The organism is Microbacterium lacticum, from assembly GCF_006716815.1.
In the GTDB taxonomy this organism is placed as follows: domain Bacteria; phylum Actinomycetota; class Actinomycetes; order Actinomycetales; family Microbacteriaceae; genus Microbacterium; species Microbacterium lacticum.
Genome location: NZ_VFPS01000002.1, coordinates 57034 through 168653, shown reverse-complemented (window position 1 = coordinate 168653; position 111620 = coordinate 57034). Strand labels below are relative to the sequence as shown.

Genomic DNA, 111620 nt, shown 5'->3' with positions numbered 1-111620 from the left:
GTTGCTGCGGGAGCTGGACCCGGTCACGGGGTCCGTGATCCGCGCGACCCGCCGATCCGCGCAGCGTTACGAGCATGATCATCCCGGGTCCCTGATCCACGTTGATGTGAAGAAACTCGGCCGTATCCCCGACGGCGGCGGATGGCGTCTGCATGGCCGCGGGCAACGTCCTGCGCGCAAGCGGGGCCTGGGTTACGACTACGTGCACACCGTCATCGACGACCATTCCCGAGTTGCTTACGCGGAGATCCACGACGACGAGAAAGGCACCACCGCGGCGGGCGTCCTCGACCGCGCGATCGCGTTCTACGCGCGCCTCGGCGTCACAGTCGAACGCGTCATCAGCGACAACGCGTTCGCTTACCGCCACTCGGCCGCGTTCAAGGCAGTGGTCGACGCGCACGGCATCCGACAGCGGTTCATCAAACCGCACTGCCCCTGGACCAACGGGAAAGTCGAACGCCTCAACCGCACCCTCGCCACCGAGTGGGCCTACGCCCGCCCCTGGAGCTCGAACGACGACCGAAAAGCAGGGTTGACGACCTGGCTCGACTACTACAACCTAGACAGGCACCACCTCGGCATCGGAGGCAAAACCCCCATCGACCGAATCAACAACGGTCGAGGTCAGTACAACTAGCGACGGGCAGATCACGGTGCGGATGCTCAGCGTCTACGAACAGACGCTGGCCGGGTTCCCGGAGTCGACGTGGGCGTGCTATTCGCCGCGCCCCGGTCAGAAGTCCGAGCACCCGCTCGGACGGGCCTGCGATGTGGCGTTCGGGAATGCGATCGGCCAGCACCCCACCTCGGCACAGCTCGAGTACGGGTGGCAGGTCACCGACTGGCTCCAAGAGCACGCCGATTCGCTCGGCGTCGAGTATCTGATCTGGCAGGGCAAGATCTGGTCCCTGGCCCGCGCCGACGAGGGTTGGCGCGACTACTCCGGCGGCGGGATGCACGACCCCGGCGATGTCACCGGCGGCCACTACGATCACCTCCACATCACCGTGAAAGCGGGTGAGGCGTGATGAACGTGTTCCCGGATTTCGACGGTCTCTCCGGCATCAGTGAGCTGCGTGAGGTCGCCGGTGCGCTGCTCATGTTCGTGCTCGTGGTGGCGGTGCTGATGCTGATCGTGTCCGCGATCTGCTGGGCCATCGGGGCGGCGAACGGCAACTACCAGGTCGCGACGAAAGGCCGCATCGGCGTGTTCGTCGCCCTCGGCGGCGCGATCCTCGCCGGCGCCGGGGTCGCCTGGCTGAACTGGCTGATCACCATCGGCGGACAACTCTAACGACCCGCTCCGCTTCGTTCTCTGGGCTCGTCTCCGGGTGCTTCGGCACCCCGGCGCGGGCCTCCTTTTGTGCCCGATGGGGGCGGGGTGCACCTGGCGGTCGGAACTGTCTTCCGTCTTCTGAAAGGGCACTCATCGTGATTGACATCGACCCCAACTCCTCCGGGCTTCCGGGCATCGAGCAGCTGCGCACGATCGTCGGCGCCGTGATGACCGTCGGCCTCATCCTGTCCGTCCTCGCCCTGATCATCTCCGCGATCATCTGGGCCTACGGCTCCAACAGCAGCAACCCGCACCTCGCGGGGAAGGGGAAGACCGGCCTGCTGATCTCCTGCGGCGCGGCGATCATCTGCGGCGGATCGGTCGCGCTCATCAACTTCTTCTGGGGCGTCGGGCAGCAGGTCTGACCCCATCCCTTCTGCGTGTGAAAGGAGGGGTCTGCCGTGAGCGTGTGCGACATCCCCGTCATCTCCAACGTGTGCGATGCGGTCGGCGAGGGCACCGCGTCCCTGATCGCTGCTCCGTTCGACTGGCTCGCCTCCTCGATGGCCGGGGCGGCGGCCTGGCTGATGGAGACCATGTGGACCGTCTTCGACACCACGACGCTGGTCGATCTCACCCAGCCGGGGTTCGTGTCGGTCTACAACTTGCTGTTCGGGATCGCCTTGTTCATCGTGGCGATCTTCTTCTTCCTCCAGCTCATCACCGGGATGATCCACCGCGACCCGACCGCCCTGTCCCGCGCCGCGCTCGGGGCGGGAAAGTCGATCCTTGGATCGTTCGTGGTCATCACGCTGACGACGGTGCTGCTGGAGATCGTCGACCAGCTCTGCATCGGCCTCATCCAAGCCGCCGGCGAGACTACCGAGTCGATGGGCAACCAACTCCTCCTCCTCAGCCAGGCGCTGGCCGGGCTGAACATCGCGGCCCCAGGGGTCGGTGCGATCGTGTCGATCTTCCTCGCCGGTCTCATGATCGCCGCCATCGGGATCGTCTGGTTCAGTCTGCTAATCCGGAAGGCCTTGATCCTCGTCACCGTCGTTCTCGCCCCGCTCGCCCTCTCCGGTGCGTCCTGGGATCTCACGAAGGGATGGATCGGGAAATGGGCGACGTTCCTGATCGCGCTGATCGTCTCCAAGCTCGTCCTGGTCGTCGTGTTTCTGGTGGCGATCACGCAGGTCGCGACACCGATCGACTCGGGCCTGACCGCGGTGACCGAACCCATCGCCGGCATCGTGCTGCTCGGGATTGCGGCGTTTGCGCCGTACATGGTCTACCGGCTGATCAGCTTCATCGGCTTCGACCTCTACAACTCGATGGGGGCCGAGCAGGACGCGAAGAGCGCGATGAACCGGCCCCTCCCGATCCCGTCCAAGCCGAACACCGACGGCACCCAGAAGATCCTCGACGGCGCTGGCGGAGACGGCGACTCCGGCGGCGGTGGCGGTGGCGGTGGTGGTGGGACGCCGCCGCTCACGCCACCGCCCGCGGGGACCGAGGCCGCCGGCGCGGAGGCGGGAACGGAGGCCGCAGCCGGGGCGGGTCCCGCCGCCCCGGTCGTGGCCGGCGCGGTCGTCGTCAAAGAAGCCGCAGAAGCCGGTCCCGCGGCCGGGGACGAGGTCGGGCAGCAGGCCGATGCTGCCGCCAGCGGAGCGCAGAACGCCGGCAACACCACTCCCGGTGACAGCAACCCCAGCGACAGCGCGGGTGGGGCGCCGCCTCCTCCGTCCCCGCCGGTGCCGAACACCCCGCCCGATCCGAACCCGGCCCCGCCGGCCGGAGGGAAGGAGTAGCTCATGTCTCGCGCCGACACCACCACGGGGGCTGAGTTGGTCCCGGTGAAGTTCTCCCGGCTCACCCGCCGCGGCCTCATCCTGGGCCTGTCCCTGTCGCAGGTGATCGCCCTCGGCATCGGCGGCGTCTCTCTGGTCGGGGCGCTTTACGCCGGCGGCGGCATCCTCGTCCTTTACTCTGCACCGATCTGGCTGCTTGCCATCACCCTCGTCTGGGTCCGGGTCGGCGGGCGGGCACTGATCGAATGGCTGCCCGTTTGCACGTGGTGGCTGTGGCGCACCACCGGCGGGCAATTGCTGTACCGGCGACGGATCGTCACTCCCAGGCCGGCGGGCACCCTCGCTCTGCCGGGCGACATGGCCCGGCTCCGCGAGTACGCCGACCCGGAGACCGGGGCGGGGATGATCCACGACCCGACCGGAAACACGCTCACGGTCGCGGTTCGGGTGACGCATCCGGCGTTCGTGCTCCTGGACCCGTCCGAACAGAACCGCCGCGTCACCGCCTGGGGCCGGGTGCTCGCTACGATCTGCCGCTCCGGACGGATCAGCGCGCTCCAGGTGTTGGAGCGTACCCTGCCGGATTCCGGGCAGGGGCTGGCGGAGTGGTGGGCCGAGCACGGCAGCCACGACGGCTCCTGGGCCTCGACCACCTACGCCGAGCTCATCGACCGGGCCGGCCCCGCCGGGGAACGCCACGCCACCACGCTCAGTCTGAGCCTGGATATGCGGGCGGCGGCCCGGCAGATCCGCACCGCCGGCGGCGGCCTGAAAGGCGCAGCGAACGTGCTGCGGCAGGAGATGGCAACCCTCGTCGCGGCGCTGCGGGCCGTGGACCTCACCCCGTCGGGGTGGCTGTCGACGGGTGAGATCGCGGTGATGTTGCGCACGGCCTACGACCCCGCGATCGGCCCCACCCTGGAGCGCCACGGCCAGCTCGGGCAGGATCTCGCGACCGCCGGCCCGGTCGCGGTGACGGAGACGTGGGATCGGCTGCGCACCGACTCCGGCCACCACGCCGTCCTCTGGATCTCGGAGTGGCCGCGGTCCATGGTGTATCCGGGGTTCCTCGCCCCGGTGGCGCTGTCGACGGGGATTCAGCGTTCGATCTCGCTGATCTGCACCCCGCTGCGCACCGATCAGGCCGTGCGCGACATCCGCAAGAAGAAGGTCGAGCACATCTCCGACCAGGCGCAGCGGCGGCGGATCGGGCAGATCCAGGACGCCTCTCAGACCGCCGAGTACGAGGACGTGCTCCGTCAGGAAGCCGACCTCACCGCCGGCCACGGGGTGCTCCGCTACACCGGCCTGATCGCGGTCACCGCGCCGACGGTCGAGGAGCTGGATACGGCGGTCGCCGCGATCGAGCAGGCCGCGATCCAGGCTTCCTGCGAAACCCGGCTGCTGGTCGGTCAGCAGGCCGTCGCGTTCACCGCCGCCGCCCTGCCGCTCGCCCGTCGTATCTGACGGTCAGGCGGCGGGCTTGACGAGGATCGCGGTGGCGGGGTCGACGTCCGCGGCAGAAGCGAGGGTTGGCAGTTCAGCGCCGTCGAGTCCGGCCATCTCCAGTGCGACTTGTCCGGCCAGGTGGGCTGAGCGGACCGATTGTCCGTTCGCGATCGAGGCATAGAACTGGGCTGCGTAGTTGATCGCGTCGCCGTCGGCGATGCTGTCGGCCATGCCGATCGCGAACGGCACCACGTCCTGAACGAGCTTGTCGATCTGACCAGCCGACTTGCAGGCGTTGAGAAGCACCAGCAGCGGAGGCTCGTCGGTCGCCGCGATCGCCCGTGCAAAGGCGCGGGCGGGGACCGCGTGACCGTGGTGGGGGTCGTCGTTCTCATATTCGAAAACGATCAGGTCTTCGTTGCTGTGGCCGGAGAAGTGCACGACGTGCGGGCGGAACTTCGTGATGCCATCCAGCAGATCACTGGCAGTCGCAGCGGGACGCACATCGAGCTCGATCAGATCCCGGTGCAAGGCGGACTCGACTGCAGAGCGGATGCGCTTCTGCTCCCGCCCGACGCGCAGGTCGCCCTCTGATGATGCTCCCAGCAGCAGGACGCGGAGCTTCTCCGGCTTGGGCGCCCGCAGTTCCCGGAGCGCTTCGCCGACACTGTGCTCGGTGCGGCTGAATCGAGCCTCGGTCTCGGCCCGTTCGGCAGCCGCACGCCGCTCAGCGGCGGCCTGCTCTCGTTTGCGCTTCTGCTCGGCCGCGGCGGCTTCCGAGCGTTCGGCCTTCGCCAACTTGACCTGGATGTCAGCTTCCTGCTTCGCGTATCCGGATGCCTTGGTCTGCCATCTGTTCGCCTCACTCCCAGCGGTGGCGGCTTCCTTGTCGCGCTGGCTGGCTCGGCTCAGCTTCGTCTTCGCCGTCGTGGCGCTGCTGGTCTTCGCGGCCTCTTGACGAGCTTTGTCGGCTTCGGCGCGCTTCCTAGACTCCTTGTTCCGATATTCGCCGGCCTTCTTCTCCGCGTCCACGCGCTGCTTCCGCTTGCGTTCCAGCTCGCCCCGGTACTGCTGTGATCCCAACTCGGTTCCTCTCCATCTGCCTGCGACAACGGTAACCGGCACCACCGACATCGAGAGTTCGCGAGCACCTGGTCTTCGCCACGACGATCACGGAGGTCCACCATGCCCACGTTCAACGACCCTGCCGCCGATGCCCGCGAAGCCTCTGAGGCGGTCCGTGGGCTCGCTCACGCCACCCAGAGCATCGAGAATCCCGAGGTGCTGTATCCGGTGATCGGCGAGCTCATGGCGACGACCAGGAACCTGTCGCAGGTGCTCGACCAGCTCGCCCGCGCCCACCAGCAGCACACCGGACGAGCGATGACCGATTCCGGCGACCGGGAGGCGGGCAGCCAGCTCACGTTCGAGGCCGCCGCCGCACTCCACGAGGCGGCGGCGCACATCGGGCAGGCCGACACGGTGCTCGACCGGGCGTCGAGCCGGGCCGGGCAGATCGCCTGGCGTCCTGAGGACCCGCGGTACCGGTGGGTGAGCGTCGTGTTCCTGCAAGGAGGTGAGGCGGAGCCGGTGATGGAGATCATCGGCCGGCAGGGTCCGGATGCCGCGATCGCATACCTCGCCGCCTTCGACTACGGCGAGGAGACGGTGAGCGCTGCGATGGAGAACGGGTACGTCTACGAGACCGCCCCGCAGACCCCGGCGGACCGGCTCGTCAAGGACGGCGATTACGCCCTCACCTACAGCCCCAGTCTGAACTATGTGGGCTTGTCCCGCCGCATCGACGCCCCCGAGCGCGAGACGCCGACCGCCGAATCAGCTCCTGGCAGCCGGGGTGTGGGGCGGCATCGCGAGCCGGAGCGTGCGGATGGGGCGTCGTGGTTTCTGCCGGATGCGATCGCGGAGGTCGCTGAGTCGCGGGGGCTGTCGCTGTGACCCGGCAGCCGGAGGATGGGCGCCTGCATACCGCCGTCCTTGTCGCCCCGTCGGAAGAACGCCGGCGCCTGCGCACGCAGCGCCGCAAAGCTGCCGCCCGGCTCCTCGCCGAACAGCGCCACCGCGAGCAAGCTGAGGCGAAAGCGAAGAAGACGGCGGAGCGGGCGGAGCGGAAGGCGACCCGGTATGTGCCTGCCGCCGGCGAACCCGGGCCCGCCGCGCTCCGGTCGCCGGGCGGGTTCCGGTTGCCGCGGCATCAGGACACCTCCGCCACGTTGGCGGGTGCGTATCCGTTCCTCGCCGAAGGCGGCCTCGGATCCCAGGGTGTGTTCGTCGGCCAGGACCTCTACTCGGGCGGCTCCTTCGTGTACGACCCGTGGGTGCTGTACGCGAACGGGATCATCACGGCACCGAATGTGGTGGTGGCTGGGATCGTTGGCAGCGGGAAGTCGTCGCTTGCGAAATCGCTGTACACCCGCTCGTTGGGGTTCGGGCGACGCGTCTACATCCCTGGCGACCCGAAAGGGGAGCACACGGCCGTGGCGGAGGCGGTCGGGGGTCGGGCGATCAAGCTGGGCCACGGCCTCGCAACTCGGTTGAATCCGCTCGATGAGGGGTATCGGCCGGCCGGGATGAGCGATCAGCAGTGGACCGCGACGGTCACGTCCCGACGCCGAGACCTCATCGGTGCGCTGACGGAGACGGTGCTGGCGCGGCCGATGTCGCCGTTGGAGCACACCTCGATCGACACGGCGCTGGCGGTGACGATGCGGGAGAACTCGGTGCCGATCCTGCCGATGGTCGTCGACCACCTCCTCGACCCCACCGACGACCCCGACGGCCGTCTCCGGGAAGACGGGCGCATGGTCGGGCATGCGCTGCGTCGTCTGGTGCACGGCGATCTCGCCGGGCTCTTCGACGGCCCCTCGACGGAGGTGTTCGATCCGTCGTTGCCGATGATCTCCCTCGACCTGTCCCAGGTCACCGAGAACTCCACCCTGATCTCGGCGCTGATGACGTGCTCGTCGGCGTGGATGGAAGCGGCGCTGCTCGACCCGGCGGGCGGGCAGCGATGGTGCGTGTATGACGAAGCGTGGAGGGTCATGTCCCAGCCCGCGCTGCTGAAACGGATGGATGCGCACTGGCGGCTCGCGCGTGCATACGGGATCGCGAACATGATGATCTTCCACAAGATCAGCGACCTCGACAACGTGGGCGATCAGGGATCGGCCATGCGCGGCCTCGCCAACTCGCTCCTCGCCAATGCGGAGACGCGGGTGATCTACCGGCAGGAATCCGATCAGCTCGGCCCCACCTCCGCCGCCCTCGGGCTCACAGGTACCGAGCAGGGCCTGCTGCCGACGCTCGGGGTCGGGCAGGGGCTGTGGAAGATCAAGGGCTCCTCTTACGTGGTCCAACACCAGCTCCATCCCGCCGAACATCGCCTCTTCGACACCAGCTCACGCGCAGCGGCACGCACATAAGCCGAGGGTGGGTGGGTGCACCTCGCGGGCATGAGACACGCCCCTGCTTCTGCCGTTGTTCCTTCGTCTGTTCCGGTGTCGGTGCCGCATCTCGTGCTCGACGTGCACGACGACGGCACGCTCACCGCCACCCTCGACACCCGCCCCGTCGACCCGCCCGAGGGGGTGGGCGCGTGGCGGCGGGCCATGTTCGCGCAGATCATCGACCACGCCACGAACGACCGGACCATCGCCGTCAGAGTGACCGTGCACGAGTCGGACGGCACGACCTTCACTGACATCGTTCCCGCCGCCAAACGCCCCGCCCCGGACTCCGAGCCCGAGGAGAAACCAGAGCCGCGGCGGGCGGTGAAGCGTCAGCGGGCGGCTGATCCGATCTCCGTGGACGGCGGCGACGGGTTCATCGCCGGCGAGGACGTCGCCGTCGCCCTCATCACCGCCCACACCGACGCGACCCCGGACGGCCGCGCACGCGCCCTGCTCGACCCGGCGATCGTCGCGGCGGCGCAGGCGTACGAGGTGGTGCTGGTCGGGCGGGTCTCCGGCACGATCGCGGTGCGGAGTCTGCAGTGATCGGGCCGCAGGGCCGTACCGGCGGCAGCGGGCAGATGGGTGACGAGCTCACCAACCTGATCCTCATCGCCGTCGGAGGCCTCCTCGGCGTCGCATTCATCCTCCGGCTGGCGGGCAGCGTGGCCGCGTTCCTCACCGGCACCCCGCAACCCACCGCCGGAGCCGCTGGCGGTGTCTCGGTGTTCTTCAACCCGGCCGATCCCGGCGGGCAGCTCGGCGCCAACGGCCTCAACCCGTTCGCCTATTGGATCGTCGCCACCCTCATGCTCGGCGCCCTCGTCACGGCCGGGTTCTGGGCGTGGGCGCAGCTGCGGCGCACGATGCGGCAGGCCGCGCAGGACCCGCACCGACAGGAGGGCACCGCCACCCGCCACGAGATCGCAGGGGCCGCCTCCACCAAAGCGCTGATGCGCCGCGCCAGCACCCTGCGCCCCACGCTCGAAAACCCCGTACCGGGTGATGTCGGTTACCGGCTCGGCAGCGCGCACCGGCACGAGGTCTGGGCATCCGTGGAGGACTCGATCCTCCTCGTCGGCGCCCCGAGAAGCGGCAAGGGCCTGTTCCTCGTGATCCCGGCGATCCTCGACGCCCCCGGCGCGGTGGTCACAACCAGCACGCGTCCCGATAACGTCACCGCCTGCCTGCGCGCGAGGAAGCGCATCGGCCCGGTGGCGGTGTTCGATCCACAGCACCTCGCCGAAGGCCTGCCCGCCGGACTGCGCTGGTCGCCGATCCGGGGGTGTGAATCGCCGCAGACCGCGATGATCCGCGCCGCCGGCCTGGCGTCGGCCACCGGCCTGTCCTCGGGTGGCGTCGAAGGTGGCGACTTCTGGGAAGGGAAAACCCGTGCCGTGCTCCAAGCGCTGCTGCACGCCGCCGCCCTCGACCGGCGTACCCCGACTGAGCTGTTCCGGTGGACGCTCGACCCCACGAGCGCGGCGGATGCGGTCGCGATCCTCACCAACCATCCCGATGCGGCGACCGGGTGGGCGGACTCGCTCGCGTCGATGATCGACGCCGACCCCCGCACCCGCGACTCCATCTGGCAAGGCGTCTCCCTCTCACTCGCAGCCCTCGCAGACCCCCGGGTGCTCGACGCCGTCTCCCCGGGAGAGGGCGAGGAGTTCGATCCGGAAGCGTTCATCCGACAGCGGGGCACCCTGTTCCTCCTCGCCACCGGCGCCGGAGCGGGGAACAGCGCCGCACTCGTTGCGGCGCTGGTGGAGGATCTGGTCGAGACCGCCCGCCGCCTCGCCGCCCGCTCCGCCGGCGCCCGCCTCGACCCACCGATGCTCCTCGCCCTGGACGAGATCGGGAACCTCGCACCCCTGCCGAGCCTGCCGACGTTGATGGCCGAGGGCGGCGGCACCGGGATCACGACGCTCGCCGTGCTGCAGTCGCTCGCGCAGGCGCGGGACAAGTGGAACGAGCACCAGGCCGGGGCGGTCTGGGACGCCTCGATCGTGAAGATCCTCCTCGGCGGCGCCTCCAACAGCCGCGACCTGCAAGACCTCTCCACGCTGATCGGGGAACGCGACGAACTGACCGACTCGACCACGGTCGGCGACTACGGCTCCCGCTCCAACCAGCGCTCCGTCCGCCGGGTCGCGATCCTCCCACCAGACCGGATCAGGACCCTCCCGTTCGGCACCGCCGTCACCCTGCTCCGCTCCGCGCCGCCGATCATCACCGACCTGCGCGCCTGGCCCAACCGCCCCGACGGTGCCCAGCTCAAAGCCGACCGGGCCGAGGTCGAACGCCTCCTCCACGACGCCCACTGGGACTGATCCAGCGGGCGGGAGGGCGAGTGCACCTGCCTGCCGCAGCGGCCCCGACGAGTGGTGGCCGCCTGAGCAGACCGTCAGGAGCACACGATGAACGAGCAGCCACGCGACCCGGACCCGGAACTGGATACAGCCTTCTACGGGTTCGTCGCTTCCGACCCGCAGCCGTCAGGCAGCGAGGGCAAGAAACGTCTGTACTTCAAGGCCGGGCAAGAGCACCACGACTTCGCAGCCGACGGGTCCCGGATCAAGCTCCCCACGACCTTCCACGATGTGGTGGCGTTCCGAGGCGCTGCCGAGAGCGGCGAAGTGAAGCTCGCCAAGGGCGACTGGTTCCTCGCGATCGGCCGCACCCAGACAAGCACGAACCCCAACACCGGCGTCGAATCGACGGAGTTCATCGCAAGCCGGTTCGGACACGACCTCGCCCGCATGAACACCGAGGTCGGCACCCCGCGTCGCCGCTCCCAGATGGAGTCCCCGGACCGTCAACGACCGGCGCGTGAGGTCGCGTTCGAGCCGCCCGTGCAGGACCAGCCCGAGCACGAGCAGCCCGCACGGGCCATGTGAGAGGGGCGAAGCATGATGAACGACGACGCCACGCTCCCGCCCGACGACATGGGTTCCGAACCCGAGGAATGGGAGGAGGAGGACTTCGGTCGGCTCGACCCTGACGATGACATTCCGGGGCCGCCGCGGCCGGTGAACTGGAACCTGCTGCTCTCCCACGACCTGGAACAGGAATGGCTCGCCCTCAACCGCTGGGTCGAATGGCTCCGCCACACCTACGCGCTGCCCGCGTCGGTGATCCCGCCGTACTGGCACCGGCATTCCGAACTGCAATGGGAGCTCAGCGCGCTGCACCTGCACTGGCTCGGTGCCTACGACCCGGAACAGAACGCGTCCGCCGCGATCGGCTGGCACCGCGACTTCGCCGCCGCCCGCCAGCGCCTCCGCGACTGGGTGGCCGCCTCCGGGACCCGCCTGGACCGCGACCGGCCCTCCCGGCAGACCGCGTGGCCCGGCGAACCACCCGCCCCGCCGGTCGAGGACACCCCGATCACCGACCGACGCGCGGACTTCGTGGCGTTCGTGATCGAGCAGGTCGCCCGCCGCAAGGCCGCCGAAGACGCCGTCTTCGCCCGCCTCGATGACGCCACCCGCTCCGATGCCGGCGACGACGGCAGGTGAAGAGCGGTGGTGCGGAATTATCAACGCAAGACCCAGCGGCCCTCCGCAGACCGGAACCTGCGCGTCACCTTCACCCGGCGCGAGCAGATCGACGTGGAGAAGGTCGCCGAAGTCCTCATCCGCGTCGCCCTGCGAGAAGCCGGCACGGGAACGAAGGCCGGGCAGGCCGGCAACCGACTCCGGGCGCTGCTGAGCAGCGAGCGGTAGAATCCCTGGTACGTAGTACGTCCATCAGGGCGCTACCGGCTTACCCCTTTGTTGCCCGAACCCGTCGCGGTTCGGCAGGCCTCCCCATCTGTGTCGTGACAGCCCAACGGCGCCCGCACCCATCCCTACTGGGGAATGGGTGAGCGCCCGAAAGGCAGTCACGACCATGACGCTCCTCGACCTTCCTGCCGGCCTCGACCTCAGCGCCCTGCGTTCCCTCGCCGGCCCCGCGACCCAGGCCCTCGATGTCACCCTTCCCGATGGGAAGGTGCCGGCGATCTCCTACCTGCGGGTCTCCACCAAGGACCAGGCCACCCGCAACGGCCTCGAAGAGGGTCTGTCCATCCCTGCGCAGCGCGAGGCCGCGCAGCGCAAGGCCGAGCAGCTCGGTGCGGTCATCGTCAAAGAGTTCATCGAGCCCGGCGAGTCCGGCAAGACCGCTCGCCGCAAAGCCCTCCAGGAGATGCTGGACTACCTCGCTGAGCATCCCGTCAGGTACTGCATCATCAACAAGGTCGACCGGATCGCCCGGAACCGGCTCGATGACGCGATCATCCACGCCACGCTGCGCCAGGCCGGGGTCACCCTGGTCTCGGTGATGGAGAACATTGATGAGACGCCCTCCGGGATGCTCATGCACGGCATCATGGCCTCGATCGCGGAGTTCTACTCCCTGAACCTCGCCCAAGAGGTCACCAAGGGGCTCGTGCAGAAAGCGTCCATCGGCGGCACCCCGCACAAGGCACCCATCGGCTACCTCAACGTCCGCCTCACCGATGCGAACGGGCACGAAGTGCGCGACGTGCAACTCGATCCCGACCGGGCCGACCTGATCCGGTTCGCGTTCACCGCCTACGCCACCGGCGACTGGTCCGTCTCCAAGCTCGCCCGCGAGCTAGAGACCCGCGGCCTTGTCACCCGGCCCACACCGACGTTCCCCGCGAAGCCGGTCACGACCACGGGGCTGCACAAGATCCTCACGAACCCCTACTACCAGGGCATCGTCACGTTCCGCGAGGTCACCTACCCCGGCACCCATCAGCCACTCGTGACCCCGGAGACGTTCGAGCAGGTGCAGACGATCCTCCAGCAGAACCACGTCACCGGCGACAAGCCGCAGAAGTACGACCACTACCTCAAAGGCTCGATCTACTGCGGCTGCGGAAAGAAGCTCATGTTCGAACGGCCCCGCAACCACCAGGGCGTCGCCTACGACTACTTCACCTGCACCGGCCGCCGGTTCAAGCGCAACGACTGCCAGCGCACCGCCGCCCTCGTCCACCGCGTCGAGCAGAGCATCGAGACCCGCTACCAGCACGTCTCCGTCACCGAGGACGAGGCCGGACAGATCCAGGCCGTCCTCGGGCAGGTGTTCGACGCCCTCGCCGAGTCAACCAGCGATGAACGGACCCTCCTCGAAGGACAGAAGATCAAGCTCGAAGCCGAACAGGTCAAGGTCCTCCAAGCCCACTACGCCGACGCGATCCCCATCGACCTCCTCAAAACCGAACAGGACCGCATCCGCGCGAGCCTCCACGCCATCACCGGCCGGCTCGACACCCTCACATCGACCTACGACAACGCGAAGGTCGGGCTCGACGCGATCCTCGGTCTCCTCACCGACATCGGCGACGTGTACGCGAAGGCCGAACCCGCCGAACGGCGGATGCTCAACCGGGCACTGTTCGACCGCATCACCATCGATGACGACGACCAAGCCGCCCTCGAACCAGCCCAGACGATCGCGACGATCCTCGCCGCCATCCCCAGGCCACACAACGAAAGAACCTTGCCCCGCGATCAAGCGGGGCAAGGTTCGAACGTTCAACTTTACGTGGGCCCCGTGGGGCTCGAACCCACGACCCGCGGATTAAAAGTCCGATGCTCTACCGACTGAGCTAGAGGCCCTGATGCCTCCAGCGTACCGGGCCGCGACGGGGCGGACGGACGAGCACGGCCGCCGGCGCTCCCCGCGCCGGCGGCCGCTCGCTCGAAGCCGGATCGACCGCGATCAGTCGGTCGGCATGAGCGCCGTGTCGATCAGGTACACGGTCGCATTGGCGGTCTGCACGCCGCCGCAGATCACCTTGGCGTTGTTGACCATCCAGTCATCGCCCGAGCCGGTCACGTCGACCTCGCCGCCCTCGACGGTCTTGTGCATGCCGGCGATGTCCGACGGCTCGATCTGGCCCGGCACCACGTGGTAGGTGAGCACCTTCGTCAACAGCGCGCTGTCGGTCTTCAGAGTGTCGATCGTCGCCGAGTCGACCTTCGCGAACGCGTCGTCCACCGGCGCGAACACCGTGAACTCCCCGCCGTTGAGGGTGTCGACCAGGTTCACATCGGGGTTCAGCTGCCCGCTGACGGCGGCGGTCAGCGTGGTGAGCATGGGGTTGTTGGATGCTGCGACAGCCACCGGGTCCTGCGACATGCCCTGGATCGACCCGGCGCCCGAGGGCACCGCGTCGGCATAGGCGGCGCAGCCCGGACCGACGGGGTTCGACGCGGCGTCGTTCGTCATCGCGTCGGGCGTGGCCGACGGGGTCTGCTCCTCCATCGCCGCCGGCGACGACTCGGCCGGGGTCGACGAGCCCATCGAACACGCCGACAGGGCGAAGGCTCCGGCGATGGTCAGAGTCAGAGCTGCGGTGATCTTCTTCTTGGTGCTGAGCATGATGCCCTCCGTTGATCGAGGTTCATCGCGGTCGATCGGAGTGATCGGAGACCGCGGGAGCGCGGGCTCGAGGGTGGTTCGGAGTGATGCACGCATCGGATTGGATGCCGCGACGGATCGGATGCCGGCCAATCCGAAACCCGCCCGGCGTCGAACCATCCCCGACAGAGACGGGGAGTCCATGGACCTCATCATCATCGGCCTGCTGGGCGGGCTGATCACCGGCATCTCGCCGTGCATCCTGCCGGTGCTGCCGGTGCTGCCGGTCATCTTCCTCACCGGCGGCGCCCAGTCGGCGCGGTACGAAGCCGAGCCCGGGGCATCCCGCACCATTCCGGCGCGCCGCAGCCGGCCGTACCTCAGGATCGCCGGTCTCATCACGAGCTTCACGGTCGTCACCCTCGCCGGATCCCTCCTGCTCGGGCTGCTCCACCTGCCCCAGGACGTCATCCGCTGGGTGGGGATCGCCGTGCTCGTGCTCATCGGCAGCGGACTGATGGTGCCGCGGTTCGAGCAGCTGCTCGAGAAGCCGTTCCAGTGGATCCCGCGCCGCGAGGTCGCCAACGGGGGGAGCGGCTTCGGCGTCGGGCTCGCGCTCGGCGCGGTGTTCGTGCCGTGCGCGGGCCCGGTCCTCGCCGCGATCATCGTCGCCGGTGCGACGGGGCGGATCGGCCTCGACACCGTGCTGCTGACGGCATCGTTCGCGGTCGGCGTCGCCGTGCCGCTCCTCGCCTTCGCCCTCGCCGGGCGCGGCGTGGTCGAGCGCATCCGCGCGTTCCGCACCCGCGAGCGGGGCCTGCGCATCGCGGCCGGCGTCGCGATGCTCGCCCTCGCCGTCGGACTCGTGTTCAACGTGCCGCAGCAGCTGCAGCGGCTCGTGCCCGACTACACCGCCGCCCTGCAGCGCGACCTCACCGACAACGATCAGGCGGCGCAGGCGCTCGGGCTCGGCGGCCTCGTCACCGACGAGAACCGCGACCTCGACAACTGCACGAACGGCGCCGACGAGCTGCAGTCGTGCGGCACGGCGCCCGCGATCCGCGGCATCTCCTCCTGGCTCAACACGCCGGACGGTGCCGGCATCGACCTCGCGCAGCTGCGCGGCAAGGTCGTGCTGATCGACTTCTGGGCCTACTCGTGCATCAACTGCCAGCGCTCGATCCCGCATGTCGTCGCGTGGGACAAGGCCTACCGCGACGCCGGGCTGCAGGTCATCGGCATCCATTCCCCGGAGTACGCGTTCGAGAAGGATGCCTCGAACGTCGCCGCCGGCGCGCGGGACTTCGGCATCGAGGACCCCGACCCCGGTGTCGCACTCCCGGCCCCGACCGAGGTCGCCGACGACACCCCCGACGCCGGGTCGACGACCCGCGAGACGTTCCTCGGTTCGTCGAAGGACGTCAACTTCGCCGGCCCCGATCCCTACCGCGCGGGGCCCGGCACCTTCGCCTACCCCACGGATCAGGCCGCCGACACGTTCGCGCTGGACGGCGCGTGGACCGTCGAGACCCAGTTCGCGACCCCGACGGGGCCTGAACCCGCGGGCATCCGCCTCGACTATCACGCGGCCGAGGTGCGCATGGTGCTCGCCGGGGAAGGGAGCGTGCGCGTGCGCGCCGCCGACGGCACCGAGACGACCCTCGACGTGACGGGAACGCCCCGCTCGTACGAGATCGCGCGCACGGACTCCCTGCAGACCGGGGTCGTCACCGTCGACGTCGACCCGGGCGTCGAGGTCTACTCGTTCACCTTCGGGTGAGCAAGGGGGTCGGCGCCGATACGGCGAGAACGGGCGGGATGAGGCATGCTGTGGGAGATGGTGATCGACGGCGTGGACGTGCCGGAGGATTCGCCGGCGCGTGATCACGTCGCCGAGCTCCTCGGCCGTATCGCCGTGCGCGACGAGGGCTCGTTCGCGCAGCTCTACGATCTGCTCTCCGCGCCCGTGTTCGGCCTGATCCTGCGCGTGCTCGTCAATCGCGCGCAGTGCGAAGAAGTGCTGCAAGAGGTGTTTCTGGAGATCTGGCAATCCGCTGCGTCCTTCGCTCCGAATAAGGTGCAGGGGAGGACGTGGGTGATGACGATCGCGCATCGACGGGCCGTCGACCGCGTGAGATGGGCGCAGTCCAGCGCCGATCGCGACGAGCGGGCGGGGCTGCGTGAACTGCACAGCCCGCCGGCGGCGGTCGACGAGCAGGTCGAGCTGCGCATCGAGAGCAGGCGCGTGGCGCGGGCGCTCGATGCGCTGCCCGATGCGCAGCGCGAAGCGCTGACCCTCGCCTCTTTCGGCGGTTACAGTCAGAGCGAGATCGCGGTGCTCACCGGAGCCACGCTGGGGACGATCAAGACGAGGATGCGCGACGGGCTGTCGCGCCTGCGCAACGAGATGGGGTGACGAGATGAACGTGCACGAGTTCGCCGAGCTGTCGGCCGGTCACGCCGTCGCTGCGCTCTCGCCGGAGGACGAGCAGGCCTACCAGGATGCCTTGGCCGCGCACCCCGAGTGGCGCGGCATCGTCGAGGCCGATGCGGAGACGGCCGCGGCGCTCGCCGAAGGGGCCGCGCCTGTGTCGCCGCCGCTTGGCGCCCGCTCCGCGCTGCTGCGCGCGATCGCGGTCGAGCCGGCGGGCGCTGCGCCCGGCGTGGAGCCGCTGGGCGCCGTGGATGCCACATCGCGCCAGCCTGCCGATGCCGAAGCGACGGTGGCGATGGACGCCGTGGCATCCGTCCCGGCGGAGGTTTCGGAGGTCGATGAGCCGGGTGAGGACGCTGAGGCGGCCGAGCCCGCCGGGCCCGCCGAACCCGCCGAACCCGCCCCGCGGACGGAGCCCGTCTCGCCGCCGACGGAGGTCGTGCAGGCCGTGCAGCGCCGCAACTGGAGTCGCGGGGTATTCGCGCTCGTCGCCTCGATCGCGCTGCTTGTCGGCATCGGGTGGGGGACCGGGGCGATCGCCGACCTGTGGCGCACGCCGACGGCCGTGACCGCGCTCGAGCAGATCGAGGCCGCGCCCGACGCCGCCGCCGCGCAGACCGACTTCGGGGGCGGCACCGCGACGGTGCACTGGTCGCCGAGCGTCGGCAAGGTCGTGCTCGTCGCCGAGGGGCTGCCGACGCTCCCCTCCGACCGGACGTTCGAGCTCTGGTACGTGCGCGGCGATGCGCCGATCTCTGCCGGCACGTTCGCCGCCGACGGCACCGCCGCGACCGCGGAGCTCGCCGGCACGATGGAGCCGGGCGACACCATCGCCGTGACCGTCGAACCCGCCGGCGGCGCGCCCGGCGGCGCCCCCACGACCGACCCGCTGTTCGCGATACCGACCGCCTGAGGCCCGGGTAGCCTGGTCGGGTGAGCGATGACCGGAGCGAGACCCCCCGCGAATACCACCGCCCGGTGCAGCGCCCGGCGTCGACCTTCGACCGTCGATACGGTTCCACCGATCCGGCCGAGGTCTCGCGTGCGGCGCACGCCACGGCATTCGCTCTGCTGACGCGGGTGCGCGACGAGCCCTCCGACGAGGTCGTGGATCGCCTCGTGACGCTCACCGACACGCACGGCATCGACACCCTCGCCGAGCTGTGGTCGCACTCACCGGCATCCTCGCTGCCCGGCGCGCTGTGGCGGCTGTACCTGCTGCAGCTGATGGTGCGCGACGACGCGCGCACGGCGGCGCTCCTCTACGAACGCGGCCGCACCGTGCGCCACGGCGTCGACATCGTCGTCGCGGGAGCCCCGACGCCGGCCGGCCCGGAAGAGCTGATGGCGCTCGTCGACGAGATCCTCCGCGGCGTGTTCACCGGCGACTTCGCCGTCGCCCTCGAGCGGGCCGCCTCGTTCTGCCGCGTCGAGGCCGCCGGCGCCGCCGACCTCGCCGACGACTACGACGCCGCCGAGCCCGACCGCGCCGCGGCCCTCACCACGCGCGCGCTGCGACTCGACACCTACGCCGGCGAACTCACGACGTGTGCGGGGCTGTGGCGCCGCCATTCGCTGACCTGAATCGCGGCGGACGCGATGGCGGGTGTGCCGAACGGATTCGAGTACGAGGTGCGCGGCGGCGCGGTGGTCATCCGGCACCACGGGCGCCTCGCGACGACGCTCCGCGCCGCGGCCGCCGACCGGTTTCTCACCGAAGTCGAGCGCGGCGATCCGCAGCTGGTGATGGCGCGGGCGACCGGGAACGACAAGCGGGGCAACGAGCGTTCGGCGCGGCGGCGGCCCTGATCGGCGGGTCCGCGGCGGCGCTGATTCGGCGCTGGCCCGGCGCCCGGGCAGAGAAGTGCCGGGCCGCAGAACGCCTCTCGGCGCGAGGCCGCTCATAGCGGCGAAAGATGGAGCCCGGGGTTACTGCGGCCCGGCTGATCCAGTGTAACCGAGGGGCGCGGCCCGGCATTCCCGCGCGTTCCCGCCGATGCTCATCGCTGCCCGTCGCGCGGCGTAGGCTCGGCGCATGGCTTGGCGCTTCGCACTGATGATCGACCCCGTGGCATCCGGCGACGACCGCGCCGACTATCTCGACACCTTCACCGAGCTCGACCCGGCCGCCCCCGCCCTCACGGTGGGGGAGCTCAGCACCCAGCGCGGCGACGGCATCTTCGAGTCGATCGGCGTCGTCGACGGGCATCCGCAGGAGGTGAGCGCGCACCTCGAGCGCCTCGCACATTCCGCGCAGCTGTGCGACCTGCCGGAACCCAATATCGCCCAGTGGCGCGCGGCCGTCGCTCTCGCCGCGGAGCGGTGCGGCGCCGGTGAGGCGGTCATCAAGCTGATCCTCAGCCGCGGCGTCGAGCATGGGCCGGCGCCGACGGCGTGGGTGACGGCGGCTGAGGCATCCGATTTCTCACGGGCGCGCACCGAGGGCATCCGTGCCGTCACGCTCGACCGCGGGTACTCTCTCGCGACGCCCGCGCACGCGCCGTGGCTGCTCCTCGGCGCGAAGACCCTGTCGTACGCCGTCAACATGGCCGCGCTGCGCGAGGCGAAACGGCGCGGCGCCGACGACGCGATCTTCACGACGAGCGACGGATTCGTGCTCGAGGCGCCGACCGCGTCGCTGATCCTCCGCCGCGGCAGCACGTTCATCACGCCCGCCCCGAACGCCGGCATCCTGCACGGAACGACCCAGCTGAGCCTGTTCGAGCACCTCGTCTCGCGGGGGTTCACGGTCGGCTACGAGACCATCCCCGCCGAGACGCTGCCCGCCGCCGACGCGGCCTGGCTCGTCTCGAGCGTGCGCCTCGCCGCGCCGCTCGTCGCGATCGACGATGCGCCGCTCGCGGTGGATGCCTCGTTCACGGCATCCCTCAACGACTACCTCCTCAGCCCCCGCGACTGACCCCCTCCTCGGCGCTGCCCGCACGCCGCCCGAACTGCAAGGGATCGCGCGCGACACGCCGCCGCCGCGGCCCCGCGCCCGGCGTGTCGTCGCCGCGGCCTTGCAGTTCGGGCGCGTGCCTGGGCGGGCGAGGGCGGCGGCGCGAGGGCGGGCGAGGGGGCGGCGCGAGCTCATGGCGCGAGGGTGGCGAGTGAGCCCAGGATGGCCGCCTCGACGAGGTCCCAGTCGTGCACGATCAGCGCGTAGTCGAACCGCAGCGTGACGTAGCCCCACGCCGCCGCGTTCGCATCGCGCACGAGGTCTTTGTGCCGCAGCGCGACGCCGTCGTGGTTGAGCGCGCCGTCCGCCTCGACGATCAGCCGGTCGCCGATCAGGGCGTCGACGCGGCCGACGCTCGCGACCCGGCGCTGCGTGCGCACCCGAAGGCCGAGCCGCCGCAGCCGCCAGCGCAACAGCGACTCGAGTCCGCTGTCGGCGTCGTCACGGGCGAGGGCGAGCGCTTCGCGCATCGCGCGGTTCGCACGGGCTCGCAGCCAGCGGAGTCCGCGCGCGTCGATGAGCCCCTGTCGCCGTGCCGATTCGAGCACGACGAAGAACTCCTCCACGCCGTGACAGCGGAAGACCTGGTGCAGGATGCGGGGCACCGACGGCGCCTCGTCGGGTGGCCCGAGCGGACCCGCCTCCCAGTGCTCCACGCACGCGCACCCGGGCGGGTGGTACGAACGCTGCCCGTCGCAGAGCCAGACGTGCGCACGCACGTCGTCCGTGAGGACCCACAGGCCCAGGTGCCGCGCCGCCGTGATGCACGCGACGCGACCGCCGTGCGCGGCGGCGAGACGGACGGGGGAGCAGACATCGGATGCCGTGTAGACGCCCCGTCGCGCACGCGCGAGCGCCCCGGCATCCACCTGTCGTCGCATCTCGGCACGGCCGATTCCGCACCGACGCAGCGACGCCGGGGTGAAGATGCCGGGAGCGGACGAACACATGCCGACCACGGTGCCGTGTGCGCGCCCGCCGCGGGCGTCGAGAACCCGCGAATGTGGATGGATCCACGATTTTCTGCTCCTGTGGACAAACCCGGACTGCAAGGCCGCGGGAGCGACACGCCGGGGCGGCGGCCGCGGTCACGGCGTGTCGCGCACGATCCCTTGCAGTTGCGACGGCGGCGCCGCCAGCAGCAGCGCCCCGCGGGGCGTCACCCGAAGCGGCCGGAGACGTAGTCCTCGGTCGCCTGCACCGACGGGGTCGTGAAGATCGCGTCGGTGGTGTTGTACTCGATGAGCTTGCCGGGCTTGCCGGTGCCGGCGATGTTGAAGAACGCCGTCTTGTCGCTGACGCGCGAGGCCTGCTGCATGTTGTGGGTCACGATCACGATCGTGTACTCCTGCTTGAGCTCCTGGATGAGCTCCTCGATCGCGAACGTCGAGATCGGGTCGAGCGCCGAGCACGGCTCGTCCATCAGCAGCACGTCGGGCGAGACCGCGATGGCGCGGGCGATGCACAGACGCTGCTGCTGGCCGCCGGAGAGGCCCGACCCCGGCTTGTCGAGGCGGTCCTTGACCTCGTTCCAGAGGTTCGCGCCCTTCAGCGATCGCTCGACCAGCGCATCAGCGTCGGACTTCGAGATGCGCTTGTTGTTGAGCTTCACGCCCGCCAGCACATTCTCCTTGATCGACATCGTGGGGAACGGGTTCGGGCGCTGGAAGACCATGCCCACCTGGCGGCGCACGAGCACGGGGTCAACACCCTGCGCGTACAGGTCGTCGCCGTCGAGCAGCACCTCGCCCTCGACGCGCGCGCCGGGGATGACCTCGTGCATGCGGTTGAGGGTGCGCAGGAACGTCGACTTGCCGCAGCCCGACGGGCCGATGAACGCGGTGACGCTGCGCGGCTGGATCTCGAGGGACACGCCCTCGACGGCGAGGAAGTCGCCGTAGTAGACGTTGAGGTCGTTGACTTCGATGCTCTTGGACACGAGGTTCCTAACGGTGTTTCGGGGAGGCCGAGGGGTCGGGGCTCAGCGGCCGGTCTTCGGGGCGAACAGCTTCGCCACCAGGCGCGCGACGAGGTTCAGCGCCATGACGATGAGGATGAGGGTGAGCGCGGCGGCCCAGGCGCGATCGACGTAGGCCTCGGGCGGGATGCCCTTGTACGCGTATTGCGAGTAGATGTACACCGGCAGGGTCTGCATGCGCCCGTCGAACAGGTTCATGTTCAGGGCATCCGTGAAGCCGGCCGTGATCAGCAGCGGCGCCGTCTCGCCGATCACACGGGCGATGGCGAGCATGACACCGGTCATGATGCCGGCGATCGAGGTGGGCAGCACGACCTTCACGATCGTCAGCCACTTGGGGACGCCGAGCGCATAGGATGCCTCGCGCAGCTCGTTCGGCACGAGCCGCAGCATCTCTTCGCTCGATCGCACGACGACCGGGATCATGAGCACCGACAGCGCGATCGCTCCGGCGAAGCCCATGCGCACGCCCGGACCGAAGATGAGCGCGAACAGGGCGTAGGCGAACAGACCGGCGACGATCGACGGGATGCCCGTCATCACGTCGACGAGGAAGGTGATCGCCTTGCCGAGGCGCGAGGTCTGCCCGTACTCGATGAGGTAGATCGCCGTCATGAGGCCGATCGGGATCGAGATGATCGCGGCGGCGCCCGTGATGAGCACGGTGCCCCAGATGGCGTGCGCGGCGCCGCCGCCCTCGCCGAGGATGCCGCGCATCGAGCTGGAGAAGAAGGTGCCGTCGAAGCGGGCGATGCCGTACGAGATCACCGTCCAGGCGACCGAGACGAGCGGCACCATCGCCACCGCGAAGGCGCTGGAGACGATGCCGGTGATGAACCGGTCGAACGCGCGGCGACTGCCCTCGACGATGCGCGAGATCGCGTAGATCAGCACGAGGTAGGCGACGACGGAGAGGATGATCCAGCCGGTGACGGAGAACTCGCCCCCGGAGGCGGCGGCGATCACCGCGAAGATCGCGCCGAAGACGACGAGCGAGGCGGCGAGCAGGCCCCACGGGGCCCAGCGCGGCAGGTGGCCCGAGGTGAGGGTCTGGTGGGTTCTGGCGGCGGGACGGACCGGTGCGGGCGCGGGCGCGGTGGTCATGTCAGTTCGCTCCCGAGAATTCCTTGCGGCGGCTGACGATCCAGCGGGCCACCGCGTTGACGGCGAAGGTGACGACGAACAGGATCAGACCCGTCGCGATCAGCACGTTGATGTTGAGGGCGTAGGCCTCGGGGAAGGTGAGCGCGATGTTCGCGGCGATCGTCGACGGGTTCTGCGAGGTCAGCAGCTGAAGGGTCACGACGTTCGTGGCCGAGAGCACCATGGCGACGGCCATGGTCTCGCCGAGCGCGCGGCCGAGGCCGAGCATCGAGGCCGAGACGATGCCCGAGCGGCCGAAGGGGAGCACCGCCATGCGGATCATCTCCCAGCGGGTGGCGCCGAGGGCGAGGGCGGCCTCCTCGTGCAGCGTCGGGGTCTGCAGGAAGATCTCGCGGCAGATCGCGGTGATGATCGGCACGACCATGACGGCGAGCACCAGCGCCGCCGTGAGGATCGTGCGGCCCGAGTTGAGCACCTGGCCCGAGAACAGCGGGATCCAGCCGAGGTTCTCGTTGAGCCACTTGTAGGTGGGGACGACCGACGGTGCGAAGACGAGGATGCCCCAGAGGCCGTAGACGACCGAGGGGACGGCGGCCAGCAGGTCGACGAGGTAGCCGAGGGTCTGCGCGAGCCGGCGCGGGGCGTAGTGGGTGATGAACAGGGCGATGCCGAGGGAGAGCGGCACGGCGACCAGGAGCGCGAGGAACGCGGCCCAGATCGTGCCGAACAGGAGCGGCAGCACGTAGTCCCAGAAGTTCGTCGTGAGCAGCGACGCGGTGTCGGCGTTCGCGCTGAACGCCGGGAGGGACTGGACGATCAGGAAGATCGCGACCGCCGCGAGGGTGACGACGATCATCGACCCCGCGAAGACCGCGGTGCCGGAGAACCACAGATCGCCGGGGCGCTGCTTCGCCGTGATCCGCGCGGGAGGCGTTCCCGTGGCGGTGGGTTCTGCAGTCATCACGCTCTCTCTTGTCGGGTGTCGGATCGAGGGGTGTCGATCGGTCGGTGTCGGATCGACGGGGTGGCGGCCGAAGGGCTCCCCGGCGCCGCGGCGCCGGGAAGCCCTCCGGACGGGATCACTTGATCAGGTCGATCGCGGCGAGCGACTGCGTGCGCAGGTCGTCGGAGATCGGCGCGCTGCCGGCGTTCTTCGCGGCCGAGCTCTGGCCCTCCTCGCTGACGGCGGTCTGGAAGAACGCCTTCGTCAGCGCGGCGACGTTCTCGTCCTTGTACTGCTCGCAGCCGATGAGGTAGCTCACCAGGAAGACCGGGTAGGCGCCCGAGGCGGTCGTGGTGCGGTCGATCGCGAAGGCGAGGTCGCCGTCGGTGCGGCCGTCCTCGATCTTCGAGGCATCCAGGGCGATCGCGGCACCCTCGGGGGAGTGCTCGACGAACTCGCTGCCGACCTTGACCTTGACCGACGCGATGCCCGCGGCCTGCGACGAGTCGGCGTACCCGATCGAGCCCTCGCCGGCCTTGACGGCCTCGACGACGCCCGAGGTCTTCTCCGCGGCCTCACCGACGACGCCCGCCGGCCACTCCTCGACCGAGCCCCAGGTCCAGACGTCTTTCGCGTTGGCCGACAGGTAGTCGGTGAAGTTCGCCGTGGTGCCCGACTTGTCGGAGCGGTGCACGGGGTTGATCGCGAGGTCGGGGAGGGTCGCGTCCTTGTTGTCGGCCGCGATCGCCGGGTCGTTCCACTTCGTGATCGTGCCGGCGAAGATGCCCGACACGGTCGCCGCGTCGAGGTTCAGCGACTTCACGCCGGGGACGTTGAAGATGATCGCGATCGGCGAGACGTAGGCCGGGATCTCGACGATGCCCGAGTCGGCGGCGCACGCGCCGAAGCCGCCCTTGGCGATCTCGTCGACCTTGAACGCGCGGTCGGAGCCGGCGAAGTTCACCGCACCGGCGAGGAACGACTCGCGCCCCGTGCCCGAGCCGGCCGGGTCGTACTCGACGACCGCGTCGGGGTTGGTCTGGTTGAACGCCGCGGTCCACGCCTGGATCGCGACCTGCTGCGACGACGCGCCCTGGCCGACCAGGTTGCCGCTCAGGGCGGCGGCCTGAGACTCGGACGAAGTGGGGGCGGTGGAGCCGCCCTCGTTCGCCGCGCAGGCGGTGAGGGTGAGGGCCGCGACGGCGGCGACAGCGCCCAGCTGGGCGATGCGGGTGAGCTTCACTGTGAGATCCTTCGGGTTGTCAGGGATAGTCGGCCCGGTGCGGGGCACGTCCGTGACGGTAGACACCGACTCTTAAGAGCGTGCGCTGTGCCGGTGAACGGCAGGTGAACGACCGAAGGGGTGGCGGGGATCGGGCCCCGCGCCTCAGAGCTTGGGCTCGTGCGTCTCGATCGCGACGATCCCCGACCCGGGGTTCGTGGCCGACAGGTGCACGACCGAGAAGGCGCCCGGCTGGAGCGTCGACGCGCTGCCGAGGTAGGAGCCGCGCATGGTGCCGGTGGCGAGGGCGAGTTCGCTGAGGATGCTGGGCAGCACCGGTCCGTGACTGCAGAGCACGGCGGGCTTGCGCGCGCGCACGCGCTGCCCGATGACCGTGCGGGGGTCTGAGGTGCCCTCCTCCCAGGCATCCTGGCTGAGCAGCGGCGTGCGGTGAACCTTGCGGCCGAGGGCCGCGGCGAGCGGGGTGACGGTCGTCACGCAGCGCACGGCGTCGCTCGAGACGATGCGGCGGATGCCGAACGCGCGCAGCGGCCCGACGGCGGCGGCGGCCTGCCGGGTGCCGCGGGCGGTCAGCGGCCGGGCGGCGTCCGCGTCCTTCCAGTCGTCGCGCGGCAGCGCCTTGGCGTGGCGCATCACGACGATCGGGAACGTCTCGAGCACGCCGTCGTCGACGTACCGCAGGAACTGCTCGACGATCTCGACGTCGACCGGGTAGGAGAGGTAGCCGAGCGCCTTGCGCGGCGTGACCCACTCGATCGCGGCGATCTCCTTGTTCGGCACGAACGCCGAGGCGCGGATCGCGTCGTCGGTCGCCTCGGCGGCCCAGTAGTGCACGATCTTCTGCCGGCCGCGCGGCATGCGGTAGCGGGAGACGCCCACCGGGATGCCGAGGGCGACGCGGATGCCGGTCTCCTCGAAGATCTCGCGCACGGCGGTCTCGGCGAGCGCCTCACCCGGATCGACCTTGCCCTTGGGCAGCGTGACGTCGGCGTACGCGGTGCGGTGGATGACGAGGATGTGGAGCTTTCCCGCGACGACGCGCCACACCACCCCGCCGGCGGCGTAGACGGCGGTCTCGGTCATCGCACCGCTCGTCCGCGGCGGCGGCGCTGCACCTGCAGCATGGTGCGGTCCTGCAGGTCGATGAGCGGCTTGCCGTCGGCGCCGACCGAGTGCCGCTCCCAGTCGCCGGAGGGCTGCAGCCGCCACGAGCTCGTGCCGTCGCTCAAGGCGAGGTCGAAGAAGTCGATGAGCTCCTTGACCTGCGCGGGCGCGACGACCCGCACGAGGGCCTCGACGCGACGGTCGAGGTTCCGGTGCATCATGTCGGCGCTGCCGATGTACACCTGCGGGTCGCCGTCGTTCGCGAACGCGAAGATGCGCGAGTGCTCGAGATAGCGCCCGAGGATCGAGCGCACCGTGATGTTCTCGCTCACCCCCTCGAGCCCGAGGCGCAGCGAGCAGATGCCGCGCACCCAGACATCCACCCGCACGCCGGCCTGGCTGGCGCGGTAGAGGGCGTCGATGATCTGCTCGTCGACCATCGAGTTGACCTTGATGCGGATGTGCGCGGGCTTGCCCTCGAGGGCGTTGCGGCGCTCCTTCTCGATGAGGCGGAGGAGGCCCTTGCGCAGGTGCAGCGGCGCGACGAGCAGCCGCTTGAACTTCTTCTCGATCGCGTAGCCGGACAGCTCGTTGAACAGGCGGGTGAGGTCGCGGCCGACCTGCTCGTCGGCGGTGAAGAGGCCGAAGTCCTCATAGAGGCGGCTGGTCTTCGGGTTGTAGTTGCCCGTGCCGATGTGGCTGTAGCTGCGGAGCATCCCGTCTTCCTCGCGGATGACGTGCAACAGCTTGCAGTGGGTCTTCAGGCCCACGAGACCGTAGACGACGTGGACGCCGGCCTTCTCGAGCTTGCGGGCCCAGACGATGTTCGCGGCCTCGTCGAAGCGCGCCTTCACCTCGACGAGGGCGAGCACCTGCTTGCCGCGCTCGGCGGCGTCGATGAGGGCCTGCACGATCGGGCTGTCGCCGGAGGTGCGGTACAGGGTCTGCTTGATGGCGAGCACGTGCGGGTCGCGCGCCGCCTGCTCGAGGAAGGCGACGACGCTCGTCGTGAACGACTCGTAGGGGTGGTGCACGAGCACGTCGCCCTTGCGGATCGCGGCGAACAGGTCGGCGCGGCCGTTCTGCTCGGCGGGCTGGAAGGCCGTCGCGGTCACGGGCACGTGCGCGGGGTAGTGCAGTTCGGGGCGATCGATCTTGGCGAGGTCGAACAGACCCCGCAGGTCGAGCGGCCCGGGGAGGCGGTAGACCTCCTGCGCGGTGACCTCGAGCTCGTCGATCAGCAGATCGAGGGTGACGTCGTCCATCTCCTCGGTCACCTCGAGGCGGATCGGCGGGCCGAACCGGCGGCGCAGCAGCTCGGCCTCGAGGGCCTGGATGAGGTTCTCGGTCTCGTCCTCCTCGATCACGACGTCCTCGTTGCGCGTGAGGCGGAAGGTGTGGTGTTCGAGGATCTCCATGCCGGGGAACAGGTCGCCGAGGTGGTGGGCGATGAGCTGCTCGAGCGGCAGGTAGCGGGCGCGGCCAGAGGCCGACGAGCCCGGCACCTCGACGAAGCGGGGGAGCATCGGCGGCACCTTGAGGCGGGCGAACTCCTGCCGCCCCGTCTTGGCGTTGCGGATGCGGATCGCGAGGTTCAGCGACAGCCCCGAGATGTACGGGAACGGGTGCGCCGGGTCGACCGCGAGCGGCATGAGCACGGGGAACACCTGCGCCTGGAAGTACTCGTACAGCGACGCGCGCTCGTCGTCGGAGAGCTCGGCCCAGGTGACCACCTCGATGCCGGCGTCGGTGAGGGCCGGCTGCACGAGGTCGAGCCACACGCGGGCATGCCGCAGCTGCAGCGCGTGCGCGCTCTCGGAGATGTCGGCGAGCACGTCCGCCGGAGCGCGGCCGACGTTCGTGGGCACGGCGAGGCCGGTCATGATGCGGCGCTTGAGCCCGGCGACCCGCACCATGAAGAACTCGTCGAGGTTCGAGGCGAAGATCGCGAGGAAGTTCGCGCGTTCGAGCACCGGGAGCGCCGGGTCTTCGGCCAGCTCCAGCACCCGCTGGTTGAAGGCGAGCCAGCTGAGCTCGCGGTCCATGTAGCGGTGGGCGGGCAGCTGTGAATCGTCGACCTCGACGGTCTCGTCGAAGTCGTCGTCATCCGCGTCGCCCAAACCGGTGTCCAGAACGTCGGTGTCGATCATCCCCTCATCATTGCAGGGTGACGTGACCGACGCGTTAACCGGGTGGATGCCGGTGCGGGCGGCCTCAGGTGCCGGAGCGCTCCTTGGGCGCGGGCACCTGGTCGTCCTCGTACACGTTGAAGCGGTAGCCGACGTTGCGCACGGTGCCGATCAGCTGCTCGAGATCGCCGAGCTTGGCGCGCAGACGCCGCACGTGCACGTCGACGGTGCGGGTGCCGCCGAAGTAGTCGTAGCCCCACACCTCGCTCAGCAGCTGCTCGCGCGTGAACACCCGGGACGGGTGCGTGGCGAAGAAGTGCAGCAGCTGGAACTCCTTGTACGTGAGATCGAGCGGCTTGCCGTGCACCTTCGCCGAGTACGACGACTCGTCGATCGTGATGCCCGAGGTCTGGATGCGGCTGGAGACCTGCTCGGCACTCTGGCGACCCATCGCGAGCCGGATGCGAGCGTCGACCTCGGCGGGGCCGGCGTTCAGCAGGATGACGTCGTCGATGCCCCAGTCGGTCGAGACGGCCGTGAGGCCGCCCTCGGTGACGACGAGCACCAGCGGGGCATCCAGCCCGGTCGTGTTGAGGATCTTGCACAGCGACTTCGCCCCCACGAGGTCGCTGCGCGCGTCGACGAAGATCACGTCGCAGCTCGGGGCGCCGACCAGCTGCGCCGGCTCGGCGGGGATCTGCCGCACGCGGTGGCTGAGCAGTTCGAGCGCGGGCAGGACGGGCCCTCCGCCGAGGGCGGAACTCAAGACGAGAAGCTGAGCCATGCGGTCCCTTCCGGCCGGGCGAGCGGGCCGTGGCTTCATCTTAGGACCTCGTCGCGCCGCCCCCGGACGGCGCCGCGATCGGCCATGATGGGGGGATGAGCATCCCCGGACTGGCGCCGCGCGGCGGCTTCGGCGGCATCGTGGCGGTGTGGGTGGCGGCCGCGGTGATCGCGGTCGTGATCGGCTTCGTCGCCCCGCCCGACTGGCGCGCGGCATGGATGCCGGTGGGTCTGGCCGGCTGCATCGTGCTGGCCTTCGTGGTGCAGTTCGCCTACGGCCACGCCGAAGGGTTCCTGCGCCGCGTCGCGGCGAGCGCCCTCGGCGCGATGGCGGTGATGGGGCTCATCGGGCTCGGTCTCGGCCTTGCCAGCATGTTCTCCGCGTAGCCGCGCGCTCCGCCGGGCACGGACGGGTAGAGTGAGGGCATGGACCTCGTCGCACTCGAACTCTTCTTCGTGGGGCTCCTCGCGCTCGCCTCGCTCGCGATCGTCTTCGTCTCGGGCGTCGTGATCAAGAACCTCTACCGCGGCCAGCGGTGAGCGCCGTGTTCGATCTTCCGACCGATCTGCCGGCGGACATCGTTCCGCTGTCGTGGCTGCTGGGCGTCTGGGAAGGCACCGGCGTCATCGACTACGAGGCGGACGGCACCCGGTTCGAGGGCGAGTTCGCCCACCGGGTGAGCTTCAGCCACGACGGCGGCGACTACGTCAACTACACCGCGAGCGCCTGGCTGATCGGCGAGGACGACACGCGCACCCCGCTCGTCGCCGAGACCGGGTACTGGCGCCTCGCCCGTCCCGCCGGCACAGATGACCCCGGCCCGGCGCTCCTGCCCGCCGTGACCGCGCGCGAGAGCGCGCGCACCGTCGACGACGTCGAGGCGCTGCGCACCGAAGAGGGCGGGTTCGACCTCGAGGTCGCGATCGTGCACTCCGACGGCATCTGCGAGCTGTACCTCGGCCAGGCGCGCGGGCCCCGCATCGACCTCGCGACCGACGCGATCGTCCGCCCCGCGGGCGCGAAGCCCTACGCCTCCGCCTCGCGGATGTACGGCTACGTCGACGGGCATCTGCTGTGGGCGTGGGACATCGCCGCCCTCGGCAGCCCGCTCTCCGCGCACGCCTCGGCGCGCCTCGCCCGAGCCGAGTGAGCGTGACCGCCCCCGAGACGCCGGCGGCCGCCGCCGCGGCGCCGTATGCCGGCGTGCCGGGCGCCGTCGTCGACGCGGAGGGCCTCGCCCACGTCGGATCGCCGCTGCGCGAGCAGCGAGAGCTCGCCGACGGCCGGGCGCTCGCCCCGCTGTCCGGGCGCACCGTGCTGACCATCGCCGGGCCCGACCGGCTCACCTGGCTCGACTCGATCACCTCGCAGTCGCTCGCCGCCCTCGCGCCCGGCGAGAGCACCGAGCTGCTGGTGCTCGACCCGCAGGGGCACATCGAGCACGCGGCATCCGTCGTCGACGACGGCGAACGCGCCTGGCTGATCGTGGAGCGCTCCCGCGCCGCGGCGCTCGCCGCATGGCTCACGCGCATGCGGTTCCGGCTGCGCGTAGAGGTGCAGGATGCCTCGGACACCCACCGCGTCGTCGGGGGGACGGCCGCCGCGGTCGGGGCGCTCCGCTCCGCCGCCGTGTGGCACGACCCGTGGCCCGGCGTCGGGATCGGCGGGTGGGGCTATGCCCTGACCGACCCGCACCCGGGCGACGAGCGCGACTGGGCCGAGGCGATCGTCGAGACCGCCGACGACGAGGCGCTCGCCGCCGCCGCCGTCGCCGGCACGCAGCCGGTCGCCGGCCACCTCGCTGTCGACGCCCTGCGGGTCGCGGCGTGGCGCCCCCGCGCCGACCGCGAGGGCGCGTTCGACACCGACGCGCGCACCCTGCCGCACGAGGTCGACTGGCTCCGCACCGCCGTGCACCTCCACAAGGGGTGCTATCGCGGGCAGGAGACGGTCGCGAAGGTGCACAACCTCGGGCATCCGCCCCGCCGCCTCGTGCTGCTGCAGCTCGACGGCAGCGAAGCGGTGCTGCCCGAGGTGGGCGCCGCGGTGTCGGCCCGTACGGGTGACGGCGCCGCGGACGCCGAGACCGTGGGCGTCGTGACCTCGGTCGCGCGCCACCACGAGGAAGGACCGATCGCGCTCGCGCTCGTCCGCCGGGCGACGCCCGTCGACGCGACGCTGACGGTCGGGACGAGCGACGGCGCCGTCGCCGCCGCTCAAGAGGTCATCGTGCCGCCCGAGGCCGGGCGCACCGCCGCCGTGCCGCGCCTGCCGCGCCTCTCGCGCCGCCGCTGACGGGGCGACGATGAGCGCGCCCGACCCGCAGACCAGCTCGGTGGCCGTCCGCACGGGGTGGCGGGCGCGGCTGTCGCCGCGGCGCCGCATCGAGCGGGTGCGCGAGTCGGCCGGCGCGGTCGCGCAGATCGTCATCGCCGCGACGGCGGCGTTCGCGTTCGCGCACTACGTGCTCGGTCACGCGGCGCCGCTCCTCGCGGCGACCGTGACGGTGTCGAGCCTCGGACTCGTGCGCGACGCGCGGCCGCGGCGGGTGCTCGAGACCGTGATCGGCATGATCGTCGGCATCCTGGTCGCCGAGCTCATCGTGCTCATCGCCGGCATCGGTTGGTGGCAGCTGGCGATCACGCTCGCCGTCAGCCTCGTCGTCGCGCGGTTCCTGAACGACCAGCCGGGGTTCGCGATCGCGGCGGCCATCCAGGCCGCGATCGTGATGGTGATCCCGGAGAGCGTGCCGTTCCTGCGGCTCGTCGACGGCATCGTCGGGGGCGTGGCGGCTCTGCTGGTCACCGCCCTCGTGCCGCGGAGCCCCCTGCGTCAGGTGGCGCAGGAGGGCGCGGTCGTGCTCGCCGCGTTCGACGACGCGGTGCTGACCCTCGTGCAGGCGCTGCGCGCCGGCGACCGGCGGCGCGCCGAGCGCGGGCTCGAGAAGGCACGCGCCCTGCAGGGACCGTTGGATGCCTGGCGCGAGAGCATCGAGTCGGGGGCCGCGATCGCCCGCATCTCGCCGTTCCTGCACCGTCAGCGCAGCGAGTTCGACCGGCAGGAGCGGGTGCGCACGCACCTCGATCTCGCGACCCGCAACCTCCGCGTGATCGCCCGGCGTGTGGTGTACCTCTGCGACGACGGCGCCCCGCGCCCGGTCGCCGCCGACCTGCTCGACGAGCTGGCCGCCGCCGCGCGGTTGCTGCCCGACGTGCTCGTCGACATCTCCTACGAGCCGGTCGCGCGGGAGGCGGTGCGCTCCGTCGCGACGCGTCTCGACCCGGCCGCGCTGGCGGCGGGCCGGTCGAGCGTCGACCAGAACCTCATCGGCGCGTTCCGCCCCCTCGCGGTCGACCTCATGACCGCCGCGGGGATGACCGCCGCCGACGCCCGCGCCGCGCTTCCGCGGGTCTGAGCCCCGGAGCGTGAGGCGCGGAGCGCGGGGGGCGAGGCGCCGACCGCGTCGGGGTCACGCCGGCGCGACGACCTCCCACGGCACGGTGACCTCGCCGAGGCGCCAGCGCGAGCGGCCCTGCACGGGCCAGCCCGCCGCGGCGAGCGCCTCGAGCGCGGTGCGCCACCGCTGCTCGGCGCCGAACGGGGCCGCCGCCACCGCGCGCACCCATTCCGTCTCGAGCGCCGCGAGGAACGCGTGCACGCGCTCGCCGGGCACGTTCCGGTGGATGAGCGCCTTCGGTAGCCGCTCGGCGGCGATCGCGGGGGAGGCGAGCCCCGCGAGGCGGAGCGACAGCGTGAGCGAGCGGGGCGTGGCATCCGCCCCCACCTCGATCCACGTGCACACGCGGCCGAGCTCGTCGCAGGTGCCCTCGACGAGCATTCCGCCCGGCTGCAGCCGCGCGCTCATCCGCTGCCACGCGGCCGCGACCTCGCCCTCGTCGTACTGCCGCAGCACGTTGAAGGCGCGGATCACCGCGGGCCGGCGCTCGGTGCCCGGCAGGGGCACTTCGAACCCGCCTCGGCCGAACGAGACGTGCGCGTCGGGGGAGAACGGGGTGCGCCCGGCGCGCACGTCGGCGAGCTGAGCCTCGGCGCGGGCGACGCGGGCGGGGTCGATCTCGAGGCCGACGACCTCGACATCCGGCCGCGCGCGGTGCAGCCGCGCCTCGAGCTCGAACGCCGTCACCCCGCTCGCGCCGTAGCCCAGGTCGACGACCAGCGGATCGTCGGTGCGGCGCAGCACCGGGTGCCGCGCGATCCACCGATCGACGCGGCGCAGGCGGTTCGTGTTCGTCGTGCCGCGGGTGACCTGGCCGACGACGCCCGCCGCGGGACCGCTCCGGGATCGGGGCGGTTTTTCCGGCGACATATCCCCAGTGTGCCAGCGCCCTCCTCGGTAGGATGACGAGCATGACCGCTCCCTACACGCTGATCCTCCTCCGCCACGGGCAGAGCGAGTGGAACAAGACGAACCAGTTCACGGGCTGGGTCGATGTGCGCCTCACCGAGCAGGGGCGCGGCGAGGCCGCCCGCGCCGGCGAGCTGCTGAGAGAGTCGGGCATCCTGCCCGACGTGCTGCACACGTCGGTGCTCAGCCGTGCGATCCAGACGGCGAACATCGCCCTCGACACCGCCGACCGGCTGTGGATCCCGGTGAAGCGCTCGTGGCGCCTCAACGAGCGCCACTACGGCGCCCTGCAGGGCAAGGACAAGGCCGAGATCCTCGAGAAGTTCGGCAACGAGCAGTTCATGCTGTGGCGCCGCTCGTTCGATGTGCCGCCGCCGCCGCTGGACGACGACTCCCCGTACAGCCAGATCCACGACCCGCGCTATGCCGACATCGACGGCGAGGTGCCCCGCACCGAGTCGCTGAAGATGGTCATCGACCGCCTGCTGCCGTACTGGGAGGCGGAGATCAAGCCCGACCTCGCGAGCGGCAAGACCGTGCTCGTCGCGGCGCACGGCAACTCGCTGCGCGGCCTCGTGAAGCACCTCGACAAGATCAGCGACGCCGACATCGCCGAGCTGAACATCCCCACGGGCATCCCGCTCGTCTACACGCTCGACGAGAACTTCGAGCCCATCGAGCCCGCCCGCTACCTCGACCCCGAGGCCGCGGCCGCGGGAGCCGCCGCCGTGGCGAACCAGGGCAAGCACTGACCCGAGCGGTCGCAGCCGAGAAGAGGGGATGCCACGTGGCATCCCCTCTTCTGCGTTCGCGTCGCGCTCCGGGCGCGTCGTGATCAGTCGAGCAGCTCGCCGCTCGCGGCGATGACGGCGATGGTGTTGGTGTCGGGCGTCCAGTCGCCGGTGGCGAGGTAGGCGACCTTCTTGGCGACCGAGACGGCGTGGTCGGCGAAGCGCTCCAGGTAGCGGCTCGCGAGCGTCGCGTCGACGGTCGCCGCCGCCTCGCCTTGCCAGTTGTCGCTGAGCACCTTCTCGAAGACGGCCAGGTGGCGGTCGTCGAGCTGGTCGTCGAGGTTGCGGAGCGTCTCGACGAGCGCGAGGTCTTCGGTGCGCAGCAGCTCGGTGAGGGTGCGCGCCACCTCGACGTCGAGCTCGCCCATCTGCGTGAAGGTGTTCTTCAGGCCCTTCGGGATCGCCCGCTCGGGGAAGCGCATGCGGGTCAGCTGCGCGATGTGCTCCGCGATGTCGCCCATGCGCTCGAGCGACGCGCTCACGCGCAGCGCCGCGACGACGATGCGGAGGTCGCGCGCGACGGGCTGCTGGCGCGCCAGGATCTGGATCGCCAGCTCGTCGAGGGCGATCGCCTTGTCGTCGATCACCTGGTCGGCTTCGATGACCTCTTCGGCCAGCGCCACGTCGCTCGTACTGAACGCGCGGGTCGCCTTGTCGATGGCGACCGTCACGAGTTCGCCGATCTCGACCAGGCGGGCCCGCACGTCCTCCAGCGACTGGTGGAAAACTTCGCGCATCTTCGGTCTCTCCTCGAGGGGTTGGGGCGGCACGGATGCCGGGGTGCGTGACCTCTGGTCACGGCCCGCGCCGATCCTCCCGCCGAAGTTAACCAGCGAAGGTTAACGAACGGTGCCGGTGCGGTGAACAGTGCTGCGACGCGCCGTCGGCGGGGCGGTCCGCGTCGGATGCCGCCTTCCGCCCACCCTACGCTGGGGGCATGGACTCGACGCAGCTGGCGATCGTCGCCCTGGCCGTCGGTGCGGTCATCGGCGGCGGGCTCGCCGCCCTGGTGCTGTTGGCGCTGCGCACCCGCGACCGGGCGCGCGTCGAAGCGTCGCTCGAACTGCCCGACGGCACGCGGGCCGTGCTCCAGGGGATGGACGAGGCGGCCGTGGTGGTCGACGCGTCGCTGCAGGTCCTCGCCGCCTCGGCGCCCGCGGAGCTGTTCGACATGCACGAGGGCTCCTCGTTGCCGGGCGAAGAGCTGCGCGCCGTCGTGCGCGCCGCGCGCCGCGCCGCACGCCCCGAGAGCGCGACCCTGCGGCTGCGCCGCGGCGTCGAGCAGCGCCTCGTCACCGCGCGGGCGAGCGTCATCACGCCGCGCCTCACCCTCATCGTCATCCGCGACATCACCGAGCACGAGCGGGTCGAGCAGATGCGGCGCGACTTCGTCTCCAACACGAGCCACGAGCTGAAGACCCCGGTGGGCGCCATCACCCTCCTCGCCGAGGCCATCGACTCGGCCGCCGACGACCCCGACCAGGTGCGGCGATTCGCGGCGCGGCTGAGCGCGGAGGCATCCCGGCTCGGCCAGCTCACCTCGCGCATCATGAACCTGTCGCGCCTGCAGTCGGCCGACGACCTGACGGAGCTGCGCGACGTGTCGGTCGACGAGGTCGTCGCGGCGGCCATCGAGTCGCAGTCGATAGCCGCCGACGCCGCCGGCATCGCGATCGTGCGGGGCGGGGCGCGGGGCGCGTACGTGCGCGGCGACGTGCAGGTGCTCACCGAGGCGATCGGCAACCTCGTGGCCAACGCGGTCGCGTACTCCCCGCCGGGCGCGCAGGTGGGCGTCGGCGTGAAGGCCGACGACCGCGTCGTCGAGATCGCCGTCACCGACCGCGGCATCGGCATCCCCGAGGGCGACCAGGAGCGGGTGTTCGAGCGGTTCTACCGCGCCGATCAGGCGCGCTCGCGCCGCACCGGGGGCACCGGGCTCGGCCTGTCGATCGTGAAGCACGCGGTGCAGCGGCACGGCGGCGAAGTCGAGCTGTGGTCGCGGCCCGGGCGCGGCTCGACGTTCACGGTGCGGCTGAGCGTCGTCGAGCCGCCCGAGAACACGCTCGTCAAGGGCAGTCGGCGCACCAAGCCGAAGAAGCAGAAGAACAAGAGCAAGCCCAAGGCGGCCCGCGATGTCGCGCCGACGAAAGGAGACCCGTCATGACCCGCGTCCTGATCGTCGAGGATGAGCCGGATCTCGCCGACCCGCTCGCCTACCTGCTGCAGCGGGAGGGCTTCGAGGTCGAGATCGCGGAGGACGGACCCGCCGCCCTCGACGCCTTCGCCGCGCGCGGCGCCGACATCGTGCTGCTCGACCTGATGCTCCCCGGCATGCCGGGCACCGAGGTGTGCCGCGTCATTCGCACGACCGCGAAGACGCCGATCATCATGCTGACGGCGAAGGACTCGGAGGTCGACATCGTCGTCGGGCTCGAGCTCGGCGCCGACGACTACGTCACGAAGCCCTACTCGTCGCGCGAGCTGCTCGCCCGCATGCGCGCGGTGCTGCGCCGTGCGGCGGTGCAGGAGGTCGACGTCGACGACCGCATCGTCGACGGCGGCCGCGTGGTGATCGACATCGACCGGCACACCGTCTCGGTCGACGGGGCGGTCATCGCCATGCCGCTGAAGGAATTCGAGCTGCTCGAGGTGCTGATGCGCAACGCGGGCCGGGTGCTCACGCGCGGCCAGCTGATCGATCGGGTGTGGGGCAACGACTACTTCGGCGACACGAAGACGCTCGACGTGCACATCAAGCGCATCCGCTCGCGCATCGAGCAGAACCCGTCGGAGCCCGTGATGCTCCTCACCGTGCGAGGCCTCGGGTACCGCTTCGAGGCCTGAGCCGGCGGCGGGTCAGCTCTTCGGAACGAAGTCGGCAAGGTACTCCAGCGTGCCGTCGAGCACGGGCACGGCCTGTTGCACGCCTTCGCCGTCGCCCGACTGGAACGTCACGTCGACGTCGGCGCCCGCGGGGGTGTCGAGACCCTCGAACAGCAGCGGCTCGGCGTCGTCGAACCCGAGGCTCACGCTCGAGTGCGCGGGCACCCGCACGCTCTTGTTGGCGCCGTCGACGCCGACGAGCAGCGTCTCCGCCGAGTCGGTGTCGTTGACGATCGCGGCGAGGAAGTTGGCGTTCTCGCCCGACTCGTCGGCGACGAAGAGGGCGTTGCGCACCTTCAGGGGGCCCGACGCGGGCACGTTCACGCCGTCGGCGGGGGAGTAGGGGATGGTCGTCGCCTGGGGCGAGATCATGGCGCAGCCGGTCACGCCCAGCAGGACGGCGGCGGCGAGGGCGACGGGCGCGAGGCGGCGCGTGTTCACGGGTCCTCCAGGTGACGATGCGGGGCACCCGCCGCGAGCGGCGGTGCGTCACCATTCTAGGGTGCGCCCGCGCCGCCCGTCGGCCCGCGGCCGGGGCCGCAGGCGGGTCGCGCGAGGCGCCAGCTGGCGAACCTTAGCGTATGTCGGCTGTGGTATCCTTGAGGTTGCCGAAAGGACATAACTGCATGCTTTTTGAGGTTGGCGAGACGGTCGTCTATCCGCACCACGGCGCCGCGACGATCATCGAGGTCAAAGACCGGATCATCAAGGGCGAGACCAAGAAGTACCTGAAGCTGAATGTCACGCAGGGAGACCTCATCATCGAGGTCCCGGCGGACAACGTCGATCTGGTCGGCGTTCGCGACGTGATCGGCAAGGACGGGCTCGAGCGCGTCTTCGACGTGCTGCGCGCCGCCTTCACCGAGGAGCCCACGAACTGGTCGCGCCGGTACAAGGCGAACCTCGAGAAGCTCGCGTCGGGCGATGTCATCAAGGTCTCCGAAGTCGTGCGCGACCTGTGGCGCCGTGACCAGGACCGCGGCCTGTCGGCCGGAGAGAAGCGGATGCTCGCCAAGGCGCGTCAGATCCTCATCTCCGAGATCGCGCTGGCGCTGAAGGCCGACGAGGAGCACGCCGGCGGCGTGCTCGACGAGGTTCTCGCGAGCTGACCTCCTCCCGCGCCTCGCTCGTCCCGCGCCCTCGCTAGGGTCGAGGGCATGAGCAGCAGCGATATCGTCCCCGTTCCGCGCGTCGCCGTCATCGTGGTGGCCGCCGGGTCGGGGGAGCGCCTGGGCTCGGGTGTGCCGAAGGCGTTCGTCGGTCTCGACGAGCATACGGTGCTCCATCACGCGCTCGTCGCGGTGTTCGCCGCGCCGCTCGCGCAGGTGATCGTCGTCGCCCCGCCGAGCCGCGTCGGCGACGCGCTGACCGAGGCGCGCGAGGTCGCGGGTGACCGTCACGACCTCGTGAGCGTGGTGCCCGGCGGTCCGACCCGTCAGCAGTCGGTCGCGGCGGGCCTGCACGCCGTCTGGGCCGACGTCGATGTCGTGCTCGTGCACGACGCCGCACGCGCCCTGACGCCGCCTGCCGTGTTCGAGCGGGTGATCGACGCCGTCCGCGACGGCCACGACGCGGTGCTGCCGGTGCTCCCCGTCGTCGACACGATCAAGCGCGTCGACGAGGGCGCCGTGGTCGAGGCGGTCGACCGGTCGGCGCTCGCCGCCGCGCAGACGCCGCAGGGGTTCCGCAGGCCGGTGCTCGACGAGGCGTACGCCGAGGCATCCGCCGACCACACCGACGACGCCGCGCTGGTGCAGGCGGCGGGCGGAGCGGTCTGGACGGTCGCCGGCGACGAGCGTGGCTTCAAGGTCACGACCCCCGGCGATCTCGACCGTGCGCGGGCGCTGCTGCGGTCCGAGGCAGACGCCGAACCGGGTGCGGGTGCCGCTCCGGGCGGAGCCGCGATGACTGTTCCGCGGGTCGGCATCGGCACCGACGTGCACGCGTTCGGCGGTGACGACGCGCTCTGGCTGGCCGGGCTGGAGTGGCCGGGGGAGCAGGGGCTCCGGGGGCACTCCGACGGAGACGCCGTCGCGCACGCGATCGTGGACGCGGTGCTCGCCGCCGCCGGGCTCGGCGACATCGGCACGCACTTCGGCACCGACCGGCCCGAATACGCCGGCGCGCACGCCGAGGCGTTCCTCGCCCGCGTGCGCCGCCTCGTCGAGGAGGCGGGATTCTCGATCAGCAACGTCTCGGTGCAGGTGCAAGCGCGCCGCCCGCGGCTGTCCGCCCGGCGGACGGAGGCGCAGGCGGTGCTCTCCGCGGCCCTCGGAGCGCCGGTGTCGCTGTCGGCGACGACGACCGACGGGCTCGGTTTCACGGGCACGGGGGAGGGCATCGCGGCGTACGCCGCCGCGCTCGTCGTGCCGCGCTGACGGCTCAGAGCTCCCGTGTCATGAAGGTGGAGAGCGGATCGGGCGCGTAGCCCTCGAACGGCCGGCACGGGGCGAACCCCTCGCTCGCGTAAAGCGCACGGGCCGAGATGAAGGCATCCTCCGATCCCGTCTCGAGCCAGAGGCTCCGGATGCCGCGCTCCCGGGCCTGCGCGACGATGTGCCGCAGCAGCGCGCGCCCGGCACCGGTGCCGCGAAAGCGGTCGTCGACGCGCATCGACGTGAGCTCGCCGAGCTCGCTGTCGAGCTGGGCGAGGGCACCGATGCCGACGAGGTCGTCATCGCGCCACGCCGACCACACCGTGACGCCGGGCGCGGCGAGTGCGCCGAAATCGAGCGCGTGGACGCTCTCCGGAGGTGAGTTCTCGTGCATCCCGGCGAGGTGCGCGGCGATGAGCGCGCGCGTCGGGGCGGCGGTCAGGTCGTCGACGATGATGCGCAGGCTCACCCGTCCAGCATGACCGGTGCTCGTTTCGCCGGTGTTTCGGGGCGGGTGCGTGGCATCCACCCCTCGCCGTCGTGCGCAACTGCAAGAGATTGAGGTCGACACGCCGCGTGCGCAGGGTGCTGCTCGGCGTGTCGCACACGATCCCTTGCAGTTGGGGTGGGGCAGGCGGGATGGATGCGGGGAGAGCTCAGCCCTCCACGGCGTACGGGGCCGGGTCGTCCGCCGCGCCGGACGGGCGTGACGCGCTCCGCCCGCGCGAGCCGCGGGCGGAGCGGGCGAGGAGCGCGAGGCCCGCCGCGAGCACGACGAGCCCGGCGACGGCGGTCGGGGAGAGGCGCTCACCGAGCACCGTCAAGCCCAGCAGCGCGGCCGTCAGCGGCTCGGCGAGGGTGAGGGTCGCGGCGGTCGCCGCCGACACGCCCTGCAGCCCCCAGGTGAACAGCACGTAGGCGACGGCGATCGTCGCAAGGCCGAGCCACAGCACGAGAGCGAGGCCGCGCGGCTGCCCCGCCCACGACACGTCGACGAACGGCAGTGCGAGCGCACTGACGGCGGCGGCCGCCGCGCCCATGGCGCCGACGATGGTGAAGGCGTCCCATCCGGCATCCAGCAGGCGGCGCTGCACGTTCACGATGATCGCGAACGACGCTCCGGCTCCGACCGCGCCGGCGACCCCGATCGGGTCGGTGCCGCCCGATCCGGGCGACCCGCCGAAGCCGAGCAGCACGACGCCGACGGTCGCGAGCGCGGTGGCGCCCATCCACCGGGCCGAGGGGAGCCGTCGGGTGAGCGCCCACTCGATCAGCCCCGCCAGCACCGGCGCCGATCCGAGCGCGATCACGGTGCTCACGGCGACGCCGTTGCGTGCGGTGCCGAGGAAGAATAGCGGCTGGTAGACGGCGAGGCACACACCCGACAGCAGCATCAGCAGCGCCGAACGGATGCCGAGGCGAGGGCGGATGGCGTCCGGTGCCCGGCGGCGGCTGAGGGCCGCGAGCGAGAACGCGATCACGGCGAGGGCGGTGCCCCCGATCACCATGCGCATCACCCCGACCGCCAGCGGTGTCGTGCCCTCCGGCCCGAGCGCCTGCGCGGTGCCGGTCGTGCCGAACAGCACGGCGGCGGCGAGGATGGCGATCACGTGCAGCACAGCACTGTTCTACCGCAGGCGGCGAGGCCCGCCGGTAGGCTGGTCGGGTGACGGTCAGGTTCTACGACACCCAGGCGCAGGCGCTGCGCGACTTCGCGCCGCTCGACCCGGCGAACGTCACGATGTACGTCTGCGGGCCGACGGTGCAGTCGGGCCCCGGCATCCATCACCTGCGCGCCGCGCTCGCCTTCGACCTGCTGCGGCGGTGGCTCGTGCGACGGTACGGACGGGTCACGTTCGTGCGCAACGTGACCGACATCGACGACAAGGTGCTTGCGAACGGGTCGGCGACCGAGCCGTGGTGGGCGCTCGCCTACCGCATGGAGCGGGAGTTCACGGCGGCGTATTCCGCGATCGGCATCCTTCCGCCGACGTACGAGCCGCGGGCGACCGCGTCGATCCCGCAGATGCAGGAGCTCATCCAGACCCTCATCGACCGCGGTCACGCCTACGCCGCGGGCGGCGACGTCTACTTCGACGTGCGTTCGTGGCCCGCCTACGGCGCGCTCACTCACCAGAGCATCGACGCGATGGAGCCCGCCGCCGATGCGCCGGAGAGCGCCAAGCGCGACCCGCACGACTTCGCGCTGTGGAAGGCCGCGAAGCCCGACGAGCCGGTGGATGCCACGTGGAACTCGCCCTGGGGTCCGGGACGGCCCGGCTGGCACATCGAGTGCTCGGCGATGAGCCGGCGCTACCTGGGGCCGCAGTTCGACATCCACGGCGGCGGGATCGACCTGCGCTTTCCGCACCACGAGAACGAGCTGGCGCAGTCGACGGCGGCGGGCGACCCGTTCGCACGGTACTGGCTGCACAACGGGCTCGTGACGGTCGGCGACCAGAAGATGTCGAAGTCGCTCGGCAACTTCCTGCTCGCCCACGACGTGCTCGCCGAGAACGATCCGCTCGTCGTGCGCTACGCGCTCGCCGCGGCGCACTATCGGTCATCGCTCGAGGTCACCCCGTCGACCTTCACCGAGGCCGAGGCGGCGCTCGGGCGCATCCGCTCGTTCCAGCAGCGCGCGACGCGCGTGCTCGGCACGGCGCTGCCGCTCGTCGCCGCCGACCTGCCGCAGACGTTCGCCGACGCCCTCGACGACGATCTCGGGGTGCCGCAGGCGCTCGCCGTGGTGCACGAGACGGTGCGTGCGGGCAACGCCGCCCTCGACGCGGGCGACCGCGACGCGGCGGCGCGCGCGCTCGTCGAGGTGGGCCGGATGACGGGCATCCTCGGCCTCAACCCCGCCGACCCGCAGTGGCAGGGGAGCGCCGACGACGCCGAGGCGCGGGCGCTCGACGTGCTCGTGCAAGAACTGATCTCCCAGCGCGCCGAGGCGCGCGCGGGCAAGGACTGGGCGGCTGCCGACCGCATCCGCGACGCGATCGCGGATGCCGGCATCGTCCTCGAAGACGGTCCCGACGGGACCCATTGGAGTGTGAACCGTGGCTAAGCCGGGCAACCCCTCAGCGGGCAAGGGCAAGAAGAAGGGCCCCACGAAGGGCACCGGCGGCAACGGCCGTCGCGCCCTCGAGGGTCGGGGGCCGACGCCGAAGGCCGAAGACCGGGCGTGGCACCCGGCCGGCAAGCGCAAGGCGGCCGCCGAGCGCTACGCCGCCGCCGGCGGCAAGGGAAAGCCCGGGCAGCGCCCGGCGGGCTCGCGCGCGCCGAAGGCGAAGTCGGGCGACGACACCGAGAACGTGACGGGGCGCAACTCCGTGCTCGAAGCGCTCCGCGCGAAGATCCCCGCGACGGCGTTCTACATCGCCCAGCGCGTCGAGATGGACGACCGCGTGAAGGAGATGCTGTCGATCGCGACGCAGCGCGGCATCCCGGTGATGGAGGTCACCCGCCCCGAGCTCGACCGCATGGCGGGCTTCGACGGCGTGCACCAGGGCGTCGCCCTCAAGGTGCCCCCGTACGAGTACGCGCACCCGCAGGACCTCCTCGAGGAGATCGTCGACCGCGGCCAGACGCCGCTACTGGTGGCCCTCGACGGGGTCACCGATCCGCGGAACCTCGGGGCCATCATCCGGTCGACGGCCGCCTTCGGCGGTCAGGGGCTCATCATCCCGCAGCGCCGCTCCGCCGGGGTGAACTCCGCCGCCTGGAAGACGAGCGCGGGCGCCGCCGCCCGCATCCCCGTCGCGATGGCGCCGAACCTCACGACGACGCTGAAGGAGCTCAAGAAGCAGGGCGTGTTCGTCCTCGGGCTCGACGGCGGCGGCGAGGTCTCGCTCCCGGCGCTCGAGCTTGCCGACCGTCCCGTCGTGATCGTCGTCGGCTCGGAGGGCAAGGGTCTGTCGCGCCTCGTCACCGAGACGTGCGACCAGATCGTCTCGATCCCGATCTCGTCGGCGACCGAGTCGCTCAACGTGGGCATCGCGGCCTCGGTCGCGCTCTACCAGGTCGCCTCCATCCGCGCCGCGAGTGAGTGATCCGCGCCGCGGGCGGATGATCCCTGCGCGGGAATAGCCCCGCGCGCACCAGACTTGTCACCGGAGAACCCACGAAAGGATGTCCATGTCGAACATCGCTGTCATCGGTGGCACCGGCTACGCCGGCCGCCACATCGTCGCCGAGGCCGCTGGCCGCGGCCACACCGTGCTCTCCGTCGCGCGCAAGGTCGCGGGCGAGCGCGTGCCCGGCGTGACCTACGTCGAGGGAACGCTGCTCGACGTGCCGAGCCTGCTCGCCGAACTGCAGGGCGTGGATGCCGTGGTGGTCGCCGTCGCCCCGCGCGGCGACATGGAGGGCCTCGTGCGCCCGAACATCGAGGCGCTCGCCTCGACGCTGCCGGAGAGCGTGCGCCTCGGCGTCGTCGGCGGCGCCGGCGGCAGCCTCGTCGCCCCGGGGGGTCCGCGCCTGGTCGACAGCGGCTTCCCCGAGGAGTTCAAGGCCGAGGCCCTCGAGATGATCGGCGTGCTCGACGACCTCCAGGCGGAGCAGTCCGACCGCGACTGGTTCTTCATCCACCCGGCCGGCGGTTTCGGCGGCTTCAACCCCGGTGAGCGTCACGGCACCTACCGCGACGGCGGCGACGTGCTCGTCGTCGACGAGAACGGGGACTCGTTCATCTCGGGTGAGGACTTCGCGATCGCCGTCGTCGACGAGATCGAGAACCCGAAGCACTCCCGCGGCCGCTTCACGGTCGGATACTGAGCGTCCGCGAGGGGCTTCGGCCCCTCGCGCCTCAGACGAGGTCGCGCCAGTCGACGTCTTCGGCGTCGTCGTCGAGCGTGCCGATCGGTGCGGTGACGACCGGGATCGACATGGTCTCGGTGGGCGGGCCCATCACGGTCGCCTCGTCGCGGCGGTGGCGCAGCACCGTGTCGATGTACGACGAGAGCACCTCGGCGATGGGCACCGACTGACCGCGCGCCTGCGACATGTACCAGCGGTGCTCGAGCACCTGGTGGAACACCTCGGCGGGCTCGAGCTTGCTGCGCAGATCCCACGGGATCGCCTTGATCACGGGCTCGAACACGCGGGTGAGCCACTCGTGGGCGACCATCTCCTCGTCGGAGCCGAGACGTGAGACGCGGGCGCGGAACTCGTCCATGTCGTTGAGCAGGCGCCGGGCCTGGTTCTCCTCGACATCGAGTCCCGTCAGGCGCAGCAGACGCCGCTGATGGTGCCCGGCATCCACCACCTTCGGCTGGATGGAGACCCGGGTGCCGTCGGCGGTCTGCTCGATCGACATCTCGTCGATGTCGAAGCCGAGGTCGTTGAGGCGCTGCACGCGTTCGGTGATGTGCCAGGCCTCGCCGGCGGGGAACGTCTCCTGGTCGGTGAGCGCGGCCCAGAGCGAGTGGTACGACGACACGATGCCGTCGGCGATGGCCACGGCATCCACACCGCCCTCGAGCCGGCCACCGGCTTCGAGGTCCATGATCTCGCCGGCGATGTTGGTGCGCGCGATGTCGAGGTCGTGCTCGCGCTGACCGCGCGTGAGGCCCGCCTCGTGCAGCTCGCCGGTCTCGGCGTCGACGAGGTACGCGGCGAAGGCGCCCGCGTCGCGGCGGAAGAGCGTGTTCGACAGCGACACGTCGCCCCAGAAGAAGCCGACCGTGTGCAGGCGCACGAGGAGCGCCGCGAGCGCGTCGACGAGACGGCCCGCGGTGTGCGGGCGGAGGGTCTGCGTGAACAGTGCGCGGTAGGGGAGCGAGAACTTCAGGTGCGCGGTCACGAGCGCCGCGGGCAGCGGTTCGCCCTTGGGGGTGCGGCGCCCGTCGATGACGGCGACCCGGCTGACGCACGGCACGTCGAGGCGGGCGAGCATGCCCAGCATCTCGTATTCGCGGCGCGCCATCTCGCCGGTGGTCTCCTTGACCGCGACGACCCGGCCCGAGAGGTTGGCGAAGCGCACGAGGTGGCGGGAGAGGCCCTTGGGCAGCGAGACGATGTGGTCGCTGCGCCACTCGTCGAGCGGGGTCGACCAGGGGAGGGCCAGGAGCCCCGCGTCGATGCTGCTGGCGGTGATGCTGAGGGAGTCGACCACGGGTGCTCGGCTTTCGTCAGGATGCGGCGCGGCGCGGGTGCCCTTGCGAGTCACCCGCGCCGCGTCAGGGTTCGATCAGTCCGTCGATCAGGCGGAGGCGATCGCCTTCTTGGTGAGGCGCTCGCCCGACTCGATGTCGAACGCGTGCACGTGGTGCGGCACCGGGGCCAGCACGACGGTCTCACCCGCGTTGGGGTGGCTGCGGCCGTCGACGCGCGCGACGATGTCGGTGCGCTTGCCGTTGATCTCGGTGTGGCCGTACAGGTAGCCGTCGGCGCCGAGCTCCTCGACGAGGTCGACCGTCACCGAGAGGCCCTGGCCGTCGGCCGGGTTCACGACGATGTCCTCCGGACGCACACCGGCGATGACCTGCGTGGCGTTGGTGGGCTTGTCGATGTCGGCGTCGACGACGGCGCTGCCGAACTGGATGCCGCCGGCCGAGGCCAGGTCGACCGGGAACAGGTTCATCGCGGGCGAGCCGATGAAGCCGGCGACGAACACGTTGTTCGGCTTCTCGTAAAGGTCGCGCGGGGTGCCGACCTGCTGCAGGATGCCGTCCTTGAGCACCGCGATGCGGTCACCCATCGTGAGGGCCTCGGTCTGGTCGTGCGTGACGTAGACCGTGGTGACGCCGAGGCGGCGCTGCAGCGAGGCGATCTGGGTGCGGGTCTGCACGCGCAGCTTCGCGTCGAGGTTCGACAGCGGCTCGTCCATGAGGAACACCTGCGGCTGGCGGACGATGGCGCGACCCATCGCGACGCGCTGACGCTGACCACCCGAGAGGGCCTTGGGCTTGCGCGTCAGGTACTCCTCGAGGTCGAGGAGCTTGGCCGCCTCGAGCACGCGCTGCGCGCGCTCTTCCTTGCCGACGCCGGCGATCTTCAGGGCGAAGCCCATGTTCTCGGCGACCGTCATGTGCGGGTAGAGCGCGTAGTTCTGGAAGACCATCGCGATGTCGCGGTCTTTCGGGGGGATGTCGGTGACGTCGCGGTCGCCGATGAGGATGCGGCCCGAGTTGACCTCTTCGAGGCCGGCGAGCATGCGCAGTGACGTGGACTTTCCGCAGCCGGACGGGCCGACGAGGACCAGGAACTCGCCGTCGGCGACCTCGAGGTTCAGCTTGTCGACCGCGGGGCGCGTGCCGCCCGGGTAGAGACGGGTGGCGTTGTCGAACGTGACGGATGCCATGGTTTTCTTCTCCTTCACCGGCAGGTACGTGCCGGACGATCCGTAGTGATGGAATGAGCGGGGGCTGGCCCGCACACCCGACATTGGGTGCACCTCCCAGTATCGCACGCGGCGGCTCACGGGCGTGCATCTGGGCATTTCCCAGGGTGGGGTTCTAGCATCGGGAGGGTCGCCGTCCCCGGGGCGATGCGCGCTCCGACCAGAGGCCGCCGCGCACCCGCACAGTCTTTCCGAGAGGTTCCATGTCCAGCGACGACTCCACGAATGCGCCGTCCACGGGCGACTCCGCGTCGAGCGAGGTCACGTCGACGGGCTCGACGCCCGCCCCTGTGGGTCGCCGTGAGGCGGTGCGCGAGAAGGCGCAGCAGGTGCACGTGCGTCAGTCGCGGGCTCGGCTCGTGCGCCGGGCCGCCTGGATATCCGCCGCGGTCGTCGTCGTCGCCGCCGTCGCCGTGGTCGTCGGCGTGACCGTGGGCGGGGCGGCGAGCAAGCCGCAGCTCTCACCTGACCGTGCCGATCAGGACGGCTTCGTCGTCACGTCCATCTCGAGTACCGGCAGCGTCGGATCACCGGGCGCCGCCGCGACGCCGACCCCGACGGAGGGGGAGCCGACGCCGTCGCCGACCGTCACGGCATCCACGGCCGCACCGGTGCAGATCCACGTCTACGTCGACTACCTGTCGCCGTCGGCGCGCGAGTGGCAGCTGGCCAACGAGCCGCAGCTGTCGTCGTGGGTCGCCGAGGGCGCCGCGACGCTCACCTACCACCCGGTGACGATGCTCACCGCGAAGTCGAACGGCACGAAGTACTCGCTGCGCGCGGCGAGCGCGGCGGCGTGCGTCGCGACGTATGCCCCGGCATCGTTCTTCCAGTTCAACAGCGACCTGCTCAAGCGTCAGCCGGCGGTCGACTCCGACGGGTTCTCCGACAAGGACCTCGCCGACATCGCCTCCGCCAACGGCACCGGCGACGAGCCGAAGAAGCTGCGGGAGTGCATCGAGACCGAGATGTATGCCTCGTGGGCGAAGGCCGCCACCGAGCGCGCCGTCGCCGGCATCGACGGCACCGACGGCCTGTCGCTGACCGGCAACGCCATGGTCATCGTCAACGGCGAGGCCTACCAGGGCGAGATGACCGACCCCGCGGAGTTCTCGCAGTTCGTGCTCACGAGCGCCAGCGGCAAGAGCGCGAAGAACGCGACGCCTACCCCGACCCCGACTCCTTCGGCCACGCCGTAACTCGGCGCGGCGGCGCACCATGCGCCGCACCGTAGACTGAGGGGGCCTCGCCGGCTTGGCGCAATTGGTAGCGCACCTGTCTTGTAAACAGGGGGTTGCAGGTTCAAGTCCTGTAGCCGGCACCGACTCCCTGTTATCTCCGGCGATGCGCGCGGCGAGGGCGCCGGTCGCCGCGTAGCCTCGGTGTCGTGGACGAGCCGCACCCTTCGACCGAACCCGAGACCATCACCGAAGCGATCTGCATCCTCGGGTACGACTGATCGCGGCCGCACGGAGCGCTGAGCCGCCGCGGGGTTAGGGTGGGTCTTCGTGACCTCTCCCGCCCCTGCACGCCTCCCGGCCGGGGTGGCGCTGACCGGTGCGGTCATCGTCGGCGTCCTGACGGCCCTCCAAGCGCGCATCAACGGCCAGCTCGGGCTGCGGCTGGGTGACGGTTTCGTCGCCGCCGCGATCTCGTTCGGCTCGGGGCTCGTCCTCCTCATCGTCCTGTCCGCGATCCTCCCCGCGGGCCGCCGCGGGTTCGGCCGCCTCCGCGCCGGCATACGAGACCGCACGATCCCGTGGTGGATGCTCGCCGGCGGCGTCGCCGGGGCGTTCACCGTGGCCACGCAGGGTCTCGCCGTCGCGGTCATCGGGGTGTCGCTGTTCACCGTCGGCGTCGTCGCCGGACAGACGATCTCGGGGCTCGTCCTCGACCGCGCCGGCTACGGACCCGCCGGCGTCGTGGCGATCACGGTGCCGCGCCTGATCGGCGGGTTGCTCGCCCTCATCGCCGTCGGCGTCTCCCTGCAGGGCGGCGTGCTCGAACAGGTGCCGTGGTGGATGCTGGTCATGCCGGTCATCGCCGGCGTCGGCATCGCGTGGCAGCAGGCCACCAACGGACGGCTGCGCCAGCGCGTCGGCACGCCCCTCACGGCGACCCTCGTCAACTTCATCGGCGGCACGACGATGCTCGTCATCGCCGCCGCCGTGCACGTGGCCCTCGTCGGCGCGCCGGCCGCGTTCCCCGTCGAGCCGTGGCTGTATCTCGGCGGTGTCATCGGGGTGACCTACATCTTCATGTCGGCGGCCCTCGTCGTGCACACCGGCGTGCTGCTGCTCGGCCTCGGAACCGTCGCCGGGCAGCTCGTGACTGCCTTTGCGCTCGACGCGGTCTGGCCCGCCGCCGCCGCACCCGGGTGGACGACGGAACTGCTCATGGTCGTCATCGCCGGCGCAGGCGTCGTCATCGCCGCGGCGCCGGGCGCCCGCCGCGGGCGCCCGGCGCGCTGAGCCCGCTGCGCGCTGAACCTCAGCCGTCGACCGCGTCGGGCTCCGCCGCCGCGGCCCGCACCCGTGCGCGCTCCGCCTTCACGGCGCGCTTCTCGGCGTGACGGGCGGCCTTCCGCGCCTTGGCGTCGGCGTGACGTGCCTTCTTCTCGGCCTTCGCCGCCTTCTGTGCCCAGTCGACCGGCTGCTGCGCCTTCGCGGCCTTCTTCGCCTGCTTCTTGTCCGCGCGGCGCTGCGCGTCGGCCGCCTTCTGCGCCGCCGCGTGCGCCTGATCGGCCGCGCGCGAGGCGACGAGCTCGTCGGGCAGCGTCGTGACGCCGGGCATCCGTGTCAGATGCGCGCGCGCATCGACGGCCTTCCGGTGGCCCGGCTTCGCGCCGTCGGGCTTGCCGCCGACGTACAGCCACCCGAGCAGATCCTCGTCAGGTCCGAGTCCGTGCGCGGCCGCCACCGCCGCTGTGCGGGTGTATCCGCCGGTGCGCCAGATGACCCCCCACCCGGCCTCGTCGAGCAGCAGGCTCAGCGCGTGCGCGACCCCTGAGGCGACCGCCTCCTGCTCCCAGCGCGGCACCTTGTCGCTCTTCTTGTAACTCGCCACGATCGCGAGGAGGAGCGGCGCGCGCAGCGGTTTCGTCGAGGGCTTGCGGTCACCGGATGCCTCGCCGATCGCCGCGCCCAGCACGAGCCGGTCGTCGCCGCGCAGCTCGATCACCCGCCACGGCCGGAGCGACGAGTGGTCGGCGACGCGACCCGCGGCGGAGAGCAGGGTGACCAGCTCGGCGCGCGTGGGGGAGGCATCCGTCACCTTCGACCACGACCGTCGGGCCCGCACCGCCTCGAGCGCGGGCCGCGGGGACTGGTCGCTCATCCTTCGGGGGTGAACGAGAGCGACAGCGAGTTCATGCAATAGCGGTCGCCGGTGGGTGTGCCGAACCCGTCGGGGAAGACGTGGCCCAGGTGCGAACCGCAGTTCGCGCAGCGCACCTCGGTGCGCACCATGCCGTGACTGCGGTCTTCGATCAGCTCGACCGCCTCGGGCCGCACCGACTCGTAGAAGCTCGGCCAGCCGCAGTGCGAGTCGAACTTGGTGCCCGACTTGAACAGCTCCGCCCCGCACGCCGCGCACGTGTAGAGCCCGGCGCGGCTCTCGTCGAGCAGTTCGCCCGTCCAGGCGCGCTCGGTGCCGGCCTGCCGCAGCACCGCGTACTGCTCCGGGCTGAGCTCTGCCCTCCACTGCTCGTCGGTCTTGTCCACCTCGTATGCCATGACACGTCCCTTCGTCTGCTCTATTCAACCGGAAGGCACGGTGTTGTGTTCCGTTCGATGCGGTGAACGGATGCCTCGGCGATGCGGATCCGTACGAGTGGCGATCCCGGCATCCGGCGCACACGCGCGTAGCCTCGAATCGTGCCCCTCTCCGACCGCGATCGCAGCCTGCTCGACTTCGAGGCGCGCTGGAACGGGCACGGCGCGGCGAAGGAGGAGGCGATCCGCCGCGAGCTCGCGTTGTCGCCGGCGCGCTACTACCAGCTGCTCGAGCGGGTCATCGACGAACAGGATGCCGCGGCGCACGACGCCCTGCTCGTCCACCGCCTGCGGCGCCTGCGCGACGAGCGCGCCCGCGAGCGCGCGCGCCGGTCGGCCGTGCCGCACGCGGCGACGGCGCCGGGCCTCGGCAGCGCGGGCGGAGCCGTTCGCACAGGCACGGCCCGGTAGCATTCTCTGGTGCCCAAGACCTCGCCGACGAAGGACCGCTTCGACGACCTTCCCGCCGACCGTGGCCGCGTCGGAGCCCACCGCGCCGAGAACCCCCGCATCCGTGGCGGTCTCGTGCTGCTCTGGTCGGTGATCGCGACCGTCGTGCTCGTGGCGCTCGGCGTGTTCGGCACGATGCTCGCGACCGGCCGCATCTCGCTCGCGCCTTCGCCCGAGCCGACGGTGAGCGTCGTCCCGACCGCCGAACCGGTGATCGACACCTCCTTCTCGGTGCTCGTGCTCAACGCGACGCCGCAGAGCGGCCTCGCCGCCGCGACGCGCGACACGGTGATCGCGGCGGGGTGGCCGGCCGACTCCGTCATCGACAGCGACGCCACCACCGACGACTTCCCCGAGACGACGATCTACTACGCCTTCCCTCAGGACGAGGGCGCCGCGCGCGGTCTCGCGCAGGCGATCGGCGGCGCCGTCGTGCAGCTCAGCGACGCCTATCAGCCGGCCGACGACCCCGACACCGCCGACGTCGACGAGAGCGCCGCGAAGCAGCTCGTCATCGTCCTGGGCCTCGACCGCACCGACGCAGGCCAGCCCGCCGCAACCCCCTGAACGCCGGGCGGCGAGCTGGCCGGGAACCCGCGACGGGCGGGTCCGCCCGAGGATGTGTTTCGCGCGTGTGAACTCTTCGGTGCGCGTGTGTCAACAGTTGCCGGGGCGGCGCTTCAGAGGCATCCGCGCTGGTTAGTCTGGCGAAGTCCCACCGCAACATCAGGAGTTCGACATGGCACACGGCACCGTCAAGTGGTTCAACGCCGAAAAGGGGTTCGGCTTCATCACCGTCGACGACGGTCAGGATGTCTTCGTGCACTACTCCAACATCGACATGTCCGGTTTCCGGGTGCTCGAAGAGGGTCAGGCCGTCGAGTTCACCGTCGGCGCCGGGCAGAAGGGCCCCCAGGCCGAATCGGTGCGCGTCGTCGCCTGAACCCGCCGCTTCGGTCGCTCCGCGGCGGCCCGGTCATCCCTCCGACCGGCTTGCACTGGTCATGCCCGAGTGCCAGAATGAGTTAGCACTCCATCATTGTGAGTGCTAAAGACTCATCCTCACGTCCGGGAGGGACGACACACTTATGGCAAAGATCATCGCTTTCGACGAGGAGGCCCGCCGCGGCCTCGAGCGCGGCCTGAACATCCTGGCCGACGCCGTCAAGGTGACCCTCGGCCCCCGTGGCCGCAACGTCGTGCTCGAGAAGAAGTGGGGCGCCCCCACGATCACGAACGACGGCGTCTCGATCGCCAAGGAGATCGAGCTCGACGAGCCGTTCGAGAAGATCGGCGCCGAGCTCGTCAAGGAGGTCGCCAAGAAGACCGACGACGTCGCCGGTGACGGCACCACCACCGCGACGGTGCTGGCTCAGGCGCTCGTGCGCGAGGGCCTGCGCAACGTCGCCGCCGGCTCCGACCCCATCTCGCTGAAGAAGGGCATCGAGAAGGCCGTCAAGGCCATCTCCGACGAGCTGCTCGCCTCGGCCAAGGAGGTCGAGACGAAGGAGGAGATCGCCGCCACGGCATCCATCTCCGCCGCAGACCCCGAGATCGGCGAGCTGATCGCCGAGGCGATCGACAAGGTCGGCAAGGAGGGCGTGGTCACCGTCGAGGAGTCCAACACCTTCGGCACCGAGCTCGAGCTCACCGAGGGCATGCGCTTCGACAAGGGCTACATCAACCCTTACTTCGTCACCGACCCGGAGCGTCAGGAAGCGGTCTTCGAAGACCCGTACATCCTCATCGCGAACCAGAAGATCTCGAACATCAAGGACCTTCTGCCGATCGTCGACAAGGTGATCCAGGAGGGCAAGGAGCTCGTCATCATCGCCGAGGACGTCGAAGGCGAAGCCCTCGCGACCCTGGTGCTGAACAAGATCCGCGGCATCTTCAAGTCGGTCGCCGTCAAGGCCCCCGGCTTCGGCGACCGTCGCAAGGCGCAGCTGCAGGACATCGCGATCCTCACCGGCGGCCAGGTCATCACCGATGAGGTCGGCCTCAAGCTCGAGAACGCCACGACCGACCTGCTCGGCAAGGCGCGCAAGGTCATCGTCACCAAGGACGAGACCACGATCGTCGAGGGTGCCGGCGACCCCGCGCAGATCGCGGGTCGCGTGGCCCAGATCAAGCGCGAGATCGAGAACACCGACAGCGACTACGACCGTGAGAAGCTGCAGGAGCGCCTCGCCAAGCTCGCCGGCGGCGTCGCCGTCATCAAGGCGGGCGCGGCCACCGAGGTCGAGCTGAAGGAGCGCAAGCACCGCATCGAGGACGCCGTCCGCAACGCGAAGGCGGCCGTCGAGGAGGGCATCGTCCCCGGTGGTGGCGTCGCGCTCATCCAGTCGGGCCAGAAGGTCTTCGGCACGCTCGAGCTCTCGGGCGACGAGGCGACCGGCGCGAACATCGTCAAGGTCGCCATCGAGGCGCCGCTCAAGCAGATCGCCCTCAACGCCGGTCTCGAGCCGGGCGTCGTCGCGAACAAGGTGGCCGACCTCCCCGCCGGCCACGGCCTGAACGCCGCGACCGGTGAGTACGTCGACATGTTCGCCGCGGGCATCATCGACCCGGCGAAGGTCACCCGTTCGGCGCTGCAGAACGCCGCGTCGATCGCGGGCCTGTTCCTCACGACCGAGGCGGTCGTCGCGGACAAGCCCGAGAAGGCTCCGCTGCCGGCCGGTGACCCCACCGGCGGCATGGACTTCTGAGTCTGACGCGGCATCTCTGACGGAAGGGCCCCTCTTCGGAGGGGCCCTTTCGCGTGCCCGGTGGGGTGCGGGCGGGCCGGGATGCGGGGCGGTTCGGCGGCTTGGGGACGGGAGCGGGGCCGGCGTCAGCGGAACAGGCCCGCCGCGGCGACCTCCGTCTGGGCGTATTGGTTGCCGGCGTGGGCGAGGGCGACGCCGATGTCGCCGAGCGACGCCTCGAGCTCCCGCTGCGTGACCCGCCAGCGGTCGATGACCGACTGGAATGCGGCGGCGGCGGAGCCCGTCCACGCGCCCTGCAGCTGGGTCAGCTGCCCGAGCATCGCCGCCGTCTCGCCCTGCAGGCGGTCGGCGGTGGCGCGGATGGCGCTCGTGGCGGAGAGGACGGCGTCGGAATCGACGGAGAAGGCGGTCATGAGCGGGTTCCCTTCGGATCGGATGCCCGCAACGCTAGGCGCCGCACCGTGCGCGCAAGAGCGGAAACCGCGGATCGGTGGACAGAGCGCCCGATCGGCCGTCTGGGGAGGAGGCGGCGTCAGCCCCGGTCGGGGTCGGTCGCGTCGGCGCCCGCGTCGGCGCCCGTCGCGGTGTCGGGGGCGATGTCGCCCGCGGCGTCGGTGTCTGCGGCGGGGAGGCGCCGCAGCGGCTGCGTCTGGATGAGCAGGTGCTCGACCGCGGCCCGGCCCTGCACCAGCGGGAAGGCGACGCGGAAGGTGGCGCCGCCGCCGGGGGTGTCGGTCACCTCGATCGATCCGTGCAGCGCTTCGACCACGGATGCCACGATCGACAGTCCGAGGCCCGAGCCCCCGGTCTCGCGCGTGCGCGACGTGTCGGCGCGCCAGAACCGCTGGAAGATCTTCTCGCGTAGCTGCTCGGGCACTCCCTCGCCGTGGTCGACGACGGCGATCCAGCCCATCCCGGCCTCGTCGTCGACGCCGGTGGCGAGCTCGATCGGGGTGCCGGCGGGCGTGTAGCGGCGGGCGTTGCCGAGCAGGTTGGCGACGACCTGGCGGATGCGGTTCTCATCGCCGAGCACGATCGGGTCGCGCGGGGGCGCCGTGCGCACGGACTGCTCGGGCACCTCGCGCATGTCGTCGACGGAGGGCTTCGGCCGCCGACGCAGCAGCGACCGGGTGGCGTCTGCGATACTGCCGCGGCGCACGGCCCCGGTGGTCGCCGTCGTGGTCGGTGCCGGCTCGGTCGGCGCGGCGGCGGGGGCCGGCGGCGTGGCATCCACGACCGTCACCGCGCGCTCGGGGGAGGTGGCCCGCGCGTCGAGCGCGGCGTCGCGCGCGATCGGGCGCAGGTCGACGGCCGTCACGACGATGTCGCGCCGCTCGTCGAGGCGGGCGAGGGCGAGGAGGTCTTCGACGAGGCCGCCCATCCGGATCGCCTCCTTCTCGATCCGCTCCATCGACTGCGCCGTCTGCTCGTCGCCCGAGATGGCGCCCATGCGGTAGAGCTCCGCATAGCCGCGGACGGTGACGAGCGGGGTGCGCAGCTCGTGGCTCGCGTCGCCGATGAACCGGCGCATTTGCTGCACGGTGGCGTCGCGCTGGCCGAGGGCCTGGTCGATGCGGTCGAGCATCGCGTTGATCGCGGTCTTCAGGCGCCCCACCTCGGTGCCGGGGGAGATGTCGCCCATGCGCTGGCTGAGGTCGCCGGCGGCGATCGACATGGCGGTGTCCTCGACCTGGCCGAGGCTGCGGAACGCCAGCGTGACGAGCCAGCGCGTCGCGAGGGCGCCGGCGAGGATCGTCAGGAGCGCGAGGATCGTGTAGATGCCGATGTAGTTGGCGACGGTCTGGTTGACGCCCGAGAGGGGGAGCGCGACCATCTGCGTGTAGTTGTCCATCACCCCGTCGATCGGCGGCAGGAAGTCGGCGCTCGCATGGAAGCGGCCCGACCCGTCGTCGGCCTCGAGCTCGAGGATCTGGCTGAGGTTCGACAGCGTCTGCTCGAGCGTGAACGTCTCGGGGAAGGCGGGGGCGGGGCCCGAACCGCCCGCGCTCGCGATGAACTTGCCGTCGGGGCCGTAGACCGCGACGAAGTACTGCGTGGCCGTCGTTCCCGCCTCCGCGAAATGCGGCACCCCGTCGATGACTTCGACGCTCATCAGGGTCGAGGCGACGTCGGTGGGGGCGAGCTGCAGCAGGTACTGGTCGAGCGCGGCGATCTGCGCGTTCCGCAGGAACACCCCGGTGCCGAGCCCCGCCGCGAGCAGCCCCACCGCGAGCACCGCGACGGTGACGCCGGTGACCTTCGCGCGCAGGCTGGTGCCCCGCCACCACGAGGTGACGCGGTCACCACGGCGGGCGTGGGCGGCGTGGACGGATGCCATGAGGCCGTTCAGGCCGTCTTGCCGGCCTTCAGCATGTAGCCGAAGCCGCGCTTGGTCTGGATGAGGGGCTCGGACGAATACGGGTCGATCTTGCGGCGGAGGTAGGAGATGTAGCTCTCGACGATGCCGGCGTCGCCGTTGAAGTCGTACTCCCAGACGTGGTCGAGGATCTGCGCCTTGCTGAGCACGCGGTTGGGGTTGAGCATGAGGTAGCGCAGCAGCTTGAACTCGGTGGGGGAGAGATCGATCGACACGTCGCCGACCATCACGTCGTGCGTGTCCTGATCCATCGTCAGCTCACCCGCCTTGATGGTCGACTCCTCGTCGGCCTGCATCGTGCGGCGCAGGATCGCCTGCAGGCGCGCGACGATCTCGTCGAGCGAGAACGGCTTCGTCACGTAGTCGTCGCCGCCGGCGTTGAGGCCCTCGATCTTGTCCTCGGTCTCGTCCTTGGCGGTCAGGAAGAGGATCGGGGCGGTGTAGCCGGCCCCGCGGAGGCGCTTGGTGACGCTGAACCCGTTCATGTCCGGGAGCATCACATCGAGGATGATGAGGTCGGGCTCTTCTTCGAGCACGGCGGAGATCGTCTGCGCGCCGTTGCTGACGGCGCGCACCTGGTAGCCGGCGAAGCGCAGGCTCGTCACCAGCAGGTCACGGATGTTCGGCTCGTCGTCGACAACGAGGATGCGTGGTGCAGTCATAGCCCCATCCTGGCACCGGATGCCATGGGGATGCTGGATATCCGCTCCGGTGGCCCATCATGAGAGGGTGAAGATTCCCCCCGCCGCCGCGCCGACGCCCGTCCCGTACCCCGCGCCCGCCGCGCCGCCGGCGCCGCCGGCGCCGCCGAAGCTGCCGCGCGATGCCATCGAGGGCGGGCTCGCGTTCCACCGGCTCATCTTCGCGCGGCGCCGCAATGGGTGGTGGACGCCGCTCGCGGTCGGCGCGCTCGGCATCGTCTTCTACCTCGTGATGCTCGTCGTCGTGCTCGTCTTCATGATCATCGCGGCGATGGGTGACCCGACCTTCCTCGACCGCATGCTGGTGCTGACCGAGAACCCCTCCTTCGACCTCGGTGACCCGGTCATGCTGGTGTTCCTGCTCGCCACGATCGTGCTGATGCTGCCGGCGTACTGGCTCGCCTCGCTCATCGTGAACGGCAAGCGCGTCGGGCTCATCTCCTCGGCGGCCGGCCGCTTGCGGTGGCGCTGGATGCTGCTGTGCACCGGTATCGCGATCGTGGTGTCGGCGGTGCTGACCGGAGTCTCGTTCCTCGTGCCGGGGGCGTCAGGTGACGCGGGCGACGGTGGTGCGAACCCGCTCTGGTGGGTGTCGCTGATCATCATCCTGCTGCTCGTGCCGCTGCAGTCGGCGGCGGAGGAGTACGTCTTCCGCGGGTACCTCATGCAGGCGATCGGGCGGTGGCTGCGCCACCCCGCGTTCGCGATCCTGCTGCCCGTGCCGCTGTTCGTGATGGGGCATCTCTACGACCTGCTCGGTCAGCTCAGCGTGGGATTGTTCGCCGTGGCCGCGGGGTGGCTCACGTGGCGCACCGGCGGGCTGGAGTCGGCGATCGCCCTGCACGTCGTCAACAACCTGACCGGCTTCCTGCTCTCGCTCGGCGCGGGGTCGGACCCGACCGAGTCGTCGACCGGGTGGGTGAGCTTCCTCTGGTCATTCCTGCTCATCGGCGGGTACGTCGCCCTCGTCGAGTGGGTGCTGCACCGGCGCGCCGCGCGCGGCCGCGCGCTCCCGCGCACCCTCGTGCTCACGCCGCCCGTCGCCGCCCCTCTGGTGTAGCTCACCAGCCGTCGGAGACGTGGTGCGGGTGTGGCCTGGGGCGCACCACGAGGTGACACCAGCACCACCGGTCCGACGGGTGGTGACGGAGGTTCCGGGCTGCCGCTGGTCGCCGTGGCCTGAGGTCCGCCGCCGGGCCGCAGGGACGCCGGTCGCCGCCCGGCCGGCGCCGCGCCACCGCTCGGCCATCGCCGCGGCGGGTGGGGCGCCAGGAGTCGGAGACGTGGTGCGGGTGTGCACTGGGGTGCACCACGAGGTGACACCAGCACCACCGGTCCGACGGATGGTGACAGAGACCCCGGCGGGGCAGCTAGGTGTACTGACCTCGACCGTTGTTGATTCGGTCGATGGGGGTGCGGCCTCCGATGCCGAGGTGGTGCCTGTCTAGGTTGTAGTAGTCGAGCCAGGTCGTCAACCCTGCTTTTCGGTCGTCGTTCGAGCTCCAGGGGCGGGCGTAGGCCCACTCGGTGGCGAGGGTGCGGTTGAGGCGTTCGACTTTCCCGTTGGTCCAGGGGCAGTGCGGTTTGATGAACCGCTGTCGGATGCCGTGCGCGTCGACCACGGCCTTGAACGCGGCCGAGTGGCGGTAAGCGAACGCGTTGTCGCTGATGACGCGTTCGACTGTGACGCCGAGGCGCGCGTAGAACGCGATCGCGCGGTCGAGGACGCCCGCCGCGGTGGTGCCTTTCTCGTCGTCGTGGATCTCCGCGTAAGCAACTCGGGAATGGTCGTCGATGACGGTGTGCACGTAGTCGTAACCCAGGCCCCGCTTGCGCGCAGGACGTTGCCCGCGGCCATGCAGACGCCATCCGCCGCCGTCGGGGATACGGCCGAGTTTCTTCACATCAACGTGGATCAGGGACCCGGGATGATCATGCTCGTAACGCTGCGCGGATCGGCGGGTCGCGCGGATCACGGACCCCGTGACCGGGTCCAGCTCCCGCAGCAACGGCACGTGGTGGCGGCGCAACACCCTACCGACCGTTGAGGCCTGCAAGCCGAGCTTGTCAGCGATGAACACCGGCCCACGCCGAGTGAGGTGCCGCATGATCCGCACCCTCGCCTCCACGCACGCTTTGGTCTGGCGAGGGTGGGAGCGGGCGACGCTGGAACGATCGATCAGGCCCGCCGGGCCGCACTCCCGGAACCTGCGCCACCACCGCCACGCGGTCGTGCGGGAGATCCCCATTTCCGCGGCAACATGCGCGACCGCACGCCCCGACTGGATGCGCTGAACCATGATCAACCGGCCGGCCGGAGTCAGCCGGGCATTAGCGTGAGACAAGAGAGACCTCCGTGCGTTTGAGCTGAAGAACTTAGACAGCTCCAACTCGACCCCGGAGGTCTCTCCTACGTCAACAACGATCTGGGTCAGTACAGCTAGGCGGCGGCGAGGCCGTCGGCGTCGAGGATGGTGTAGCTGTAGCCCTGCTCGGCGAGGAAGCGCTGGCGGTTCTGGGCGAAGTCCTGGTCGACCGTGTCGCGGGCGATGAGGGTGTAGAAGCTCGCCGTGTGGCCGCTCTGCTTGGGGCGGAGCAGCCGACCGAGTCGCTGCGCCTCCTCCTGCCGCGATCCGAACGATCCCGACACCTGGATGGCGACGGATGCCTCGGGGAGGTCGATCGAGAAGTTCGCGACCTTCGAGACGACGAGCACCGGGATGCGTCCCTCGCGGAACGCGCCGTACAGCTCCTCGCGCTCGTCGACCGGCGTCGCGCCGGTGATCTGCGGCGCGCCGAGCGCGTCGGACAGGATGTCGATCTGATCGAGGTACTGCCCGATCACGAGGATCTGCTCGCCCGCGTGCCGAGCCACGAGATCCTTCACGACGCCGATCTTCGCGTGCGCCGTGGCGGCGAGCCGGTAGCGCTCGTCGTCCGCGGCGGCGGCGTACTCCATGCGGTCGCCCGCCGGCAGGTCGACCCGCACCTCGTAGCAGACGGCCGGGGAGATGAAGCCCTGCGCCTCGATCTCCTTCCACGGCGCGTCGAAGCGCTTCGGCCCGATCAGGCTGAACACGTCGCCTTCGCGGCCGTCTTCGCGCACGAGCGTCGCGGTGAGCCCGAGGCGCCGCCGCGCCTGCAGGTCGGCGGTCAGCTTGAACACCGGCGCGGGCAGCAGATGCACCTCGTCGTAGACGATGAGGCCCCAGTCGAGGGCATCGAGCAGCGCCAGGTGCGCGTACTCGCCCTTCCGCTTCGCGGTGAGGATCTGGTACGTCGCGATCGTGACCGGCTTGACCTCCTTGACCTGCCCGGAGTATTCGCCGATCTCCTCGGGCGTGAGCGAGGTGCGCTTGAGCAGCTCGTCGCGCCACTGCCGCGCGCTCACGGTGTTGGTCACGAGGATCAGCGTCGTCGTCTTCGTGTCGGCCATCGCCGCCGCGCCGACGAGCGTCTTGCCCGCGCCGCAGGGGAGCACCACGACGCCCGACCCACCCTCGCTGAAAATGTCGACGGCCTTCCGCTGATAGGGCCGCAGCGTCCAGCCGTCCTCGGCGAGCTCGATCTCGTGCGGCGTGCCGGGGGTGTAGCCGGCGTGGTCTTCGGCGGGCCAGCCGACCTTGAGCAGCTCCTGCTTGATGTGGCCGCGCGCCCAGGCATCCACCGTGAAGACGCCGGGGGAGGGATGCCCCGTGAGAAGCGGCTGGATGCGCTTGTTCTTCGCGACCTCGGCGAGCACCGCGGTGTCGGTCGCGCGGAGGATGAGCGTGCCCTCCTCGTCGCGCTCGATGACGAGGCGGCCGTAGCGGTTCACCGTCTCGCGGATGTCGATCGAGACGGATGCCGGCACGGGGAAGCGCGACCAGCGATCGAGCGTCGTGAGCATGTCGTCGGCGGAATGTCCCGCCGCGCGGGCGTTCCAGAGGCCCAGCCGGGTGATCCGGTAGGTGTGGATGTGCTCAGGGGCGCGCTCGAGTTCGGCGAAGATCGCGAGTTCGTGACGCGCGCTCTCGGCGTCGGGGTGAGCCACTTCGAGCAGCACCGTGCGGTCGCTCTGCACGATCAGGGGTCCGTCAGCCATAGCGGACCAGTCTACCGGCGCCCGGTCAGGCCGGACTCACGCGGGTGATGCTCGAGACGGGGAGCGTGCGCTCGACGTCGACGTTGCGGTCGAGGCCGCGCAGGCGTCCGCCGCCGAGCCCGGTCGCCTCGATCGTGAACTCGCGTTCGGTGCCGTCGGGCAGGCGCACCGCGACGACGATCGTCTCGCGGGCGCGGACGGCCTGTTCGAGCTCCCGGCCGAGCCAAGCCGCATCGGCGTCGCCGCTCTCGGCGGAACGCAGCCGCGCGAGCAGGCCGGCGTACACGGCCACCGGCTCGGGGGCGGGCTGCGCGGCACCGGCGAGCCGGTGCCGGTCGAGCGCGCGGCGGTCCCCGTTCTCGTCGACGGCGACGACGGGGTAGCGGGCGTCGGCGATCATCCAGAACGCGGTGTCGGGGCTCGACCGGGTGAGGAGGGCGTCGCCGCCGGATGCCTCGCCGCTCGGCACCAGGCCGAGCGGGCGCAGCGCCTGGTCGACGGCGACGGTGCGCAGCAGCGCCTCGTCGTCGCTCGTGACCCGGGTGTGGCCGAGGCCGTCGGGGCCGACGCGGAGCGCGCCGTGGCGGCTCGCCGAGCGCTCGATCTCGTAGGCGAGCGGTTGGGGCAGGCCCGTCAGCGAGAGCTCCTCGAGGAACGCGCGCAGCGTCTGCGCGGTCTCGCCCGCCGTCAGCGCGTCGGCGAGCGATTCGGCGGTGAACCGATACGAGGATGCCTGGGCGCGCGACTCGCGGCGCGCCATCGACCGCAGCCGCATGTCGAGGTGCGGAGCGAGGGAGCCAGGGGCGATCGCGGTGAGGTCGTTCTGCAGGTAGACCCGATCGACCTCGGGCGGAAGGAGCGCGGCGAGGGCGTCGGCGTCGATGTCGCCGCCCGCGGCGGCGGGCCGCGTCCACGCGGGCGCGGCGCCGGTGTCATCGAGCACGGCCCAGCGCCGGAGCGCCGTCAGCATCGCGTCGGCGCGCGCGCGCCATGCCGGGTCGTACGGGTAGGCGCCCGGCCAGGCATCCACGTCGATCCAGCCGCGGTCGGCACGGTCGCCGGCTTCGCCATCTTCGCCGGAGCGCAGGGCGCGGGGGAGCGCGTCGATCAGGGCGGCCGCGACGGTGCGCCAGCGCTCGATCGTGCTCGAGTGCAGCCACGTGAGACCCGGCGCGGTGACGAGCAGGGTGCGGCCGTCGGCGGCGAGGAGCCCCGCCTGCTCGGCGATCGCGACGAGCTCGTCGGCGGCGTCGGCATCGGCGACGGCGCCCGACTCGATGAGGCGGCGACGGTCGGCGGCGCCGAGGGTGCCCGCGCCGATCCGTGCGAGCGGGCTGGTGAGCGCGGCCTGCAGCACGTCGGCGAGCGAGGCGACGGCGGTGAACGCCCGCTCCGCGGCGGCGGCATCGGTCTCCGGCGCCCCGGGCGTGGCCGGTGCGGCGCCAGCCGAGGCCGCGTCAGCCGAGCCCGGCTCGGCCGAGCCCGCGTCGGCGGGCGCCGCGTCGTCCGGGGCCGGGTCGTCCCGTGCCGCCCCGGCCGACCCCGCGGCCGGAGCAGAGACGACCGTCGCGGCGAGGAGGGCGGCGGCCGTGGCATCCCACGCTGTGCCGTCGTCCGAGATCAGGGCGCGGGCCACCAGCGCGTCGCGGTCGGGGCCGGCCGGGACCGCGTCGTCGAGGGCGGCGCGGAGCGCGTGCGCCTCACGGGCGGAGAGGTCGGTGATCGCTCGCGCCAGGGACGCGGGGTCGAGCAGCTGCTCCGCGGCGTCGAACGCGTCGCTCCAGGGGGAGGTGGGGGAAACGCGCCGCGCATCGAACAGCGCCGCGAGCGACTCGTCGCTGCGGGCGGAGAGCTGACGAGCGAGCGTGCGGGCGTCGGAGGCGGCCACGGTCAGCGGCGCTTGCCGGCCCGCGCCTTTCGCACGAAGGTCATGATCAGCACGGTCAGCAGCAGCACGAACGCGACGATCGGTGCGATGTACACGGTCGTGCCGACCGCCGGCCACAGCCCCGACCCGAAGTCGTCGTGGTCCATGCCCGAGGCCGATCCGATCATGATCGCGACGAAGCAGACAACCGACAGCAGCAGCAGGCCGAGAGACATGAATGCCAGCACACGGTCGATCCGACGGACGGGAAGGTCATCGGAGGCAGCCGGGCTGCGGGGCGTGGAAGGCGACATCGGCACCAGCCTAGTGGTTCACGCCCGGCCGCCGTACGGTCGTGAACTAGGCTGGAGGGCGGGGCGACCGCCCCCTCATCACCCGCGCGCGCACGTCGTCGACGACACGTGGCGCGCACGATCAGCGAGGTTCAGATGCCCACCGGCAAGGTCAGGTTCTACGACGACGAGAAAGGCTTCGGCTTCATCACCACCGATGACGGCCAGGATGTCTTCCTGCACGCCTCGGTCCTTCCTGCGGGAACGGTCGTGAAGACCGGCACGCGGCTCGAATTCGGTGTCGCCGACGGCAAGCGGGGGCTGCAGGCGCTCGCGGTGCGGGTGCTGGATGCCCCGGTGAGCCTCGCCAAGCGCAACCGCCCGAAGCCCGATGACATGGCGATCATCGTCGAAGACGTCGTCAAGCTGCTCGACAAGGTCGGCGGGGACCTGCGCCGCGGCCACTACCCGAACGCGGGTCAGGGCGCGAAGGTCGCCGCGATCCTGCGCAAGGTAGCCGATGACCTCGACGCCTGAGAACGACGAGCAGGCCGCTGACGACGCCGTCGAGACGGTCGACGCGGTCGCCGACGCGCGACTCATCGACGCGCACGACCTCGCGCTCGCCGCGCTCTACGAGATCACCCCGGCAGCGACGGTCGGGGCACCCGCGGGTTACACCCTCGAAGAGGGCGGCGTCGTGTCGCTCCGCTTCGCGAACACCATGCCGGGCTACCCGAACTGGTTCTGGACGGTGAGCGTCGCCGTGGTCGACGGCGCCGAGCCGAGCGTGCTCGAGGCCGAACTGCTGCCCGGCGAAGGGGCCCTTCTCGCTCCCGAGTGGGTGCCGTGGGCCGAGCGGCTCGCCGAGTATCAGGCGGCGCAGGCCGCCCTCGCCGCCGAGCAGGGGGACGCCGAGGCGTCGGACGAGGGCGACGAGGATGCCGACGAGGACGATCTCGACGACGACGATCTCGACGACGACATCGACGACCTCGACGCCGCCGACTTCGATGAGGACGGCTCGCCGATCCTGCACGCGGGCGACGTCGACGGCGTCGACATCGACGAGCTCGACGAAGACGCGGAAGACGACGAAGACGACGAAAACGCGGACGAGGACGACGAAGCAGACGCGGGCGACGCGGCTGCAGAAGAAGACGACGACGAGATCGACGACGCCGACGAAAGTGATCCGACCGAGCGCTGAACGGCACCCACCGCGCCGGCGCCCGGCCGGATCGGCCTGTCCGGGTCAGGCAGCCGCGACCGTGAAACTCACGGACCGCAGGTCCTCGTCACGCGACGACGAGCCGATCAACAGCTCGAAGGCGCCCGGTTCGACGATGCGCGCGCCCGTGGCATCCACGATCGTGCAGTCGGCGACCGGCACCTCGAGCTCCACGGTCTCCTCCGCGCCGGGCGCGAGGTCGACGTGGCGGTACGCCTTGAGCTCCTTGTCGGCCCAGCTGGCCGAGGTCACCGCGTCGCGGACGTAGGCCTGTACGACCTCGTGCGCGGGACGCTCGCCGGTGTTGCGCAGCGTGACGCGCGCCCGCACGGTGTCGGCGGGGGAGAGCGAGGATGCCTCGAGCGCGGGCGCAGCGACATCGTCTGCGCGCGCAGCACGCGCGCGCCCCACGCCCAGCCGGTGAGCCCCAGCACCGCGGCGATGAGCACGAGCGGCGGGTCCTGGAACTGCGACGCGATGATGATCATGAGCGGCAGCGCCGGCAGCACGAGGAAGACGTTCGACAGTGCCGAGAGCGATTCGCTCTTCCATCCGCGCAGGTAGCCGGCGGTCACGCCGACGAGGATCGCCATGACGGTGGCCATCATCGTGGCGAGGAAACCCACGACGAGCACGCCCCGCGTCCCGTAGATGATCTGACTGAAGACGTCTTCGCCGATGTGCGTCGCGCCGAGCGGGAACTGCCACGAGGGCGGCTCCAGCGTGTGGTCGAGGTGCTGCGCCGTCGGGTCGTAAGGGGCGATCAGCGGGGCGAAGATGGCCACGAGCACGAAGATCCCGAGGATGATCAGTCCGGCCGCCGATTTGGGGTTTGCGAACATCGCCAGTGAGGCGCGCAGCTGGCTGAAGAAGGTGCGCTTCTTCGGGGCTTGCGGCTCGGCGGTGACCATGGTCGCCGTCTCCGGGGTGCCGATCCCGGCGGCGTCCACCGTCGCGGGTGTCTGTGCGGGAATGGTCATGTCAGGCCTCCGTCTCGCGCACGCGCGGGTCGAGGATGACCCGCAGCAGGTCGCCGAGGCATCCGCCGCGATCCTCGCGGTCATGGACGGCCTGCAGGTGCAGTGGCTGCTCGACCCCACGCAGGTCGATCTCGGCCGCACGTCGCAGTTCGCGATCGAGGCGATCGCCGCCGCCGTGCTGCGCCCGCAGACTTCGGTGCTGCAGGACTGACCCCGACGGTCACCGGTCGGCGGCGGCCGTCAGCAGGCGTCAGCGCGGATCAGCCGCGCTGACCGTCGATCGTGTACTCGATGCACTTGACGAGCTGGCGCACGTCGTCGGGCTCGATCGAGACGAAGGTCGCGATCCGCAGCTGGTTGCGACCGAGCTTGCGGTACGGCTCGGTGTCGACGATGTCGTTGGCGCGGAGGCTGGATGCCACGGCCGCGGCATCCACCGTCTCGTCGAAGTCGATCGTGACGACGACGGGCGAGCGGTCGGCGGGGTCGGCCACGAACGGCGTCGCGTACGGCACGCTCTCGGCCCAGTCGTAGAGCACCGACGACGACTCGGCGGTGCGGGCGGAGGCCCAGCCGAGGCCGCCGTTGCCGTTGATCCACTCGAGCTGCTTGTCGAGGAGGAACAGGGTCGCCACCGCGGGGGTGTTGAGGGTCTGGTTGAGCCGCGAGTTGTCGAGCGCGTTCTTGAGGCTCAGGAACTCGGGGATGTAGCGGCCCGATGCGGCGATCCGCTCGATCCGCTCGATCGCGGCGGGGGAGACCGCCGCGAACCACAGGCCGCCGTCGGAGCCGAGGTTCTTCTGCGGGGCGAAGTAGTAGACGTCGGACTCGGAGATGCGCAGGTTGATGCCGCCGGCGGCACTCGTCGCGTCGATCACGGTGAGCGCGCCCTCGTCGCCGCGCACCCGCTCGACGGGCGCCGAGACGCCGGTCGAGGTCTCGTTGTGCGGCCAGGCGTACACGTCGACGCCCTCGACGGGGCTCGGGGTCGTGCGCGAGCCCGGGTCGGCCTTGCGCACGTCGGGCGCCTGCAGCCACGGCGCGGCGGCGGCGGCGGCGAACTTGCCGCCGAACTCGCCGAAGACGAGGTTCTGCGCGCGGTTCTCGATGAGGCCGAACGATGCGGCATCCCAGAACGCGGTCGACCCGCCGTTGCCGACGATGATCTCGTAGCCGGAGGGCAGGCGCAGCAGGTCGGACAGACCCATGCGCACCTGGCCGACGAGGCTCTTCACCGGGGCCTGGCGGTGCGAGGTGCCGAGCAGCGCCGCGCCGGGACCGGCGAGGGCGATCATCTGCTCGGTGCGGATCTTGGACGGGCCGCAGCCGAAGCGTCCATCGGTGGGCAGGATCTCGCGCGGGAGAGTCACGTGGGCCATGCACAGAGTCTAGGGCGACGTCTCGGGCGATGGTGGCCGTGGCATCCTGCCCGGGGCGCCGCGCCCGCGTCTGTTGTCTGACCGAACGGATAGGCTGGATGCACCGACACATCTGTATCCCCTTCGCGCACCGAGGCAGCCATGACCGACCTGATCGACACCACCGAGATGTATCTGCGCACCGTCCTCGAGCTCGAGGAAGAGGGCATCGTGCCCCTGCGCGCCCGCATCTCGGAGCGCCTCGGCCACTCCGGCCCCACCGTCTCGCAGACCGTCGGCCGGATGGAGCGCGACGGGCTGATCGTCGTCACCGACGACCGGTCGCTGGCCCTCACCGAGGCCGGCCGGCAGAAGGCCGTCGACGTGATGCGCAAGCACCGTCTCGCCGAGCGGCTGCTCTCCGACGTGATCGGGCTCGACTGGGCGTATGTGCACGAAGAGGCCTGCCGCTGGGAGCACGTGATGAGCGAGCTCGTCGAGCGGCGTCTGCTCGAACTGCTCGGGCACCCCACCGAATCGCCCTACGGCAACCCGATCCCGGGTCTCGACCAGCTCGGAGACGTGCCCGCGCGCACGTTCGACGACGGCGTCGTCGGACTCGTCCGGCTCATGAACGAGACCGGCGGGCCGGTCACCGGCACCGTGCGCCGGCTCGCCGAACCGGCCCAGGTCGACCCCGAGCTGCTGACCCAGCTGCGCGATGCGGGTGTCATGCCCGGCGCCGTGGGCGATTTCCGCTTCAGCGAGGGCTACGTGCTGGTGCAGATGGAGGGCTCGGACGAGGGGCTGGAGCTCCCCGTCGAGGTCGCCTCGCACATCTTCCTGACGGGCGCCGCACCGCAGGCCTGACCCTGGCCATCCGGTGGGAGAGAGCTGGGTCCGACAGGTGCTACGTGACTTATTCGTTACCTTCGGGTAGCCTCGAAAAGTCCAACTGGCGAGAAGCCCGCCACGGATCGCCGCACGAATTGCCTCATGGGTTCGTCGTTCGCGCGGTGACACCCGTACATCTGTGCCCTGACACCGAGTGCCGACGAACCAGCGATCCCCGCCAGCGGGGGCATGCGGAGGCGCCGGAGGACCCTTGGCTGAAAAGTACGACCCGTCGCAAGAGACACCCGAGTCCGAGCCGACGAAGACCGTTCTGCGGAGCCGTGCGCGCCGCCTGGTAGTGCCGACCACCGCCGCGCAGGCGCCCGCGCCGCGCCCCACCCGCGCCCAGCGCCGTGCCGCCGGCAAGCCGCATCCGGCGCGCAGCTTCTTCACCGTCGCCGCCGTCGCCGCCCTCGTGGCCACCGTCGCGGTGCCCGCCGCGTTCAGCGCCGCCGGCAGCACGCCCGCCGAGGCGGCCGTGACGACCGTGCAGCAGCTGGCCGCCGACAACGCGCAGTCGCTCGTCGTGGCATCCGAGGCGACGCCCGCCGCCCTCGCGCGCGGCGGCTACGCTGCCACCACGCCCGAGGAGATCCAAGCGAAGAAGGACGAAGAGGCCGCCAAGGCCGCCGCCGCCGCCGCCAAGGCCGCCGCCGCCGCGCGCGTCGCTGCCGCCGCAGCGGCGTCGGCCGACTCGTCGAGCTACACCGGAGCGATCGCCGAGACGATCGCTCCCGCCGGTTCGGTCGTCCGCCCGCTGACGTCGTTCAACAACTTCGGCACCCCCTACGCCGGCCACAAGGGCACCGACTACATGGCCGACCGCGGCACGCCGCTCTACTCGATCGCCGACGGCGTGGTCGTCGCCTCCGACGAGGACGGCCCGGGATGGGGTGTCTACGTCAAGATCGCCCACAACATCGGCGGCCAGAGCGTCACCTCGCTCTACGCGCACATGCTCTACGGCTCGCGGCGGGTCACGGTCGGCCAGACCGTCAGCGCCGGGCAGCTGATCGGGCAGGTCAGTGACACCGGGCGCGCCTACGGCACGCACCTGCACCTGGAGATCTACGTCAACGGCTCGTGGGTCGACGCGGAGAGCTGGCTCGTCGCCAACGTCGGCTGACGCCCGACGCGCTCCGGTCGAGGTCGGGCGACACGCGGCATCCGTTCGCCCGGTTTTCGCCGACCCCTTCCCCGACTGGGTTACCCTGATCCCGACGCTCGCAGAAGCCGAGGGGGAACAGGTGGACACAGCAGGAGCCCGCATCCGCACCATGGATGCCCTCTGCCGGAACGCATCCGGCCGCTACGTGCTCCGCCATCGCGTGTACGACTGCCGCAGCGAGAGCTGTGAGAGAAGGGCGCTGTCTTCATGACAGCGCCTTTTTTCGTGCCCGCGGCCCGCCCGGTCGCTGCGATCTCACACCGAGAGGCCGCTGAAGCCGTCACGGCCGTTCGAGAGGACACCGCATGCGCACCCTGGTACTGAACGCCGGATACGAACCCCTGGCCGTCGTCTCGTTCAAACGAGCCCTCGTGCTCGTGATGAACGAGAAGGCGACCGTGATCGAGCGGATCGACGAGGATCCCGTCTGGGGGATCGGAGGTCAGGTCGATCGCCCCGCCGTCATCGTGCTCACCCGCTATGTGCGGGTTCCCGGCGCCCGCCGGGTGCCCGTCACCCGCCGCGGCGTGCTGCGCCGTGACGCGCACCGCTGTGCGTACTGCGGCGGGCCGGCCAGCACGATCGATCACGTGCTGCCGCGCTCGCGCGGGGGAGCGGACTCGTGGGAGAACCTCGTCGCGTGTTGCCTGCGCTGCAACAATGTGAAGGGCGATCGCACGCCGCAGGAGATGAGCTGGACCCTCCGCTGGGTGCCGCAGCCGCCCCGCGGGGCGCAGTGGACGGTGCGGGGCACGGAGCGCTCCGACCCGGTCTGGGAACCGTACCTCTCGCTCGCCGCCTGAGGCTTTTCCCGCGCGACCACGCCTTCCTCCGGCTGGCTCGAGGCCGGCGGCGGCGATGTCCGACCCCGTGGTTATCTTCGATCTCACTGGATTGAGAGATTAGAACGAAAGTTCTACTCTGGTGAGATGAGGTCGATCGTGGGGAACGTCGCCGTCCGTGACGTCGCGAGCACCGTCGACGGGCTGCGTGCGCAGCTCGAGCGCATGCAGGGCCGGCGGCTCGAGACGCCCGTGCTGCCGGTGCCGCAGGCCCTCGCCACGCTGCTTCCCGGCGGTGGCCTGCGCCCCGGGGCCTCGTATTCGCTCGGGCGATCGATGTCGCTGCTGTTCGCCCTGTTCGCCCGCCCCTCGCAAGACGGGGCCTGGTGCGCGGCGGTGGGCATGCCGCACCTGGGGGCCGAGGCGGCCCGCGCGGCGGGGGTCGATCTGTCGCGACTCGTGCTGATCCCCGAGCCGGGGGAGCGCTGGCTCGCGGTGACGGCGGCGATCGCCGACGTGCTGCCGGTGGTGGCGGTGCGCCCGCCCGCGCGTGCGAAAGACGGCGACATCGCGCGCCTGGCGGGGCGCATGCGCGAGCGTGAGGCGGTGCTGCTCGTGCAGGGGCCGTGGCCGCAGACCGAGGCGATGATCGACGTCGGCGACCCGTCGTGGTCGGGCATCGGCGAGGGGTACGGCCTGCTCGAGGGCAGAGAGCTGACCGTCACGGTGACCAGCCGCCGCTTTCCCCGCCCGCGCACGGGCCGCGTGCTGCTGCCGGATGCCGCGGGTGCGGTCTCCCGTGCCGTCACGCCCGACCATGGCATGCCGCTCCGGGCGGTGAGCTGATGACGGGCGAGCGGATGCCGGGTGAGCGGATGCCGGGTGAGCGGATGACCGGCGAGCGGATGCCGGATGCCGCCGAGCTCGCGCCGCGGACGCTCGTCGTGTGGGTGCCCGACTGGCCGATCGTGGCGCTCGCCCGTGACGGCGACGAGCCGTGGGATGTCTCCCTGCCGATCGCGATCTTCGCGAAGGGCGCGGTGGTGGCCTGTTCGCCCGCGGCGCGGGCTGAGGGGGTGCGACGCGGCCAGCGGCGTCGCGACGCGCAGGCGCGCTGCCCGCACCTCGAGGTCGTCCTCGACGACCCGGTGCGCGACCACCGCGCGTTCGCTCCCGTGGTCGCCGCGGTCGAAGAGGCCGCGCCGAGCGTGCAGGTGATCCAGCCGGGGCTCCTGGCCCTGCGGGCGAAGGGGCCGGCGCGGTTCTACGGCGGGGAGGCGTCGGCGGCGACCGTGCTGTCGGGAGCGGTGGCCGCGCAGGGGATCGACGATGTGCGTGTCGCGGTCGCCGACGGCGCGTTCACCGCCGAGCAGGCCGCCCGCCGCGGCACCCGCGCGACCGACCCGGTGCGGATCGTGCCGCGCGGGGCGGCCGGCCCCTTCCTCGCCCCGCTGCCGGTCGCGGTGCTCGACGACGACACGGTGAGCCTGTTCGCCCGGCTCGGCGTGCAGACGCTCGGAGCGGTCGCCGCCCTCGGCCCCGACCGGCTGAGCGAGCGGTTCGGCGCCCGCGGCGCGCGGCTCTTCGCCCTGGCATCCGGACACGACCCCCGTCCGGTGCAGGCGCGCACGCCCCCGCCCGAACTGCACCGCGAGGTCGCCTTCGAGCCGCCGGTGAGCCTCGCCGAGCAGATCGCGTTCGGGGTGCGCGTGCCGGCCGAGGAGTTCACCGGACGGCTGGGCGATCGGGGCCTCGTCTGCACCGAGGTGCGCGTCGTGCTGACCGGCGAGCACGGGGAACGGAGCGAACGGGTGTGGCGGCATCCCGACGCGTTCGACGCCGCGGCGATCGTCGACCGGGTGCGGTGGCAGCTCGCCGAGCAGGGCGCGGCGGGGGTCGGGCGCCGCGCGGGCGGGGCCGGCGCGAGCGCGGGGCTCCGCAGCGCCGTCACGAGCGTGCGGATCGAACCCGAGGGGGTGGATGCCGCGGCGCACCACACGGCGCGGCTGTTCGGCTCGGGGCCCGAGGAGCGCGTGCACCATGCACTGTCGCGGGTGCAGGCGATGCTCGGGCATCAGGGGGTACTCACCCCCGAGATCGGCGGCGGGCGATGGCTCGCCGAGCGGCAGCAGCTCGTGCCGTGGGGAGACCGCCTGGAGTCGGCGGCGCGGGTCGCCGACCGGCCGTGGCCGGGCAGCCTGCCCGGGCCGCTCCCCACGACGGTGTTCGCCGACGCGCCGCCGGTGGCGGTGCTCGACGCCGACGGCGACATGGTGGCCGTCGACGGGCGGGGCGAGCCGACCGCCGAGCCGGTGTGGGTCACGGTCGGCGCCGCGCCGGGGCGGCCGGGGCAGCCCGCGCGCCCCGCGCAGCGCCGCGGCGTCGACCGGTGGGCGGGGCCGTGGCCGGTGATCGAACGGGGGTGGGATGCCGCGCGCGCCCGCCGCGCGCACCGGTTCCAGATCGTCGACACCGAGCAGGTGGCGTGGCTGCTCGTCTGCGAGGAGGGCGGCTGGACGGTGGAGGGGAGGTACGACTGATGGGCTTCAACAACCCTTCCGTGACGTGGTCGGAGATGGAGCGCGTGCTGAGCGGGCGCGCCAAGGAGCCCGACGGCGGCGACGGCCCGGCGTTCTCACGCAAGCGCGGAAAGTACGAGCCCCCGCCCATCGAACGCCCGGACGACGCCGTGCCCTACGCCGAGCTGCACGCGCACTCGTCGTACTCGTTCCTCGACGGGGCCTCGTCGCCGGCGGAGCTCGCCGAGGAGGCCGAGCGGCTGGGGCTGCACGCCCTCGCCGTCACCGATCACGACGGGTTCTACGGGATCGTCCGCTTCGCCGAAGCCGCCGAACAGCTGCACGTGAAGACGGTGTTCGGCGCCGAGCTGTCGCTGAGCGATGATCCGTGGTCGCCGAGCGCGGCGCGCAGCGGCCCGGCCGACCCCGAGGGCACCCACCTGCTCGTGCTCGCCCGCGGCGAGGAGGGCTATCACCGCCTGGCCGCCGCGATCACGCACGCGCAGCTCGCCGGCGGCGAGAAGGGCCGCCCCCGCTACGACCTCGACGACCTCGCCGCGCGCGCCGAGGGGCACTGGGCCGTGCTCACCGGGTGCCGCAAGGGCGCGGTGCGTCAGGCACTGGCATCCGGTGGCGCCGCGGCGGCCGCCGACGCTCTCGACCGGCTCGTCGCCCGCTTCGGCGCGGGCGCGGTCGACGTCGAGCTCATCGACCACGGAAACCCCGCCGACACCCGCGACAACGACCTGCTCGCCGCCCTCGCCGCCGAGCGCGGGCTGCCTGTCCTCGCGACCAACAACGTGCACTACGCCGCGCCCGAGCGCATGCAGCTCGCCGCGGCCGTCGCCGCCGTGCGGGCGGGCCGCGGCCTCGACGAGCTCGACGGGTGGCTGCCCTCGCACGGCGCGGCGCATCTGCGTTCCGGCGCCGAGATGGCTCGCCGCTTCCGCCGCTACCCGGGGGCGATCGCGCGCACCGTGACCCTCGCCGACGAGCTCGCGTTCCCCCTGCGCCGCGCGAAGCCCGCCCTGCCGAAGACGGCGGTGCCCGAGGGTCATACGCCGATGTCGTGGCTGCGGAAGCTCGTGTGGGATGCCGTGCCGCGCAAGTATCCCGACGCGTCCGACGCCGACCGCGCGCGCATCGACAAAGAGCTCGGCGTCATCGAGCAGAAGGACTTCCCGGGCTACTTCCTCATCGTGCACGGGATCGTCGCCGAGGCGCGGCGCCGAGGCATCCTCTGTCAGGGGCGCGGATCCGCGGCCAACAGCGCCGTCTGCTATCTGCTCGACATCACGGCGGTCGACTCGATCTTCTACAACCTGCCGTTCGAGCGGTTCCTCTCCGCGATGCGCGAGGAGGAGCCCGACATCGACGTCGACTTCGACTCCGACCGGCGCGAGGAGATCATCCAGTGGGTGTTCGACACCTACGGCCGCGAGCGGACCGCGCAGGTTGCGAACGTCATCCAGTACCGGCCGAAGAACGCGGTGCGCGACATGGCGCGGGCCCTCGGTCATTCGCCGGGGCAGCAGGATGCCTGGTCGAAGCAGGTCGAGCGGTGGGACGGCCCCGTGCCGGGTGCCCACGACATCCCCGATCGGGTGCTCGAATACGCGAGCGCTCTGATGAAGGCGCCCCGCCACCTCGGCATCCACTCCGGTGGCATGGTGCTCACCGAGCGTCCCGTCGGCGAGGTCGTGCCGATCGAGCATGCCCGCATGGAGAAGCGCACCGTCATCCAGTGGGACAAGGATGACGCGGCGTGGATGGGGCTCGTCAAGTTCGACCTGCTCGGTCTCGGCATGCTCGCCGCCTTGCAGTACTGCTTCGATCTCATCCGGGCGGCGACGGGGGAGGAATGGTCGCTCGACACGATCCCGAAAGAGGAGCAGGCGGTCTACGACATGCTCTGCCGGGCAGATTCGATCGGGGTGTTCCAGGTCGAGTCGCGCGCGCAGATGGGGCTGCTTCCGCGACTGCAGCCGCGGCGTTTCTACGACCTCGTGATCGAGATCGCCCTGATCCGACCCGGGCCGATCCAGGGCGGTGCGGTGCACCCGTACGTGCGGCGCAAGGTGCAGGGCGAGAAGGTCACCTACGCGCATCTGAAGCTCGAGCCGGTGCTCGAGCGCACTCTCGGCATCCCGATCTTCCAGGAGCAGCTCATGCAGATGGGCATGGCCGTGGGGGATCTCACGGGCGAGGATGCCGATGTGCTGCGCCGCGCGATGGGGTCGAAGCGCGGCATCGAGCGGATCGAGTCGGTGAAGGCGAAGCTCTACGCCGGCATGGAGCGCAACGGGCTCGTGGGCGAGGTCGCCGACGACATCTACGCGAAGATCCAGGCGTTCGCGAACTTCGGCTTCGCAGAGAGCCACTCGCTGTCGTTCGCGCTGCTCGTGTACGCGTCGTCGTGGCTCAAGCTGCACTACCCGGCGGCGTTCCTCGCGGCGCTGCTGCGGGCGCAGCCGATGGGGTTCTACTCACCGGCATCCCTCACCGCCGACGCCCGTCGGCACGGCGTGACGGTGCGCCGCCCCGACATCCACGCCTCCGGCGCCGACGCCGGGCTCGAAGCGGTCGACGCCGACGCATCGTCGCCCACGGGCGGGCGTGGGGGGCCGATCGCCGCGCCGACGGGACGGGACGCGTGCACCGATCCCCACCAGCCGCCCGTGCCGGTCTTCGACGCCGCGGCGCCCGACGAGTCGGCCCGGCATCGCCGCGACGGCGTCTTCGCGGTGCGGCTCGGGCTCGCCGCCGTCAGCGGTGTCGGGCAGCCGCTCGCGAAGCGGATCGTCGCGGCGCGTGCGGCCGAGGGTCCGTTCCGCGACCTCCGCGACCTCGTGCGGCGCACGAACGCGACCGAGGCGCAGGTCGAGGCGCTCGCCACCGCGGGGGCGTTCGAGAGCATGGGCATCTCGCGGCGCGAGGGGCTGTGGCTGGCGGGGGATGCCGCGCAGGATCGCACCGAGTTCCTCGCGGGCACGCTCATGTCGGTGCAGCCGCCGCTGTTCCCCGACCAGTCGAGCTACGACGTCCTCGCCGCCGACCTCTGGGCGACCGGCATCTCGACCGACGATCATCCGCTCACGCACTACCGATCGCAGCTGGATGCGCGGGGCGTGCTCACTTCGCGTGGTCTGCGTGAGCATGAAGAGGGCCGCCGGGTCGAGGTTGCGGGCCTGGTGACCCACCGGCAGCGGCCCGCGACGGCGTCGGGCATCACGTTCCTGAACCTGGAGGACGAGCACGGCCTCATGAACGTGATCTGCTCGAAGGGGGTGTGGGACCGGTATCGACGGGTGCTGCGCGACTCGCCGGCGCTCATCGCGCGCGGCATGCTGGAGCGCTCGCCGGAAGGGGTGACGAACCTCGTCGCCGACGCGTTCGAAGACCTGCGGGTGGGGGTGCAGCACCGGTCCCGGGACTTCCGCTGACCCGCGCCCGAGCGCTACGGCTGTAGACCACAGATGGCGCCCCGGCATCGTGTGCCGGGGCGCCATCCGTGGTTCCGAAGGCGGAATCAGCGGCGCTGCGCGAGCGCGAAACCGACGCCGCCGTTCTCGTCGATCTGCGCGTCGAGTACGCGGTCGTCGAGCTGCACGGTCGAGACCGCGTCGACGAAGACCCGCGCCCCGGCATCCTCGACGACCGTGTCGCCCTCCTCGGGCGCGTCGGCGAGAGTGACGGCGTAGCCCTCGTTCGGTGCCGTGGCCTGTGCGATGCGCAGGCCCGCCGAGTCGGCGGGAATCCGCTCGGTGAGGTGCTTGACGGCGGTGCGGGCGTTCTCGGTGAGTGTGAGCATGGTGCTCTCCTTCCGTGGAGTGCTTTGCGTGGATGAGTCGGCCACGATTCCGAGAATGTGCGCCGATCGCAACCCTCTGACACACCTTGGGCTCGCACTCACACGGGATATGGAGGTTTGCGGCTGTCAACCCTAGGCGCAGAGAGCCCAGGGGGCGTAGCGTCGAAGCATGGCGAACGTTGCAGACTTCTTCATCGACACTCTCAAGCGGGCCGGCGTCACCCGGGTGTGGGGCCTTCCCGGTGACTCGCTCAACGCCTTCACCGACGCGCTGCGCCGCGACAGCGGCAAGGACGCGCTCCAGTGGATGCACATGCGCCATGAGGAGGCCGCGGCGTTCGCGGCGGGGGCGGATGCCGAGCTGAACGGCGAGCTCGCGGTCGTCGCCGGCTCGTGCGGCCCGGGCAACCTGCACTTCATCAACGGCCTGTTCGACGCGAACCGCAACCGGGTGCCGGTGCTCGCGATCGCCTCGCACATCCCGTCGGCCGAGATCGGCAGCACGTACTTCCAGGAGACCCACCCGCAGGAGCTGTTCCGCGAGTGCAGCGTCTACTCCGAGCTGGTCGGCGACCCGGCACAGCTGCCGTGGGTGCTCGAGATCGCGATGCGCACGGCCGTCGAGAAGCGCGGTGTCGCCGTCGTCGTCGTGCCGGGCGACGTGTTCTTCGCCGACGCTCCCGATCGCCGCGCGACGGCGCCGATCCTGCCGACTCGGTCGACGGTGGTGCCGGATGCCTCGGGGCTGGAGGCCGCGGCATCCATTCTGAACGGCGCGAAGAAGGTGACGATCCTCGCCGGTGCGGGCGTCGCGGGGGCGCACGACGAGGTGATCGCGCTCGCCGCGAAGCTGCAGGCGCCGATCGTGCATGCGCTGCGCGGCAAGGAGCACATCGAGTGGCAGAACCCGTACGATGTCGGGATGACGGGGCTGCTCGGCTTCGCGTCGGGGTATCGGGCGATGGAGAAGTGCGATGCGCTGCTGATGCTCGGCACCGACTTTCCGTACCGGCAGTTCTTCCCCGAGAAGGCGAAGATCGTGCAGGTCGACCTGCGCGGCGAGCAGCTCGGGCGGCGGACGCCCATCGACGTGGGTCTCGTCGGCGGGGTGCGCGAGAGCGCGGCGGCGCTGCTGCCGCTGATCGACGAAGGGCGCAGCGACGCGTTCGCGAAGGAGTCTGTCGAGCACTACCGCAAGACGCGGAAGGGGCTCGACGAGCTGGCCGTCGACGACGGCAAGGCGCCGATCCACCCGCAGTACGTCGCGCGGCTGCTCGATGAGCTGGCGAGCGAGGATGCCGTGTTCACGGCCGACGTGGGAAGCCCGGTCATCTGGGCGGCGCGCTACCTGACCATGAACGGCAAGCGCCGGCTGCTCGGGTCGTTCCTGCACGGGTCGATGGCGAACGCGATGCCGCAGGCGCTCGGCGCCCAGGCATCCGACCGGTCGCGGCAGGTCGTGGCGCTCTCCGGCGACGGCGGCCTCGCGATGCTGATGGGGGACCTGCTGTCGATCCGGCAGAACGATCTGCCGGTGAAGATCGTCGTGTTCAACAACTCGTCGCTGAACTTCGTCGAGCTCGAGATGAAGGCGGCGGGCATCGTCAACTTCGGCACGGAGCTCGAGAACCCGTCGTTCGCCGCCGTCGCGGAGTCTGTGGGGATCACGGGCATCCGGGTCGAGAAGGCGTCGGAGCTGCGCGGCGCGCTGACCCGGGCGCTCGAGACCGAGGGGCCCGTGCTCGTCGACGTGGTGACCGCGCGCGAGGAGCTGTCGATGCCGCCGACGATCACGGCCGCGCAGATCAAGGGCTTCACGGTGTGGGCGCTGAAGACGGTGCTCTCGGGGCGCGGCGACGAGCTGCTCGACCTGGCCGACACGAACGTGTGGCGGCGCCTCTTCCACTGATCGCACCTTCTGGGCGCGTTCTGCGCTGACGCTCAAGTGCGCGTGCGAGCATCGGAGCATGAGAGCAGCACCCCGCGCCTGGCACTTCGTGGCAACCGCCGCGGTGCTCGCCGTGCTACTCGCTGCCTCGTACCTGTTCTTCGTGCAGGGCTACATGGGGCAGCTGATCGACGAGCAGGCGCGCACCGGGGCGCAGTTCGCCGTCGTTGCGGAGGCCTCGACCCTGTTGGATGCCGTGCCGTTGCTGAGCGCCGGGGTCGTTCTGATTGCGGTCGTGATCGGCGCGATCCGGCGGCAGCGAGTGGCCACGGGGCTCGCGCTCATCGTGGTGGCCGCGGCGAACCTGACGAGCCAGCTGCTGAAGCATGAGGTCCTGACGCGTCCCGACAACGGGGCGACGGGCGCATGGCACAACTCATTCCCATCGGGGCATACGACGGTGTTCGTGTCGGCGGTGTTCGCGCTGTTCCTCGTGTGCGCGCCGCGGCTGCGGCCCGTGATCGCGGCGGTGGGCTCCCTTGCGATCGTCGCCGTGGGATCCCTTCTCGTGGGGAGCCAGTGGCACCGCCCGAGCGATGTCGTCGCCGGGGTGCTCGTCGTCGCGATCTACGTCTTTCTCGGCGGTGCGGTGCTCGCGCGGGTGCGCCCCGTGGCGCCGTCCGACAGGCGCGCTGGCGTCGCCGGCACGGTCGCTCTACTCGTTCTCGCCGCGGTCGCCGCGACGGCGGCGCTCACGCTGGCGTATCTGACGGCGGATGCCTCCACCGAAGGCACCGCGGCAGCGACGGCTGCCGGGTTCGTGGCGATCGCCTCCACGACCGGCGGAACTGCCGTGTTGGCATCCCGCCTCTTCCGTCGCGTCGGCTGAACGGCGATCGGCGTGCACCGGCCCGGCCGGTAGACTCGACGGGCCCGCCTCTGTAGCTCAGTGGAAGAGCAGGCGCGTCCTAAGCGAATGGTCGGGGGTTCGAATCCCTCCAGGGGCACACCCATTTTTTAACTCTGATCAGGTATTTCTTCTGTGGTCAGACCTCCCAGAATGCGTTTTTGCCCGCTTTTTGCCCGCATTTGTAAAAGCTATGAGCCGAAGCCAAGGCCCTCCGGAGGGCTTCAATCGGCGTCTCAGAACGCCGAAATCCGAGCCGATTTCCCGATTCCATCCCATGCGGGAAACTGAGCAAACTGCTCTCAGCGGTCACTTCGGGCGGCGGTAGCGTGTCTGCGGACCCGTCGGCAACGCGGTCAGAGGCATGGTGACTCGCCCCGGCGTGTCTGGAGAGTGTTTTGCTGGTGTCAGCCGGCTTGTTCGACCGGTTCGTTGCGAGCGTAGTCGAGTTGTTCGACCTCGACGGGCGTGAGGTCGTCGATGGAGCCGTGGGTGCGTTCGGTGTTGAACCACAGCACCCAGGAGGCAGTGGCGGCCTCGACTTGGTCGACGTCGCGCCGGGGCCCTTCATGGTGGATCAGCTCGGACTTGTACAGGCCGATCTGCGACTCCGCGAGGGAGTTGTCGTACGCGTCGCCGACGGACCCGACGGACGGGTCGATGCCTTCGTCGATGAGCCGGTCGGTGAACGCGATCGACGTGTAGACACTGGGCTCAACCGGTCGTTGCAACACCGTGTTGTTGAAGCGAGCGTAACTGCTCCCCGAAGACTTCCGCGGGAGTGCGCCAGTTCAGGCTTTTCCGTGGCCGGTTGTTGAGCGCGAGAGCGACGGCTTCGAGGTCCTCGGCCGACCACCGCGAGAGGTCCGTGCCCTTCGGGAAGTACTGACGCAGCAACCCGTTTGTGTTCTCGTTCGTCGGCCGCTGCCAGGGCGAGTGGGGGTCGGCGAAGAACACCTTGGGAATGCTGAAGCTTTGGTTGACTCTGGGACTGCTTTGATTTGAAGGATCGGGGCGGGAAGGATGAAGTCATGCCGGTGAAGTTTTCGGAGGAGTTCAAGCGCGACGCGGTCGCTCTGGTGCTCACGCAGGGAATGTCGCAGAAGCAGGTCTGCGCGGATATGGGGATCTCGAAGTCGGCGTTGCAGGCGTGGGTGCGTAACGTCGAGCTGGCCGGCCGCGGGATCGCGCCGGCGGCGTCGAGCGATCGGGACGGGCAGCGTGAGCAGGCGAAGATGCTCAAGCGGATCCGCGAGTTGGAGATGGAGAACGAGATCCTCCGGAAGGCCGCGGCGTATCTTTCGCAAGCGAACCTTCGGATCGGTGCTGCGTCCCCAAAATAGTGTTCCCGCTCGTCCGTGAACTGGCTGCGGCCGGCGCCCCCGTGAGGGTGTCGGTCGCGGTGGCGTGCAGGGTCCTCGGCTTCTCCAAGCAGGCGTACTACCAGTGGCTGGCCAATCCGGTCAGCGATCGCGACTGGGACGAGGCGCATCTGATCAACGCTGCCCGGGACGTGTGGGATGAGGACCGTTGTCAGGGGTACCGGCTCATCTCCGACGAACTCGTCGACGACGGCTGGCAGGTGTCTGAGCGTCGCGTGTGGCGGGTGTGCTCGCAGGAGGGCATGTTCTCGGCCGCGCACCGCCGCAAGGGCTCTCGGAAGCATCGCCGGCCGGGTCCTGCCGTGCACGACGACCATGTCAGACGTGACTTCACCGCCGACCGGCCCAACGAGTTGTGGCTCACCGACATCACCGAACACCGAACCGGTGAGGGCAAGGTGTACTTGTGCGCGGTCAAGGACGTGTTCAGCAACCGGATCGTGGGCTACTCGATCAGCGACCGGATGAAGGCCCGACTGGCCGTTGACGCGCTCACCGACGCATTCCACCGGCGCGGTAAGCCAGCCGGGGTGACGGTGCATTCCGATAGAGGCAGTCAATTTCGAAGCCGTAGATTCCGGCGTGCCCTTCGACACTTCGGGCTGCGCGGATCGATGGGCAGAGTCGGCGCGTGCGCGGACAACGCGGCCATGGAGAACTGGTTCAGTCTGCTGCAGAAGAACGTCCTCAACCAGCAGCAGTGGACCACCCGTGACGAGCTTCGCCTCGCGATCGTGTACTGGATCGAGGCACGCTACCACCGATGCCGCCGTCAACGAAGACTCGGGAAGTTGACGCCCATCGAGTTCGAGACCATCATGAAACACCCCGCCTGCCTGGCGGGATAAGGAAACGAGTCAACCAAAGGCTCAGCATTCCCCAACTCCGACAACTCGGCCGCGGCTGAGCCTTATCCGGCCAAACGCAAACCCGAGGCCAATTAGCCGGATAATCGGCCGACAACGCCCTCGCCGAGAGCTTCAACGCGGCCCTCAAGCGCGAACTGCTCGAAGGCCGACCCGCGTTCCCGAACGCGCCCACGGCCTACCGGGCCGTGTTCCGGTGGGCGAACCGCTACAACACCCGCAGGCGCCACTCCGCGATCGGCAACATCACCCCGAACGCCTACGAGACCGCCACCTTCGCTATCCTCACGGAAGCGGCATAACCGAAATGACACCGTGTCCACGATCCGGGGTCAAGGCCCACGACCTCACGCCCCTCGAGGTCGAACAACTCGACTACGCTCGCAACGAACCGGTCGAACAAGCCGGCTGACACCAGCAAAACACTCTCCAGACACGCCGGGGCGAGTCAACGCTCGCAGGGTTGGACGTTTGAATCAGGACAGGGGTAACAATGGAGTTCCAGGATCGACTCGCTGCACTGGCCGCGAAGGTGAAGAATCAGGCCACAGCTATCGGCACTGAGGAAGCGACCAAGAACGCGTTCGTCATGCCGTTCATCTCGACCATTCTCGGCTATGACGTGTTCGATCCTCTTGAGGTGATCCCCGAGTTCACCGCGGATGTGGGAACGAAAAAGGGAGAGAAGGTCGACTACGCCATCGTTCGCGATGGTGAAGTGCAGATCCTGATTGAATGCAAGGCTTCGCTCGGACAGCTGAAAATTGAGCACGCTTCACAACTGTTCCGGTACTTCTCAGTCACGAACGCGCGCCTCGCTGCCCTGACTAACGGCGTTGTGTGGGAGTTCTACACGGATCTGGACGCGCCCAACCGGATGGACTCAAAGCCTTTCCTTGTGCTGGATTTGCTCGACATTGACGAGACGCTCATTCCTGAGATCCAAAAGCTCACGAAGGACAGCTTTGACCTCGATTCGATCATCAGTGCTGCGGGCGAACTCAAATACGTGGGTGCTCTCAAGAGGGAGATAGCGAAGCAGTTCCGCGAGCCCTCCGACGAGTGGATCAAGTTCTTCACCTCGCGCGTGTACGAGGGAGCATTCACGCAGAAGGTCCGTGACCAGTTCACGGCGCTCGTCGGGAAGGCGACCCGGCAGTTCCTGACCGAAAGCGTCAACGACCGCCTAAAGAGCGCTCTTGGCGTCACCTCCGCACCCCTCAACAATGCGAGCGTGTCCAGTGAACCTGTGGTCGCGGAAGACCTGGACAGGGATACCGAGATCGAGACCACGCTCGAGGAGCTCGAGGGGTATCAGATCGTGAAAGCTATTGCGTGCGGTGAGGTCAAACCGCAGAGGATCACCCAGCGTGACGCGAAGAGCTACTTCGCCGTGCTACTTGACGACAACAACCGGAAGCCGATCGCACGTCTCCACTTCAACGGCAAGCAGAAATTTCTCGGCCTCCTCGACCCGGAAAAGAACGAGACGCGCCACGCGCTCGAGTCGCTCGAACAGATTTACCAGCACGCCGAAGCTATCCGGGAAGCCGTTCGCCGCTACGCCTAACGAAGTAAGAGCCGGTGCGCGGAGAGGGATCCGCTACGACCGACGATGCCCCGCCAACGGGCACCGACCGTATATGGATCCTGACCGGACTGATAAAGGCAAGCGGGCCGGGCCGGTGGCAGTGTTGCGCGATGTCCACTCGATCGTCCGAGATATGAAATCGCATCCCGCAACTCGCAGTTCTGTGCTCTCCGCGCCTAGTACATCGCGAAACGGCTGCCCGAGCTCGCCCGCCAGCAAAGCGGCTCTTCGGACTTTAGGTGGGGGTGGGTGATGTGCGGGGCCGCGTGGTGACGGGGTGGGGCGGGTCGAGGCCCCGAGGATCGGTAGCGATCAAGCTTCCTTTCCGTTCGGAGACCTCGACCCGTGCCCGATGCTACGGGGTGCGCCGCTGCGTGCCCGTCTTCTGCTGTCTACTGTGATCGCTGCGATGTGCTCGTCGGCCTCGGCGGGCTGCACGTGGTGGCTGTCGAGCGCTGCCGCGACGGCGTGCTCCTGATCGACGTCGAGTCCCCGCCGGGGCCGGTCGGGTGCCCGGGGTGCGGGCAGGTCGCCGAGTCGCGGGGCCGGAAGGCGCTCGTGCTGGTCGATGCGCCGATGAGCGCCGCTGCGGTGCGGGTCCGGTGGCGCAAGCGCAGGTTCCGGTGCGCTGATGAGGCGTGCCCGAGGGAGTCGTTCACCGAGCAGAACGCTCTGGTCGCCGCGCCTCGCGCCAAGCTCACGGCCCGAGCGGTGATCTGGGCGGTGGGGCAGATGCGGAGGGAGAACGCGTCGGTGCAGGGCGTCGCCCGCCAGCTCGGGGTGTCGTGGCGCACGGTCTGGCGACACGTCAGGCCGGTGCTCGAGACGCGCGCCGCGGACGGGTCCCGCTTCGACGGGGTCACCACGCTCGGCGTCGACGAGCACCTCTGGCACCACGTGTCCACCAGACCCGTCGCCGATGGCGGGCGGGGTCCGAAGGAACTGACCGGGATGGTCGACCTGTCGCGCGATGCGTCCGGGCGGGTGAGGGCCCGCCTGCTGGACCTCGTGCCCGGGCGCAGCGCGAAGGCCTACGCCGACTGGCTGCAAGAGCGCGGGCAGGAGTTCCGCGACGGGGTGCAGGTCGCGACGCTGGACCCGTTCGCCGGCTACAAGAAGGCCCTCGACGACGAGCTCGACGATACCGTCGCGGTGCTCGACGCGTTCCACGTCGTCAAGCTCGGCACCACCGCGGTCGATGAGGTCCGCCGCCGCGTCCAGCAAGACACCCTCGGGCACCGCGGACGCAGAGGTGATGCGCTCTACGGGATCCGCAACATCCTCCGCGCCGGGCAGGAACGACTCACCGACCGGCAGAAGGCCCGGCTCGATGCCGCGTTCACGCAGCGCGAGGAGCACGTCGAGGTCGACGTCGCCTGGCAGGCCGCGCAGCAACTCCGCGACGCCTACCGGCATGCCGACCTCGCCACCGGGCGCAAGATCGCCGAGCACGTGCTCGAATCGCTCCCGACCTGCCCGATCCCCGAGATCGCCCGACTCGGCCGCACCCTGCGTCAGTGGCGGGCCGCGTTCCTGTCCTACTGGGATACCGACCGGTCATCCAACGGCGGCACCGAGGCCGTGAACGGCCTCATCGAACTCGCCCGCCGCGTCGCCCGCGGCTTCCGCAACTACGACAACTACCGACTCCGCATGCTCCTCATCGCCGGCGGCCTCGACCCCACCACCCCCACCTAAAGTCCGAAGAGCCCGCAAAGCCCTGCTGGCGACTGATTCCGGCAAATCGCCATATCCGTAGGCATGCAACAAGATGCTGACAACCTCCGCAATCTCCCAGCCGGTCGCCGCAGGTGGGGCAGCCGGAGACTGCGAGCGAAACGGGTCCGGCACGGTGAGTGCGCGGAGTGCGAGCAGCGTGCGGGTTACGGCGGCGTCCGTATTGTCGGCGTCCGTCATCAGTTCGTAGGCCCCTGCCAAGCCATCGAGCAGCCGTGCTCGTTGAGACCGGAGGTTGTGTAGCGCCCGCGCGTGCCACGCGAGGAGGGCCGCGATGAAGGCGAACCCGATCGTGACCGTCACTTCCACGACCCAGCTATCCTGCCCGCGATACAGAGCGAGCGACATCGCGCTGAGCGTCGCTGCGAGTAGTGACGCGGTCCAGGTCAGCTGGCTCCAGTGCGCTTGATACTGTCGCGGCTTGGGAGAGGCAGACAGCAAGGGTGGCACGGATGCCGAACTCGCGGCGCTGAGCAACATACCAACGAACCCGAGCATGAAGGCCGCCAGTTTGGTCGACACGAGGGATTCAACCGAGGTAAACGACCCCTCAGATGTCACCGTGATGATCGCGGCGACGCCCGCTGAGAGCACCGCAGCCCACGCAAGCGAAGTGAACACCCACCACGCGGGGGTGGCTCCTCGCCTCATCCGGGACGTCAACCGCCTGTAAGTTCCCGCGCGCAACTGCACAGTCCCGGCAGCGGCGGCAAGCGCGACCCCGAGTGCGGCTAGAACGGTGAGGGCTGAACTCGCAACGGGGTGCTGAAGAAGTACTGCGAGGACGCCCGCCGCGAAGGCTACAACCGTCGCGCCTCCGAACCACCACCAGTTTCGCCGCCGGCGACGGCGAACGAGTCGCCGCGCAGCGCGCGACCCGAGGTCATCCCCGGTCGGGGTGATCGTGAGCTCAGAAGCCACTCGCCAAAGGTCGGGCCTCGGTGCAGTCGTGACATTACGCATCAATCGCGAGCGTAAGCCATAAGGGCGACATGCTCGCCTGCGCCCGGCATCCCAGTGCTGAGGAGATGAGCGCGTTTTGCGCTCCCTGAACCGGCAGACCGGCGCCGCACGTAGGCCGGCGTCACGCAGGCGGTCCCGATTAAGGACCGTTTGCGCGCGGCGCGCGGCGCGCCAACTCTGTGTCACAATAGTTCCAAGTTTGGAGGTGTTCTGCAATGGTTCACCTGACGGCGACCGAACTCGCCAGCCGCCTCGGAGTCTCGCGGCGCCACGCCATCGACCTCCTCGCCGAAGGCTCCATCGCCGGGCGCAAACTCTCCTCCGGCGCGTGGCTGGCCGACGCTGACTCCGTGCTCCGCTACGAAACGTCTTTTCGCCGCGGAGGTGGTCGAAAGCTCGACGCCAACACCGCGTGGGGACTGCTGTGGGAGCTCAGCGGCCTCGAGGCGACCTGGCTAACCCCCAGCACCCTTTCGCGCACACGCCGGCGACTGCGCACATGGGGTGCAGACGAGCTCGCGCGCGCCGTCTCAGGGCGCACCCGAGCGCACCGCTACCGTGCCGCCAATGCCACCAAGGCCGGGGAAGAGCTCATCGCTACCGGCCGCTCCGCCGCCGGCCAGCTGCGCGTCGGACTCATGGACGACACCCGCCAAGTTTCCGGCTACGTCCGCCGCGGCGAAATCGACGAGTACGCCCGCACGCACTTCATGGCGGCCTCGACCAGCGGCCAAGACGTCCTCTACGACAACACGCTGCCGATCACGTACGACGGTGACACGATGCCGGCCGCGGTCATCGCCGCGGACCTCGCTGTCAGCACCGACACCAGGGAACGCAGCGGTGGCCTGCGAGCTCTCACTGAGCTGAGGAACGCATGGCTGGCCTTGAACTGACCGTTGATATGGGGGCTGACGACCTTCTCCCCGCATGGCGGACGGTCATCGACGTAGCCGGCACCGGGATCTCGGAGAACCTCACACTTGTGGGTGGCCTCATGGTCGCAATCCACGGCAGTAGGGCCGGGGTGGCGATGCGCCGGTCCACCGACGACATGGACGCGCTCGTGGACTACTGGGCCGACCGCAGCTCTCTGGCCGGGACCCGGGCCGCCCTGGCCCAGATCGGGTTCGAGCTCGTCGAAAGCGAAGAGCATGCCTATCGATTTGTGCACGCGGACGGCCGCAAGGTAGACGTCATGGTCGCCGACCATCTGCCCTCTCGGATGCGGCCGAGGCTCGCGCAACGACCCGCGTTCGCTGCGCCAGCCGGAGAGCAGGCTATCCGCCGCCGCGACACGTACACGCTGATCTTCAATGGCGGTGCCCGCGTCGTCCTCGGTGTGCCCGATGAGCTCGGCGCGCTGGTCGCCAAAGGAGCGGCCTATCTCGTGGACAACCGCGATCGGGCCCGCCACCTCGACGATGCAGCCGTCATCCGTGCCAGCGTCAGCGACGCGTCCGAGCTCGCCTACGACACGATGAGCGCGAACGACCGGCGCAGGCTCCGCGCCATCCTCGAGAACCTAGGTGACGAGGGGCACTCGAGCTGGGTGAATCTCGATCCGGCCGACCGAGAACGGGGGCTCATGAACGCCGCACTCATCGCAGGCGCGGTCGGGTGACTGGCTTCGGCGTGTCAGGTGTTGATCCCGAATGCGCGCAGCAGCGGGACGCGGGGGATCATCCGGCGCGGGTCGAGCTGGATCGTGGGGATGGTTCCGCTTCGGTCGGCGCGGGATGAAGGGCGACCCGCTCTACCAGGCACGCCGCACCCTGCACACCGGCGACAAGCTGCTCACCGACCGGCAACGCTCCCGGCTGGAGGCGTTGTTCGCGGCCGAGGAGCACGTCGAGGTCGAAGCGACCTGGGGCATCTACCAGCGCATGATCGCGGCGTATCGTGAACCCGACAAGAAGCTCGGCAAGCAGATGATGCAAGCCGTGATCGACGCGGTCAGCACCGGGGTTCCTGCCGCGCTCGTCGAGATCCGCAAGCTCGGCCGCACCCTCAAGCAGCGCGCCGCCGACGTGCTCGCGTTCTTCGACCGTCCCGGCACGTCCAACGGGCCCACGGAAGCGATCAACGGCAGGCTCGAACACCTCCGCGGCTCCGCGCTCGGCTTCCGCAACCTCACGAACTACATCGCCAGGAGCCTGCTCGAAGCCGGAGGATTCAGACCCCAACTACACCCCTAATTCCGAAGAGCCGGTTTCGCCGACCCAGAACGTTTGCCGAACTCGCTGTGTGGGCTTGTCGTTACCGTGTCAGCCCACCCGGACACTCCCGACTGTGAGATTGTTGCCGAGTGCAGTCGTTGCGTAGCGTCCTCCGACTCACCCCCGGTCGGGCCATCTCCGGAGCCTTCGGTCTGGTCCTCGCTGTCGGGACCTTCCTGCTCAGTCTTCCGATCGCCGTCCAGGGCCGCTCCGCGACGTTTATGGAAGCGCTGTTCACCGCGACGAGCGCGCTATGCGTGACGGGACACATCGTTGTCGATACCCCCGTGTTCTGGTCGCCGTTCGGGCAGGGCGTGATCCTCGTGCTCATACAGATCGGCGGATTCGGGGTGATGTCCATCGCAACCCTCCTCGGATTGCTCGTCGCCCGGCGGCTGGGACTGCGCACGAGACTCACTGCGGTGAGCGAGACCCACACGGTCGCCGTCGGCGACGTCCGCCGCGTCCTTCTGGGCGTCGCGGTCATCACGATGACGACGCAAGCCGTTGTCGCCCTGGTCCTGTTCCTGAGGTTCTGGCTCGGATACGCCGAGGAACCGGGCCGCGCCGTGTGGCTCGGCGTCTTCCACGCCGTATCCGCCTTCAACAACGCGGGATTCGCGCTATTCAGCGACAACCTGATGTCGTTCGTTGCAGACCCCTGGATCTGCCTCCCGATCTGCGCGGCGATCATCCTGGGCGGTCTCGGGTTCCCCGTGATCATGGAACTCCGCCGCCGGCTCCTGCTCCCGCGTCGATGGACGCTCAACACCATGACCGTCGTGATCGGCTCGCTCGTTCTCCTCGTCTTCGGTGCGATCGCCCTCACCGCACTGGAGTGGTCGAACCCTGGCACGCTGGGTCCTCTCGAGCCGGCCGGCCGGCTCCTCGCCGGGTTCGCGATGTCGGTCATGCCGAGGACCGCGGGCTTCAACACGATCGACGTGTCACAGATGCATGCGGAGAGCTGGTTCGTCACAGACATCCTCATGTTCATCGGCGGCGGGCCTGCCGGGACGGCCGGCGGACTGAAGATCACGACGTTCGCGGTGCTCTTCTTCATCATCGTGGCGGAATTGCGCGGTGACACCGCCGTCAACATGTTCGGGAAGCGGCTGCCTCGATCGACGCACCGTGAGGCGCTCACCGTCGCCCTGCTCGCGGTTGCGCTCGTGGTCGGATCGACACTGGCGATTATGCTGATGAGCCCATTCGGCTTAGATCGCGTCCTTTTCGAAGTGATCTCGGCGTTCGCCACCGTCGGACTCTCGACGGGGATCACTGCCGACCTCCCCGAGGTGGCGCAACTTGTGTTGATAGCCCTCATGTTCATCGGGAGGCTGGGTCCCGTTCTCCTCGGATCGGCTCTCGCGCTGACCACCCAGAAGCGAATGTACGAACTCCCGAAGGAGCGTCCGATCATTGGATAACCCGACTCTTTTCTTCCGCCGCCGGCGCGCAAAGGACTCATCCGCCACCAGCGTCGCCGTCATCGGCCTGGGACGATTCGGTGGCGCCCTCGCGACCGAGTTGGTCCGCTCCGGGACTGAGGTGCTCGGCATCGACACCGACGAGGACGTCGTGCAGTCCCTCAACGGCGTGCTGACGCATGTCGTTCGCGCGGACTCGACGAAAGAGGTCGCGTTGGAACAGCTCGGCGTCACACAGTTCGACCGGGTCGTCGTCGGCATCGGATCGGATATCCAAGCGAGCATCCTGACCACGTCGCTCCTGAAGCGAATGGGAGTCCGCTCGATCTGGGCGAAGGCGATCAGCGAGCAGCACGGGCTGATCCTCGAACAGCTCGGCATCGAGCATGTGATCTTCCCCGAAGCCGATATGGGTCGACGGGTGGCACACCTCGTGCGCGGCGCCATGCTGGACTACGTCGAGTTCGATCGCGACCTCGTGGTCGCCAAGACGGTGGCTCCGGGGGCGATCGTGGGCAAGACGCTCGAGCAGGCCGCCGTGCGGCGCCGGTACGGAGTCACCATCGTCAAGGTCAGAAGCGCTGACGGAGAGTGGCGCGCTGCCGGCGCGTCATCGGTCATCTCGGCCGGGGACCTTCTCATCGTCATCGGGCCTGTGGAAGCGACGGAGCGGTTCGCGGCACTTCTCTGAGGGGCCACGCCCGCCGTGCCGCCCGGCTTTGGCGCCCATGGGCCCTGCCTGCGCCGCGGCAGGCGATGATGGAATCGTGCGCGCGCAGCGGAAGTCCTCAGGTCTTCGTGCGCGTCTTCTCTTGCCGCTTTCGGGCGACCCTGACGGTGCGCCTCCGTGGGTACTGCGCCTCGAGCGAGGCGAAGACCGCGGTCTCCTGGATCGTGTCAGATTAGTGCCCCACGCCCGGCCGGAGTGCGGCGATGATGTCGGCGGCTTCCCCCGTTGGCGGGGTGGTCGCGGTGAGTTCGTGTCCGTCGATGGTGATCGTGACGTCACGCAGCGGGCGCAGCGCGCGGACGATACGGCGGACCGTCACGCCGGTGGTCTTGTAGAGGTGCCGGCTGATCGCGAGAGCGCAGAACACGACGGTGAGGTGCGCGTGGATCGAGTCCGCGGTCGACGCGAACATCGGCCTCGCCCGCAGGTCGGTCTTCGCCATCCGGAACGTCGCCTCGACCTGGAACAGGTCATGGTAGGCCGCCACGATCTCTGCAGCGGAAGCCGTCGCGGTGCTGAGGTTGGTGACGTACCCCTTGAGGCCGATGTATTCGCGGGCCTTCTCGACTCTTGCCCAGTTCACGCCGGGCCCCGTGCCGAGGGTGACGAACCGGTCCTTCTTCGCCGGGCGGGTGCCGGCAGCGATCTGCTCGGCGCGTTCGATCTGCTTGTTCAACGTGATGTTGTCGCGGATCTTCCGCTTGTGGGAGTACTGCCACACCACTCGCCGCTCCCGCGCGTTCACACCCGCACCCATGGTTCGGGTGGTCTCGACCGTCTCCCCATCGGTGACGATGTTCCCGACGGTCGCGTAGTGCTCGGCGAGATCGTATGGCGCGGAGGAGGTGCGGGAGCCGACGATGAAACCGAACCCGGCGTCCTCCAGCCGGTTCAGGTTCGCTGCGGACAGCATGCCGGCGTCCGCGACGACCACGACCTCGGTCGCGGAGTGACGTTCGCGGAACTGGTCGAGGACGGGCAGCAGGGTGAGGGTCTCGCCCCTGTTGCCCGCGAACTCGTGGACTTCGAGGGGGAACCCGCCCTGGTCCACGAGGAGGCCGACGAGGATCTGCGGGTCGACGCGGCGCTCTTTGCTCATCCCGACCTTGCGGAGCTTGTCTTCACGCTCCGCCTCGAAGTAGAGGGTGGTGACGTCGTAGAGCACGACGGTGAGCGGGCCAGATCGGGTCGCATGCGCGTAGGCTGCGGCGGCGATCTTCGACCGCCAGTCCTGCTCAACGCTGCGGGCGAGGGTCCGCCACACGGTCGACAGCGACGGCGCACCCGGGACACCAAGCTCGTCCCACACCCGCAGCGTGTCCGCCTTGCTGGTCGGCTCGACGACGCGGGCCAGGACCAGCTTCTTGAATGTGTCGTTGCCGACCGCGTCGAACCCGAGACGGGCGTAGGCGTCCTCGAGGACATCCCACAACAACCTGGACCTCGACCCGGTCACCGTCGGCGCGGTCGTGGCCGGCGGCGTCGCGCCCAGCCCGTCCAGATCGAACGGGACATGCCCGGCCAGCTCCGCGATCCGCTCCCGCGCGATCGCGACCAGCACCGCGAGCTGCTCATCGTCGTGCGCGGAGCCGAGGTGCTCCACGATCGTCCGCACACCACGGGTCTTCGACGCGATCTGCACCGCCGTCGCACCCGACGCGGTGCGCACCTTCCGCACGAACCACCCCACCGAGCGAGTCTAGATCGACGCCGTTAGTGCCCCGCACGAGGCACCAACACCCCCGGAAAATCAAGCCTCAACGATCCTCAACCCGCGAAATCACCCGACGGTGACACGATCCAGGCCTGACGGTGCGCCTCCGTGGGTACTGCGCCTCGAGCGAGGCGAAGACCGCGGTCTCTTCGCCGAGGACGGCGCGGCGTGGACGGTACACGCCGGCATCCCGACCCTCGTTGCCGGTATCCGGGCGTTGCTGTTGCAGGCGCTCCACCCCGGGGCGATGGCCGGCGTGCACGATTGGTCGCGCTACAGCGAAGATCCGCTCGGGCGCCTGTCCGGGACGGTCAGGTGGGTTCTCTCGCTGACGTTTGGGGCTCGCGAGCAGGTGGCGGCCGAGCTCGGGCGTGTGGGGCGCTTCCATGCGACGGTGCGCGGCGAGTACGACGCTGCCGACGGCTCGCGGCGCAGCTACAGCGCTGAGGACGCCGACCTCGTCGAGTGGGTGCACCTCGCGTTCACGGATGCCTTCTTGGTCGCCCACACGACATGGGGAGGCCCGATTCCGGGTGGACCCGACGCGTACGTCTCCGAGTGGGAGACGGCGGGGCGACTCATGGGCGTCACGCGTCCGCCGGTGAGCGTGAGCGATCTGCACGCGCGAATGGATGGCTTGCTCGCCGCGGGCACGCTGTGCGGCGGCGAGCGGGTCGACGATGTCGTGCGGTTCTTGCGCACCGTGCCGCTCGAGGGTTCCCTGCGATTCGGCTACCGGATCCTGTTCGAAGGAGCCGTCGCGACGATCCCGCGCGAGTATCGCCGCCTGCTGGGCCTCCGCCGCTCGTGGCTTCCGGCCGTCACCGCGACCCGCCTCGTATTGTTCGTCGCGCAACGAGCTCTGGGTACCGGTCCGCGCGCGCACGACATGGCGCGGCGGCGGTTGCGACGGTTGGAAGCCGCTGAGTGTCAGCGCCCCGCTTCGTAGATGTCGCGTGCCTTGACGATGCGTCGAGAGTTCACCAGGTGGGTGCCCAGCAGCACTTTTCCTCGGGAGTGGAGCTTCTCGAGATCGTGATACGCCGAGGCGACGTCGTCGAGCGCGTACAGCCCCGAGATCAGGAGCGTGAATGCCCGCTTCTCGGCCAGGTGCGTCACGCGGGCGAGCAGCTCGGTGCCGTAGGCGACGGATGCCGGATCGTTCTGCAGGAGCCGGACTTCGGTGTCGCGCCGGTCAGCGCTCGACCTGTAGCGGCCGGCGGGCACGCCCAGCTCCTCCGCGAGGTCGCTGCCATCCTGTCCGAAGTTGTCGATCAAGGCGGTCACCGGGCCACCGGCAGCACGCCGGATGCGATCGGCGATGCCCTCGCCGTAGCGCACCGGCTTGATGCCGAGCTGTCGCAGGTAGTCGAAATTGCGCTCGCCGCACGTGCCGAGGACGGTTGCGCCACGATGCTTGGCCAGTTGCGCCTCGATGCTGCCGACGCCCCCGGCTGCTGCGGAGATCACAATGGTGTCGTCTGCGCCGATTTTGAGGGTATCCAGAGTGTCCAGCGCCGTCGCGCCGGCGAGGAAGAGGCCACCCGCGGCCTCCCAGGTGAGCGTCTTCGGCTTGTGCACGATCGCTGCGACCGGCACGGTGATAAATGTCGCGTGCGCGCCAGATCGCAGATGGCCGACGACCTCCGTGCCCGGAGGGAAATCCCGTGCGTTCTCGCCTGAGGCGACCACGATCCCCTCGACCTTGGTCCGATCAGGCTTCTTCGCCATGGTTCACCTCGCGGAGTGGGTGTTGCTTAGCCTATCTAGCAAAATTGCTGTGGGGCGGGTTCCGTCTTCGTCAAAATCCGGATGACCGCCGCGCTCACGGATGCCGCACGCCACCGCCCGCGAGCACCGCACGGTATCCCTCGCGGAAGCTCGGATACGTGAACGTGAACCCCGTCGAGCGCAGGAGGGCGTTGGAGATCCGCTTGTCGCCAGCGGCCTGCCACCCGGTCGCCTCACCCTGAGTCGGCAGTGCAACGCCCATCTCCGCGGCGAGAAAGCGCAGCACCTCATCCAACCTCGCCGGTTCGTCGTCGCTGCCCAGCACGACGGGTGGGGGATTCTCGAGACCGGCGAGGTGCACGATGGCGGCAGCGGCGTCATCGCGATGGATGCGGTTCGTGTGCGGTGATGTCGCGGGAGCCGCGAGCCGGGCGGTGCCTGAGCGCACCTGCTCGATGAGCCGCTCGCGGCCTGGACCGTAAATGCCCGACAGCCTCACCAGTGTCGCCTCCGGCGCCCGCGAGCGCAGGAGCTTCTCTGCCTCGAGCAGCACGTCGGCGGTGGCCGAGCCTCCTACGGCGGGAGTGCTCTCCGTGACCGTCTCCCCGCCGTCGACGTCATACACCGCCGTCGACGACACCACGAGCACGCGAGGATCGGCCGGGGACGCCTCGAGCCCGTCGAGAACATTCCGGAGCCCGGTGACATACGTCTCGCGGTAGGCCGCGGCGGTGCGGCTTCCGGCGGTAAGGGCGACCACGACCGTGGTGGTGTCGTCATCGATCGTGGGGACCTGGTGGCGGAGGTCCACCGAGCGCCCCTCGATCGGTGCTCGCAGCAGCTCCGCTTCGCGTCGCATGCCGACCACGCGATGGCCCTGCGCGGCGAACCGCAGGCCGACCTCCGTGCCGAGGTCGCCGCATCCCGCAATGATCACTGTCATGTGATCAACCCTGTCACCGTGGCGGGATGCCGGGTGACGTCGGCGGGCAAGGCGTCCGACGTTGGCAGCGGGATCTACGGCGCCGAATACGGCTCCGGGGTCATCGGCGAGAGCGGCGCCGGCAAATCGACGCTCCTGCGGATGATCAACGGACTCACGTCGCCGGACTCCGGCTTGCTGACGGTGCTGGGCCAGCCGATGGCGACCCTCGCCCGCGGGCCGCTGCGCGACCTGCGCCGTGACATCGGTGTCGTGTTCCAGGGCATCGACCTGCTTACCAGCCGCACGGTGCGACGCAACGTCGCGGTGCCCCTCCGGTTGCGGCGCGGCACGGGCGCGGCGATGTCGCGCGCCGAGGAGCGTCGCGCGGTCGACGAGATCCTCGAGTTCGTCGGGCTGAGTCACCGCGCCGACCATTACCCGGCGCAGTTGAGTGGGGGAGAGAAGCAGCGCGTCGGTCTTGCTCGCGCGCTCATCACCCGCCCGGCCCTGCTGCTCTGCGACGAGCCGACCTCGTCTCTCGACACCTCGACCACGGGCGACGTTCTCCGCGTGGTCGAAGGCGCCCGCCAGCGCTTCGGCACGACCGTCGTCGTCATCACCCATGATCTCGATGTCGTCAAGGCGATCTGCGATCGGGTGGCGCTGCTCGAGCACGGCCGGCTCCGCGAGGAGTTCCACATCCAGAAGACCGACTATCGGACCCTCCCGAACTACTACGAGCAGGTCACGCGGGAGCTGCGGCCATGACCTGGCTCACCGACCTGCTCGCCGAGTACGGCGACGACATGCTCGAGGCGCTCGCCGAGACCGGCTACATGCTGGTCGTCTCGCTGGCGGCGGCCGTGATCATCGGCCTGCCCCTCGGCGTGACCGTGTTCCTCACCCGCGCCGGCGGCTTCGCCGAGAACCGTGCGCTGTGGCGCGTGGGAAACCTGTACATCAACATCGTCCGCTCGTTCCCGTTCCTGCTGCTTGTGGTCTTCCTGATCCCGTTCACCCGGCTCGTGATGGGAACCACGTTCGGCACGCAGGCCGCGACGCTGCCGCTGTGCGTCGTGGCGGTCGCGATCTATGCGCGCCTCGTCGAGCAGATCCTGCTCGAAGTGCCGCCGGGAATCTCGCGTGTTGCCACCTCCATGGGCGCCACGGTGCCGCAAGCGGTGGGCCAGTTCTTTCTCCCCGAGGCGCGCTCCGGCCTCGTCTACGCGCTGACCTCGGCCGCGATCAGCCTGCTCTCGTACTCGACCGTCCTCGGGGTGGTCGGCGGCGGCGGCATCGGCGACTTCGCCATGCGCTACGGCTACCAGGAGTACAACGACGCGCTGATGTACCTGACCATCCTCATCATCATCGTCTGCGTGCTGCTGATCCAACTGATCGGCCATCGCATCTCCGTCCGTCTCGACCACCGCTGACCTGCACACCCCTTACGAAGGAACCCCATGCGAAAGATCCACATCTCCGCCCTCGGCATCGCCCTGGCATCCGCCGTCCTGCTGTCCGGCTGCGCCGCCCCGAGCGGGGGAGCGGATGCCGCCTCCACCGAACCGGTGACGCTCAAGGTCGCGGCGGTCACGTCGCCCATGACCGACGTCGTCGAGGCCGCGGCCGACGCCATCGAAGACGGGTACACGATCGAGCTGGTCGAAGTGTCGGACTACGTCCTCTCGAACACGATCCTGCAGGCCGGCGACGTGGACGCGAACTTCTCGCAGCACGTGCCCTACATGGAGTCGTTCAACGCCGGCAACGACGGCACCCTCGTGGGCGTGCAGCCCGTCTACGACTTCATCATCGCGTTCTACTCCAAGACGCTCGACGACATCGCCGACCTGCCGAACGGAGCGACCGTCGCGATCCCCGACGACCCCTCCAACACCGGCCGGGCGCTGAAGCTCCTCGCCGACGAGGGCATCGTCACCCTCGACCCCGCGATCGACCCGTACACCGCGACCCCCGACGACATCACCGGAAACCCGAAGAGCCTCGAGTTCTTGCAGGTCGCGATTCCGCAGCTGAACGCGGCCTACGACGAAGCCGATCTCGTGTTCCAATGGCCCTCGCACATCGCGGCGCTCGGCCTCAACCCGCAGGACGACGGACTCATCACCGAGCTCGACGACAGGTTCGCGCTCAACCTCGTGGTGCGGTCGGAGGATGCCGACTCGGCAGCGACCGCCGCGCTGAAGAAGGCGTTCACGAGTGACGAGGTGCGCGAGGTCATCGAGGGGAACGGCACGATCACCGTCGCCTTCTGACACTGTCGGGGGTGCGCCCTGCGCTTCTGGGCATGCCCACGCTCGACGACGTCCGTGCGATCGCCGGGGCGCTCCCCGGGAGCGAGGAGCGGGCGACGACGGGCGGTGCCGCCAGGTTCGTGCGCGTGAACCCAAGGTCGCGTTCCGCATGGCCGCCATCGACGCCGACCACCTCGTCGAGCTCGTCACCGAGGCGTGGATGGTGCAGGCGCCGAAGTATCTTCGGCGCAAGTTCGACGGTGCCGGCGGACGTGAGCTCTGAGCCCATGCGCGCGCATCGAATCCGCGTTGCCGCGCTCGCCGTCGCGCTGGCCGTCGCGGCATCCCTCGCCGCGTGCGCCCCGGCGAGGGTGCCGGATGCCGCGTCCATCGCAAGCCCGACGGTGGACGTGGTGGCGACTCTCGAGGAGATCGTCGACGGCGATACCGTCGACACGAGCGCAGGCACGGTGCGCATCATCGGGATCGACGCACCCGAGCGCGGTGAGTGCGGCTACGACGTAGCGACGGCGCTCGTCGCGACGCTGGTGGGCCCCGGAGATCCGATCACCCTGGTGCTCCCGGAGGGGCAGAACCCGGAGGATCGCTACGGGCGGCTCCTGCGCTACGTCGACACGACGGGCGGCGTCGACGTGGGGTCGGCGGTGCTCGGTGCCGGCCTGGCTGTCGCCCGCTACGACTCGACCGACGGGTATCCCGCCCATCCCCGCGAATCCGACTACCGTGCCGCGCAGACGGCAACGCTCTCGGCCGACGGCTCCGTCGTCACGGCCGACTGCCGAGCCGCTGCCGGGTGACCGCGGTGTGGATCACGGGCCGCCCAGCCAGTGATCGATGCGGTGCGTGTCGGGGGTGAACCCGTGGCGCACGCCGTAGAGCACCGCCTGGGTGCGGCTCGTCGCGCCGATCTTGCGATAGACCGACCGGATGTAGGACTTCACCGTGTTCGGGCTCAGGTAGGTGAGCCGCGCGATCTCGGCGTTGCTCTTGCCCTGCGTGATGAGCGCGAGGATCTCCGATTCGCGGTCGGTGATGCCCTCGCGCTTGCCCGGCCAGTCGAGGCCCGGCTGGCTGGGTGCGCGCCGGCTCTGATCGTTGAAGATGCGTGCGCCGGCGTGCACGGCCTCGATCGCCGTGACCAGCTCTGCGGCACTGAGGGTCTTCGACAGGTAGCCGTGCACGCCCTGGTTGCGGGCGATCTCGATGAGATCGGGATGGAAGTTCCAGGTGTAGACGACCACCCGGCGCGCGCGGGGATTGCGCAGCAGCTCGACGATCTCGACGTGGTCGGCTTCGGGCTGGGCGAACGAGTCGTACAGCACCACGTCGACACTGTCGCTGACCGGGGCGTTCGCGTCGATCTCAGCGACGATCACCCGATCGCGGTAGTCGTCGAAGAGATGGGCGAGGCCCTTCAGTACGACGTCGTAGTCGTCGACGAGAGCGACCGTGATGGGCCGGGCGGGAGAGGGCATGCGTCAGCTTTTCACCCTCAGGGGTGTTATGCCACACCCTGAGGGGTGGTTGACTTAGATTGTTGCCGCCACCCAACGGCGGCCGGCGCATCGCCCGATGCCCGACCCCGCGCCCACCCGGCGCACAGCAGAGGAGCATCACATGTTCGGACTCATCATCAGCATCATCGTCATCGGCTTGATCGCGGGCTTCATCGCCCGCGCCGTCATCCCCGGCAAGCAGGACATGAGCATTCTCATGACGATCGTCCTCGGAATCGTCGGATCGTTCGTCGGCGGCTTCCTCGGATATCTCATCTTCGGCACCGACAACGCCGACGGCTTCTTCCAGCCGTCCGGCATCATCGGCTCGATCATCGGGGCGATCATCGTCCTCCTGGTCTACGGCGCCGTCCGCGGACGCGGCACCACCACGCGTCGCCGCTCCTGACCTGCCGGGGCGCGACGAGCGCGCGGCAGTGACCGCTCCCCGGCTCCACGTGGGGTCGGGAATCGGTCGCTGCCGGGTGCGAGTGGCCCCGCGAGCCGGCGGCATCCGTCGGAATGGTTTTTCGTGACGGGGGAGAAGGAAGAGCACTCGGCATACTGGTATGCCGACACCGACGACGCGAGCAACGCCGCCGTCCTGCAGGCGCTGCGCAGCTATCGCGCGGCGGAGACGGCGATGCGTCGCCGCACGCAGCAGTCGATGGAGATGGGCGAGAACGAGCTGCTCGTGCTCCGCTTCCTCGCTCGCGCGAATGCCCGGGGCGAAGACGTCACCCCCGCGCACCTGGCGCGGTACCTCGGCATCACCTCGGCCTCGACGACGGCGCTGTTCGATCGGCTGGCGAAGAGCGGCCACATCACGCGCACACCGAATCCCGGCGATCGCCGCAGCGTGCTCATCGCCGCGAGCCCCAAGGCCGAGGACGAGATACGCGACACCCTGGCAGCCATGCACGGGCGCATGATCGACGTCGTCCGCCCGATGACCTCCGCCGATCGCGCGAGTGTCATCGGCTTCCTCCGCGCGATGCAGGAAGCCGTCGACGAAATCGACCGGTGAGGGTCAGCGCGCCGGACTGAGCTCGGCAGTGCCGTCGGCCGCGTCGGCGAGCGACGAGAAGAACGAGATCACATCGCGACGCTCATCGGGGCTGAGATCCTCCATGAGGCCGGCCAGGCGCGCTTCGAAGACCTCATAGGTCGACGCGATGGCATGCTCGGCATCGTCGGTGACCGTGACGAGGATGCTGCGTCGATCTTCGGGATTGCTGCCGCGCACCACCATGCCGGCCTTCTCGAGCCGGTCAAGGAGGGCCGTGGTGGATGCCGAACTGATGCCCAAGTGCCGGGCGATCTCACTCGGCTTCACGTGGTGGGCGTCTTCGCGCTCGCGGAGGAGGAAGCGGAGGATGGCGAGCTGGTTCTCGCTCAGCCCGGTGCGGCTGCGTACACGCGCCAGCATGGCAGTGTCGGCGGCCCGGAAACGCTCGTATGCGCGCAGAACAGCATCGACGGTCTGCACGTCGTCGAGGTCGGTCATGGACACCTCCGGCCGATGTCGGCACGTTGATTGGCTACTTGCTGCAATTACTATACACCCGATGTGTATCTCGCTTGACTAACTACTTTTTCTTGTGAGTAACCTTTCGGCAGAGCAATAACGACCAGAAGGAGCGCAGCAGACATGGGACGTCTCTACTACGGCAACACCACCGACGGGATCGAGATCCCCGACCGTGAGCTCGCCCGAGGCATCCGTCGTGCTCTGGGGTGCGCAGGACACCGAGCACGCCCGCATCCACGCGTCCGACGAGTCGGTCGACCCGGCCGAGCTCGAGCGGATGATCGCCTCGCAGGTGCTGCTGCTGCACCGCCTCGCCGAAGCGGGCTGAGCCGCCGGGTCACGGCGTCCGGGTCAGCGCGTCGACCCCGCCGGCGTCAGTTCTGCGCGGCGTCGATCGCCGCCTGCAGGCGGCCGGTGAGGCCGTCGGTGGACAGGTCGATGACCGTGCCGTTCACGACGAGGATCGGCACCCCCGAGACGACCTGCGAGGTGCCGTCGATCGTCGCGCCGAGCCAGTGCTGGTTCGATGCCGAGACCCACGGGCCGAAGCGGCGCGAGGCGACGGCGTCGGAGATGTCCGAGGTGACCCCCGCCTGCTGCGCGAGCGCGACGATGTCGTCATCGGTCGGGTGCGAGGTGCCGTCCGCGAGGGTCTGGTGCTCCTGCAGCAGCGCGTAGAACGCGGGCAGACGGTCGTTCTCGCCCGCGTCGCTCACCGCGGCGAGGGCGCTCGCCGCGCGCGTCGACCAGTCGGTGTCGTCGCCGTGCTTGGTGCTGACGAAGTTCAGGGGATGGATGACGAGGGTCGCCGTGCCCGCCGCGACGGCGTCGGCGATGAGGTCGCCGGTGGCCAGCTCGAGCTGCCGGCAGTAGGGGCAGGACAGGTCGGTCCACAGCTCGATGCGTGCCGAGCCGTCGCCCGCGGGGAGGCCGTACCCGTCGGCGTGCGCGGGTGCGACGACCGCCGCGTCGCTCGTCGACGCGGTCGGCGACGTCGTCGGAGCGTCGCCCGACGCCGCGGAGCATCCGGCCAGCGAGCCGCCGGCCGCGAGCACGACCGCGAGCGTCGCGGCGGAGAGGAAGGTGCGGGCGGGGGAGCGGTGGCGGAGCATGCGAGTCCTCACTGTGGTCAGACCACGACGATAGCAGAGGAGCCCGTGCGTCGTCTGAGAGCGATGCCCGGCCGCGAAAGCTCAGTGCGCGGCGTCGTACGCCTCGAGCACGGGCGCCGGAATCCGGCCGCGCTCCGAGACGGTGTAGCCGTTCTGCGCCGCCCACTCGCGCACCGGCGCATAGTCGCGCTGCCCGGAGCGCTTCTGCCGCCGCGCGCCGCCCGAGCTGCCCGAGCTGCCCGACCCGCTCCGGCCGCCGGCGCGGGCCGACACCGAACGGGCGGCCGCGATGAACGGGGCGAGGGCGTCGCGCAGGGCCGCGGCGTTCTCGTCGGTGAGGTCGATCTCGTAGGCGGTGCCGTCGAGAGAGAAGAGGATCGTCTCGCCCGAGCCGACCTCGAGGACGGTGCCGTCGAGATCGTCGACGAGCTGATGCACGATTTTGTGAGCCATGGGCAGAGCCTAGCGAGCAGCGCGCGTCGCGTCAGGGCAGGAGGCCCGCCCGGCGCGCCTTCGCGACCGCCGCGTGGCGGGTCGAGGCATCCAGCTTGGCCATCGCCGACTGCAGGTACGACTTCACCGTGCCCTCGCGGAGGGTGAGCGTCGCCGCGATCTCGGCGTTGGTCTGCCCGAGCGCGGCGCACGCGAGCACGTCGGTCTCGCGGGGCGACAGGCGCACGTCGAGCTTCTCGATCTCGGCCGCGCCGCCCTGCGAGAGCGTCGCGAGGCGCGACTCGATGTCGGCGAGCCGTCGGCGGATGCCCGGGTCGCCGACCTCGGCGCCGATGCGGCGGAGCTCGGCGTACGCCTCGCGCAGCTCTTCGCGCGCGGCGACGTCGAGGGCGGGGGCCTCGGCGGGAGCGGGCAGGAGGCGGAGCCGACGACCGACCTCGTCGCGCACGCGCAGCTCGGTCGCGAGGTCGGACGCGACCTGCAGAGCGGTGCGCGCCGTCGTCTCGCCGAAGGGGGAGCGTGCCCACGATCCGCAGTAGAGGACGCCCCGGGGCCGGCCCGAGACGAGCACCGGCACGGCGAAGAGCGTCGAGATGCCCTCGCCGAGCACCGCGCGGTCGTAGTCGTGGGTGATGTTGCGGGAGGAGCGGTAGTCGAGAGCGAGCCGGGGGCGGCGTTCGACGAAGGCGCGCCCGCCGAGGCCGCGGGTGGGCTGCACGGCGAGACCGGCGAGGGAGGAGGTGCGGTTGCCGACGACGGAGGTGACATCGATCGCGCCGTCGCGCTCGAACCCGCCGAAGGCGACGGGGAGACCGGTGCGGGTAGCGAGACCGCCGACCGCGCGAGCCAGGAGATCGTCCTCGGAGGCGAGGCCGACTTCTGACATGCTGCGTTACCCACTTCCGGGGGTGACGGCGGCGTCACCCGGTTTCGTAGCGTCGACGATATCACGCGGCCGGTCGACGAAGTCCGGGCGCGGGGGCGCACGCCCCGTCCCATGAGGCAAGGAGGCCACATGTCCGGACCGTCCAACGATGCCACCCCGCCGGGTGGCGTCGACTACATCGCGGTGGAGAAATCGCCGCCGTTCGTCGAGCTGAAGCGGCGCCATCGCAGGTTCGTCTGGCCACTCACCATCGCCTTCCTGGTGTGGTACTTCGCCTACGTGCTGCTCTCGTCGTTCGCGACCGAGTTCATGTCCACGCGCGTCTGGGGTCACATCACCGTGGGGCTGCTGCTCGGCCTCGGGCAATTCGTCACGACCTTCGCGATCACGATGGCGTACGTCTCCTACGCGAACCGCCGCCTCGACCCGCTGTCGGCCGAGATCCGCGGCGAGCTCGAGAAGCAGGAGGCGGGCGCATGATCCCCGTCGCCGCCTCGGCCCCCCTCGCGGTGCACGCCGCCGCCACGACGGCCGCCGACAACAACCCCGTGCTCAACATCTCGATCTTCGGCGCGTTCGTCGCGGTGACGCTGTTCATCGTCATCCGCGCGAGCCGCAACAACAAGACCGCGGCCGACTACTACGCCGCCGGACGCTCGTTCACCGGCCCGCAGAACGGGTTCGCCATCGCCGGCGACTACCTGTCGGCGGCGTCGTTCCTCGGCATCGTCGGCGCGATCGCGCTGAACGGCTACGACGGATTCCTCTATTCGATCGGCTTCCTGGTGGCGTGGCTGGTCGCGCTGCTGCTCGTCGCCGAGCTCATGCGCAACACCGGCAAGTTCACCATGGCCGACGTGCTGTCGTTCCGCCTGAAGGAGCGGCCCGTGCGCATGGCCGCGGCCATCACGACCCTCGCGGTGTGCTTCTTCTACCTGCTCGCGCAGATGGCCGGCGCCGGCGGCCTCGTCTCGCTGCTCCTCGGCATCCACGAGCAGATCGGCCAGTCGATCGTCGTCGTGGTCGTCGGGGTGCTGATGATCGTCTACGTGCTCATCGGCGGCATGAAGGGCACCACGTGGGTGCAGATCGTCAAGGCGTTCCTCCTCATCGGCGGCGCGATCGTCATGACGATCTGGGTGCTCGCGATCAACGGGTTCAGCCTGAACACGCTGCTCGAGTCGGCGGTCGCGGCCTCGACGACCGATCCGAAGGACGCGATCCTCGGCCCGGGTCTGCAGTACGGCAAGAACCCGTGGGACTTCATCTCCCTCGCCATCGCGCTCGTGCTCGGCACGGCCGGGCTCCCGCACGTGCTGATGCGCTTCTACACCGTGCCGACCGCCAAGGAGGCGCGTCGCTCGGTGGTCTGGGCGATCTGGCTGATCGGCCTGTTCTACCTGCTCACCCTCGTGCTCGGCTACGGCGCCGGGGCGCTCGTCACCCCCGATGTGATCCGTGCGGCTCCCGGCGGGGTCAACTCCGCCGCGCCGCTGCTCGCGCAGGCGCTCGGCGGTCCGCTGCTGCTCGGCTTCATCTCGGCGGTCGCGTTCGCGACGATCCTCGCCGTGGTCGCCGGGCTCACGATCACCGCGGCGGCCTCGTTCGCCCACGACATCTACGCCAACGTCGTGAAGAAGGGCAAGGTCGAACCGGATGCCGAGGTGAAGGTCGCCCGTCGCACGGTGATCGTCATCGGCGTGCTCGCGATCCTCGGCGGCATCGGCGTGCAGGGGCAGAACGTCGCGTTCCTCGTGGCGCTCGCCTTCGCCGTCGCCGCCTCGGCGAACCTGCCGACGATCCTGTACTCGCTGTACTGGCGCAAGTTCACCACGCGCGGCGCGGTGTGGAGCATGTACGGGGGCCTCGCCGCGGCGATCATCCTCATCGTGCTCTCGCCCGTGTTCTGGGGCACCGAGACGAGCGTGTTCAAGAACGTCGGCACCGCGATCTGGCCGCTGAACAACCCTGGCATCGTCTCGATCCCGCTGGGCTTCTTCCTCGGCTGGCTCGGCTCGGTGACGTCAACCCGCAAGGAGGATCCGCGCAAGGCCGCCGAGATGGATGTCCGCTCGCTGACCGGCTACGGTGCGGAGAAGGCGGTCGAGCACTAGCTGTTCTTCCCACGGTGGTTGTGAGCAGCGTGGCGTGACGGGATGAGGTGAGGACCTCCGGTATCGATGTGGGTTACCACACTCACTCGATCCACGGAGGTCCTCGTGTCATACGTTACCCACGCTCGCGCCGCGCTCACCGTCGATGGGCGGATCAAGATCGCTCGGCTGGTGATCGAGGACGGCTGGACGCAGGCTCGTGTCGCGGAGCGGTTCCAGGTCGCCCGTGGCACGGTCTCCAAGTGGGTCGCCCGGTATCGTGCCGGCGGACGCGCGGCGATGCAGGATCGCTCCTCACGGCCGGCGAGCTCGCCATCGCGGACGCCGCAGCGTATGGAGCGGCGGATCATCGGGTTGCGGGTGACCCGACGTTGGGGCCCGCATCGGATCGCGTACCACCTGCTGCTGCCGCAATCCACGGTCTCGAAGGTGCTGAAGCGGTACCGGGTGCCGCTGCTGGGGCAGGTCGACAAGAACACCGGTGTTCGGGTGCGCAAGCCGAAGCCGGTCCGGTACGAGCGACAGGCGCCGGGCGAGCTGGTGCACGTGGACGTGAAGAAGCTCGGCCGGATCCCTGACGGTGGCGGCTGGCGCACGCTGGGACGTGCCACGGGCCGCAAACGCCGCTCCGGGGTCGGCTACTCGTATCTGCATTCCGCGATCGACGACCACGCCCGACTGGTCTACTCCGAGATCCTCCCCGACGAACGCAAGGACACCGCCGGCGGGTTCTGGCAGCGCGCCAGCGCGTTCTTCGCCGGGCACGGCATCACCGTGCAGCGGGTGATGACCGATAACGGCTCCTGCTACCGGTCCAAGGTGTTCAACGAGGCGCTCGGCGAGAACGTGAAGCACAAATACACGCGGCCCTATCGGCCGCAGACCAACGGGAAGATCGAGCGATTCCACCGCACCCTCGCCGACGAATGGGCCTACGCCCGCCACTACGACTCAGACCAGCAGCGAGCCGCCAGCTACGACGCCTGGCTGCACCACTACAATCACCATCGACCCCACACCGGCATCGGAGGCCGAGCACCCATCGACCGCGTCCACAACGTCAGTGGGAAGAACAACTAGCGGCGAGTAGCCCGCAAGGCTCAGGCTCAGCGCCGGCACCCCGGCAGCGGCCCCGGAATCCTCCTCGGATTCCGGGGCCGCTCGTCGCCGCGCGCGGCTTACACGCCCGCGGAGATCCGATGACCGGGGGATGCCCGGACGACCCGCTCCTCGAGGTCGAGGAGGAAGCGCTTGCGTTCGGGGTGGCCGCCGTACTCGCCGATCGAGCCGTCGCTGCGCACTACCCGGTGCACGGGGACCACGATCGAGATCGGGGTGCGCGCGCAGGCGGTGCCGACGGCGCGGTTCGCGCCGGGGGAGCCGGCGGCGACCGCCACGTCGGCGTACGAGCCGACCGCCCCGTAGGGGATCTCGCACACCGCTTCGAGCGCGGTGCGCACGAAGCCGTGCACGGCACGGAGGTCGAGCGGCACGTCGAAGCCCCGCAGCTCGCCCGCGAAGTACGCGTCGAGCTGGTCGGTGATCGGCCGCGTGGCGTCGTCGCCCGGCGCGAGCGGTGCGCCGAGGTGCTCGGTCAGCGCCGCGAGCGCGTGATTCCTGGCATCCACGTGCACCTCCAGCAGCTGCAGGGCGGCCAGGCCCTCGTCGGTGGCGACGACGAGAGCCTGGCCGATCGGTGTCGGGTGCACCGTGAACGCGGCGGGCCGGGATGCCGGCCGCCGCGAGGATGAGCGGGAAGTCATGTCTGCCATGATGGCCCGCGCCGCACGCGCCCCGGCGCCGGAAGGCCCGATCTGTGCACAGTGCGCCGAATCGGCCGATTGGGGAGGAGGCGGCGACGCAATCGCACGAAACCCGCCGCGCCAACGCGCTTCGGGGCGTGTCGGCGCCTAGGGTGTCGAGTGTGTGGCGAGGAGACGGCGGCGCCGTGCGAGGCGAGAGCGAGGCTGAGCACGTGCACTCGGTGACCCCAGCAGACCTGGACTTCGCCGAGCCCGGAGTGGTCGTCACGCACGTCGCCGCGGCGGAGCGCGCGCGGCTGCGCGAAGAGTCGGCGCACCTCGGTGGCCGTTCCACCCTGCTGCACTACACGGATGCCGGTGACGCCGGCATCGACATCACGAAGGCTCACCCCGGGAGCCTCCCGCAGTTCATCACGGGCCGGTCGACCCTGCTGTCGAACCTCTTCCGCGACGAGGTGGCCCTCCGCACCGCGCGACTCGCGGCCGAGCGCATCGCCGCGAAGGACGTGGAACTGCGCACCTCGCGGGGTCTCGACACCGTGCACCTCGCCGTGGCGATCGCCGCGTGGCGGATCGGCGGCGTCTCCTACGCCGCGCCGGTGCTGCTGCGCCCGCTCGCCATCCGGCGGCACCACCTCGACTTCGACCTGAAGCTGCACGGCTCGTTCACCGTCAACCCCGAACTCGTCGAGGCGGCGCGCACCCACTTCGGCATCTCGCTCGACGGCCGCGCGCTCGCCGAGCTCGCCTACGACGGCGGGGTCTTCAAGCCGCAGCCGGTCATCGACCACCTCCGCGCTCTGACGGCGCACGTCGACACGTTCACCGTGCTGCCGCGCCTGGTCGTCTCGACCTTCGCCGACGTGGCATCCGACATGGTGCGCGACGCCGCCGATCTCGACCACCCCGTGCTGAACGCCCTCGCCGGCCACGCCGCCGACCGCGAGGACCTCACCGTCGTGCGGCCGTTGTCGCCCCTGGTGAGCGCCGACGAGCGCCCGCCGGCCTCCGACCGGCTGCTGCTCGACGCCGACGCCGAGCAGGAGGCGGTGCTCGCCCGCATCCTCGCCGGTCAGTCGCTGACGGTGCAGACCCTTCCCGGCACGGGCGGCACCCAGACGGTCATCAACGCCGTCGGCGAGCTCGTCCGCGCCGGCAAGCGCGTGCTCGTGGTCAGCGCCCGCCGCTCGACGCTCGAGGGCGTGCGGCACCGCCTCGCGGGCATCGGCCTGCCGGGGCTCGCCGTCTCGCCCACGCGCCTGCACCGCGACCTCATCCGCGCGATCGGCCGCAACGAGAAGGCCGAGCAGCCCAAGGTCGCCGACGTCGACGATGCACTCGTGCGCCTGCGGACGGTGCTGCGCGACTACCGCGACGCGCTGACACAGCGGCATCCGCAGCTCGGGATCTCGCCGCTCGAGGCCCTCCGCACCCTCACCGTCATCACGGGGCGCGACCCGCAGCCGGCGGCGCAGACGCGGTTCGACCTGCGCACGCTGCAGCTGCTGAGCACACGTCGCGCCGAAGCCGCGAAGGCGCTGTCGACGGCCGCCGGTCTCGGCGAGTTCCGCTTCGGTCCCGACGACTCGCCGTGGTACGCGGTCGCCTTCGCGACGACGCAGCAGGCCACCGACGCGCACGCCCTCGCGCAGCGCCTGCACCGCACCGAGGTGCCCGCCATCGTCGAGCGCGGCTACGAGCTGATCGCGCAGACGCGCATGCGCCCGTTCACGACGATCACCGAGCTCGGCGCCTACATCCAGCTGCTGCAGGGCATCCGCGGTTCGCTCGACAAGTTCAGCCTCACCGTGTTCGAGCGCCCGCTGGGCGAGCTCATCGGCGCCTACGCGGCACGCCGCGACGCGCCCGAGCTCTCCGGTCCGCAGCGGCGCCGGCTCAAGCAGCTCTCGCGCGAGTACGTGCGACCGGGCATGCACGTCACCGACATGCACGAGGCGCTCCTGCGCGTGCAGCAGCAGCGCGGGCAGTGGCAGCAGCTGGTCGAGCCGGGCGTGCTCCCCGAACTGCCGATCGGCCTCGACGACGTCGCCGCCAGCTGGCAGCGCGTGAACGCCGACCTCGCCGCGCTCGACCAGGCGCTCGGACGCACCGAACCCCTGGCATCCCTTCCCATCCCGCACCTGCTGCGCACGCTCGCGGGTCTCGCCGCCGAGTCGGCCGTGTTCGACAACCTCGTCGAGCGCGCGACACTGCGCGGACGGCTCGCCGAGCTCGGCCTCGAGCCGCTGCTGACCGAGCTGTCGGTGCGGCACGTCCCCGAAGACCAGGTCGCCGCCGAGTTCGAGTTCGCCTGGTGGCAGTCCGCGCTCGAGGCGATGCTGCGCACCGACCGGGCCCTCCTCGGCGCCAACACGTCGGTCGTCGACCGGCTCGAGCGCGACTACCGCCTCGTCGACGAGGCGCACGCAGGCTCCGCAGGGCCGCTGCTGGCCGCCGAGCTCGCGACGAAGTGGAAGATCGCCGTCGTCGACGAGCCGGAGGAGGCGGCCGCGCTGCGGCACGCGCTGCGCTCGGGCGCGACCACTCCGGTCGAGCTCACCCACGCCGCGCCCACGCTGATGCGCACGCTCGCGCCGGTGTGGCTCGCCTCGCCCTACGAGGTGCCCTCGATCCCGGCCGCCGCGCCCTTCGACGTCGTGATCGTCGCGGATGCCGCGGCGCTCTGCCTCGCCGAGGCCGCGCCCGCCCTCCGCCGCGCGCGCCAGGTCGTCGCGTTCGGCGACCCCGTGACCCAGCGCCCGACCCCGTTCAGAGTCGGCGCCGGCGACCCGCAGCCCGAGGACCGGATCGAGTTCGGCGCCGACTTCGATGAGGTGAGCGTCTTCGAGCGTCTCGTCGAGCTGCTCCCGACCGAGACCCTCACCCGCAGCTATCGCGCCGGCGGCGAAGACCTCGCCGAGCTCGTCAACACCGCCTTCTACGGCGGACGTCTCGTCTCGCTGCCCTGGGCAGGGTCGTACCTCGGCCGCGGCAGCCTCAGCGTCGACTACGTTGAGGGCGGCACCGGCGCCCCCGACCCGATCACCGGCGCGGTGGAGAGCCCCGACGCCGAGGTCGCGCGCGTCGTGACCCTCGTCGTCGAGCACGCCGTGAACCGCCCGAACGAGACCCTCATGGTCGTCACCGCGTCGCGGCGGCACGCCGAGCGCGTGCGCGCGGCGGTCGCGTCGGCCTTCGCCGGCCGCGCCGACGTCGCCGACTTCGTCGGGCGCGACACCGCCGAGCCGTTCGCGGTGCTGGTGCTCGAGGACTCCGTCGCGGAGAGCCGCGACCGGGTCGTCTTCTCGCTCGGCTTCGGGCTCACCAAGCACGGCCGCGTGCTGAGCGACTTCGGCGACCTCTCCGGCGACGACGGCGAGCGGCTGCTGACGGTCGGGATGACCCGGGCGCGCCGCTCCATGGTGATCGTCTCGTCGATCCGCCCGTCGGCGTTCGACGAGGGACGCCTCGAATCCGGGGCATCCACCCTCATGTCGATCCTCGGCGGCATCGCCGCGCGCGCCCGCGAAGCGCGCCTCGAAGACCTCGCCGACCCGCTGACCCTGACCCTCGCCCGGCACCTGCGGGCGCGCGGCGTCTCGGTCGACGTCGACTATCGCGGTCAGCTGCCGATCGTCGCGCAGTACCAGGGCAAGGCCGTCGTCGCCGAGAGCGACTCCGACACCGTGCGCGACACGCTGCGCGAGACGCTGCGCCTGCGCCCCCAGGTGCTGCGCCGCCTCGGCTGGCACTACATCCGCGTGCACGCGTTCGACCTGTACAGCGACCCGTCCGGCGTCGCCGAGCGCATCGCGGCGATCCTCGGTGTGCCGCCGGAGGTGCCCGCGGACCACGCGCAGACCCAGCCGATCGATGTCGTCTGACGAGACGGATGCCCCGCGGCAGCGCGTCGTGCGCGTGCGCGGATCGCGCCGCGCGAAGCTGACGCCCGCTCCGGGCTCCGACCCCGATCCGGAACGCCCGACGGGTCGCGACGGGGGCCGAGACGGCGATGCCCCGGCGGCCTCGCGGGAGGCGGCCGGGGCATCGGGGCCGAACGACGATCGTCTGCGGCGGGACGTGCCGCCGCACTACTGAGCGTGCGGCACGCGCCGGGGGGGCTACGTGGTCTCGGGGGCCGTGGGCGCGGGCGCGACGGGGGCGCCGCGCTCGTCGAGGAGCTTCCGGTCCTGCAGCAGGTCGCGGATCTGGATGAGCAGCTCCTGCTCGTTGGGGAGGGGCTCCTCCTTCGTCTGGTCGACGCCCGCCTTGGCGGCCTGGCGCTCCTTCCAGGTGTTCATCGGGTAGACGAACACGAGGTAGACGACGAGCGCCGTCACGAGGAACGTGATGATGGCAGTGATGAGGTTGCCGATCGGGAAGGTGACGTCGCCGTAGAGCCCGGGCACCGTGAAGCCGATGTTCCCGCCCGCGTCGGCCTTCATGAACAGGGCCAGGATCGGGTTGATCACGGCCTCGACGACGGAGTTCACCAGGGCGCCGAACGCACCGCCGATGACGACCGCGACAGCCAGATCGATGACGTTTCCGCGGAGGATGAACTCTTTGAACCCCTTGATCATGTGCATGCCCCTCTTGTCGAGTATCAGGAACCCGCGGACGGGGGTGAGGACTTTGCCTCGGACTTCGATGATGTCGGAGCCGGCGCGCTCGCGCCACCACCCGCGCCGGAGTTGCCCGCGCGCGAGTCGGTGCGGTAGAAGCCCGACCCGTTGAAGGTGACCCCGACCGAGCCGTACTGCTTGCGGAGCGTTCCGCCGCAGACGGGGCACTCGGTGAGGGCGGCGTCGCTGAAGGACTGCACCGCGTCGAAGCGGTGGCCGCACTGCGTGCAGGCGTAGGCGTAGGTGGGCATGGGTACCTCGGTTTCGAAGGGGGAGAGTCAGCGGCGTGCGGGCGCCAGCGTGATGGTCTGAGTGGGGGTGACGACGCCGGTGACCGGCTGATCGTGCAGGTCGCGCGGCACCTCGTCGATCAGCTCGGAGTCGAAGATCACGGCGTAGACCGGGGGGCAGCGCTCCATCGAGCCGATCGTCTTGTCGAAGTAGCCGCGACCCCAGCCGAGGCGCATGCCGGTGCGGTCGACGGCCGCGGCGGGGATGATCAGGAGGTCGACATCGTTGACGGCGGAGGGGCTCAGCACCTCGCCGACGGGCTCGGGCACGCCGAACAACCCCTCGGCGATGTCGCCGGTCGGGTCGGCGACCGCCCAGTCGAGCAGGCCGTCGACGCGGGTGATCGGCAGCAGCACCCGGATGCCTCGGGCCATGGCATCCATGATGAAGTCGTGCGTCCCGGGTTCTGTCGGCGTCGAGAGGAAGCACGACACGGATCGGGCGCCCAGGCTCGCCACGAGGGCGTCGAGCTGCACCTTCACGCCCTCCGCCGCGGCCGCGCGGACCGCGTCGGAGTGCTGCTGGCGGCGTTCGCGCAAGTCGGCGCGCAGTGCGCGCTTCGCGTCGTCGATCGCATCGGGCATGGTCCGATTGTAGGTGTCACCGTTCGTCATCCGCCGTTCCGTGCCCGGAAACACCCTGACGGTAGGGTGAGCCTATGACCACGTCGCGCATCAAGGCCGTCATCCCCGCCGCGGGCCTCGGCACCCGCTTCCTTCCCGCCACCAAGGCGATGCCGAAGGAGATGCTCCCCGTCGTGGACAAGCCGGCGATCCAGTATGTCGTCGAAGAGGCCGTCGCCGCCGGGGCCGACGACATCCTGATCATCCTCGGGCGCAACAAGAACAACATCTCGAATCACTTCGACTCGGTGCCCGAGCTCGAGTCGAATCTGACGAACAAGGGCGACCTCGAGAAGCTGCAGCGGGTGCAGGCCTCCAGCGACCTCGCCGACATCCACTTCGTGCGCCAGGGCGAGCCGAAGGGCCTCGGCCACGCGGTGCTGCGCGCCAAGCACCACGTCGGCGACTCCACGTTCGCGGTGCTGCTCGGCGACGACCTCATCGACGAGCGCGACCCGCTGCTCGAGAAGATGATCGCCGAGAACGAGCGCACCGGCCTCACCGTCATCGCGCTCATGGAGGTCCACCCCGACCACATCCACC

112 protein-coding genes, 2 tRNA genes and 7 pseudogenes (2 of these 121 only partly in view) are annotated in these 111620 nt (G+C 70.3%); 75 read left to right on the top strand and 46 right to left on the bottom strand.

Annotated features, from left to right (window positions below; genetic code table 11):
• From FHX68_RS06510 to FHX68_RS06485, 6 genes and pseudogenes are all read left to right on the top strand, one after another.
• Positions 1-640: the 3' portion of an IS481 family transposase gene (locus FHX68_RS06510; RefSeq protein ID WP_141920117.1), read on the top strand. It extends 335 nt beyond the left edge of the window; only the last 640 of its 975 coding nucleotides appear in the window; the start codon falls outside the window, past its left edge; its stop codon occupies positions 638-640.
• Positions 636-1031 (top strand): annotated as a pseudogene (locus FHX68_RS06505) (VldE C-terminal domain-containing protein); the annotation flags it as partial. The gene FHX68_RS06510 and the pseudogene FHX68_RS06505, both read left to right, overlap by 5 nt.
• Entirely contained in the window at positions 1031-1297 is a 267-nt protein-coding gene (locus FHX68_RS06500) for a DUF6112 family protein (protein WP_141381444.1), read from the top strand. The pseudogene FHX68_RS06505 and the gene FHX68_RS06500, both read left to right, overlap by 1 nt.
• 137 nt (positions 1298-1434) lie before the next feature.
• Positions 1435-1704 (top strand): DUF6112 family protein, encoded by a 270-nt coding sequence (locus FHX68_RS06495; RefSeq protein WP_094429400.1) that lies wholly within the window; start codon positions 1435-1437, stop codon positions 1702-1704.
• Positions 1705-1740: 36 nt separating this feature from the next.
• A complete protein-coding gene (locus FHX68_RS06490) occupies positions 1741-3090 on the top strand; it encodes a conjugal transfer protein TrbL (protein WP_141381445.1) in 1350 nt (449 codons plus the stop codon).
• A gap of 3 nt (positions 3091-3093) precedes the next feature.
• On the top strand, positions 3094-4557 hold the full coding sequence (locus tag FHX68_RS06485) for an SCO6880 family protein (protein ID WP_141381446.1): 1464 nt from the start codon (positions 3094-3096) through the stop codon (positions 4555-4557).
• Positions 4558-4560: 3 nt separating this feature from the next.
• Here the strand turns inward: FHX68_RS06485 and FHX68_RS06480 are convergent, their stop codons facing one another.
• Positions 4561-5622, bottom strand: a complete 1062-nt coding sequence (locus tag FHX68_RS06480) for a hypothetical protein (protein WP_141381447.1) — start codon at positions 5620-5622, stop codon at positions 4561-4563.
• Positions 5623-5724: 102 nt separating this feature from the next.
• Between FHX68_RS06480 and FHX68_RS06475 the strand changes: the two genes are divergently transcribed.
• From FHX68_RS06475 to FHX68_RS16325, 8 genes and pseudogenes are all read left to right on the top strand, one after another.
• Positions 5725-6495, top strand: a complete 771-nt coding sequence (locus FHX68_RS06475) for a hypothetical protein (protein ID WP_141381448.1) — start codon at positions 5725-5727, stop codon at positions 6493-6495.
• Complete coding sequence (locus FHX68_RS06470) at positions 6492-7979, top strand: ATP-binding protein (RefSeq protein ID WP_141381449.1); 1488 nt, start codon at positions 6492-6494, stop codon at positions 7977-7979. The genes FHX68_RS06475 and FHX68_RS06470 overlap by 4 nt, the downstream gene beginning before the upstream one ends.
• 75 nt (positions 7980-8054) lie before the next feature.
• Positions 8055-8552 (top strand): hypothetical protein, encoded by a 498-nt coding sequence (locus tag FHX68_RS06465; RefSeq protein ID WP_141381450.1) that lies wholly within the window; start codon positions 8055-8057, stop codon positions 8550-8552.
• Complete coding sequence (locus tag FHX68_RS06460; protein ID WP_211345064.1) at positions 8549-10339, top strand: type IV secretory system conjugative DNA transfer family protein; 1791 nt, start codon at positions 8549-8551, stop codon at positions 10337-10339. The genes FHX68_RS06465 and FHX68_RS06460 overlap by 4 nt, the downstream gene beginning before the upstream one ends.
• A gap of 87 nt (positions 10340-10426) precedes the next feature.
• On the top strand, positions 10427-10906 hold the full coding sequence (locus tag FHX68_RS06455; RefSeq protein ID WP_141381591.1) for a single-stranded DNA-binding protein: 480 nt from the start codon (positions 10427-10429) through the stop codon (positions 10904-10906).
• A gap of 15 nt (positions 10907-10921) precedes the next feature.
• Positions 10922-11527: a hypothetical protein gene (locus FHX68_RS06450; protein ID WP_211345056.1), complete on the top strand. Its 606-nt coding sequence runs from the start codon at positions 10922-10924 to the stop codon at positions 11525-11527.
• 9 nt (positions 11528-11536) lie between these two features.
• Complete coding sequence (locus FHX68_RS06445) at positions 11537-11734, top strand: hypothetical protein (RefSeq protein ID WP_211345062.1); 198 nt, start codon at positions 11537-11539, stop codon at positions 11732-11734.
• A gap of 166 nt (positions 11735-11900) precedes the next feature.
• A pseudogene (locus FHX68_RS16325) lies at positions 11901-12770 on the top strand (recombinase family protein); the annotation flags it as partial.
• A gap of 354 nt (positions 12771-13124) precedes the next feature.
• Here the strand turns inward: FHX68_RS16325 and FHX68_RS06435 are convergent.
• The 3 genes from FHX68_RS06435 to FHX68_RS06425 all read right to left on the bottom strand — a co-directional run bounded on the left by FHX68_RS06435 (position 13125) and on the right by FHX68_RS06425 (position 14408).
• Positions 13125-13451, bottom strand: coding sequence for a hypothetical protein (locus tag FHX68_RS06435; protein WP_141920015.1), 327 nt, complete (start codon positions 13449-13451; stop codon positions 13125-13127).
• 118 nt (positions 13452-13569) lie between these two features.
• Positions 13570-13642: transfer RNA gene (locus FHX68_RS06430), tRNA-Lys, on the bottom strand.
• Between the two features lie 103 nt (positions 13643-13745).
• Positions 13746-14408, bottom strand: coding sequence for a fasciclin domain-containing protein (locus tag FHX68_RS06425; RefSeq protein WP_141380508.1), 663 nt, complete (start codon positions 14406-14408; stop codon positions 13746-13748).
• A 181-nt stretch (positions 14409-14589) separates the two neighbouring features.
• Between FHX68_RS06425 and FHX68_RS06420 the strand changes: the two genes are divergently transcribed.
• The 6 genes from FHX68_RS06420 (at position 14590) to FHX68_RS06395 (ending at position 19741) form a co-directional block, all read left to right on the top strand.
• On the top strand, positions 14590-16167 hold the full coding sequence (locus tag FHX68_RS06420) for a cytochrome c biogenesis protein CcdA (protein WP_141380507.1): 1578 nt from the start codon (positions 14590-14592) through the stop codon (positions 16165-16167).
• 45 nt (positions 16168-16212) lie between these two features.
• A complete protein-coding gene (locus tag FHX68_RS06415) occupies positions 16213-16803 on the top strand; it encodes a sigma-70 family RNA polymerase sigma factor (protein ID WP_141380506.1) in 591 nt (196 codons plus the stop codon).
• Between the two features lie 4 nt (positions 16804-16807).
• Positions 16808-17734 (top strand): anti-sigma factor, encoded by a 927-nt coding sequence (locus FHX68_RS06410; RefSeq protein WP_141380505.1) that lies wholly within the window; start codon positions 16808-16810, stop codon positions 17732-17734.
• Between the two features lie 20 nt (positions 17735-17754).
• On the top strand, positions 17755-18405 hold the full coding sequence (locus FHX68_RS06405; RefSeq protein ID WP_141380504.1) for a DNA-directed RNA polymerase subunit beta: 651 nt from the start codon (positions 17755-17757) through the stop codon (positions 18403-18405).
• Positions 18406-18420: 15 nt separating this feature from the next.
• Positions 18421-18630, top strand: coding sequence for a hypothetical protein (locus FHX68_RS06400; RefSeq protein ID WP_141380503.1), 210 nt, complete (start codon positions 18421-18423; stop codon positions 18628-18630).
• 226 nt (positions 18631-18856) lie between these two features.
• The gene (locus FHX68_RS06395) at positions 18857-19741 is read left to right on the top strand and encodes an aminodeoxychorismate lyase (protein WP_141380502.1); all 885 of its coding nucleotides are present in this window, start codon (positions 18857-18859) and stop codon (positions 19739-19741) included.
• A 170-nt stretch (positions 19742-19911) separates the two neighbouring features.
• Here FHX68_RS06395 and FHX68_RS06390 read toward each other — a convergent pair whose 3' ends face one another.
• The 8 genes from FHX68_RS06390 to FHX68_RS06355 form a co-directional block, all read right to left on the bottom strand.
• Complete coding sequence (locus FHX68_RS06390; protein ID WP_141380501.1) at positions 19912-20730, bottom strand: type IV toxin-antitoxin system AbiEi family antitoxin domain-containing protein; 819 nt, start codon at positions 20728-20730, stop codon at positions 19912-19914.
• A 209-nt stretch (positions 20731-20939) separates the two neighbouring features.
• Positions 20940-21719, bottom strand: a complete 780-nt coding sequence (gene pstB, locus FHX68_RS06385) for a phosphate ABC transporter ATP-binding protein PstB (RefSeq protein WP_141380500.1) — start codon at positions 21717-21719, stop codon at positions 20940-20942.
• A 42-nt stretch (positions 21720-21761) separates the two neighbouring features.
• Positions 21762-22862 (bottom strand): phosphate ABC transporter permease PstA, encoded by a 1101-nt coding sequence (pstA, locus tag FHX68_RS06380; protein ID WP_141380499.1) that lies wholly within the window; start codon positions 22860-22862, stop codon positions 21762-21764.
• 1 nt (position 22863) lies between these two features.
• Entirely contained in the window at positions 22864-23823 is a 960-nt protein-coding gene (pstC, locus tag FHX68_RS06375) for a phosphate ABC transporter permease subunit PstC (RefSeq protein WP_141380498.1), read from the bottom strand.
• Positions 23824-23941: 118 nt separating this feature from the next.
• Positions 23942-25048, bottom strand: coding sequence for a phosphate ABC transporter substrate-binding protein PstS (gene pstS / locus FHX68_RS06370; RefSeq protein ID WP_141380497.1), 1107 nt, complete (start codon positions 25046-25048; stop codon positions 23942-23944).
• Positions 25049-25192: 144 nt separating this feature from the next.
• On the bottom strand, positions 25193-26131 hold the full coding sequence (locus FHX68_RS06365) for an NUDIX hydrolase (RefSeq protein WP_141380496.1): 939 nt from the start codon (positions 26129-26131) through the stop codon (positions 25193-25195).
• On the bottom strand, positions 26128-28302 hold the full coding sequence (locus tag FHX68_RS06360) for an RNA degradosome polyphosphate kinase (RefSeq protein WP_141380495.1): 2175 nt from the start codon (positions 28300-28302) through the stop codon (positions 26128-26130). The genes FHX68_RS06365 and FHX68_RS06360 overlap by 4 nt, the downstream gene beginning before the upstream one ends.
• 64 nt (positions 28303-28366) lie before the next feature.
• On the bottom strand, positions 28367-29065 hold the full coding sequence (locus FHX68_RS06355) for a winged helix-turn-helix transcriptional regulator (RefSeq protein WP_141380494.1): 699 nt from the start codon (positions 29063-29065) through the stop codon (positions 28367-28369).
• 95 nt (positions 29066-29160) lie between these two features.
• Here FHX68_RS06355 and FHX68_RS06350 point away from each other — a divergent pair, with 95 nt between their 5' ends.
• The 4 genes from FHX68_RS06350 to FHX68_RS06335 all read left to right on the top strand — a co-directional run bounded on the left by FHX68_RS06350 (position 29161) and on the right by FHX68_RS06335 (position 32480).
• Positions 29161-29451 (top strand): hypothetical protein, encoded by a 291-nt coding sequence (locus FHX68_RS06350; protein ID WP_141380493.1) that lies wholly within the window; start codon positions 29161-29163, stop codon positions 29449-29451.
• A gap of 158 nt (positions 29452-29609) precedes the next feature.
• Positions 29610-30215: a heme-binding beta-barrel domain-containing protein gene (locus FHX68_RS06345; protein WP_141380492.1), complete on the top strand. Its 606-nt coding sequence runs from the start codon at positions 29610-29612 to the stop codon at positions 30213-30215.
• Between the two features lie 2 nt (positions 30216-30217).
• A complete protein-coding gene (gene ygfZ, locus FHX68_RS06340; protein WP_141380491.1) occupies positions 30218-31360 on the top strand; it encodes a CAF17-like 4Fe-4S cluster assembly/insertion protein YgfZ in 1143 nt (380 codons plus the stop codon).
• 10 nt (positions 31361-31370) lie between these two features.
• Complete coding sequence (locus tag FHX68_RS06335) at positions 31371-32480, top strand: FUSC family protein (RefSeq protein WP_141380490.1); 1110 nt, start codon at positions 31371-31373, stop codon at positions 32478-32480.
• Between the two features lie 54 nt (positions 32481-32534).
• Here FHX68_RS06335 and FHX68_RS06330 read toward each other — a convergent pair whose 3' ends face one another.
• Entirely contained in the window at positions 32535-33392 is an 858-nt protein-coding gene (locus FHX68_RS06330) for a class I SAM-dependent methyltransferase (RefSeq protein ID WP_141380489.1), read from the bottom strand.
• Between the two features lie 41 nt (positions 33393-33433).
• Between FHX68_RS06330 and FHX68_RS06325 the strand changes: the two genes are divergently transcribed.
• Positions 33434-34183 (top strand): phosphoglyceromutase, encoded by a 750-nt coding sequence (locus FHX68_RS06325; protein ID WP_141380488.1) that lies wholly within the window; start codon positions 33434-33436, stop codon positions 34181-34183.
• A gap of 83 nt (positions 34184-34266) precedes the next feature.
• On the opposite strand, the gene phoU is transcribed toward FHX68_RS06325, so the two are convergent.
• The gene (phoU, locus tag FHX68_RS06320; RefSeq protein WP_141380487.1) at positions 34267-34959 is read right to left on the bottom strand and encodes a phosphate signaling complex protein PhoU; all 693 of its coding nucleotides are present in this window, start codon (positions 34957-34959) and stop codon (positions 34267-34269) included.
• 200 nt (positions 34960-35159) lie between these two features.
• On the opposite strand from phoU, the gene FHX68_RS06315 reads away from it, so the two are divergent.
• Positions 35160-36386 carry a sensor histidine kinase gene (locus FHX68_RS06315; RefSeq protein ID WP_141380486.1) on the top strand — a complete coding sequence of 409 codons (1227 nt, stop codon included), beginning with the start codon at positions 35160-35162 and terminating at the stop codon, positions 36384-36386.
• Positions 36383-37066, top strand: coding sequence for a response regulator transcription factor (locus tag FHX68_RS06310; RefSeq protein ID WP_141380485.1), 684 nt, complete (start codon positions 36383-36385; stop codon positions 37064-37066). The genes FHX68_RS06315 and FHX68_RS06310 overlap by 4 nt, the downstream gene beginning before the upstream one ends.
• A 12-nt stretch (positions 37067-37078) precedes the next feature.
• Here the strand turns inward: FHX68_RS06310 and FHX68_RS06305 are convergent, their stop codons facing one another.
• Positions 37079-37546: a DNA modification methylase gene (locus FHX68_RS06305; RefSeq protein ID WP_141380484.1), complete on the bottom strand. Its 468-nt coding sequence runs from the start codon at positions 37544-37546 to the stop codon at positions 37079-37081.
• Between the two features lie 185 nt (positions 37547-37731).
• On the opposite strand from FHX68_RS06305, the gene FHX68_RS06300 reads away from it, so the two are divergent.
• Complete coding sequence (locus FHX68_RS06300) at positions 37732-38214, top strand: CarD family transcriptional regulator (protein ID WP_141380483.1); 483 nt, start codon at positions 37732-37734, stop codon at positions 38212-38214.
• Positions 38215-38262: 48 nt separating this feature from the next.
• Complete coding sequence (ispD, locus tag FHX68_RS06295) at positions 38263-39483, top strand: 2-C-methyl-D-erythritol 4-phosphate cytidylyltransferase (RefSeq protein ID WP_141380482.1); 1221 nt, start codon at positions 38263-38265, stop codon at positions 39481-39483.
• A gap of 4 nt (positions 39484-39487) precedes the next feature.
• Here the strand turns inward: ispD and FHX68_RS06290 are convergent, their stop codons facing one another.
• Both FHX68_RS06290 and FHX68_RS06285 read right to left on the bottom strand, forming a co-directional pair.
• On the bottom strand, positions 39488-39949 hold the full coding sequence (locus FHX68_RS06290; RefSeq protein ID WP_229661541.1) for a GNAT family N-acetyltransferase: 462 nt from the start codon (positions 39947-39949) through the stop codon (positions 39488-39490).
• 187 nt (positions 39950-40136) lie between these two features.
• On the bottom strand, positions 40137-41099 hold the full coding sequence (locus FHX68_RS06285) for a DMT family transporter (RefSeq protein WP_141380481.1): 963 nt from the start codon (positions 41097-41099) through the stop codon (positions 40137-40139).
• Between the two features lie 47 nt (positions 41100-41146).
• Between FHX68_RS06285 and cysS the strand changes: the two genes are divergently transcribed.
• The 3 genes from cysS to FHX68_RS06270 all read left to right on the top strand — a co-directional run bounded on the left by cysS (position 41147) and on the right by FHX68_RS06270 (position 44259).
• The gene (cysS, locus tag FHX68_RS06280; protein ID WP_141380480.1) at positions 41147-42550 is read left to right on the top strand and encodes a cysteine--tRNA ligase; all 1404 of its coding nucleotides are present in this window, start codon (positions 41147-41149) and stop codon (positions 42548-42550) included.
• The gene (rlmB, locus tag FHX68_RS06275; protein WP_141380479.1) at positions 42543-43535 is read left to right on the top strand and encodes a 23S rRNA (guanosine(2251)-2'-O)-methyltransferase RlmB; all 993 of its coding nucleotides are present in this window, start codon (positions 42543-42545) and stop codon (positions 43533-43535) included. Before cysS ends, rlmB begins: the two co-directional genes overlap by 8 nt.
• Positions 43536-43620: 85 nt before the next feature.
• Positions 43621-44259: an NAD(P)-dependent oxidoreductase gene (locus tag FHX68_RS06270; protein ID WP_141380478.1), complete on the top strand. Its 639-nt coding sequence runs from the start codon at positions 43621-43623 to the stop codon at positions 44257-44259.
• A gap of 31 nt (positions 44260-44290) precedes the next feature.
• On the opposite strand, the gene FHX68_RS06265 is transcribed toward FHX68_RS06270, so the two are convergent.
• Together FHX68_RS06265 and FHX68_RS06260 are read right to left on the bottom strand one after the other, a co-directional pair.
• The gene (locus FHX68_RS06265; RefSeq protein WP_141380477.1) at positions 44291-45598 is read right to left on the bottom strand and encodes a DUF4032 domain-containing protein; all 1308 of its coding nucleotides are present in this window, start codon (positions 45596-45598) and stop codon (positions 44291-44293) included.
• Between the two features lie 87 nt (positions 45599-45685).
• A complete protein-coding gene (locus FHX68_RS06260) occupies positions 45686-46786 on the bottom strand; it encodes an ABC transporter ATP-binding protein (RefSeq protein WP_141380476.1) in 1101 nt (366 codons plus the stop codon).
• 242 nt (positions 46787-47028) lie between these two features.
• Here FHX68_RS06260 and FHX68_RS06255 point away from each other — a divergent pair, with 242 nt between their 5' ends.
• The 3 genes from FHX68_RS06255 to FHX68_RS06245 all read left to right on the top strand — a co-directional run bounded on the left by FHX68_RS06255 (position 47029) and on the right by FHX68_RS06245 (position 49296).
• Entirely contained in the window at positions 47029-48024 is a 996-nt protein-coding gene (locus tag FHX68_RS06255; protein ID WP_141380475.1) for a thioredoxin domain-containing protein, read from the top strand.
• A 49-nt stretch (positions 48025-48073) separates the two neighbouring features.
• Positions 48074-48146 (top strand) — tRNA-Thr (locus tag FHX68_RS06250).
• 187 nt (positions 48147-48333) lie between these two features.
• A complete protein-coding gene (locus FHX68_RS06245; RefSeq protein ID WP_141380474.1) occupies positions 48334-49296 on the top strand; it encodes a DMT family transporter in 963 nt (320 codons plus the stop codon).
• 316 nt (positions 49297-49612) lie between these two features.
• Here the strand turns inward: FHX68_RS06245 and FHX68_RS06240 are convergent.
• Together FHX68_RS06240 and msrB are read right to left on the bottom strand one after the other, a co-directional pair.
• A pseudogene (locus tag FHX68_RS06240) lies at positions 49613-50161 on the bottom strand (nitroreductase family protein); the annotation flags it as partial.
• Positions 50158-50559 carry a peptide-methionine (R)-S-oxide reductase MsrB gene (gene msrB / locus FHX68_RS06235; protein WP_141380473.1) on the bottom strand — a complete coding sequence of 134 codons (402 nt, stop codon included), beginning with the start codon at positions 50557-50559 and terminating at the stop codon, positions 50158-50160. The gene msrB and the pseudogene FHX68_RS06240, both read right to left, overlap by 4 nt.
• Positions 50560-50700: 141 nt before the next feature.
• Here msrB and FHX68_RS06230 point away from each other — a divergent pair, with 141 nt between their 5' ends.
• The 4 genes from FHX68_RS06230 (at position 50701) to groL (ending at position 53756) form a co-directional block, all read left to right on the top strand.
• Entirely contained in the window at positions 50701-51009 is a 309-nt protein-coding gene (locus tag FHX68_RS06230) for a DUF3263 domain-containing protein (protein WP_141380472.1), read from the top strand.
• Positions 51010-51018: 9 nt separating this feature from the next.
• Entirely contained in the window at positions 51019-51615 is a 597-nt protein-coding gene (locus FHX68_RS06225) for a LytR C-terminal domain-containing protein (RefSeq protein WP_141380471.1), read from the top strand.
• A gap of 172 nt (positions 51616-51787) precedes the next feature.
• On the top strand, positions 51788-51991 hold the full coding sequence (locus FHX68_RS06220) for a cold-shock protein (RefSeq protein ID WP_141380470.1): 204 nt from the start codon (positions 51788-51790) through the stop codon (positions 51989-51991).
• A 145-nt stretch (positions 51992-52136) separates the two neighbouring features.
• Positions 52137-53756: a chaperonin GroEL gene (gene groL, locus FHX68_RS06215; protein WP_141380469.1), complete on the top strand. Its 1620-nt coding sequence runs from the start codon at positions 52137-52139 to the stop codon at positions 53754-53756.
• Positions 53757-53881: 125 nt separating this feature from the next.
• On the opposite strand, the gene FHX68_RS06210 is transcribed toward groL, so the two are convergent.
• The 3 genes from FHX68_RS06210 to FHX68_RS06200 all read right to left on the bottom strand — a co-directional run bounded on the left by FHX68_RS06210 (position 53882) and on the right by FHX68_RS06200 (position 56795).
• Positions 53882-54169, bottom strand: a complete 288-nt coding sequence (locus tag FHX68_RS06210; RefSeq protein WP_141380468.1) for a WXG100 family type VII secretion target — start codon at positions 54167-54169, stop codon at positions 53882-53884.
• A gap of 119 nt (positions 54170-54288) precedes the next feature.
• Positions 54289-56094 carry a sensor histidine kinase gene (locus FHX68_RS06205; protein ID WP_141380467.1) on the bottom strand — a complete coding sequence of 602 codons (1806 nt, stop codon included), beginning with the start codon at positions 56092-56094 and terminating at the stop codon, positions 54289-54291.
• Positions 56095-56102: 8 nt separating this feature from the next.
• A complete protein-coding gene (locus FHX68_RS06200) occupies positions 56103-56795 on the bottom strand; it encodes a response regulator transcription factor (protein WP_141380466.1) in 693 nt (230 codons plus the stop codon).
• A gap of 67 nt (positions 56796-56862) precedes the next feature.
• Between FHX68_RS06200 and FHX68_RS06195 the strand changes: the two genes are divergently transcribed.
• Positions 56863-57894, top strand: a complete 1032-nt coding sequence (locus tag FHX68_RS06195) for a CPBP family intramembrane glutamic endopeptidase (RefSeq protein WP_229661542.1) — start codon at positions 56863-56865, stop codon at positions 57892-57894.
• 310 nt (positions 57895-58204) lie between these two features.
• Here the strand turns inward: FHX68_RS06195 and FHX68_RS06190 are convergent, their stop codons facing one another.
• The 4 genes from FHX68_RS06190 to FHX68_RS06175 all read right to left on the bottom strand — a co-directional run bounded on the left by FHX68_RS06190 (position 58205) and on the right by FHX68_RS06175 (position 63099).
• A complete protein-coding gene (locus FHX68_RS06190) occupies positions 58205-59179 on the bottom strand; it encodes an IS481 family transposase (RefSeq protein ID WP_141920115.1) in 975 nt (324 codons plus the stop codon).
• 95 nt (positions 59180-59274) lie between these two features.
• Positions 59275-60918, bottom strand: a complete 1644-nt coding sequence (locus tag FHX68_RS06185) for a DNA repair helicase XPB (RefSeq protein WP_141381061.1) — start codon at positions 60916-60918, stop codon at positions 59275-59277.
• Between the two features lie 25 nt (positions 60919-60943).
• Positions 60944-62806 (bottom strand): helicase-associated domain-containing protein, encoded by a 1863-nt coding sequence (locus tag FHX68_RS06180; RefSeq protein WP_141381062.1) that lies wholly within the window; start codon positions 62804-62806, stop codon positions 60944-60946.
• 2 nt (positions 62807-62808) lie between these two features.
• Positions 62809-63099: a multidrug ABC transporter ATPase gene (locus FHX68_RS06175; protein WP_141381063.1), complete on the bottom strand. Its 291-nt coding sequence runs from the start codon at positions 63097-63099 to the stop codon at positions 62809-62811.
• A gap of 135 nt (positions 63100-63234) precedes the next feature.
• On the opposite strand from FHX68_RS06175, the gene FHX68_RS06170 reads away from it, so the two are divergent.
• Entirely contained in the window at positions 63235-63615 is a 381-nt protein-coding gene (locus FHX68_RS06170) for a cold-shock protein (protein WP_141381076.1), read from the top strand.
• Positions 63599-64288: a DUF3027 domain-containing protein gene (locus tag FHX68_RS06165; RefSeq protein ID WP_141381064.1), complete on the top strand. Its 690-nt coding sequence runs from the start codon at positions 63599-63601 to the stop codon at positions 64286-64288. Before FHX68_RS06170 ends, FHX68_RS06165 begins: the two co-directional genes overlap by 17 nt.
• A 45-nt stretch (positions 64289-64333) precedes the next feature.
• Here the strand turns inward: FHX68_RS06165 and FHX68_RS15810 are convergent.
• Both FHX68_RS15810 and FHX68_RS15805 read right to left on the bottom strand, forming a co-directional pair.
• A pseudogene (locus FHX68_RS15810) lies at positions 64334-64657 on the bottom strand (fibronectin type III-like domain-contianing protein); the annotation flags it as partial.
• A complete protein-coding gene (locus FHX68_RS15805; RefSeq protein WP_229661597.1) occupies positions 64558-65151 on the bottom strand; it encodes an ABC transporter permease in 594 nt (197 codons plus the stop codon). The gene FHX68_RS15805 and the pseudogene FHX68_RS15810, both read right to left, overlap by 100 nt.
• Positions 65152-65287: 136 nt before the next feature.
• On the opposite strand from FHX68_RS15805, the gene FHX68_RS06150 reads away from it, so the two are divergent.
• Positions 65288-65500 (top strand): TetR family transcriptional regulator C-terminal domain-containing protein, encoded by a 213-nt coding sequence (locus FHX68_RS06150; protein WP_373288718.1) that lies wholly within the window; start codon positions 65288-65290, stop codon positions 65498-65500.
• A 49-nt stretch (positions 65501-65549) separates the two neighbouring features.
• Here FHX68_RS06150 and serC read toward each other — a convergent pair whose 3' ends face one another.
• Positions 65550-66668 (bottom strand): phosphoserine transaminase, encoded by a 1119-nt coding sequence (gene serC / locus FHX68_RS06145; RefSeq protein ID WP_141381067.1) that lies wholly within the window; start codon positions 66666-66668, stop codon positions 65550-65552.
• Positions 66669-66809: 141 nt separating this feature from the next.
• On the opposite strand from serC, the gene FHX68_RS06140 reads away from it, so the two are divergent.
• The 6 genes from FHX68_RS06140 to FHX68_RS06115 all read left to right on the top strand — a co-directional run bounded on the left by FHX68_RS06140 (position 66810) and on the right by FHX68_RS06115 (position 75453).
• Positions 66810-67517 carry an iron-dependent transcriptional repressor DtxR gene (locus tag FHX68_RS06140; protein ID WP_141381068.1) on the top strand — a complete coding sequence of 236 codons (708 nt, stop codon included), beginning with the start codon at positions 66810-66812 and terminating at the stop codon, positions 67515-67517.
• 322 nt (positions 67518-67839) lie between these two features.
• Positions 67840-68667: a M23 family metallopeptidase gene (locus FHX68_RS06135; protein WP_229661596.1), complete on the top strand. Its 828-nt coding sequence runs from the start codon at positions 67840-67842 to the stop codon at positions 68665-68667.
• Between the two features lie 347 nt (positions 68668-69014).
• Complete coding sequence (locus FHX68_RS06130; protein WP_141381070.1) at positions 69015-69512, top strand: HNH endonuclease; 498 nt, start codon at positions 69015-69017, stop codon at positions 69510-69512.
• Positions 69513-69638: 126 nt separating this feature from the next.
• Positions 69639-70337 (top strand): hypothetical protein, encoded by a 699-nt coding sequence (locus tag FHX68_RS06125; RefSeq protein WP_141381071.1) that lies wholly within the window; start codon positions 69639-69641, stop codon positions 70335-70337.
• Positions 70337-72031 (top strand): DNA polymerase Y family protein, encoded by a 1695-nt coding sequence (locus tag FHX68_RS06120; RefSeq protein WP_483403588.1) that lies wholly within the window; start codon positions 70337-70339, stop codon positions 72029-72031. The genes FHX68_RS06125 and FHX68_RS06120 overlap by 1 nt, the downstream gene beginning before the upstream one ends.
• Positions 72031-75453, top strand: coding sequence for an error-prone DNA polymerase (locus tag FHX68_RS06115; protein ID WP_141381072.1), 3423 nt, complete (start codon positions 72031-72033; stop codon positions 75451-75453). Before FHX68_RS06120 ends, FHX68_RS06115 begins: the two co-directional genes overlap by 1 nt.
• A gap of 86 nt (positions 75454-75539) precedes the next feature.
• On the opposite strand, the gene FHX68_RS06110 is transcribed toward FHX68_RS06115, so the two are convergent.
• A complete protein-coding gene (locus FHX68_RS06110) occupies positions 75540-75821 on the bottom strand; it encodes a HesB/IscA family protein (protein ID WP_141381073.1) in 282 nt (93 codons plus the stop codon).
• 169 nt (positions 75822-75990) lie between these two features.
• Here FHX68_RS06110 and poxB point away from each other — a divergent pair, with 169 nt between their 5' ends.
• Together poxB and FHX68_RS06100 are read left to right on the top strand one after the other, a co-directional pair.
• The gene (gene poxB / locus FHX68_RS06105; protein WP_141381074.1) at positions 75991-77730 is read left to right on the top strand and encodes a ubiquinone-dependent pyruvate dehydrogenase; all 1740 of its coding nucleotides are present in this window, start codon (positions 75991-75993) and stop codon (positions 77728-77730) included.
• Between the two features lie 58 nt (positions 77731-77788).
• The gene (locus FHX68_RS06100) at positions 77789-78598 is read left to right on the top strand and encodes a phosphatase PAP2 family protein (RefSeq protein ID WP_141381075.1); all 810 of its coding nucleotides are present in this window, start codon (positions 77789-77791) and stop codon (positions 78596-78598) included.
• Positions 78599-79023: 425 nt separating this feature from the next.
• Here FHX68_RS06100 and FHX68_RS06090 read toward each other — a convergent pair whose 3' ends face one another.
• Both FHX68_RS06090 and FHX68_RS06085 read right to left on the bottom strand, forming a co-directional pair.
• Positions 79024-79347 carry an integrase core domain-containing protein gene (locus FHX68_RS06090; RefSeq protein WP_170219050.1) on the bottom strand — a complete coding sequence of 108 codons (324 nt, stop codon included), beginning with the start codon at positions 79345-79347 and terminating at the stop codon, positions 79024-79026.
• Positions 79331-79576: pseudogene (locus FHX68_RS06085) on the bottom strand (IS30 family transposase); the annotation flags it as partial. The gene FHX68_RS06090 and the pseudogene FHX68_RS06085, both read right to left, overlap by 17 nt.
• A gap of 71 nt (positions 79577-79647) precedes the next feature.
• Here FHX68_RS06085 and FHX68_RS06080 point away from each other — a divergent pair.
• The 10 genes and pseudogenes from FHX68_RS06080 (at position 79648) to FHX68_RS06035 (ending at position 89495) form a co-directional block, all read left to right on the top strand.
• Positions 79648-80846, top strand: a protein-coding gene (locus tag FHX68_RS06080) for an IS3 family transposase (RefSeq protein ID WP_425325853.1) whose coding sequence is annotated in 2 segments (ribosomal slippage) — positions 79648-79917 and positions 79920-80846 — 1197 coding nt in all. Because the reading frame shifts where the segments join, the coding sequence is not laid out codon by codon here.
• Between the two features lie 104 nt (positions 80847-80950).
• Positions 80951-81166, top strand: a pseudogene (locus tag FHX68_RS15800) (integrase core domain-containing protein); the annotation flags it as partial.
• A gap of 191 nt (positions 81167-81357) precedes the next feature.
• A complete protein-coding gene (locus FHX68_RS06070) occupies positions 81358-82434 on the top strand; it encodes a type I restriction endonuclease (RefSeq protein ID WP_141381644.1) in 1077 nt (358 codons plus the stop codon).
• Between the two features lie 366 nt (positions 82435-82800).
• Positions 82801-84153 carry an ISL3 family transposase gene (locus tag FHX68_RS06065; RefSeq protein WP_425325858.1) on the top strand — a complete coding sequence of 451 codons (1353 nt, stop codon included), beginning with the start codon at positions 82801-82803 and terminating at the stop codon, positions 84151-84153.
• A gap of 460 nt (positions 84154-84613) precedes the next feature.
• Complete coding sequence (locus FHX68_RS06060) at positions 84614-84865, top strand: hypothetical protein (RefSeq protein ID WP_141920111.1); 252 nt, start codon at positions 84614-84616, stop codon at positions 84863-84865.
• 505 nt (positions 84866-85370) lie between these two features.
• Entirely contained in the window at positions 85371-86051 is a 681-nt protein-coding gene (locus FHX68_RS06055; protein ID WP_141381602.1) for a hypothetical protein, read from the top strand.
• A complete protein-coding gene (locus tag FHX68_RS06050; RefSeq protein WP_141381603.1) occupies positions 86033-86779 on the top strand; it encodes a hypothetical protein in 747 nt (248 codons plus the stop codon). Before FHX68_RS06055 ends, FHX68_RS06050 begins: the two co-directional genes overlap by 19 nt.
• Before the next feature lie 103 nt (positions 86780-86882).
• A pseudogene (locus FHX68_RS06045) lies at positions 86883-87353 on the top strand (transposase); the annotation flags it as partial.
• Between the two features lie 110 nt (positions 87354-87463).
• Positions 87464-88804, top strand: coding sequence for a TrkH family potassium uptake protein (locus tag FHX68_RS06040; RefSeq protein WP_141381611.1), 1341 nt, complete (start codon positions 87464-87466; stop codon positions 88802-88804).
• Positions 88797-89495, top strand: coding sequence for a potassium channel family protein (locus FHX68_RS06035; RefSeq protein WP_141381610.1), 699 nt, complete (start codon positions 88797-88799; stop codon positions 89493-89495). Before FHX68_RS06040 ends, FHX68_RS06035 begins: the two co-directional genes overlap by 8 nt.
• A gap of 211 nt (positions 89496-89706) precedes the next feature.
• Here FHX68_RS06035 and FHX68_RS06030 read toward each other — a convergent pair whose 3' ends face one another.
• Positions 89707-91224 carry an IS1634 family transposase gene (locus FHX68_RS06030; RefSeq protein ID WP_141920091.1) on the bottom strand — a complete coding sequence of 506 codons (1518 nt, stop codon included), beginning with the start codon at positions 91222-91224 and terminating at the stop codon, positions 89707-89709.
• A 100-nt stretch (positions 91225-91324) separates the two neighbouring features.
• Between FHX68_RS06030 and FHX68_RS06025 the strand changes: the two genes are divergently transcribed.
• Entirely contained in the window at positions 91325-92197 is an 873-nt protein-coding gene (locus FHX68_RS06025) for an oxygenase MpaB family protein (protein WP_244926832.1), read from the top strand.
• Here the strand turns inward: FHX68_RS06025 and FHX68_RS06020 are convergent.
• Both FHX68_RS06020 and FHX68_RS06015 read right to left on the bottom strand, forming a co-directional pair.
• The gene (locus FHX68_RS06020) at positions 92179-92979 is read right to left on the bottom strand and encodes an NADP-dependent oxidoreductase (protein WP_141381374.1); all 801 of its coding nucleotides are present in this window, start codon (positions 92977-92979) and stop codon (positions 92179-92181) included. The genes FHX68_RS06025 and FHX68_RS06020 overlap by 19 nt on opposite strands.
• A gap of 94 nt (positions 92980-93073) precedes the next feature.
• Positions 93074-93922 carry a Rossmann-fold NAD(P)-binding domain-containing protein gene (locus tag FHX68_RS06015; protein WP_141381375.1) on the bottom strand — a complete coding sequence of 283 codons (849 nt, stop codon included), beginning with the start codon at positions 93920-93922 and terminating at the stop codon, positions 93074-93076.
• On the opposite strand from FHX68_RS06015, the gene FHX68_RS06010 reads away from it, so the two are divergent.
• The 4 genes from FHX68_RS06010 (at position 93923) to FHX68_RS05990 (ending at position 96980) form a co-directional block, all read left to right on the top strand.
• Entirely contained in the window at positions 93923-94672 is a 750-nt protein-coding gene (locus tag FHX68_RS06010) for an ATP-binding cassette domain-containing protein (protein WP_229661637.1), read from the top strand.
• A complete protein-coding gene (locus tag FHX68_RS06005) occupies positions 94669-95340 on the top strand; it encodes a methionine ABC transporter permease (RefSeq protein WP_141381377.1) in 672 nt (223 codons plus the stop codon). The genes FHX68_RS06010 and FHX68_RS06005 overlap by 4 nt, the downstream gene beginning before the upstream one ends.
• Positions 95341-95367: 27 nt before the next feature.
• The gene (locus tag FHX68_RS06000; protein ID WP_141381378.1) at positions 95368-96183 is read left to right on the top strand and encodes a MetQ/NlpA family ABC transporter substrate-binding protein; all 816 of its coding nucleotides are present in this window, start codon (positions 95368-95370) and stop codon (positions 96181-96183) included.
• 266 nt (positions 96184-96449) lie between these two features.
• Entirely contained in the window at positions 96450-96980 is a 531-nt protein-coding gene (locus tag FHX68_RS05990) for a thermonuclease family protein (RefSeq protein WP_170219049.1), read from the top strand.
• 12 nt (positions 96981-96992) lie between these two features.
• On the opposite strand, the gene FHX68_RS05985 is transcribed toward FHX68_RS05990, so the two are convergent.
• On the bottom strand, positions 96993-97658 hold the full coding sequence (locus FHX68_RS05985) for a response regulator transcription factor (RefSeq protein ID WP_141381380.1): 666 nt from the start codon (positions 97656-97658) through the stop codon (positions 96993-96995).
• Between the two features lie 142 nt (positions 97659-97800).
• Between FHX68_RS05985 and FHX68_RS05980 the strand changes: the two genes are divergently transcribed.
• Both FHX68_RS05980 and FHX68_RS05975 read left to right on the top strand, forming a co-directional pair.
• Complete coding sequence (locus FHX68_RS05980) at positions 97801-98088, top strand: GlsB/YeaQ/YmgE family stress response membrane protein (RefSeq protein ID WP_141381381.1); 288 nt, start codon at positions 97801-97803, stop codon at positions 98086-98088.
• Positions 98089-98211: 123 nt separating this feature from the next.
• The gene (locus FHX68_RS05975) at positions 98212-98706 is read left to right on the top strand and encodes a MarR family winged helix-turn-helix transcriptional regulator (RefSeq protein ID WP_229661636.1); all 495 of its coding nucleotides are present in this window, start codon (positions 98212-98214) and stop codon (positions 98704-98706) included.
• Positions 98707-98709: 3 nt separating this feature from the next.
• On the opposite strand, the gene FHX68_RS05970 is transcribed toward FHX68_RS05975, so the two are convergent.
• Positions 98710-99186: a MarR family transcriptional regulator gene (locus FHX68_RS05970; RefSeq protein WP_141381382.1), complete on the bottom strand. Its 477-nt coding sequence runs from the start codon at positions 99184-99186 to the stop codon at positions 98710-98712.
• Between the two features lie 196 nt (positions 99187-99382).
• On the opposite strand from FHX68_RS05970, the gene FHX68_RS15175 reads away from it, so the two are divergent.
• The gene (locus tag FHX68_RS15175; RefSeq protein WP_170214290.1) at positions 99383-99538 is read left to right on the top strand and encodes a hypothetical protein; all 156 of its coding nucleotides are present in this window, start codon (positions 99383-99385) and stop codon (positions 99536-99538) included.
• A gap of 46 nt (positions 99539-99584) precedes the next feature.
• Here the strand turns inward: FHX68_RS15175 and FHX68_RS05965 are convergent, their stop codons facing one another.
• The 3 genes from FHX68_RS05965 to FHX68_RS05955 form a co-directional block, all read right to left on the bottom strand.
• Positions 99585-100322, bottom strand: coding sequence for a DsbA family protein (locus FHX68_RS05965; RefSeq protein ID WP_141381383.1), 738 nt, complete (start codon positions 100320-100322; stop codon positions 99585-99587).
• 81 nt (positions 100323-100403) lie between these two features.
• Positions 100404-100775, bottom strand: coding sequence for a histone-like nucleoid-structuring protein Lsr2 (locus tag FHX68_RS05960; protein WP_141381384.1), 372 nt, complete (start codon positions 100773-100775; stop codon positions 100404-100406).
• A gap of 31 nt (positions 100776-100806) precedes the next feature.
• Entirely contained in the window at positions 100807-101661 is an 855-nt protein-coding gene (locus tag FHX68_RS05955) for a LuxR C-terminal-related transcriptional regulator (RefSeq protein ID WP_141381385.1), read from the bottom strand.
• 129 nt (positions 101662-101790) lie between these two features.
• Between FHX68_RS05955 and FHX68_RS05950 the strand changes: the two genes are divergently transcribed.
• The 3 genes from FHX68_RS05950 to FHX68_RS05940 all read left to right on the top strand — a co-directional run bounded on the left by FHX68_RS05950 (position 101791) and on the right by FHX68_RS05940 (position 104855).
• Complete coding sequence (locus tag FHX68_RS05950; protein ID WP_141381386.1) at positions 101791-102141, top strand: DUF485 domain-containing protein; 351 nt, start codon at positions 101791-101793, stop codon at positions 102139-102141.
• Positions 102138-103775: a solute symporter family protein gene (locus tag FHX68_RS05945; RefSeq protein ID WP_141381387.1), complete on the top strand. Its 1638-nt coding sequence runs from the start codon at positions 102138-102140 to the stop codon at positions 103773-103775. The genes FHX68_RS05950 and FHX68_RS05945 overlap by 4 nt, the downstream gene beginning before the upstream one ends.
• Positions 103776-103880: 105 nt before the next feature.
• Positions 103881-104855 (top strand): IS481 family transposase, encoded by a 975-nt coding sequence (locus FHX68_RS05940; RefSeq protein ID WP_244926831.1) that lies wholly within the window; start codon positions 103881-103883, stop codon positions 104853-104855.
• Between the two features lie 98 nt (positions 104856-104953).
• On the opposite strand, the gene FHX68_RS05935 is transcribed toward FHX68_RS05940, so the two are convergent.
• Positions 104954-105538 carry a methylated-DNA--[protein]-cysteine S-methyltransferase gene (locus FHX68_RS05935; protein ID WP_141380320.1) on the bottom strand — a complete coding sequence of 195 codons (585 nt, stop codon included), beginning with the start codon at positions 105536-105538 and terminating at the stop codon, positions 104954-104956.
• 185 nt (positions 105539-105723) lie between these two features.
• Here FHX68_RS05935 and FHX68_RS05930 point away from each other — a divergent pair, with 185 nt between their 5' ends.
• Complete coding sequence (locus FHX68_RS05930) at positions 105724-109422, top strand: ATP-binding protein (RefSeq protein ID WP_170214217.1); 3699 nt, start codon at positions 105724-105726, stop codon at positions 109420-109422.
• Positions 109412-109636, top strand: a complete 225-nt coding sequence (locus FHX68_RS05925; protein ID WP_141380318.1) for a hypothetical protein — start codon at positions 109412-109414, stop codon at positions 109634-109636. Before FHX68_RS05930 ends, FHX68_RS05925 begins: the two co-directional genes overlap by 11 nt.
• 23 nt (positions 109637-109659) lie before the next feature.
• On the opposite strand, the gene mscL is transcribed toward FHX68_RS05925, so the two are convergent.
• The 3 genes from mscL to FHX68_RS05910 are packed head-to-tail and all read right to left on the bottom strand — an operon-like array spanning position 109660 to position 111038.
• Complete coding sequence (gene mscL / locus FHX68_RS05920) at positions 109660-110121, bottom strand: large conductance mechanosensitive channel protein MscL (RefSeq protein WP_141380322.1); 462 nt, start codon at positions 110119-110121, stop codon at positions 109660-109662.
• Positions 110122-110144: 23 nt separating this feature from the next.
• On the bottom strand, positions 110145-110414 hold the full coding sequence (locus tag FHX68_RS05915; RefSeq protein ID WP_141380317.1) for an FmdB family zinc ribbon protein: 270 nt from the start codon (positions 110412-110414) through the stop codon (positions 110145-110147).
• Positions 110415-110441: 27 nt separating this feature from the next.
• Complete coding sequence (locus FHX68_RS05910) at positions 110442-111038, bottom strand: 5-formyltetrahydrofolate cyclo-ligase (RefSeq protein ID WP_141380316.1); 597 nt, start codon at positions 111036-111038, stop codon at positions 110442-110444.
• A gap of 74 nt (positions 111039-111112) precedes the next feature.
• Here FHX68_RS05910 and galU point away from each other — a divergent pair, with 74 nt between their 5' ends.
• On the top strand, positions 111113-111620 hold the 5' portion of the coding sequence (gene galU, locus FHX68_RS05905) for a UTP--glucose-1-phosphate uridylyltransferase GalU (protein WP_141380315.1). Its footprint extends 371 nt past the window's final position; only the first 508 of its 879 coding nucleotides appear in the window; its start codon is at positions 111113-111115; the stop codon falls past the right edge of the window.

Bases quoted from the DNA above. Each gene is read 5' to 3' on its own strand.
- FHX68_RS06310 (WP_141380485.1), top strand. From the start codon at position 36,383: ATGACCCGCGTCCTGATCGTCGAGGATGAGCCGGATCTCGCCGACCCG.
- pstC (WP_141380498.1), bottom strand. From the start codon at position 23,823: ATGACTGCAGAACCCACCGCCACGGGAACGCCTCCCGCGCGGATCACG.
- FHX68_RS06365 (WP_141380496.1), bottom strand. From the start codon at position 26,131: ATGACCGAGACCGCCGTCTACGCCGCCGGCGGGGTGGTGTGGCGCGTC.
- poxB (WP_141381074.1), top strand. From the start codon at position 75,991: ATGGCGAACGTTGCAGACTTCTTCATCGACACTCTCAAGCGGGCCGGC.
- phoU (WP_141380487.1), bottom strand. From the start codon at position 34,959: ATGCGCGAAGTTTTCCACCAGTCGCTGGAGGACGTGCGGGCCCGCCTG.
- FHX68_RS05960 (WP_141381384.1), bottom strand. From the start codon at position 100,775: ATGGCTCACAAAATCGTGCATCAGCTCGTCGACGATCTCGACGGCACC.
- FHX68_RS06325 (WP_141380488.1), top strand. From the start codon at position 33,434: ATGACCGCTCCCTACACGCTGATCCTCCTCCGCCACGGGCAGAGCGAG.
- FHX68_RS05935 (WP_141380320.1), bottom strand. From the start codon at position 105,538: ATGACTTCCCGCTCATCCTCGCGGCGGCCGGCATCCCGGCCCGCCGCG.
- FHX68_RS06335 (WP_141380490.1), top strand. From the start codon at position 31,371: ATGAGCGCGCCCGACCCGCAGACCAGCTCGGTGGCCGTCCGCACGGGG.
- FHX68_RS06330 (WP_141380489.1), bottom strand. From the start codon at position 33,392: ATGTCGCCGGAAAAACCGCCCCGATCCCGGAGCGGTCCCGCGGCGGGC.
- mscL (WP_141380322.1), bottom strand. From the start codon at position 110,121: ATGATCAAGGGGTTCAAAGAGTTCATCCTCCGCGGAAACGTCATCGAT.
- FHX68_RS06455 (WP_141381591.1), top strand. From the start codon at position 10,427: ATGAACGAGCAGCCACGCGACCCGGACCCGGAACTGGATACAGCCTTC.
- FHX68_RS05925 (WP_141380318.1), top strand. From the start codon at position 109,412: ATGTCGTCTGACGAGACGGATGCCCCGCGGCAGCGCGTCGTGCGCGTG.
- FHX68_RS06415 (WP_141380506.1), top strand. From the start codon at position 16,213: ATGCTGTGGGAGATGGTGATCGACGGCGTGGACGTGCCGGAGGATTCG.
- FHX68_RS05985 (WP_141381380.1), bottom strand. From the start codon at position 97,658: ATGCCCTCTCCCGCCCGGCCCATCACGGTCGCTCTCGTCGACGACTAC.
- FHX68_RS06020 (WP_141381374.1), bottom strand. From the start codon at position 92,979: ATGGCGAAGAAGCCTGATCGGACCAAGGTCGAGGGGATCGTGGTCGCC.
- FHX68_RS06120 (WP_483403588.1), top strand. From the start codon at position 70,337: ATGACGGGCGAGCGGATGCCGGGTGAGCGGATGCCGGGTGAGCGGATG.
- FHX68_RS06400 (WP_141380503.1), top strand. From the start codon at position 18,421: ATGGCGGGTGTGCCGAACGGATTCGAGTACGAGGTGCGCGGCGGCGCG.
- FHX68_RS06205 (WP_141380467.1), bottom strand. From the start codon at position 56,094: ATGGCATCCGTCCACGCCGCCCACGCCCGCCGTGGTGACCGCGTCACC.
- FHX68_RS06450 (WP_211345056.1), top strand. From the start codon at position 10,922: ATGAACGACGACGCCACGCTCCCGCCCGACGACATGGGTTCCGAACCC.
- FHX68_RS05950 (WP_141381386.1), top strand. From the start codon at position 101,791: ATGTCCGGACCGTCCAACGATGCCACCCCGCCGGGTGGCGTCGACTAC.
- msrB (WP_141380473.1), bottom strand. From the start codon at position 50,559: ATGGCATACGAGGTGGACAAGACCGACGAGCAGTGGAGGGCAGAGCTC.
- FHX68_RS06055 (WP_141381602.1), top strand. From the start codon at position 85,371: ATGGTTCACCTGACGGCGACCGAACTCGCCAGCCGCCTCGGAGTCTCG.
- FHX68_RS06115 (WP_141381072.1), top strand. From the start codon at position 72,031: ATGGGCTTCAACAACCCTTCCGTGACGTGGTCGGAGATGGAGCGCGTG.
- FHX68_RS05910 (WP_141380316.1), bottom strand. From the start codon at position 111,038: ATGCCCGATGCGATCGACGACGCGAAGCGCGCACTGCGCGCCGACTTG.
- FHX68_RS06005 (WP_141381377.1), top strand. From the start codon at position 94,669: ATGACCTGGCTCACCGACCTGCTCGCCGAGTACGGCGACGACATGCTC.
- FHX68_RS06350 (WP_141380493.1), top strand. From the start codon at position 29,161: ATGAGCATCCCCGGACTGGCGCCGCGCGGCGGCTTCGGCGGCATCGTG.
- pstA (WP_141380499.1), bottom strand. From the start codon at position 22,862: ATGACCACCGCGCCCGCGCCCGCACCGGTCCGTCCCGCCGCCAGAACC.
- FHX68_RS06500 (WP_141381444.1), top strand. From the start codon at position 1,031: ATGAACGTGTTCCCGGATTTCGACGGTCTCTCCGGCATCAGTGAGCTG.
- FHX68_RS06175 (WP_141381063.1), bottom strand. From the start codon at position 63,099: ATGTCGCCTTCCACGCCCCGCAGCCCGGCTGCCTCCGATGACCTTCCC.
- FHX68_RS06420 (WP_141380507.1), top strand. From the start codon at position 14,590: ATGGACCTCATCATCATCGGCCTGCTGGGCGGGCTGATCACCGGCATC.
- FHX68_RS06210 (WP_141380468.1), bottom strand. From the start codon at position 54,169: ATGACCGCCTTCTCCGTCGATTCCGACGCCGTCCTCTCCGCCACGAGC.
- FHX68_RS05915 (WP_141380317.1), bottom strand. From the start codon at position 110,414: ATGCCCACCTACGCCTACGCCTGCACGCAGTGCGGCCACCGCTTCGAC.
- FHX68_RS06110 (WP_141381073.1), bottom strand. From the start codon at position 75,821: ATGCTCACACTCACCGAGAACGCCCGCACCGCCGTCAAGCACCTCACC.
- FHX68_RS06395 (WP_141380502.1), top strand. From the start codon at position 18,857: ATGGCTTGGCGCTTCGCACTGATGATCGACCCCGTGGCATCCGGCGAC.
- FHX68_RS06220 (WP_141380470.1), top strand. From the start codon at position 51,788: ATGGCACACGGCACCGTCAAGTGGTTCAACGCCGAAAAGGGGTTCGGC.
- FHX68_RS06170 (WP_141381076.1), top strand. From the start codon at position 63,235: ATGCCCACCGGCAAGGTCAGGTTCTACGACGACGAGAAAGGCTTCGGC.
- FHX68_RS06315 (WP_141380486.1), top strand. From the start codon at position 35,160: ATGGACTCGACGCAGCTGGCGATCGTCGCCCTGGCCGTCGGTGCGGTC.
- FHX68_RS06150 (WP_373288718.1), top strand. From the start codon at position 65,288: ATGTCAGGCCTCCGTCTCGCGCACGCGCGGGTCGAGGATGACCCGCAG.
- FHX68_RS06125 (WP_141381071.1), top strand. From the start codon at position 69,639: ATGAGGTCGATCGTGGGGAACGTCGCCGTCCGTGACGTCGCGAGCACC.
- FHX68_RS06200 (WP_141380466.1), bottom strand. From the start codon at position 56,795: ATGACTGCACCACGCATCCTCGTTGTCGACGACGAGCCGAACATCCGT.
- FHX68_RS06185 (WP_141381061.1), bottom strand. From the start codon at position 60,918: ATGGCTGACGGACCCCTGATCGTGCAGAGCGACCGCACGGTGCTGCTC.
- FHX68_RS05945 (WP_141381387.1), top strand. From the start codon at position 102,138: ATGATCCCCGTCGCCGCCTCGGCCCCCCTCGCGGTGCACGCCGCCGCC.
- FHX68_RS05970 (WP_141381382.1), bottom strand. From the start codon at position 99,186: ATGACCGACCTCGACGACGTGCAGACCGTCGATGCTGTTCTGCGCGCA.
- FHX68_RS06070 (WP_141381644.1), top strand. From the start codon at position 81,358: ATGGAGTTCCAGGATCGACTCGCTGCACTGGCCGCGAAGGTGAAGAAT.
- groL (WP_141380469.1), top strand. From the start codon at position 52,137: ATGGCAAAGATCATCGCTTTCGACGAGGAGGCCCGCCGCGGCCTCGAG.
- FHX68_RS06140 (WP_141381068.1), top strand. From the start codon at position 66,810: ATGACCGACCTGATCGACACCACCGAGATGTATCTGCGCACCGTCCTC.
- FHX68_RS06410 (WP_141380505.1), top strand. From the start codon at position 16,808: ATGAACGTGCACGAGTTCGCCGAGCTGTCGGCCGGTCACGCCGTCGCT.
- FHX68_RS06485 (WP_141381446.1), top strand. From the start codon at position 3,094: ATGTCTCGCGCCGACACCACCACGGGGGCTGAGTTGGTCCCGGTGAAG.
- FHX68_RS06000 (WP_141381378.1), top strand. From the start codon at position 95,368: ATGCGAAAGATCCACATCTCCGCCCTCGGCATCGCCCTGGCATCCGCC.
- FHX68_RS06300 (WP_141380483.1), top strand. From the start codon at position 37,732: ATGCTTTTTGAGGTTGGCGAGACGGTCGTCTATCCGCACCACGGCGCC.
- FHX68_RS06475 (WP_141381448.1), top strand. From the start codon at position 5,725: ATGCCCACGTTCAACGACCCTGCCGCCGATGCCCGCGAAGCCTCTGAG.
- FHX68_RS06015 (WP_141381375.1), bottom strand. From the start codon at position 93,922: ATGACAGTGATCATTGCGGGATGCGGCGACCTCGGCACGGAGGTCGGC.
- FHX68_RS06425 (WP_141380508.1), bottom strand. From the start codon at position 14,408: ATGCTCAGCACCAAGAAGAAGATCACCGCAGCTCTGACTCTGACCATC.
- FHX68_RS06130 (WP_141381070.1), top strand. From the start codon at position 69,015: ATGCGCACCCTGGTACTGAACGCCGGATACGAACCCCTGGCCGTCGTC.
- FHX68_RS06165 (WP_141381064.1), top strand. From the start codon at position 63,599: ATGACCTCGACGCCTGAGAACGACGAGCAGGCCGCTGACGACGCCGTC.
- FHX68_RS05980 (WP_141381381.1), top strand. From the start codon at position 97,801: ATGTTCGGACTCATCATCAGCATCATCGTCATCGGCTTGATCGCGGGC.
- FHX68_RS15805 (WP_229661597.1), bottom strand. From the start codon at position 65,151: ATGTTCGCAAACCCCAAATCGGCGGCCGGACTGATCATCCTCGGGATC.
- FHX68_RS06255 (WP_141380475.1), top strand. From the start codon at position 47,029: ATGTCCAGCGACGACTCCACGAATGCGCCGTCCACGGGCGACTCCGCG.
- FHX68_RS06260 (WP_141380476.1), bottom strand. From the start codon at position 46,786: ATGGCATCCGTCACGTTCGACAACGCCACCCGTCTCTACCCGGGCGGC.
- ispD (WP_141380482.1), top strand. From the start codon at position 38,263: ATGAGCAGCAGCGATATCGTCCCCGTTCCGCGCGTCGCCGTCATCGTG.
- FHX68_RS06390 (WP_141380501.1), bottom strand. From the start codon at position 20,730: ATGTGTTCGTCCGCTCCCGGCATCTTCACCCCGGCGTCGCTGCGTCGG.
- FHX68_RS06270 (WP_141380478.1), top strand. From the start codon at position 43,621: ATGTCGAACATCGCTGTCATCGGTGGCACCGGCTACGCCGGCCGCCAC.
- FHX68_RS05990 (WP_170219049.1), top strand. From the start codon at position 96,450: ATGCGCGCGCATCGAATCCGCGTTGCCGCGCTCGCCGTCGCGCTGGCC.
- serC (WP_141381067.1), bottom strand. From the start codon at position 66,668: ATGGCCCACGTGACTCTCCCGCGCGAGATCCTGCCCACCGATGGACGC.
- FHX68_RS06050 (WP_141381603.1), top strand. From the start codon at position 86,033: ATGGCTGGCCTTGAACTGACCGTTGATATGGGGGCTGACGACCTTCTC.
- FHX68_RS06355 (WP_141380494.1), bottom strand. From the start codon at position 29,065: ATGGCTCAGCTTCTCGTCTTGAGTTCCGCCCTCGGCGGAGGGCCCGTC.
- FHX68_RS05965 (WP_141381383.1), bottom strand. From the start codon at position 100,322: ATGCTCCGCCACCGCTCCCCCGCCCGCACCTTCCTCTCCGCCGCGACG.
- FHX68_RS06360 (WP_141380495.1), bottom strand. From the start codon at position 28,302: ATGATCGACACCGACGTTCTGGACACCGGTTTGGGCGACGCGGATGAC.
- FHX68_RS06100 (WP_141381075.1), top strand. From the start codon at position 77,789: ATGAGAGCAGCACCCCGCGCCTGGCACTTCGTGGCAACCGCCGCGGTG.
- FHX68_RS05955 (WP_141381385.1), bottom strand. From the start codon at position 101,661: ATGTCAGAAGTCGGCCTCGCCTCCGAGGACGATCTCCTGGCTCGCGCG.